At 69.6% G+C, this 112,314-nt stretch carries 109 protein-coding genes and 1 pseudogene (2 of these 110 only partly in view); 58 read left to right on the top strand and 52 right to left on the bottom strand.

What is annotated here, in order from left to right:
• The 3 genes in view from E7742_RS22320 to E7742_RS22310 are tightly spaced (at most 14 nt apart) and all read left to right on the top strand, a layout consistent with a single transcriptional unit that may run on beyond the window.
• A protein-coding gene (locus tag E7742_RS22320; protein ID WP_137800940.1) for a thiolase domain-containing protein crosses the window boundary here: on the top strand, positions 1 to 1,061 show its 3' portion. It extends 115 nt beyond the left edge of the window; the window shows 1,061 of its 1,176 coding nt (coding positions 116-1,176); its start codon lies off the left edge, out of view; it ends in the stop codon at positions 1,059 to 1,061.
• A 14-nt stretch (positions 1,062 to 1,075) separates the two neighbouring features.
• Positions 1,076 to 1,939, top strand: a complete 864-nt coding sequence (locus E7742_RS22315) for a TIGR03619 family F420-dependent LLM class oxidoreductase (protein WP_137800939.1) — start codon at positions 1,076 to 1,078, stop codon at positions 1,937 to 1,939.
• A 9-nt stretch (positions 1,940 to 1,948) separates the two neighbouring features.
• The gene (locus E7742_RS22310; RefSeq protein ID WP_137800938.1) at positions 1,949 to 2,368 is read left to right on the top strand and encodes a nuclear transport factor 2 family protein; all 420 of its coding nucleotides are present in this window, start codon (positions 1,949 to 1,951) and stop codon (positions 2,366 to 2,368) included.
• Positions 2,369 to 2,539: 171 nt separating this feature from the next.
• Here E7742_RS22310 and E7742_RS22305 read toward each other — a convergent pair whose 3' ends face one another.
• Positions 2,540 to 3,793, bottom strand: coding sequence for a cytochrome P450 (locus E7742_RS22305; protein WP_137800937.1), 1,254 nt, complete (start codon positions 3,791 to 3,793; stop codon positions 2,540 to 2,542).
• A gap of 173 nt (positions 3,794 to 3,966) precedes the next feature.
• On the opposite strand from E7742_RS22305, the gene E7742_RS22300 reads away from it, so the two are divergent.
• The 3 genes from E7742_RS22300 to E7742_RS22290 all read left to right on the top strand — a co-directional run bounded on the left by E7742_RS22300 (position 3,967) and on the right by E7742_RS22290 (position 6,389).
• Positions 3,967 to 5,130 (top strand): steroid 3-ketoacyl-CoA thiolase, encoded by a 1,164-nt coding sequence (locus E7742_RS22300; protein WP_137800936.1) that lies wholly within the window; start codon positions 3,967 to 3,969, stop codon positions 5,128 to 5,130.
• Between the two features lie 16 nt (positions 5,131 to 5,146).
• Entirely contained in the window at positions 5,147 to 5,617 is a 471-nt protein-coding gene (locus E7742_RS22295; RefSeq protein ID WP_137800935.1) for a nitroreductase family deazaflavin-dependent oxidoreductase, read from the top strand.
• 100 nt (positions 5,618 to 5,717) lie between these two features.
• Positions 5,718 to 6,389: a GNAT family N-acetyltransferase gene (locus E7742_RS22290; protein ID WP_137800934.1), complete on the top strand. Its 672-nt coding sequence runs from the start codon at positions 5,718 to 5,720 to the stop codon at positions 6,387 to 6,389.
• A gap of 68 nt (positions 6,390 to 6,457) precedes the next feature.
• On the opposite strand, the gene E7742_RS22285 is transcribed toward E7742_RS22290, so the two are convergent.
• The 5 genes from E7742_RS22285 to E7742_RS22265 form a co-directional block, all read right to left on the bottom strand.
• Complete coding sequence (locus E7742_RS22285; protein ID WP_137800933.1) at positions 6,458 to 7,684, bottom strand: vWA domain-containing protein; 1,227 nt, start codon at positions 7,682 to 7,684, stop codon at positions 6,458 to 6,460.
• The gene (locus E7742_RS22280) at positions 7,681 to 8,922 is read right to left on the bottom strand and encodes an AAA family ATPase (RefSeq protein WP_137800932.1); all 1,242 of its coding nucleotides are present in this window, start codon (positions 8,920 to 8,922) and stop codon (positions 7,681 to 7,683) included. The genes E7742_RS22285 and E7742_RS22280 overlap by 4 nt, the downstream gene beginning before the upstream one ends.
• Positions 8,923 to 8,999: 77 nt before the next feature.
• Positions 9,000 to 10,376 (bottom strand): hypothetical protein, encoded by a 1,377-nt coding sequence (locus tag E7742_RS22275; RefSeq protein ID WP_137800931.1) that lies wholly within the window; start codon positions 10,374 to 10,376, stop codon positions 9,000 to 9,002.
• Between the two features lie 156 nt (positions 10,377 to 10,532).
• Positions 10,533 to 11,447: an SDR family oxidoreductase gene (locus E7742_RS22270; protein ID WP_137800930.1), complete on the bottom strand. Its 915-nt coding sequence runs from the start codon at positions 11,445 to 11,447 to the stop codon at positions 10,533 to 10,535.
• A complete protein-coding gene (locus E7742_RS22265; RefSeq protein WP_137800929.1) occupies positions 11,444 to 12,229 on the bottom strand; it encodes an SDR family oxidoreductase in 786 nt (261 codons plus the stop codon). The genes E7742_RS22270 and E7742_RS22265 overlap by 4 nt, the downstream gene beginning before the upstream one ends.
• A gap of 97 nt (positions 12,230 to 12,326) precedes the next feature.
• On the opposite strand from E7742_RS22265, the gene echA20 reads away from it, so the two are divergent.
• The 4 genes from echA20 to E7742_RS22245 are packed head-to-tail and all read left to right on the top strand — an operon-like array spanning position 12,327 to position 15,816.
• On the top strand, positions 12,327 to 13,088 hold the full coding sequence (gene echA20, locus E7742_RS22260; protein ID WP_137800928.1) for a (7aS)-7a-methyl-1,5-dioxo-2,3,5,6,7,7a-hexahydro-1H-indene-carboxyl-CoA hydrolase: 762 nt from the start codon (positions 12,327 to 12,329) through the stop codon (positions 13,086 to 13,088).
• A gap of 3 nt (positions 13,089 to 13,091) precedes the next feature.
• Positions 13,092 to 13,985 carry a cholesterol ring-cleaving hydrolase subunit IpdA gene (ipdA, locus tag E7742_RS22255; RefSeq protein ID WP_368076933.1) on the top strand — a complete coding sequence of 298 codons (894 nt, stop codon included), beginning with the start codon at positions 13,092 to 13,094 and terminating at the stop codon, positions 13,983 to 13,985.
• Entirely contained in the window at positions 13,982 to 14,755 is a 774-nt protein-coding gene (gene ipdB, locus E7742_RS22250) for a cholesterol ring-cleaving hydrolase subunit IpdB (protein ID WP_137800926.1), read from the top strand. Before ipdA ends, ipdB begins: the two co-directional genes overlap by 4 nt.
• Positions 14,752 to 15,816: an NAD(P)H-dependent flavin oxidoreductase gene (locus tag E7742_RS22245; RefSeq protein ID WP_137800925.1), complete on the top strand. Its 1,065-nt coding sequence runs from the start codon at positions 14,752 to 14,754 to the stop codon at positions 15,814 to 15,816. Before ipdB ends, E7742_RS22245 begins: the two co-directional genes overlap by 4 nt.
• A 103-nt stretch (positions 15,817 to 15,919) precedes the next feature.
• Here the strand turns inward: E7742_RS22245 and E7742_RS22240 are convergent, their stop codons facing one another.
• The 5 genes from E7742_RS22240 to E7742_RS22220 all read right to left on the bottom strand — a co-directional run bounded on the left by E7742_RS22240 (position 15,920) and on the right by E7742_RS22220 (position 21,659).
• Entirely contained in the window at positions 15,920 to 18,235 is a 2,316-nt protein-coding gene (locus tag E7742_RS22240; RefSeq protein ID WP_137800924.1) for an ATP-binding protein, read from the bottom strand.
• 87 nt (positions 18,236 to 18,322) lie between these two features.
• Positions 18,323 to 19,096 (bottom strand): hypothetical protein, encoded by a 774-nt coding sequence (locus tag E7742_RS22235; RefSeq protein WP_137800923.1) that lies wholly within the window; start codon positions 19,094 to 19,096, stop codon positions 18,323 to 18,325.
• Positions 19,093 to 19,908 carry a hypothetical protein gene (locus E7742_RS22230; RefSeq protein ID WP_137800922.1) on the bottom strand — a complete coding sequence of 272 codons (816 nt, stop codon included), beginning with the start codon at positions 19,906 to 19,908 and terminating at the stop codon, positions 19,093 to 19,095. The genes E7742_RS22235 and E7742_RS22230 overlap by 4 nt, the downstream gene beginning before the upstream one ends.
• A 46-nt stretch (positions 19,909 to 19,954) precedes the next feature.
• On the bottom strand, positions 19,955 to 21,103 hold the full coding sequence (locus E7742_RS22225) for a hypothetical protein (protein ID WP_137800921.1): 1,149 nt from the start codon (positions 21,101 to 21,103) through the stop codon (positions 19,955 to 19,957).
• Positions 21,104 to 21,374: 271 nt separating this feature from the next.
• The gene (locus E7742_RS22220) at positions 21,375 to 21,659 is read right to left on the bottom strand and encodes a DUF2277 domain-containing protein (protein ID WP_137800920.1); all 285 of its coding nucleotides are present in this window, start codon (positions 21,657 to 21,659) and stop codon (positions 21,375 to 21,377) included.
• 103 nt (positions 21,660 to 21,762) lie between these two features.
• On the opposite strand from E7742_RS22220, the gene E7742_RS22215 reads away from it, so the two are divergent.
• The 3 genes from E7742_RS22215 (at position 21,763) to E7742_RS22205 (ending at position 25,246) form a co-directional block, all read left to right on the top strand.
• Entirely contained in the window at positions 21,763 to 23,166 is a 1,404-nt protein-coding gene (locus E7742_RS22215) for a cytochrome P450 (RefSeq protein WP_137800919.1), read from the top strand.
• Between the two features lie 79 nt (positions 23,167 to 23,245).
• Positions 23,246 to 24,325 carry an alpha/beta fold hydrolase gene (locus E7742_RS22210; protein WP_137800918.1) on the top strand — a complete coding sequence of 360 codons (1,080 nt, stop codon included), beginning with the start codon at positions 23,246 to 23,248 and terminating at the stop codon, positions 24,323 to 24,325.
• A gap of 153 nt (positions 24,326 to 24,478) precedes the next feature.
• The gene (locus E7742_RS22205; protein ID WP_137800917.1) at positions 24,479 to 25,246 is read left to right on the top strand and encodes a class I SAM-dependent methyltransferase; all 768 of its coding nucleotides are present in this window, start codon (positions 24,479 to 24,481) and stop codon (positions 25,244 to 25,246) included.
• Positions 25,247 to 25,265: 19 nt separating this feature from the next.
• Here the strand turns inward: E7742_RS22205 and E7742_RS22200 are convergent, their stop codons facing one another.
• From E7742_RS22200 to E7742_RS22185, 4 genes are all read right to left on the bottom strand, one after another.
• Positions 25,266 to 26,420: an acetyl-CoA C-acetyltransferase gene (locus tag E7742_RS22200; protein ID WP_137800916.1), complete on the bottom strand. Its 1,155-nt coding sequence runs from the start codon at positions 26,418 to 26,420 to the stop codon at positions 25,266 to 25,268.
• A gap of 19 nt (positions 26,421 to 26,439) precedes the next feature.
• On the bottom strand, positions 26,440 to 27,063 hold the full coding sequence (locus E7742_RS22195) for a TetR/AcrR family transcriptional regulator (protein WP_137800915.1): 624 nt from the start codon (positions 27,061 to 27,063) through the stop codon (positions 26,440 to 26,442).
• 143 nt (positions 27,064 to 27,206) lie between these two features.
• A complete protein-coding gene (locus E7742_RS22190) occupies positions 27,207 to 28,016 on the bottom strand; it encodes an SDR family oxidoreductase (protein ID WP_137800914.1) in 810 nt (269 codons plus the stop codon).
• Positions 28,013 to 29,224: an acyl-CoA dehydrogenase family protein gene (locus E7742_RS22185; protein ID WP_137800913.1), complete on the bottom strand. Its 1,212-nt coding sequence runs from the start codon at positions 29,222 to 29,224 to the stop codon at positions 28,013 to 28,015. Before E7742_RS22185 ends, E7742_RS22190 begins: the two co-directional genes overlap by 4 nt.
• Before the next feature lie 77 nt (positions 29,225 to 29,301).
• Here E7742_RS22185 and E7742_RS22180 point away from each other — a divergent pair, with 77 nt between their 5' ends.
• Genes E7742_RS22180 through E7742_RS22160 form a run of 5 tightly spaced genes read left to right on the top strand, consistent with a single transcriptional unit; the run spans position 29,302 to position 35,012 of the window.
• Positions 29,302 to 30,879, top strand: a complete 1,578-nt coding sequence (locus tag E7742_RS22180; RefSeq protein ID WP_137801355.1) for a FadD3 family acyl-CoA ligase — start codon at positions 29,302 to 29,304, stop codon at positions 30,877 to 30,879.
• Positions 30,876 to 31,757, top strand: coding sequence for an enoyl-CoA hydratase (locus E7742_RS22175; RefSeq protein WP_137800912.1), 882 nt, complete (start codon positions 30,876 to 30,878; stop codon positions 31,755 to 31,757). The genes E7742_RS22180 and E7742_RS22175 overlap by 4 nt, the downstream gene beginning before the upstream one ends.
• Positions 31,757 to 32,896: an acyl-CoA dehydrogenase family protein gene (locus E7742_RS22170; protein WP_137800911.1), complete on the top strand. Its 1,140-nt coding sequence runs from the start codon at positions 31,757 to 31,759 to the stop codon at positions 32,894 to 32,896. The genes E7742_RS22175 and E7742_RS22170 overlap by 1 nt, the downstream gene beginning before the upstream one ends.
• On the top strand, positions 32,893 to 33,879 hold the full coding sequence (locus tag E7742_RS22165; protein ID WP_137800910.1) for an acyl-CoA dehydrogenase family protein: 987 nt from the start codon (positions 32,893 to 32,895) through the stop codon (positions 33,877 to 33,879). Before E7742_RS22170 ends, E7742_RS22165 begins: the two co-directional genes overlap by 4 nt.
• The gene (locus tag E7742_RS22160; RefSeq protein ID WP_254699110.1) at positions 33,876 to 35,012 is read left to right on the top strand and encodes an acyl-CoA dehydrogenase family protein; all 1,137 of its coding nucleotides are present in this window, start codon (positions 33,876 to 33,878) and stop codon (positions 35,010 to 35,012) included. Before E7742_RS22165 ends, E7742_RS22160 begins: the two co-directional genes overlap by 4 nt.
• 66 nt (positions 35,013 to 35,078) lie before the next feature.
• Here the strand turns inward: E7742_RS22160 and E7742_RS22155 are convergent, their stop codons facing one another.
• Positions 35,079 to 35,720, bottom strand: coding sequence for a ScbR family autoregulator-binding transcription factor (locus E7742_RS22155; protein WP_137800909.1), 642 nt, complete (start codon positions 35,718 to 35,720; stop codon positions 35,079 to 35,081).
• A 71-nt stretch (positions 35,721 to 35,791) separates the two neighbouring features.
• On the bottom strand, positions 35,792 to 36,616 hold the full coding sequence (locus E7742_RS22150; protein ID WP_137800908.1) for an HAD family hydrolase: 825 nt from the start codon (positions 36,614 to 36,616) through the stop codon (positions 35,792 to 35,794).
• Positions 36,617 to 36,693: 77 nt separating this feature from the next.
• Here E7742_RS22150 and E7742_RS22145 point away from each other — a divergent pair, with 77 nt between their 5' ends.
• The 8 genes from E7742_RS22145 (at position 36,694) to E7742_RS22110 (ending at position 43,353) form a co-directional block, all read left to right on the top strand.
• Positions 36,694 to 37,152 carry a DUF2867 domain-containing protein gene (locus E7742_RS22145; RefSeq protein WP_137800907.1) on the top strand — a complete coding sequence of 153 codons (459 nt, stop codon included), beginning with the start codon at positions 36,694 to 36,696 and terminating at the stop codon, positions 37,150 to 37,152.
• 67 nt (positions 37,153 to 37,219) lie between these two features.
• The gene (locus tag E7742_RS22140) at positions 37,220 to 37,600 is read left to right on the top strand and encodes a hypothetical protein (protein ID WP_137800906.1); all 381 of its coding nucleotides are present in this window, start codon (positions 37,220 to 37,222) and stop codon (positions 37,598 to 37,600) included.
• Positions 37,601 to 37,681: 81 nt separating this feature from the next.
• Positions 37,682 to 38,230, top strand: a complete 549-nt coding sequence (locus E7742_RS22135) for a 2Fe-2S iron-sulfur cluster-binding protein (protein WP_137800905.1) — start codon at positions 37,682 to 37,684, stop codon at positions 38,228 to 38,230.
• Entirely contained in the window at positions 38,227 to 39,252 is a 1,026-nt protein-coding gene (locus E7742_RS22130; protein WP_137800904.1) for an FAD binding domain-containing protein, read from the top strand. Before E7742_RS22135 ends, E7742_RS22130 begins: the two co-directional genes overlap by 4 nt.
• The gene (locus E7742_RS22125) at positions 39,249 to 41,345 is read left to right on the top strand and encodes a xanthine dehydrogenase family protein molybdopterin-binding subunit (RefSeq protein ID WP_137800903.1); all 2,097 of its coding nucleotides are present in this window, start codon (positions 39,249 to 39,251) and stop codon (positions 41,343 to 41,345) included. The genes E7742_RS22130 and E7742_RS22125 overlap by 4 nt, the downstream gene beginning before the upstream one ends.
• 66 nt (positions 41,346 to 41,411) lie before the next feature.
• Complete coding sequence (locus E7742_RS22120; protein ID WP_137800902.1) at positions 41,412 to 42,287, top strand: aldo/keto reductase; 876 nt, start codon at positions 41,412 to 41,414, stop codon at positions 42,285 to 42,287.
• 80 nt (positions 42,288 to 42,367) lie between these two features.
• Positions 42,368 to 42,796, top strand: coding sequence for a cupin domain-containing protein (locus E7742_RS22115; RefSeq protein ID WP_137800901.1), 429 nt, complete (start codon positions 42,368 to 42,370; stop codon positions 42,794 to 42,796).
• A gap of 14 nt (positions 42,797 to 42,810) precedes the next feature.
• Positions 42,811 to 43,353: a hypothetical protein gene (locus tag E7742_RS22110; protein ID WP_137800900.1), complete on the top strand. Its 543-nt coding sequence runs from the start codon at positions 42,811 to 42,813 to the stop codon at positions 43,351 to 43,353.
• A 184-nt stretch (positions 43,354 to 43,537) separates the two neighbouring features.
• Here E7742_RS22110 and E7742_RS22105 read toward each other — a convergent pair whose 3' ends face one another.
• Entirely contained in the window at positions 43,538 to 44,500 is a 963-nt protein-coding gene (locus E7742_RS22105; RefSeq protein ID WP_137800899.1) for an alpha/beta hydrolase, read from the bottom strand.
• A gap of 212 nt (positions 44,501 to 44,712) precedes the next feature.
• On the opposite strand from E7742_RS22105, the gene E7742_RS22100 reads away from it, so the two are divergent.
• Positions 44,713 to 45,273: a TetR/AcrR family transcriptional regulator gene (locus E7742_RS22100; RefSeq protein ID WP_137800898.1), complete on the top strand. Its 561-nt coding sequence runs from the start codon at positions 44,713 to 44,715 to the stop codon at positions 45,271 to 45,273.
• Positions 45,274 to 45,320: 47 nt separating this feature from the next.
• Here E7742_RS22100 and E7742_RS22095 read toward each other — a convergent pair whose 3' ends face one another.
• On the bottom strand, positions 45,321 to 46,526 hold the full coding sequence (locus E7742_RS22095; protein ID WP_137800897.1) for a cytochrome P450: 1,206 nt from the start codon (positions 46,524 to 46,526) through the stop codon (positions 45,321 to 45,323).
• Positions 46,527 to 46,648: 122 nt separating this feature from the next.
• Here E7742_RS22095 and E7742_RS22090 point away from each other — a divergent pair, with 122 nt between their 5' ends.
• The 3 genes from E7742_RS22090 (at position 46,649) to E7742_RS22080 (ending at position 50,400) form a co-directional block, all read left to right on the top strand.
• The gene (locus E7742_RS22090; protein WP_137800896.1) at positions 46,649 to 47,503 is read left to right on the top strand and encodes an SDR family oxidoreductase; all 855 of its coding nucleotides are present in this window, start codon (positions 46,649 to 46,651) and stop codon (positions 47,501 to 47,503) included.
• A complete protein-coding gene (locus E7742_RS22085) occupies positions 47,500 to 48,231 on the top strand; it encodes an acetoacetate decarboxylase family protein (RefSeq protein ID WP_137800895.1) in 732 nt (243 codons plus the stop codon). The genes E7742_RS22090 and E7742_RS22085 overlap by 4 nt, the downstream gene beginning before the upstream one ends.
• Positions 48,232 to 48,342: 111 nt before the next feature.
• Entirely contained in the window at positions 48,343 to 50,400 is a 2,058-nt protein-coding gene (locus E7742_RS22080) for a neutral/alkaline ceramidase (protein ID WP_137800894.1), read from the top strand.
• Positions 50,401 to 50,488: 88 nt separating this feature from the next.
• On the opposite strand, the gene hsaB is transcribed toward E7742_RS22080, so the two are convergent.
• Genes hsaB through hsaA form a run of 4 tightly spaced genes read right to left on the bottom strand, consistent with a single transcriptional unit; the run spans position 50,489 to position 54,052 of the window.
• Positions 50,489 to 51,076, bottom strand: a complete 588-nt coding sequence (hsaB, locus tag E7742_RS22075) for a 3-hydroxy-9,10-secoandrosta-1,3,5(10)-triene-9,17-dione monooxygenase reductase subunit (protein ID WP_137800893.1) — start codon at positions 51,074 to 51,076, stop codon at positions 50,489 to 50,491.
• Positions 51,076 to 51,975: an iron-dependent extradiol dioxygenase HsaC gene (gene hsaC / locus E7742_RS22070; protein WP_137800892.1), complete on the bottom strand. Its 900-nt coding sequence runs from the start codon at positions 51,973 to 51,975 to the stop codon at positions 51,076 to 51,078. Before hsaC ends, hsaB begins: the two co-directional genes overlap by 1 nt.
• The gene (gene hsaD / locus E7742_RS22065) at positions 51,975 to 52,868 is read right to left on the bottom strand and encodes a 4,5:9,10-diseco-3-hydroxy-5,9,17-trioxoandrosta-1(10),2-diene-4-oate hydrolase (protein ID WP_137800891.1); all 894 of its coding nucleotides are present in this window, start codon (positions 52,866 to 52,868) and stop codon (positions 51,975 to 51,977) included. Before hsaD ends, hsaC begins: the two co-directional genes overlap by 1 nt.
• Positions 52,869 to 52,876: 8 nt before the next feature.
• Positions 52,877 to 54,052, bottom strand: a complete 1,176-nt coding sequence (gene hsaA / locus E7742_RS22060; RefSeq protein WP_137800890.1) for a 3-hydroxy-9,10-secoandrosta-1,3,5(10)-triene-9,17-dione monooxygenase oxygenase subunit — start codon at positions 54,050 to 54,052, stop codon at positions 52,877 to 52,879.
• A gap of 190 nt (positions 54,053 to 54,242) precedes the next feature.
• Here hsaA and E7742_RS22055 point away from each other — a divergent pair, with 190 nt between their 5' ends.
• Positions 54,243 to 55,403, top strand: coding sequence for a Rieske 2Fe-2S domain-containing protein (locus E7742_RS22055; protein ID WP_137800889.1), 1,161 nt, complete (start codon positions 54,243 to 54,245; stop codon positions 55,401 to 55,403).
• 1 nt (position 55,404) lies between these two features.
• Entirely contained in the window at positions 55,405 to 55,737 is a 333-nt protein-coding gene (locus tag E7742_RS22050; protein WP_137800888.1) for a hypothetical protein, read from the top strand.
• 10 nt (positions 55,738 to 55,747) lie between these two features.
• Here E7742_RS22050 and dmpG read toward each other — a convergent pair whose 3' ends face one another.
• Together dmpG and E7742_RS22040 are read right to left on the bottom strand one after the other, a co-directional pair.
• The gene (gene dmpG, locus E7742_RS22045; RefSeq protein WP_137801353.1) at positions 55,748 to 56,818 is read right to left on the bottom strand and encodes a 4-hydroxy-2-oxovalerate aldolase; all 1,071 of its coding nucleotides are present in this window, start codon (positions 56,816 to 56,818) and stop codon (positions 55,748 to 55,750) included.
• A 5-nt stretch (positions 56,819 to 56,823) separates the two neighbouring features.
• Positions 56,824 to 57,725: pseudogene (locus E7742_RS22040) on the bottom strand (acetaldehyde dehydrogenase (acetylating)).
• A 172-nt stretch (positions 57,726 to 57,897) separates the two neighbouring features.
• On the opposite strand from E7742_RS22040, the gene kstD reads away from it, so the two are divergent.
• From kstD to E7742_RS22025, 3 genes are all read left to right on the top strand, one after another.
• A complete protein-coding gene (kstD, locus tag E7742_RS22035) occupies positions 57,898 to 59,601 on the top strand; it encodes a 3-oxosteroid 1-dehydrogenase (protein ID WP_175420556.1) in 1,704 nt (567 codons plus the stop codon).
• A 30-nt stretch (positions 59,602 to 59,631) separates the two neighbouring features.
• Positions 59,632 to 60,492, top strand: coding sequence for a MaoC/PaaZ C-terminal domain-containing protein (locus E7742_RS22030; protein WP_137800886.1), 861 nt, complete (start codon positions 59,632 to 59,634; stop codon positions 60,490 to 60,492).
• 116 nt (positions 60,493 to 60,608) lie between these two features.
• Entirely contained in the window at positions 60,609 to 62,444 is a 1,836-nt protein-coding gene (locus E7742_RS22025; RefSeq protein WP_137800885.1) for a cholesterol oxidase substrate-binding domain-containing protein, read from the top strand.
• Between the two features lie 80 nt (positions 62,445 to 62,524).
• Here the strand turns inward: E7742_RS22025 and E7742_RS22020 are convergent, their stop codons facing one another.
• The 6 genes from E7742_RS22020 to E7742_RS21995 all read right to left on the bottom strand — a co-directional run bounded on the left by E7742_RS22020 (position 62,525) and on the right by E7742_RS21995 (position 67,898).
• Entirely contained in the window at positions 62,525 to 63,982 is a 1,458-nt protein-coding gene (locus E7742_RS22020; RefSeq protein WP_137800884.1) for an MFS transporter, read from the bottom strand.
• Positions 63,979 to 64,815 carry a mycofactocin-coupled SDR family oxidoreductase gene (locus E7742_RS22015; protein ID WP_137800883.1) on the bottom strand — a complete coding sequence of 279 codons (837 nt, stop codon included), beginning with the start codon at positions 64,813 to 64,815 and terminating at the stop codon, positions 63,979 to 63,981. The genes E7742_RS22020 and E7742_RS22015 overlap by 4 nt, the downstream gene beginning before the upstream one ends.
• Before the next feature lie 165 nt (positions 64,816 to 64,980).
• Entirely contained in the window at positions 64,981 to 65,316 is a 336-nt protein-coding gene (locus tag E7742_RS22010) for a DUF202 domain-containing protein (protein ID WP_137800882.1), read from the bottom strand.
• A complete protein-coding gene (locus E7742_RS22005) occupies positions 65,313 to 65,717 on the bottom strand; it encodes a YidH family protein (protein WP_175420555.1) in 405 nt (134 codons plus the stop codon). The genes E7742_RS22010 and E7742_RS22005 overlap by 4 nt, the downstream gene beginning before the upstream one ends.
• Positions 65,707 to 66,963 (bottom strand): DUF1214 domain-containing protein, encoded by a 1,257-nt coding sequence (locus tag E7742_RS22000; RefSeq protein ID WP_137800880.1) that lies wholly within the window; start codon positions 66,961 to 66,963, stop codon positions 65,707 to 65,709. Before E7742_RS22000 ends, E7742_RS22005 begins: the two co-directional genes overlap by 11 nt.
• A 17-nt stretch (positions 66,964 to 66,980) precedes the next feature.
• The gene (locus E7742_RS21995) at positions 66,981 to 67,898 is read right to left on the bottom strand and encodes a TauD/TfdA dioxygenase family protein (protein ID WP_137800879.1); all 918 of its coding nucleotides are present in this window, start codon (positions 67,896 to 67,898) and stop codon (positions 66,981 to 66,983) included.
• Between the two features lie 448 nt (positions 67,899 to 68,346).
• Between E7742_RS21995 and E7742_RS21990 the strand changes: the two genes are divergently transcribed.
• Entirely contained in the window at positions 68,347 to 69,807 is a 1,461-nt protein-coding gene (locus E7742_RS21990) for an MFS transporter (RefSeq protein WP_254699109.1), read from the top strand.
• Here the strand turns inward: E7742_RS21990 and E7742_RS21985 are convergent.
• Complete coding sequence (locus E7742_RS21985; RefSeq protein ID WP_254699108.1) at positions 69,750 to 70,382, bottom strand: TetR/AcrR family transcriptional regulator; 633 nt, start codon at positions 70,380 to 70,382, stop codon at positions 69,750 to 69,752. The genes E7742_RS21990 and E7742_RS21985 overlap by 58 nt on opposite strands.
• A gap of 83 nt (positions 70,383 to 70,465) precedes the next feature.
• On the opposite strand from E7742_RS21985, the gene E7742_RS21980 reads away from it, so the two are divergent.
• Positions 70,466 to 72,805 carry an arylsulfatase gene (locus tag E7742_RS21980; RefSeq protein ID WP_137800877.1) on the top strand — a complete coding sequence of 780 codons (2,340 nt, stop codon included), beginning with the start codon at positions 70,466 to 70,468 and terminating at the stop codon, positions 72,803 to 72,805.
• A 234-nt stretch (positions 72,806 to 73,039) separates the two neighbouring features.
• Here E7742_RS21980 and E7742_RS21970 read toward each other — a convergent pair whose 3' ends face one another.
• From E7742_RS21970 to E7742_RS21945, 6 genes are all read right to left on the bottom strand, one after another.
• Positions 73,040 to 73,957: an alpha/beta hydrolase gene (locus tag E7742_RS21970; RefSeq protein WP_137801351.1), complete on the bottom strand. Its 918-nt coding sequence runs from the start codon at positions 73,955 to 73,957 to the stop codon at positions 73,040 to 73,042.
• 198 nt (positions 73,958 to 74,155) lie between these two features.
• Positions 74,156 to 75,325: a lipid-transfer protein gene (locus E7742_RS21965; RefSeq protein WP_137800876.1), complete on the bottom strand. Its 1,170-nt coding sequence runs from the start codon at positions 75,323 to 75,325 to the stop codon at positions 74,156 to 74,158.
• The gene (locus E7742_RS21960) at positions 75,322 to 75,744 is read right to left on the bottom strand and encodes a MaoC family dehydratase (RefSeq protein WP_137800875.1); all 423 of its coding nucleotides are present in this window, start codon (positions 75,742 to 75,744) and stop codon (positions 75,322 to 75,324) included. The genes E7742_RS21965 and E7742_RS21960 overlap by 4 nt, the downstream gene beginning before the upstream one ends.
• A complete protein-coding gene (locus E7742_RS21955; protein ID WP_137800874.1) occupies positions 75,745 to 76,794 on the bottom strand; it encodes a bifunctional MaoC family dehydratase N-terminal/OB-fold nucleic acid binding domain-containing protein in 1,050 nt (349 codons plus the stop codon). It lies immediately after the preceding gene.
• A complete protein-coding gene (locus E7742_RS21950; RefSeq protein ID WP_137800873.1) occupies positions 76,791 to 77,939 on the bottom strand; it encodes an acyl-CoA dehydrogenase family protein in 1,149 nt (382 codons plus the stop codon). Before E7742_RS21950 ends, E7742_RS21955 begins: the two co-directional genes overlap by 4 nt.
• The gene (locus E7742_RS21945; protein WP_137800872.1) at positions 77,924 to 79,024 is read right to left on the bottom strand and encodes an acyl-CoA dehydrogenase family protein; all 1,101 of its coding nucleotides are present in this window, start codon (positions 79,022 to 79,024) and stop codon (positions 77,924 to 77,926) included. The genes E7742_RS21950 and E7742_RS21945 overlap by 16 nt, the downstream gene beginning before the upstream one ends.
• A gap of 256 nt (positions 79,025 to 79,280) precedes the next feature.
• Between E7742_RS21945 and E7742_RS21940 the strand changes: the two genes are divergently transcribed.
• The gene (locus E7742_RS21940; protein ID WP_137800871.1) at positions 79,281 to 79,682 is read left to right on the top strand and encodes an ArsR/SmtB family transcription factor; all 402 of its coding nucleotides are present in this window, start codon (positions 79,281 to 79,283) and stop codon (positions 79,680 to 79,682) included.
• The gene (gene arsB / locus E7742_RS21935) at positions 79,679 to 80,776 is read left to right on the top strand and encodes an ACR3 family arsenite efflux transporter (protein WP_137800870.1); all 1,098 of its coding nucleotides are present in this window, start codon (positions 79,679 to 79,681) and stop codon (positions 80,774 to 80,776) included. Before E7742_RS21940 ends, arsB begins: the two co-directional genes overlap by 4 nt.
• Before the next feature lie 119 nt (positions 80,777 to 80,895).
• Here arsB and E7742_RS21925 read toward each other — a convergent pair whose 3' ends face one another.
• Positions 80,896 to 81,393, bottom strand: a complete 498-nt coding sequence (locus E7742_RS21925; RefSeq protein WP_137800869.1) for an ArsI/CadI family heavy metal resistance metalloenzyme — start codon at positions 81,391 to 81,393, stop codon at positions 80,896 to 80,898.
• A gap of 97 nt (positions 81,394 to 81,490) precedes the next feature.
• Here E7742_RS21925 and E7742_RS21920 point away from each other — a divergent pair, with 97 nt between their 5' ends.
• The 8 genes from E7742_RS21920 to E7742_RS21885 all read left to right on the top strand — a co-directional run bounded on the left by E7742_RS21920 (position 81,491) and on the right by E7742_RS21885 (position 84,895).
• Positions 81,491 to 81,850 (top strand): Rv2640c family ArsR-like transcriptional regulator, encoded by a 360-nt coding sequence (locus E7742_RS21920; protein ID WP_137800868.1) that lies wholly within the window; start codon positions 81,491 to 81,493, stop codon positions 81,848 to 81,850.
• 211 nt (positions 81,851 to 82,061) lie between these two features.
• Positions 82,062 to 82,523: an Asp23/Gls24 family envelope stress response protein gene (locus E7742_RS21915; protein WP_137800867.1), complete on the top strand. Its 462-nt coding sequence runs from the start codon at positions 82,062 to 82,064 to the stop codon at positions 82,521 to 82,523.
• Positions 82,524 to 82,541: 18 nt separating this feature from the next.
• Positions 82,542 to 82,826 (top strand): Asp23/Gls24 family envelope stress response protein, encoded by a 285-nt coding sequence (locus tag E7742_RS21910; RefSeq protein WP_137800866.1) that lies wholly within the window; start codon positions 82,542 to 82,544, stop codon positions 82,824 to 82,826.
• A 22-nt stretch (positions 82,827 to 82,848) separates the two neighbouring features.
• Positions 82,849 to 83,130, top strand: coding sequence for a hypothetical protein (locus E7742_RS21905; RefSeq protein WP_137800865.1), 282 nt, complete (start codon positions 82,849 to 82,851; stop codon positions 83,128 to 83,130).
• A 43-nt stretch (positions 83,131 to 83,173) separates the two neighbouring features.
• On the top strand, positions 83,174 to 83,359 hold the full coding sequence (locus tag E7742_RS21900) for a DUF2273 domain-containing protein (protein WP_137800864.1): 186 nt from the start codon (positions 83,174 to 83,176) through the stop codon (positions 83,357 to 83,359).
• Positions 83,346 to 83,735, top strand: coding sequence for an Asp23/Gls24 family envelope stress response protein (locus E7742_RS21895; RefSeq protein WP_137800863.1), 390 nt, complete (start codon positions 83,346 to 83,348; stop codon positions 83,733 to 83,735). The genes E7742_RS21900 and E7742_RS21895 overlap by 14 nt, the downstream gene beginning before the upstream one ends.
• Positions 83,732 to 84,328: a DUF6286 domain-containing protein gene (locus tag E7742_RS21890; protein WP_137800862.1), complete on the top strand. Its 597-nt coding sequence runs from the start codon at positions 83,732 to 83,734 to the stop codon at positions 84,326 to 84,328. The genes E7742_RS21895 and E7742_RS21890 overlap by 4 nt, the downstream gene beginning before the upstream one ends.
• A complete protein-coding gene (locus E7742_RS21885) occupies positions 84,329 to 84,895 on the top strand; it encodes an alkaline shock response membrane anchor protein AmaP (RefSeq protein WP_137800861.1) in 567 nt (188 codons plus the stop codon).
• Positions 84,896 to 84,940: 45 nt separating this feature from the next.
• On the opposite strand, the gene E7742_RS21880 is transcribed toward E7742_RS21885, so the two are convergent.
• Positions 84,941 to 85,819 (bottom strand): phosphatidylinositol mannoside acyltransferase, encoded by an 879-nt coding sequence (locus E7742_RS21880; RefSeq protein ID WP_137800860.1) that lies wholly within the window; start codon positions 85,817 to 85,819, stop codon positions 84,941 to 84,943.
• A gap of 283 nt (positions 85,820 to 86,102) precedes the next feature.
• Between E7742_RS21880 and E7742_RS21875 the strand changes: the two genes are divergently transcribed.
• On the top strand, positions 86,103 to 87,398 hold the full coding sequence (locus E7742_RS21875) for a fatty acid desaturase family protein (protein WP_137800859.1): 1,296 nt from the start codon (positions 86,103 to 86,105) through the stop codon (positions 87,396 to 87,398).
• A 256-nt stretch (positions 87,399 to 87,654) separates the two neighbouring features.
• Here the strand turns inward: E7742_RS21875 and E7742_RS21870 are convergent, their stop codons facing one another.
• Positions 87,655 to 89,838 (bottom strand): acyl-CoA dehydrogenase, encoded by a 2,184-nt coding sequence (locus E7742_RS21870; RefSeq protein WP_137800858.1) that lies wholly within the window; start codon positions 89,836 to 89,838, stop codon positions 87,655 to 87,657.
• 93 nt (positions 89,839 to 89,931) lie between these two features.
• On the opposite strand from E7742_RS21870, the gene kstR reads away from it, so the two are divergent.
• Positions 89,932 to 90,579, top strand: a complete 648-nt coding sequence (gene kstR / locus E7742_RS21865) for a cholesterol catabolism transcriptional regulator KstR (RefSeq protein WP_137800857.1) — start codon at positions 89,932 to 89,934, stop codon at positions 90,577 to 90,579.
• Between the two features lie 59 nt (positions 90,580 to 90,638).
• Positions 90,639 to 93,200: a trehalose-phosphatase gene (otsB, locus tag E7742_RS21860; RefSeq protein WP_137800856.1), complete on the top strand. Its 2,562-nt coding sequence runs from the start codon at positions 90,639 to 90,641 to the stop codon at positions 93,198 to 93,200.
• Positions 93,201 to 93,218: 18 nt separating this feature from the next.
• Here the strand turns inward: otsB and E7742_RS21855 are convergent, their stop codons facing one another.
• The gene (locus E7742_RS21855) at positions 93,219 to 94,310 is read right to left on the bottom strand and encodes a LacI family DNA-binding transcriptional regulator (protein WP_137800855.1); all 1,092 of its coding nucleotides are present in this window, start codon (positions 94,308 to 94,310) and stop codon (positions 93,219 to 93,221) included.
• A gap of 163 nt (positions 94,311 to 94,473) precedes the next feature.
• Between E7742_RS21855 and E7742_RS21850 the strand changes: the two genes are divergently transcribed.
• The 3 genes from E7742_RS21850 to E7742_RS21840 are packed head-to-tail and all read left to right on the top strand — an operon-like array spanning position 94,474 to position 97,177.
• Positions 94,474 to 95,433, top strand: coding sequence for a metal ABC transporter solute-binding protein, Zn/Mn family (locus tag E7742_RS21850; RefSeq protein ID WP_137800854.1), 960 nt, complete (start codon positions 94,474 to 94,476; stop codon positions 95,431 to 95,433).
• On the top strand, positions 95,430 to 96,281 hold the full coding sequence (locus E7742_RS21845) for a metal ABC transporter ATP-binding protein (RefSeq protein ID WP_137800853.1): 852 nt from the start codon (positions 95,430 to 95,432) through the stop codon (positions 96,279 to 96,281). The genes E7742_RS21850 and E7742_RS21845 overlap by 4 nt, the downstream gene beginning before the upstream one ends.
• A complete protein-coding gene (locus E7742_RS21840) occupies positions 96,278 to 97,177 on the top strand; it encodes a metal ABC transporter permease (RefSeq protein WP_137800852.1) in 900 nt (299 codons plus the stop codon). Before E7742_RS21845 ends, E7742_RS21840 begins: the two co-directional genes overlap by 4 nt.
• 58 nt (positions 97,178 to 97,235) lie before the next feature.
• Here E7742_RS21840 and E7742_RS21835 read toward each other — a convergent pair whose 3' ends face one another.
• From E7742_RS21835 to E7742_RS23675, 6 genes are all read right to left on the bottom strand, one after another.
• On the bottom strand, positions 97,236 to 98,198 hold the full coding sequence (locus E7742_RS21835; protein ID WP_137800851.1) for a TauD/TfdA dioxygenase family protein: 963 nt from the start codon (positions 98,196 to 98,198) through the stop codon (positions 97,236 to 97,238).
• Between the two features lie 44 nt (positions 98,199 to 98,242).
• A complete protein-coding gene (locus E7742_RS21830; protein ID WP_137800850.1) occupies positions 98,243 to 99,922 on the bottom strand; it encodes a dipeptide ABC transporter ATP-binding protein in 1,680 nt (559 codons plus the stop codon).
• Between the two features lie 13 nt (positions 99,923 to 99,935).
• Complete coding sequence (locus tag E7742_RS21825; protein WP_137800849.1) at positions 99,936 to 100,805, bottom strand: ABC transporter permease; 870 nt, start codon at positions 100,803 to 100,805, stop codon at positions 99,936 to 99,938.
• Positions 100,802 to 101,761, bottom strand: coding sequence for an ABC transporter permease (locus E7742_RS21820; protein ID WP_137800848.1), 960 nt, complete (start codon positions 101,759 to 101,761; stop codon positions 100,802 to 100,804). The genes E7742_RS21825 and E7742_RS21820 overlap by 4 nt, the downstream gene beginning before the upstream one ends.
• Before the next feature lie 39 nt (positions 101,762 to 101,800).
• The gene (locus E7742_RS21815) at positions 101,801 to 103,402 is read right to left on the bottom strand and encodes an ABC transporter substrate-binding protein (RefSeq protein ID WP_254699107.1); all 1,602 of its coding nucleotides are present in this window, start codon (positions 103,400 to 103,402) and stop codon (positions 101,801 to 101,803) included.
• A gap of 165 nt (positions 103,403 to 103,567) precedes the next feature.
• The gene (locus tag E7742_RS23675) at positions 103,568 to 103,699 is read right to left on the bottom strand and encodes a hypothetical protein (protein WP_302660215.1); all 132 of its coding nucleotides are present in this window, start codon (positions 103,697 to 103,699) and stop codon (positions 103,568 to 103,570) included.
• Positions 103,700 to 103,890: 191 nt separating this feature from the next.
• Between E7742_RS23675 and E7742_RS21810 the strand changes: the two genes are divergently transcribed.
• Genes E7742_RS21810 through E7742_RS21800 form a run of 3 tightly spaced genes read left to right on the top strand, consistent with a single transcriptional unit; the run spans position 103,891 to position 107,600 of the window.
• Positions 103,891 to 106,212 (top strand): arylsulfatase, encoded by a 2,322-nt coding sequence (locus tag E7742_RS21810; protein WP_137800846.1) that lies wholly within the window; start codon positions 103,891 to 103,893, stop codon positions 106,210 to 106,212.
• 24 nt (positions 106,213 to 106,236) lie between these two features.
• The gene (locus E7742_RS21805; protein ID WP_137800845.1) at positions 106,237 to 106,995 is read left to right on the top strand and encodes a LamB/YcsF family protein; all 759 of its coding nucleotides are present in this window, start codon (positions 106,237 to 106,239) and stop codon (positions 106,993 to 106,995) included.
• Positions 106,995 to 107,600 carry a 5-oxoprolinase subunit B family protein gene (locus E7742_RS21800; RefSeq protein WP_137800844.1) on the top strand — a complete coding sequence of 202 codons (606 nt, stop codon included), beginning with the start codon at positions 106,995 to 106,997 and terminating at the stop codon, positions 107,598 to 107,600. Before E7742_RS21805 ends, E7742_RS21800 begins: the two co-directional genes overlap by 1 nt.
• Before the next feature lie 33 nt (positions 107,601 to 107,633).
• Here the strand turns inward: E7742_RS21800 and E7742_RS21795 are convergent, their stop codons facing one another.
• Positions 107,634 to 108,560, bottom strand: coding sequence for a LysR family transcriptional regulator (locus tag E7742_RS21795; RefSeq protein WP_137800843.1), 927 nt, complete (start codon positions 108,558 to 108,560; stop codon positions 107,634 to 107,636).
• 102 nt (positions 108,561 to 108,662) lie between these two features.
• Here E7742_RS21795 and E7742_RS21790 point away from each other — a divergent pair, with 102 nt between their 5' ends.
• Positions 108,663 to 109,700 carry a YeiH family protein gene (locus tag E7742_RS21790; RefSeq protein WP_137800842.1) on the top strand — a complete coding sequence of 346 codons (1,038 nt, stop codon included), beginning with the start codon at positions 108,663 to 108,665 and terminating at the stop codon, positions 109,698 to 109,700.
• A gap of 14 nt (positions 109,701 to 109,714) precedes the next feature.
• Here E7742_RS21790 and E7742_RS21785 read toward each other — a convergent pair whose 3' ends face one another.
• The gene (locus E7742_RS21785; RefSeq protein ID WP_137800841.1) at positions 109,715 to 110,404 is read right to left on the bottom strand and encodes a ZIP family metal transporter; all 690 of its coding nucleotides are present in this window, start codon (positions 110,402 to 110,404) and stop codon (positions 109,715 to 109,717) included.
• Positions 110,405 to 110,463: 59 nt separating this feature from the next.
• On the opposite strand from E7742_RS21785, the gene E7742_RS21780 reads away from it, so the two are divergent.
• Positions 110,464 to 111,327 carry a biotin-dependent carboxyltransferase family protein gene (locus E7742_RS21780; protein WP_137800840.1) on the top strand — a complete coding sequence of 288 codons (864 nt, stop codon included), beginning with the start codon at positions 110,464 to 110,466 and terminating at the stop codon, positions 111,325 to 111,327.
• A 3-nt stretch (positions 111,328 to 111,330) separates the two neighbouring features.
• On the opposite strand, the gene rlmB is transcribed toward E7742_RS21780, so the two are convergent.
• Positions 111,331 to 112,296: a 23S rRNA (guanosine(2251)-2'-O)-methyltransferase RlmB gene (gene rlmB / locus E7742_RS21775; protein ID WP_137800839.1), complete on the bottom strand. Its 966-nt coding sequence runs from the start codon at positions 112,294 to 112,296 to the stop codon at positions 111,331 to 111,333.
• On the bottom strand, positions 112,296 to 112,314 hold the end of the coding sequence (gene cysS, locus E7742_RS21770; protein ID WP_137800838.1) for a cysteine--tRNA ligase. 1,394 nt of this gene lie beyond the right edge of the window; only the last 19 of its 1,413 coding nucleotides appear in the window; the start codon falls outside the window, past its right edge; it ends in the stop codon at positions 112,296 to 112,298. The genes rlmB and cysS overlap by 1 nt, the downstream gene beginning before the upstream one ends.

Here is a 112,314-nt window from a genome sequence, read left to right as displayed (position 1 = left end):
ACGCCCAGGTGGGCTGGGACGACATCGACGCCATCGTCATCGGCAAGGCCCCCGACCTGTTCGAGGGCTCGATGATGCCGGAGCTCGCGATGTCGGATGCGTTGGGCGCGCAGGGCAAGCCGCTGCTGCGTGTGCACACCGCCGGCTCGGTCGGCGCGTCGACCGGCAACGTCGCGACCAGCCTGGTGCAGGCCGGAATTCACAAGCGCGTTCTCGCCGTGTCGTGGGAGAAGCAGTCCGAGTCCAACGCGATGTGGGCGCTGTCCACCCCGGTGCCGTTCACGATGCCGGTCGGCGCCGGCGCCGGCGGGTTCTTCGCCCCGCACGTGCGCTCGTACATCCGCCGGTCCGGAGCCCCCGACCACATCGGCGCCATGGTGGCCGTCAAGGACCGTCGCAACGGCGCCCTGAACCCGTACGCACATCTCAAGCAGCCCGACATCACGGTCGAGTCGGTGCAGGCGTCCCAGATGCTCTGGGACCCCATCCGTTACGACGAGACCTGCCCGTCGTCGGACGGCGCGTGTGCAATCATCATCGGCAACGAAGCCGCCGCGGAGGAGGTCGTCTCGGGTGGCCGCAAGGTGGCGTGGATCCACGCCACGTCGATGCGCACGGAGCCGCTGTCGTACGCCGGTCGCAACGTCGCCAATCCGCAGGCCGGTCGGGACGCGTCGGCCGCGCTGTGGAAGGCTGCGGGCATCACCGACCCGCTCACCGAGATCGACGAGGCGGAGATCTACGTGCCGTTCTCGTGGTTCGAGCCGATGTGGCTCGAGAACCTCGGGTTCGTGCCCGAAGGCGAGGGCTGGAAGTTCACCGAGGCCGGCGAGACCGCGCTCGGCGGACGTCTGCCGGTCAACGCCTCCGGCGGTGTGCTCTCGTCCAACCCGATCGGCGCGTCCGGCATGATCCGCTACGCCGAGTCGGCGATGCAGGTCATGGAACGCGCGGGCGATCACCAGGTCGACAGTGTCCGTAAGGCGTTCGGGCATGCATACGGTGGCGGCTCGCAGTACTTCGCGATGTGGGTGGTCGGCGCCGACCGTCCGACCAACTAGGAGAGGGTCCCACCATGAAGTTCACCGTCGGCATCGCGATGAGCCCGCTGGACCAGCTGACCGCCCTGGCACAGACCGCAGAGGAGGTTGGCTTCGCGAACATCGCGCTGCCCGACTCCCTGTTCTTCATGGAGACGGCCGCCGCGGACTACCCGTACACCCCAGACGGCTCGCGCATGTGGAATGCCGAGACCCCGTGGGTGGACCCGCTGATCGCGGCGGCCGCGATGGGCGCTGTCACCAGCACCATCGGCTTCTACACCAACGTACTCAAGCTCGGTTCACGAAATCCCCTGCTGCTCGCTCGGCAGGTCGGTTCGGTCGCCAACCTGACCGGGAACCGGTTCGGCTTCGGGGTCGGAATCGGCTGGGCTCCGGAGGAATTCGAGTGGTGTGGCGCGCCGTACAAGAAGCGCGGGGCCCGCGTCGACGAGATGATCGAGATCATCAAGCTCGTGCTGGACGGCGGCATGGTCGAGTTCCACGGTGAGTTCTTCGACTTCGACCGCCTGCAGATGAGTCCGGCACCGAGCAAGCCGGTGCCGTTCTACGTCGGCGGCCATACCGAGGTCGCGCTCAAGCGCGCGGCCCGGATCGGCGACGGTTGGACGTCGGCGATGATGAAGTTCGACGACCTGGTCGCCACGATGGCCCGCCTCGACGAGCTCCGTGCCGAATACGGCCGCGCGGAACTGCCTTTCGAGATCCAGGCGGTGTGCATCGACCGGTTCGGCAAGGATGGCTACGCCGAGATGGCCGAGGCCGGAATCACGGACAGCATCGTCGTCCCGTGGATCTTCGACGGCCTCGGATTCGACGCGCCTCTCGAGGCCAAGCAGGATTCGCTGCGCAAGTTCGCCGATCAGTACATCCACTAGGAGTACGGTATGACGACAACCGACACCGAGCATCCTGCGCGCATCGCCGCGAAGGCGTCGCAGTCCGCCGCGAGTGGAAAGCGCAAGGAGGAGTGGCTCGATCTGTTCGCCGAAGACGGCTGGGTCGAGGACCCGGTCGGCCCCTCGGGCTTCGATCCCGAGGGCAAGGGCCACCACGGCCGCGAGGCCATCTCGAAGTTCTACGACATGACGATCGCGAACACCGACTCGCTCGAGTTCATCGTGAACGATTCGCTGGTGTGCGGCGACGAGAACGTCAACATCGGCACGATCCGAACGGTCGTCGCCGGCAACCAGATCGACGCCGAAGGCGTGTTCGTCTACCGCGTCGATGCGGCCGGCAAGCTGAAGTCGCTGCGCGCGTTCTGGGAGGTCGAGCGGGCGATGAAGACGTTGAAGAAGGTCTGAGTTTCTCGAACACGTCCGCGGGGCGGTCACCGAGTCGGTGACCGCCCCGCTGTCGTTGTGGGCGGGCATCTTCCGGCGCCGATGAAGCCTTGTGCGGAGACGACAAAGCGGTAGCGCCGGCGAGGGATGAGGGAACTCGCCGACGCTACCGCGTCTGTGTCGGATGGACGCCTAGTGTTCGACCGGGCAGCCGGAGGTCTTGTAATCGACCTGGTACTCCTTGATGCCGTTGAGCCAACCGGAGCGCAGACGGCGGGTGTCGCCGGCCTCGGTGATGTCCGGCAGGAAATCGGCGATCGCGTTGAAGATCAGGTCGATCTCCATGCGCGCCAGGTTGGCGCCGAGGCAGTAGTGGGCGCCGGTACCGCCGAACGACAGGTGCGGGTTGGGATTCCGCGTGATGTCGAACTTGTGCGGCTCCTCGAACACCTCTTCGTCGAAGTTCGCCGACACGTAGCTCATCACCACGCGCTGGCCCTTCTTGATCTGCACACCACCGATCTCGGTGTCCGCGAGCGCGGTCCGCTGGAACGATGCGACCGGGGTGGCCCAGCGGATGATCTCGTCCGCCGCCGTCTTCGGACGCTCCTTCTTGAACAGCTCCCACTGCTCGGGGTTGTCCATGAAGGCCTTCATGCCGTGCGTGGTCGCGTTGCGCGTGGTCTCGTTGCCGGCCACGGCGAGCACGATGACGAAGAAGCCGAACTCCTCCGGGCTGAGCACGTCACCGTCGACGTCGGCCTCGATGAGCGTCGTGACGATGTCGCTCGTCGGGTTCTTCTTGCGATCCTCGGCCATCTGGTACGCGTACCCGAGGATCTCCATGGATGCGGCAGCCGGATCGATGTCGGCGAACTCGGGATCGTCGTACGACGTCATCTGGTTGGACCACTCGAAGACCTTGCGCCGGTCCTCCTGCGGCACACCGATGAGCTCGGCGATGGCCTGCAACGGCAGCTCTGCGGCCACCTGGGTGACGAAGTCGCCGCTACCCTCCGCAGCGGCGGCCTTGGCGATGGCCTCGGCGCGGTCGCGCAGTTCGGCCTTGAGCCCGTTGATGGCGCGGGGCGTGAAGCCGCGCGCGACGAGCTTGCGAAGCTTGGTGTGCTCCGGCGCATCCTTGTTCAGCAGCACGAAACGCTGCAGTTCGATCTGCTGGCGCTCCATGTCGTCGGCGAAACGCGGGATGGCGGTGTTCTCCCACGTCGAGAACACGTCGCTGCGCATCGAGACGTCGCGGATGTCCTCGTGGCGGGTCACCAACCAGTAGCCACCGTCGTTGAAACCGCCGACTCCGTCGGGCTGATCGACCCAGTACACCGGCTGCGTCTTGCGAACCTCGGCAAGCTCTTCGACCGGGAGTCGGTGCGCGTAGATGTCGGGATCCGTAAAGTCGAACCCTGCGGGAATGTTGGGCTGCGCCACTGCTGTCTCCTGCCCTCGCGACCAGGCGCGAAGTGATGTGGAACACGTTCTATATGCATTGAAGCACAGAGCAACGATCAGGGAAAGGTTCGGCGAAGATCCCGCTCACCGAAGCTTGCCTGACCGAGAGAACCTGTTCTATTTTGCGAACAGGAGAAGGAAAGGAGCCCGCCGTGGGCACACCAGTTATCGTCGAGGCAGTTCGCACCCCGATCGGAAAGCGCGGTGGTTGGCTGTCCGGTCTGCACGCGGCCGAGATCCTCGGGGCCGCCCAGAAGGGCATCGTAGACCGCGCCGGGATCGATCCGGCGTTGGTCGAGCAGGTCATCGGCGGGTGTGTCACGCAGGCCGGTGCGCAGTCCAACAACGTCACCCGTACCGCGTGGCTCGCGGCGGGGTTGCCGTGGCAGGTGGGCGCCACCACCATCGACTGCCAGTGCGGCTCGGCGCAGCAGGCGAACCATCTGATCGCCGGGCTCATCGCGACCGGCGCGATCGACGTCGGCATCGCGTGCGGCGTCGAGGCCATGAGCCAGGTGCCGCTGGGCGCCAACGTCGGGACCGAGGCCGGTCCGCGTCGGCCGGCTTCGTGGGACATCGACATGCCCAACCAGTTCGAGGCCGCCGAGCGAATCGCCAAGCGCCGCGGTCTCACCCGCGAGGACCTCGAGGTGCTCGGCGTGCAGTCGCAGGCCCGCGCCAAGCAGGCGTGGGAGGAGGGCCGGTTCGACCGCGAGATCGTCCCGGTCACCGCGCCGGTCATCGGTGCGGACAAGCAGCCCACGGCGGAGACCGACGTCGTCAGCCGTGATCAGGGGTTGCGGGACACCACCGCCGAGTCCCTCGCCAAGCTCACGCCGGTCCTAGAGGGTGGCACCCACACGGCCGGCACGTCGTCGCAGATCTCGGACGGCGCCGCCGCCGTCATGCTGATGGACGAGGACCGCGCCCGCGCGCTCGGCCTGACGCCGCGCGCCCGAATCGTCAGCCAGGCGCTCGTGGGCGCCGAGCCCGAGTTCCACCTCGACGGCCCCGTCCAGGCCACCTCGCGGGTGCTCGAGAAGGCCGGTATGAAGATCGGCGATCTCGACCTGTTCGAGGTGAACGAGGCGTTCGCGTCCGTCGCGCTGTCGTGGGCACAGGTCCACGGCCCCGACATGGCGAAGGTGAACGTCAACGGCGGCGCCCTGGCGCTCGGACATCCTGTCGGCAGCACCGGCTCTCGTCTCATCACGACGGCCCTGCACGAGCTCGAGCGGCGCGACGGCTCCACCGCGCTGATCACGATGTGCGCGGGCGGCGCACTGGCCACCGGCACGATCATCGAGCGGATCTGACAGGAGCTGCACTGACATGACGACTCAGCGCCCGTCGGGGCTCGATTCGAAGTACACGGTCGACATCATCAAGTGGATGTCGCGGATCAACGTGAAGCTGTATCGGGCCACCGGCGGGCGACTGGGTGGCAAGTGGCGAGTGGGTAGCGCGTTCCCGTGGGGGATCCCCGTCTGCCTGCTCACCACGACGGGCCGCAAGACCGGACGGCCTCGGGTGAGTCCGCTGCTGTTCCTCGAGGACGGCGACCGCATCGTGCTCGTCGCGTCGCAGGGCGGCCTGCCGAAGAACCCGATGTGGTACCTCAACATTCGGGCGAACCCGGAGGTCACGGTCCAGGTGAAGTCGCGGGTCCGCAAGATGCGGGCGCGGGTGGCCACGGAGGCCGAGCGTGCCGAGCTGTGGCCCCGGCTGGTGGACCTTTACGCCGACTTCGACAACTACCAGTCGTGGACCGATCGGCAGATTCCGGTGGTCATCTGCGAATAGCGCGCGGCACTCCCCCAGCCGGGCTCGGGCGGGAATAATGGACGTCCAGGCCCGGCACATCGGCGCCGGGTACCCGGTTCTCGAGGAGGAATGTCGCGACATGACAGTGAAGAACCACGACCAGGTGATCGACCGGCGTGAGATCGCTTCGGCGCTGTTGAAGGCGCTCGACCGGCGCCACGAGGTGTTGGACGCCATCGTCGAGAGCAAGGATCGTGAGGCGGCTGTCGCCGCGGTACGCGAGCTTCTCGACACCACCGAGTTCTGCGCGGACGCCGTGCTCAATCTGCGTTTCGATCGGCTGACGGCCCGCGAGCGCGACCGCATTCGCACCGAACTGGAGGACCTCGACGCGACGCTGCAGTGGCTGCCCGACCAGCGACCGTACAGCACGGGCGCGGGAGTTCGCCTGCGCCCCTTCACCGATTCGGACGCCGACTCCGAGCTGTTCCGCGCGCGGTGCACCGAGCGGTTCGACGACAACGGTGAGCCGTGGGACCCGGACCGGGTCGAGAGCGAGCGTCAGGGCGGCCTGAAGCGCATGGACGACGAGTCGGCGGCGTGGTTCGTCGCGGAGTGCACCACCGGCGACGCCCCGGACAGTGTGGGCCTGGTCTTCGGCGAGCAGACCGGCAACGAGGTGGACGTCGCGATCTGGGTGGCCCCGGACGCCCGCAAGCAGGGTTACGGCACCGCGTCGCTGAAGCAGGCGCGCAGCGAGCTGGCCGCCTACTTCCCCGGCAGTGTGCTGATCGTCCGCACCCCGGCCTAGGCACTTCGCGCCCGTGCGCCCTTTCGGTAGCCGCCACTACCGGAACGACGCACGGGCGGCAGAGCCGCTCAGCCGATCTGCACCACACGAGCCCACTCCGGTGGCCGATCGGGGACGTACTCGTCGTCCCGCCGAGGGTGCGGACCCACCCGGGGGAACAGGCCCACCACCGTTCGACATCCGGGTCGATCGACCGGCCACGGGGTCTGCCCGTCGGTGAGGACGACCACCACGTCGGGGCGGGGTCGGCCGCGCACTGCCGCGGCGAACCCGGCACGCAGGTCGGTGCCCCCGCCTCCGAACAGCGGAATGTCCTCGGCCCGACACAGCGGGTGCACGACCCGGGCCGCCGCATCGCACGAGAGCACCGTCACCAGGTCACGCCGCCCGCCCACGGCGCGCGTTATGGCCGCCACCTCGAGCAGCGCGCTGCCCAGATCCGTGTCGCTGACCGATCCCGACGTGTCGACGACGACGCTGACCCGAGGTGGCGTGCGCCTCAGGCTCGGCAGGATCGCACCGGGCACGGCCGCCGAACGCCGCGCCGGGCGCTGGTAGGTGTAGTTCTCGCCGGTGCCGGAGGAGGAGGTGGCGGAGCGGATCGCCGCGCCCAGCAGCGCTCGCCACGGCTGCGCCGGGTGCAGCGTCTCCTGCGCCCAGCGCCGCCATCCGCGGGATGCCTGCCCGGGCCGTCCGGTGATGCTCTGCGCCACCCGGAACCGGACTGCGTCGCGTTGCTGGTCGGTGAGCGCGTTCGCGCCGGCGGGGCCGAGTTCCCACTCGCGACACAGACCGTCGGCGCCACTGCCGCAGTCGAGCCACGTCAGCCCGTCGGTGCGGGGGCCGAGACGGAACTGGCGCAGGTAGTCCTCCATGAGCTGGTCGCCGGGCAAGCCGAGGGTCGCGGGCAGCACGGCGTCGTCGGGTAACGGCAATCCGTCGCCGAACGCGTCGTCGTTGATCTCCGCGTCGGCAGCGAGGTTCATCCGTAGCCGCTCCGCGGGTCCGGTCAGCTTGTGGGCGCGGGCGTAGCGATCGCTGCGGCCGTGGTGGTCGCGCAGCAGGTGCGAGACCCCGTGGACCAGGTGCGAGGCCAGGACCTCCACCGGCCGCTGGGCGACGAACGCCGGCGAGGCGTAGCAACGCCAGTGCCGGTCCACACTCATCGTCGGTACCCGCGGCGACGCGACGATGTGCAGCGCGTACAGGGCAGTCGCCAGATAGGGCCGGGCGCGGACGGCGTGCAACCGCGCAGCATAGATCTTCTCCGGGTCGAGCGGGGTCGCCGCGGTCATCTTTTCACCTGCACGCCGGCGCGGTCGGCGGCCCGGTCCGCCGCCTGTGACACGGACACGACACCGGTCAGTCGATCGACGGCCGCCGGCACCTCCCAGTCGTCCCGGCGCAAGGTGGCCAGGGTGGTGGCCGGCACGACCACGAGATCCGGCGGTCCGGTCCGCACCGCGGCCACCAGCAGCGTCCACGCGGCATCCCAGCGACGCCTCTCCGGCTGCCGCCGGACGGCGGCCACGACGGCGTCGAGCACGGCCTGACGCAGGTCGCCGCGTTCGGGCAGGTCTGCCGCCGCCGGGTCGGCGAGCAGCGTCTCCGGGTCCGGGAGGTCCATCCGGTCGATGGCGGCCAGCAACTCGAAACCGGCGCCGTCGCCGACGCTGCCCCGCACCAGCAGGGACAGGACGTCGGTCGACGCCGAGGCGGCGGTGGCGAACGCGATCAGCCGGACAGTCATGTCCCAGCTGCGCGGCGACGGCCAGGCGCCGCCGCGGCGAGTCTGGCTGCCGGGAAGTCGGTGTACCAGCGCGGGGCGAACGGTCAGCAGCTCGCAGACCGCGCGGCGGGCGAATGTCACTGCGGAGGAGAACTTCTCCGGGTCGAGGCGAGGCAGTGTCGCGCGGGGCCAGGTGCCACCGAGACCCCGGACGACCACCTCGTGATCGTGCGTCCAGTGCAGGTGCACGAATCGGTTGGCCAGCGGTGCGCTCAGTTCCCAACCGTCCGCTGCCGACGACGGCGGGTTGGCGGCGGCGACGATGCGTACCCCGGGCGGAAGTTTCAGGGACCCGATTCTCCGCTCGAGGACGAGCCGCAGCAGCGCCGCCTGCACGGCGGGCGGCGCGGTCGACAGTTCGTCCAGGAACAGCAGTCCCCGACCGGCCTGCACGAGCCGGACGGCCCAGTCGGGCGGGGCCATCGGGACCCCGTGGGTTGCCGGGTCGTCCCCGAGGACGGGCAGACCCGAGAAGTCCGACGGCTCGTGCACGCTTGCGATGACGGTGGTCAGCGGCAGGTCCAGAGCCTCGGCGAGCTGGGTCAGGGCGGCGGTCTTGCCGATGCCCGGTTCACCCCACAGCAGTACCGGCAGGTCCGCGGCCACGGCGAGGGTGAGCGCGTCCAACTGGTCGTCGGGGCGGGGTTCGGAGTCGACCGTGTCCAGCAACGCCGAGAGCGCGGCGGCGCTGTCGAGCTCGACGGTCGCGGACGGGGGCGGAAGAAGTGCGGAAGACATGTGCATCACCTGTGGTGTCGAAGGAGTCACAGCGCGCGGGCGTTCGATCACGCTGCGCGACAGATTGTTCGGAGATAGCGAGATCAGCTGGACAGGGCGCCGCGCGACCGTCGGCCGCGTCGGGGACGCGATGCGGGCGGTGCCTCCGGTGGCGTGGAACGGAATCGGTCGTACGTGTCGTGACGATCGGCGCACGCCCGGAGTTCGTCCAGCAACGGTCCGTCACGGAGGACGGCGTCCGGGCCGAGAAGTTCTTCGACGACTGCGAGCGCGCCCGCGGTGTCTCCGTGGTCCAGGCGTTCGCGGACGCCGGGTAGACAGTCGGGACGGCGGTGGGCCCGGTCGATGGCCTGCAGGCACGGGAGCGGTGTTCCGCCCAGCGCGACGAGCAGTTCCTCGCGCCGGATCTCGGCGGGGTCGTGATCGAGAGCGGTCAGGGCACCGTCGGACAGTCCGATCCGGTGTCGCTCCCCGCGGCAGTCCACCAGATGAATGCGCTTCTCCGGGCGCGGTGTTCGGGTTCCGAGCGGCGGCTCCCACCCCGGCTCCAGGGCCGCGGCGACCAGCGGGTGCAACCGGTCGGCGGTGATCGCTCCCGATCTGAGCAACTCGAGATCGGGCGGCACGCGGATCGCTGCATCGGGAAGCACCGGGAGGGCAGCGAGTCGTCCCCGCGGGTAGTCGTCCACGAGCCGCAATCCGGCCATGTCGATGCCCGCGGCCGGTTCCACCACCAGGTCGGCGGAACTCCCGCACCGCACCCGCACCGGTCCGTCGCGAAGCCCGTCCGCGCGCAGCAGGATACCGATTTCGGCCGCCCACCGGTCGACGGCGCAGCCGTCCGGCACGACTTCCGTGAGAGCCGGGTCGAACCCGGCATCTCCTGCCGATTGCGATGCGCCGCAACGCCTTCGCAGATCACCGCATCGGCGCGCATCCCACAGGTGTCGATGGAGGTCCAACCGGTAACGCCGGTTGGGCCGGAAATGCGGGTGGGATTGCCGGGAGGCGCCGGAGCCGTCCCACAGAGTCAGCACGATCCGCTGCCCGGCGTCGGCCCAGGCCGGGGCGGTGCGGGCCACGAGGTACACCGAATCGTTCTCGGCACAACGTCTTCGGTGCCGAATCGGTCCGTACCGAGCCAGTGCGACGGTCAGCCCGGGGCGCAGGAGCCCGTCGGGTGCCACCCGCGGTAGGTGCCATCGCAGCAGGTCGGGCGCCAGATGTCGCAGGTCGGCCAGGACCCGCGTCGCGACGGCGCGGCCGTGTTCACGGGCGAGGGCGTGCAGATCGATTTCGGCATCGAAACCTGCTGCGGCACAAGCGCCGAACCAGTCGCCGACACGACGGCGGGCGGTGGCGGTCTCGATCATGGAGGGCGGCACAGCGAACTCTCGCGCGCGCAGCCAGAAGGACAGTCGGGGTTCTATCCCGCTCACGGTCGGAGGGTGCATCAGCACTCACCGTGTGTGAACTGGGCCCCCAATCTTTGATCAGAGTAGGTAGTCATCGTCGCAAGCGTAGCGTCCCGCGGCGATCTCGGCCAGAGCAGCAAGCTGCCCGTGCGCCTTTTCGGTAGCTCCAGCTACCGGAAAGGCGCACGGGCTGGGGGCCGCCTACGCGCCGTAGACCGGGGTCGGGGTCTCGGCCTTGGACAGCAGGTCGGCGACGACCGGGCCCAGTTCCTTGGGATCCCAGCGGTCGCCCTTGTCCTGGGTGGGGCCGTGGCGCCAGCCCTCGGCGACGGTGATCTTGCCGCCCTCGACCTCGAAGACGCGTCCGGTGACGTCCTTCGACTCCGCGGAGCCCAGCCACACGACCAGCGGGGAGATGTTCTCCGGCGCCATCGCGTCGAAGCCCTCCTCCGGGGCGGCCATCGCCTCGGCCATGGCGCCGCCGGCGCCGACGGTCATGCGCGTGCGGGCGGCGGGGGCGATCGCATTGACGGAGACGCCGTAGTTCTTCAGCTCCGCGGCGGCCTGGATGGTCATCTCGGCGATACCGGCCTTGGCCGCAGCGTAGTTGCCCTGGCCGATGGAGCCCTGCAGGCCCGCGCCCGAGCTGGTGTTGATGATGCGGGCATCCACCGGACGTCCGGCCTTGGACTCGGCACGCCAGTACGCGGCGGCGTGGCGCAGCGGGGCGAAATGGCCCTTGAGGTGCACGCGGATGACCGCGTCCCACTCTTCCTCGCTCATGCCGACGAGCATGCGGTCACGCAGGAAGCCGGCGTTGTTGACCAGGACGTCCAGGCGGCCGAAGTTGTCCAGCGCCGTCTGGATCAGGTTCTGGGCACCCTCCCACGACGCGACGTCGTCTCCGTTGGTGACGGCCTCGCCGCCGGCGGCCTTGATCTCGGACACAACCTGCTCGGCAGGGGTCTCGCCGGTGGTGGAGCCGTCGCCGCCGACACCGATGTCGTTGACGACGACCTTGGCGCCCTCGGCCGCGAAGGCCAGCGCGTGGGCGCGACCGATTCCACGGCCGGCGCCGGTGATGATGACGACTCGGCCGTCAAGCAAACCGCTCACTTCTTCTCCTCTGTAGTAGCCGCGGCCAGGAAGGCCGGGCGCTCGCCGCCGCCGTGGACGGTAAGGGTCGAACCGCTGACGTAGGCCGCCAACGGTGATGCCAGGAATGTCGCACAGTTGCCGATGTCCTCGGGACGCGCCATCCGACCCAGCGGGACGGTGGCGCCGACGGCCTCGATACCGGCTTCGTCGCCGTAGTGCAGGTGACTCAGCTCGGTCCGGACCAGGCCGACGACGATCGAGTTGACCCGCACCTTGGGGGCCCACTCGACGGACAGGCTCGCCGCGAGGGAGTCGATGCCGGCCTTGGCCGCGCCGTAGGCCGCGGTGCCCGGCGAGGGTCGGCTCCCGCTGACGGAGGAGATCATCACGATCGATCCGCCGTCCTCCTGCTTCTGCATGACCGCATTGGCGATCTGCGAGATCAGCAGCGGTGCGAGCAGGTTCAGCTCGACGATCTTGGAGTGGAACTTGGGGCCGGCGTCGGCCGCCATCGCGAACGGGGCACCGCCGGCGTTGTTGACGACGGAATCCAGGCGCCCGTACTTCTCGACGATCCGGTCGATCATCGACTGCACCTGTTCGGGGTCGCGGACATCGCACGCGATGAAGTCGACACCACGGCCGTCGACCTCGATGGGCTCGGCGGTGTCCTCCCTCGGACGCCGCGCGCACGTCACCACCGTCGCCCCCGCACGCAGGAACGACCGGCTGATTCCGGCGCCGATTCCGCGCACTCCACCGGTCACCAGCACGACCTTGCCTTCGAGACCGAGATCCACCTTATTCCTCCCTGCAGCGGCACGCGTCATTCGCGCCTGTCTGTGATAACTTACCAAGCAATCGCTTGGTTCGGTCAACAGACGTAAGGAACATGCCATGGGCATCACCTCGACTTCGGACGGTGCCGGAATCACCACGGTGACCGTCGACTACCCGCCCGTGAACGCCATCCCCTCCAAGGGCTGGTTCGAGTTGGCCGACGCCATCCTCGAAGCGGGCAAGGATCCCAGCACCCACGTGGTGATCCTGCGCGCCGAGGGACGCGGCTTCAACGCCGGCGTCGATATCAAGGAAATGCAGGCCACCGAGGGCCACGGTGCGCTGATCGACGCCAACCGCGGCTGCGCTGCGGCCTTCTCCGCGGTCTACGACTGCGAGGTTCCCGTCGTGGTCGCCGTCAACGGCTTCTGCGTCGGCGGCGGCATCGGCCTGGTCGGCAACGCGGACGTCATCGTCGCGTCCGACGACGCCGTGTTCGGTCTGCCCGAGGTCGACCGCGGCGCTCTCGGGGCGGCCACGCACCTCGCCCGCCTGGTCCCGCAGCACATGATGCGCACGCTGTACTACACGGCCAAGAACGTCGATGCCCAGACGCTGAAGCACTTCGGCTCCGTGTACGACGTGGTGCCGCGCGCCGAGCTCGACGAGTGCGCCCGCAAGGTCGCCGGCGAGATCGCCGCCAAGGACACCCGCGTCATCCGCCGCGCCAAGGAAGCCATCAACCGCATCGACGTGATGGACGTGCACACGAGCTACCGGATCGAGCAGGGCTTCACGTTCGAGCTCAACCTCGCCGGCGTCGCCGACGAGCACCGCGACGAGTTCGTCGCCACCGGCAAGCCGCGTGCGAACAAGTAGGGAGTGAACAACATGCGTGACAAGAGGATGTCGCTCGACGAGGTCGTCGGCGAACTGCGCAGTGGTATGACCATCGGCCTGGGCGGTTGGGGTTCGCGTCGTAAGCCGATGGCTTTCGTCCGCGCGATCCTGCGTTCGGACATCAAGGACTTGACCGTCGTCACCTACGGCGGACCGGATCTGGGCCTGCTTTGCTCGGCCGGCAAGGTCAGGAAGGCCTACTACGGCTTCGTGTCCCTGGACTCGGCCCCGTTCTACGATCCGTGGTTCGCCAAGGCGCGCACGGGCGGCGAGATCGAGGTTCGCGAGATGGACGAGGGCATGGTCAAGTGCGGCCTCGAGGCCGCCGCCGCGCGCCTGCCGTTCCTGCCGATCCGTGCGGGCCTGGGCTCGGACGTCCGCACCTTCTGGGGCGACGAACTGAAGACCGTCACCTCGCCGTACACCGACGCGTCCGGCAAGGCCGAGACGCTCATCGCGATGCCGGCTCTGAACCTGGACGCTTCGTTCGTGCACCTGAACATCGGTGACGCGCACGGCAATGCCGGCTACCAGGGTGTCGACCCGTACTTCGACGACCTGTACTGCATGGCCGCCGAGAAGCGCTACGTCTCCGTCGAGAAGGTCGTCGAGACCGAGCAGCTCGTCAAGGAGGTTCCGCTTCAGCAGCTGATCCTCAACCGCATGATGGTCGACGGTGTCGTCGAGGCACCGGGCGGCGCGCACTTCACCCTCGCCGGCGAGAGCTACGGCCGCGACGAGAAGTTCCAGCGCCACTACGCCGAGGCCGCCAAGACCCCCGAGTCGTGGCAGGCGTTCGTCGACCGGTTCCTGTCCGGATCCGAGGACGACTACCAGGCCGCCGTCAAGAAGTTCGCAGAGGAGCAGCAGGCATGACCTCCACGGAAAACCCCGACACTCGCACTGTGACTCGTGCGGAATACTGCGCGATCGCATGCGCCGAGATCTTCGCCGGCGCGGGCGAGATCATGGCCAGCCCGATGGCGACGCTGCCGCTCATCGGCGCCCGCCTGGCCCGCCTGACCTCCGAGCCCGATCTGCTCATCACCGACGGTGAGGCGCTGATCTTCGCGGACACCCCCGCGGTCGGCAAGAAGGGCGCCATCGAGGGCTGGATGCCGTTCCGCAAGGTGTTCGACGTCGTCGCCGGCGGCCGCCGCCACGTCGTCATGGGCGCCAACCAGATCGATCGCTACGGCAACCAGAACCTGTCGGCCTTCGGCCCGCTGCAGCAGCCGACCCGCCAGATGTTCGGTGTTCGCGGCGCCCCGGGCAACACGATCAACCACGCCACCAGCTACTGGGTGGGCAAGCACTCCGCGCGCGTCTTCGTCGACAAGGTCGACGTCGTCTCGGGTGTCGGCTACGACCGCTTCGACGAGGGCGACCCGGCGTTCCGCTTCCTGCACCTGCACCGCGTCGTCACCAACCTCGGTGTCTTCGACTTCGGTGGCGAGAACCACGCGTTCCGCGCGCTGTCGCTGCACCCCGGTGTCACGGCGGACGACGTCGCGTCCAACACCTCGTTCGAGGTCGAGGGCCTGGATTCGGTGGGCGTCACCCGTGAGCCCACCGCCGAGGAACTGCGCATCATCCGCGAGGTCCTGGATCCGAAGAGCCTGCGCGACCGCGAGGTTTCGCTGTGAGCCAGGTGCTGAAGACGCCGTTCACCGAACTGGTGGGCGTCGAGCACCCGATCGTGCAGACGGGCATGGGCTGGGTGTCCGGTCCGCGCCTGACCGCGGCCACCGCCAACGCGGGCGGCCTCGGCATCCTCGCCTCGGCGACGATGACGTACGAGGAGCTCGAGGCTGCGGTCCTCAAGACCAAGCAGCTGACGGACAAGCCGTTCGGCGTCAACATGCGCGCCGACGCGTCGGACGCCGCCAAGCGCTGCGACCTGCTCATCCGTGAGGGCGTCAAGGTTGCCTCGTTCGCGTTGGCGCCCAAGAAGGACCTGATCGCCAAGCTCAAGGACAACGGCATCGTCGTCATCCCGTCGATCGGTGCGGCCAAGCACGCCGTGAAGGTGGCCTCGTGGGGCGCCGACGCGGTGATCGTGCAGGGCGGTGAGGGCGGTGGTCACACCGGCGGTGTCGCAACCACGCTGCTGCTGCCGTCCGTGCTCGACGCGGTCGACATCCCGGTCGTCGCCGGTGGCGGCTTCTTCGACGGTCGCGGCCTGGCCGCGGCGCTGTCGTACGGCGCGGCCGGTGTCGCGATGGGCACCCGGTTCCTGCTCACGAGCGATTCGGCCGTGCCGGACTCGGTCAAGCAGGAGTACCTCAAGCGCAGCCTCACCGACACCACGGTGTCGGTGAAGGTCGACGGCATGCCGCACCGCGTGCTCAACACCGACCTCGTGAACGCGCTCGAGAAGTCCAGCTACGCAAAGGGCCTCGTGGCAGCGACCAAGAACGCCATGAAGTTCAAGGCGATGACGGGCATGAAGTGGTCCACCCTCGCCAAGGACGGCCTCGCCATGAAGAAGTCCGGCGACCGCACGTGGCAGCAGATCATCATGGCCGCCAACACCCCCATGCTGCTCAAGGCCGGTCTGGTCGAGGGCAACACGGAGGCCGGCGTGCTCGCGTCCGGTCAGGTGGTCGGCATGATCGACGACTTGCCCAGCTGCCAGGAACTGATCGACCGGATCATGGCCGACGCCGTGAAGCGGATCGATGCACTCGGAGACCTTCGGGCCTGACCGGCCGATCTCTCCGCTCGAGGAACCCTGCCCGCGCCACCCGCGCCGGCAGGGTTCCTTCGTTCTATCAGGGGGCGGTGGCTCGTCAGGGGGCGGTGGCTCGTCAGGGGGCTGAGGTTCCGTCCCCGCCCTCGGCCCGCCGGAGCAGCCAGGTGGCGATCTGGGTGCGCGAACCGAAGCCGAGCTTGTCCCGAATGTGCTCGACGTGGCCCTCGACCGTGCGCTGCGAGATCACCAACTTCTCGGCGATCGCCTTGTTCGTCAGGCCCCGCGCCACCAACTCGGCCACCTGTAGTTCGCGGGGCGTCAACGCGTCCTCCGCGGCGGCCGGTTCCGCCGACTCCGGTGGCTGCTCCGCGAGCGCACGCACGATCGCCTCCTCGACACCCAGCGCCCGCCCGCGATCGAACGCGGCTCGGAACCCTTTCTGGCCCAACTGTCGTCGCGACTGGTCGACACATTCGTCGTGGTACGCGACCATGTTCTCGAAGATGGCCATGGGGCTTCCCGTGGCGGTGAACTGTGCATCCGCGGCGCCCATCAACTCCGCCGCGAGTTCGGGACTGCGTCTCGCCGAGGCCCACGCGAGTTCTTCGAAACACCAGGCACACCCGAACTTGTTGCCGAGCTCCCGCAGCAGCGCCAAGGACTCCTCGAGCAACTCCTCCCCACGCGCGCGGCTGCCCTGCCGCCACAGCACGGAGCCGTAGTCCGACATCGCCATCGCGCGCCACATGATCTCGCCCCGCGGTTCGGTGAGGTCGAGCTGCTCCCGGTACACCGCGGCGGCACGGTCGAGATCGCCGACGGCGAACAACGCGCACCCGAGCCAGTACATCGCCGGCACGAGCCGGTGGAAGTCGTGTCTGCTGCGCAACGGTTCCGTCGTCCGCTCGAGATGCTCGATCCCGGCCCGGAGCTCACCCTCGGCGATCAGGACCATGCCGGTGGCGAAGTCCGCGAAGGCCCCGGCGGTGTCGTCGCACAGCTGCGCCGCCAGTCCGCGCGCCTCCGCGGCCAGCGCCGAGCCGGCGCCCGTGTCCTGCTGCAGGGCCGCGAGCAGGCTGTCGGCGACCGCCGCGTCGAGACGATCCGCGACCGACCCGTCGTGCCGCGCCAGCGCCCGATCGAGCCAGTACCGACCCTCGCTGAGACGGCCGCGGGCGATCCAGAAGTCGAGCAGCGCGCTGGTCATCTGCAGTGCGGGATCGGCCGTATCGGCGTCGCGCAACGCCGAGTCCATCGCCTCTCTCACGTCGGCTCGGTCGAGGTCGAACCGATTGGCCCAGTCCACCTGCCGGGAGCTGATCCAGTCCGCCCGACCCCGCAGCACGAGTTGCCGGTACCAGTCCCGGTGCCGACGCTGCAGCGCCGCGCACTCCTCGTCCAGCAGCAGGCCGCGTCCGTAGTCGCGAAGCGTCTCGAGCATCCGGAACCGGACGGAGGCGCCGGCCGCCTCGCGGATGAGGACGGACTTGTCCACGAGCGACGTCACGAGGTCCACCAGATCCTCGTCCGTCGCTTCACCGCCCAGGATCCCCTCGACCGCGTCCAAATCGAAGCTGCCCGCGAAGATCGCCAGGCGTGCCCACAGCCATTGTTCCGACGGCGTGCACAGGTCGTACCCCCAGTCGATGCTCCACTTGAGCGCCTGCTGCCGGTTGGGTGCGGTGCGGCTGCCACGGGTCAGGAACTCGAAGCGGTCGTTGAGCCGCCGCAGGATCTGATCGACCGGCATCGCCCGCAGGCGCGCGGCCGCCAGCTCGATCGGTAGCGGCAGCCCCTCGAGCCGGCGCACGATCTCCCCGACGACCGCACGGTTCGCGTCGGTGACCCGGAAGTCGGGCATCGCGGCCCGCGCCCGCTGCTCGAAGAGCGCCACCGCGTCACCGTCCGTGGTCTCGGGCTGCGCGGCAGACGAGGGTTCGGTCGACACCGCCAGCGGCGGGACCCGCATCACCCGCTCCCCGGGGACGCCCAACGGGGCGCGACTGGTCGCCAGCACGGTCAGACCGGCGCAGTTCCGAAGCAGTTCGGTCACCAGTACCGCGACCGGACCGAGGAGGTGCTCGCAGTTGTCCAGGATCAGCAGCGCGCGGTCGTCCCCCAGATGCTCGATCAGGACCGTACGAGGCGAGCGCACCGAACGGTCCTGGATGCCCAGGGCGGTGAGCACCGTCTGGTCGAGGAGTGCCGGTTCCTGCAGCTCACTGAGATCGACGAACCACGTGCCCCCGGGATATGCGCGTCGAGCCTCGTCGGCGACGTGCAGCGCCAGCCGGGTCTTGCCCACACCGCCGAGCCCGGTCAGCGTCAGCACCCGCGACTCCGACAGCAGGCGGCGCGCCTCGGCGGATTCGAACCGTCGACCGACGAAACTGGTCAGTTCACTGGGGAGGTTTCCCTGCTTGACCGCCATGTGGCACCGCGCCGAATCGTCCTGTGCAGGTGTGCCCGTACCCCGCAAAGTCTACGCGCGCACGGTGTCCCGCCGAGAGCGATGCGCTCAGGCCAGTTCGCTGCCGGCCTCACGGGAGGGTGCCGACCGGGCCGGCAGGCCACCGACGACGTCGAGAGCGTCCGTCCACGCGTCGAGGGTCGGCGTGGAGATGCGGCGGTGATCGAGGACTCCGGGCTGGGCCAGGGCGGAGTCGAACGGCACCTCGACGAAGCCCGCGACGCGGGGCCCGAGGGCGTCTCGGATCGGGCGCAGATCCACGGGCGCCTGGGGCATCTGGTGCGACACGACGACGATCGACTCCCCCAGCACCTGCGGGCCGTACGTCGACATCACCCAGGTGAGAGCCTCGCGCAGCCGACTGAGCGGCTCCGATCGAGCGGGGGCCACCATCACCAGTGCCGCGCCGGACCGGATCAGCGGAGACAGTCTCGGCGAGCGCAGCGCCGTCCCGACGTCGTGGATGCGGGCGCTGTGCCGCGCGGCGAGGAGTTCGTCGACGATCGCCGGGTCCGTGGTTCGGCCGTCACCGCCGCCGACCACCACGACACCGGCACTCGTCAACGCCATGCGGGTCTCGAACTGCCGGATCGTCCGCGCCGGATCGACTGCCCCGAAGCCCGTCCGAGCCAGCAGGTTTCCGCCGTCGCTGGTCGCGTCGATCGCCGAGACCTCGTGACCGGTGCCGAGCCGCAGCGCGGTGGCCAGGCCGTACGCCGTCGTCGTGGTCGCGGCCCCGCCCGAGCCGGCCACGACGACGGCCGACACCCGCGCGGGCTCCGCTACCCGCGGCGGCCGTCGCAGCGGGACGACGTTGCTCACTGCGAGTCCTCCACCTTGGCGACCTTGAACCCGGTCGGTGACGGCGTCACCGTGACTCGTTGACGGATGACCCCGTCCGGTCTCCCCGGCATCCGCAGACCCAGCTCCACCGCGTACACGTTCGGGTCGGGGGTCTCGGTGACCGTGACGCAGTGTCGGCTCCCCGCGGGGACGTCGTCGATCCATCGCTGGATCTCGGGCACCGGACCGGGGGCAACCATGAGGGACGCGACGCGGCCTCCGTCCCGGGCCGCGTAGTACGCGTGATCGAACGCGCGGATGACGCCGGGCCCGTCGGACGTACTGCCCGGCCCGCTGCCGACGCTGCGACCGGCGACGGTCGACTCCGCGCACCATGTGGGTTCCGCGGGCGCCGGCTGTGGGGCCGGCGGGGCGAGGACCGACGACGGGGACGACGACGGGGTCGCCACCGCGGCAGCCGCCCTCGGTGTGCCCTCCGTCGACTCGATCGTGCCGCCGCGGAGGACGACGGCCGTCGCGCACCCGGCGATCGCGACCAGCGCGGCGCCGACCGTGGCGAGCACGAGCGGCTTGCGTTCGCGGGGGCCGGACGGTGCCTGCTTGCCGGAGTCGGGCGCCGACTCGGGGGCGGCCAGCCAGGCCGGGGCATGGTCGAAATCGTCCGGCAACAGCGCGCCGGCACCGGCCGCGGCCGGTTCGGCGGCTGCGACCGGTCGGGGCGCCGCGGCCGGCGGATCGGCCTCGATGGCCTGCGCGGCAGCGTCTTCCGCAGACGGGTCCCGTTCGTAGCGTTCGGTGACGTCCGGGAAGAGAGAATTGTCCGTCGCCATGTGCCCTCCTGCAGGTGGGGTGGGCCCGGACGGGCCCACCCCGGTCTCACGCCTGGATGCCGGTCCCGACGGCGTCGCTGATCATGTTCGACGCGACACCGAGCGACGAATCGGCGAAGAAGGTCGACAGTCCGGCGTCGACCTGCTCGAGGACCCGGTCACCGCCGGGCTGCGCGGACACGAACTCCCGCGCCTGTCGATCGATTCCGGGCGCCGCGGTCACCGTGTCGCGGACCGTCGACGCCGCAGCCGCACCGGCCGGCGTCGACCCCCACTGCGTCAGCGTCTCCTGCGTCTGCGCCGTGATCGCCGGCTTGTCGACGTCCGGGATCGGCAGATCACGCGGTTCGCCGAGATCTCCGGCGCCGATGGCGGTGCCGGCGACCACACCGAGCCCAGCACCTACCGCCCCACCGAGCACGGCCGCGGGAACGCCCGCCGAAGCAGCCCCGACGGCAGTACCGACGGTCGTCACGAAGCCGATGCCTGGGACGAACAGCCCTTCCGCACCGACTCCCAAGGTGACACCCACGTACGTTCCCACAGCGCCGCCGGCCAACGCCGCGAGTCCACCGGCGACCGCAGCACCGGTGACCGCACCCGCGGCACCCATTCCGATCTGCGCCGCCGCCAGTCGATTCGCGCGAGTGGTCTCGATGCCGAGTGACCGCCAGAAGGTCGACACCTGGGCCTCCACGACCGCGGTGGTGTTGTTGGTCCGGGCCAGGTCGCCGTCGGTGATCCAGTTGGGTTGCGGCGCATGGAAAGTGCCCAGTCGTAGCGTCTCGCGCGGCGCGATGATGGGCGCGGTGGGCTCGACGTAGGTCGGCAGGTGGAGGTCGGAGACCTGGACCGGCGCGACGTAGTAGTCGTCGGGCGCGTCGTAGGTGTCGGTGTCGTAGTCGTAGTTCTCGAGCGGCTGGTACTCGATGTTCTGGTACTGCGCCGGCGGTTCGATCCAGTACACCGGCTCCGGCTGCGCGGGCGCCGAGGTGACCCCGCCCTGAGTCGTCGGCGCCGACGTCACACCGCCCTGCGTCGACGGACCGGACGTGACACCGCCCTGCGGCGGCAGCTGGTTCGGTGCGGCCGATGCCGCGCCCGACGCGGCGACGATCACCGCCGCCGCCGCGGACGGCACGATCGCCACCTTCGCCACGGCCCCTGCCGTCCGCTTCCTGTGGTGCCTACCCATCTCTCGAATCCCCCTCGGTGTCCTCGACGAAGTCACGCGAATCGGTCGACAGGGTCGGCGCGGCGGAAGATGCGACAGCCCTTGATGCGAGGCGCGATCGGCTGCGCTCGGCGCACCCACCCCGAGAGCACGTGTGCGCCCGGCGATCCCCCTCGGCACACGTGCTGCCCCCATCACGTGAAACATCCCCCGCCGGCCGATGTCCCCCCGGCCGGTTTCGTGCACAGCGAATATACAGACCGGACGCCCCGACGTCAGCGCGCCCCTGGAGTCACGAACCCGCGGCCGCACCCTTCGCTGCCATCCGCGCCCGCACCTCGGGCCGGCGCAGCGGCGGGACGGTCCGTGGTGGTTGCCGGCGCGGCGGCAACCCTGCGAGCAGCTCCGTCGTCGTGGCCGTCACCTCCGCGACCGCTTTCTCGAAGGCGTCCCGGTTGGCATCGGTGATCTTCTGGATTCCGCTGACCTTGCGGACGTACTGCCGCGCGGCGGCCTCGATCTCCTCGGCGGTGGCGGCCGGCTCGAGTCCACGCAACTCGGTGATGTTTCGGCACATGCTCGAACGGTAGCCCCGTGTCCGCCCGCGCGAAAGGCTGCCACCGGCGGCTGGTACCAGGTACTTTCGGTATCGGATACCGGACGACGACCGCGGGGGCACGATGTATGTCGTAGAGAACGCGACCGAGGCCACTGCCATCCCGCATCCGCCGCGGCGGCTACCCGTGCTCGGTGACGTTCTCGGCGTCTCGCTGCACACCCCGGTCCAGGACTCCATGCGGCTGGGCCGGCAACTGGGTCCGATCTTCGAGCGCCGGGCACTCGGCAACAGGTTCGTGTTCGTCTCGGGCGCCGACATGGTGGCCGAACTGTCCGACGAGACCCGCTTCGCGAAGAACGTCGCGCCCGGGATCGCCGAGTTGCGCGGCATCGGCGGCGACGGCCTGTTCACCGCGTACAACGAGGAACCGAACTGGGCCCGGGCCCACAACCTGCTGCGCCCGGCCTTCACCCAGTCGGCGATGCGCTCGTACCACGACATCATGGTCCGGGTGGTCGGCGAACTCACCGAGCAGTGGGACCGCTGCGCCGGACGCACGCCGGTGGACGTGTCGTCGGACATGACGAAGCTGACCCTCGAGACGATCGGGCGCGCGGGTTTCAGTTACTCGTTCGATTCGTTCCACCGCGCGCGGCCGCACCCGTTCGTCGAGGCGATGGTCCGTGCGTTGACGCACGCGCAACGCCGCACGTTCCGCAACGTGCCGGGAGTATCGAAGTTGTTGTACCGCAAGTCCGACCGCCAGAATCTCGCCGACACCACCTATCTGACGGACGTGGTCGACGAGGTGATTCGCCGGCGCCGTGACAACGCGGAGGACGGGCCCGAGGATCTTCTCGAGATCATGCTGCGCGCGGCCCGCGAGGACGATCCGAACCGTCTCGACGAGGTGAACATCCGCAACCAGGTGGTGACGTTCCTGGTCGCGGGACACGAAACCACTTCCGGCGCACTATCCTTCGCGTTGTACTATCTCGCCCGAAACCCGGAGATCCTGGCCGCCGCGCGTGCCGAGGTCGACGCGGTGTGGGACGGCGGGCCGCCGCCCTTCGAGAAGGTCGCGAAATTGCGGTACGTCCGGCGCGTCCTCGACGAGACGCTGCGGCTGTGGCCGACGGCGCCCGCCTACGCCCGCGAAGCCCGCGGGGACACGGTTCTGGCCGGCCGGTATCCCATGAAGGCCGGGGACTGGGTGCTCGTGCTGATTCCGTCGTTGCACCGCGACCCGGCGTGGGGGCCGGATCCCGAGCGCTTCGACCCGGACCGTTTCGCGCCCGAGCACGTCCGTGGTCGGGCACCGCACGTCTACAAGCCGTTCGGCACCGGTGAGCGAGCCTGCATCGGAAGGCAATTCGCCATCCACGAGGCGGTCCTCGTGTTGGGTACGATCCTGCGCCGCTACGACTTCGCCGCGGACCCCGACTACCAACTGCGCATCCAGGAACGGCTGACGCTCATGCCGGTCGGCTTCACCCTGACGCTGCGACCGCGCCCACGCGGCTGACCGGCCCCACGGCACGCCCGCGGCCACCACTTCGGGCATGATGGTGGGGACGGTAGACATCGCAATGTTGGAGGCCCACATGGGCCCACCCCGCTGCCGCGAGGCACCCGATCCACGCCGCCCGGTCCGCTTCTGCACGACGCCCGCCGGCGCCCGTGTCGCGTACGCCTGCATGGGACAGGGCCCGCCGCTGGTCGTGCCGGCAGCGTGGGTCAGCCACCTGGAACTGCAATGGCAGGACCCGGCCTATCGCGCGTTCTTCGCACCGCTCTCCGCCGTCCGGACGGTGGTGCAGTACGACCGGCTGGGCTGCGGGCTGTCCGATCCCTGGCCCCAGGCGCAGGGGCTGGACTCGGACCTGACGGTGCTGCAGGCCGTCACCGCGCATCTGGAGCTGGAGCGTTTCGACCTTTTGGGCATCTCGCTGGGCGCCCCGGTGTCGATCGCGGCCGCGGCGCGGTTTCCCGAGCGACTCGGCCGGCTCGTCCTGTACGGCGGTTACGCCGACGGGTCGCAGGTCGCCGCGCCGGAGGTGCGCACGGCCATGCTGGGCCTGGTCCGGGCCCACTGGGGCCTGGGGTCGGAACTGCTGGCCGACGTCTTCCTCCCGGACGGCGCCGCCGGAACGAGGGCGCTCTTCACGCGGCTGCAACGCGCGGCGGCATCACCCCGGCTCGCAGCCGACCTGCTCGCGCAGTGCTACGAGATCGACGTGCGTCCGCTGCTCGACCGGGTGGCGGCCCCGACGCTGGTGGTACACCGCCGCGGGGACCGGGCGATTCCCTACCGCGCGGGCCGGGACCTGGCCGCCCGAATTTCCGGAGCGCGGCTGGTGACGTTGCCCGGCGACAGCCATGTCCCGTTCGTGGGCGACGCCGCCGCGATCGTCCGAGCCGTGCTGGAGTTCTTGGAGGACGGGTCGCGCCCCTCCCGGGAGCGGCGACCCGACGGGCCGGCCGAGCTGACCCCGCGGCAACTGCAGGTCGCGGCGCTGGTGGCCGAGGGCATGACCAATCGTCAGATCGGCCGTCGACTGGGTATCGAAGAGCGCTCCGCGGAGGGACACGTCGAACGCATCCGGCTCCGACTCGGTGTCACCTCCCGCGCGCAGGTTGCCGCCTGGTGGGGACGCCGCGGCGACGCCCAGGCACCGGAGTGAGACCCGGGCACCGGATCGCTCCTCCCGATGGAGTGCAGCCAGGTACCGAATTGAGGTACCGGTTGGGGTGATTCCCGCCTGTTCGCCGGCGCGCGGCTCCGCGAGGCTTGTCGGCACGAGCACTCCACCACCCACTCGAAAGGAGCCTCGGCGATGGACAGCAGCCACGACGTGTTGTCGTTCCGACCGGAGGAGCACGCACCGACCACGCCGGAAGGCTTCCGGCCGCATCCGCTCCGCGGACCGTTCAACGCCCTGTTCTTCACCGCACTCGATCGGTACCTCGATCACCTGTTGCGGCCGCACAAGCAATCCCTTTTCGGCAACCTGCCCCCGACCGTCGTCGAGCTGGGGCCCGGTGTGGGCGCCAACCTGCGTTACCTCCGCGCCGGCACCCGGCTGATCGCCGTGGAACCGAACCCGGCCATGCACGAGCGTCTGCGGGCGCGCGCCGCCCGGGCCCACATCGACCTCGAACTGCACACCACCGGCGCCGAGAGCCTCGACCTACCCGACGCGTCCGTGGACGCGGTGCTCTCGAGTCTGGTGCTCTGCACCGTGGCCGACCCTGCCACCGTCGTCGCCGAGGTCCACCGCGTCCTGCGCCCCGGCGGGCGCTACGCGTTCCTCGAACACGTCGCCGCCCCGGACGGCACGGCGCTGCGCCGCCTGCAGCGCGCGTCCCGCCGGCCCTGGGGGTGGACGTTCGAGGGCTGCTCCTGCGAGCGGGACCTGCAGGCCGTCGTCGAGGCCGCCGGCTTCGCCGAGACCGACATCGACGCCTACCGGCTGCGCTCACCGTTCCTGCAGGTCAACACCCAGATCGCCGGCGTCGCCCGCAAGGGCGTCCGACGGCATCCCCGCCTCCACCGAAACGCGAACGCCCTGCCGGTTCACGGGGAACCGGCAGGGCGTTCGTGAGTGGTGAGGACCAGTCGGACTAGTTCTCGATGCGCTCGATGATCGTGACGTTGGCGGTGCCGCCACCCTCGCAGATGGTGAGCAGGCCGTAGCGGCCGCCCGTACGCTCGAGCTCGTTGAGCAGCGTCGCCATCAGCTTGGTACCGGTCGCACCCAGCGGGTGGCCGAGGGCGATCGCGCCGCCGTTGACGTTGACCTTGGCCGGGTCGGCGCCCAGCTCCTTGATCCACGCCAGCACGACCGGCGCGAAGGCCTCGTTGATCTCGACCAGGTCGATGTCGTCGAGGGTCAGACCGGTCTTCTCCAGCGCGTGCTGGGTCGCCGGGATCGGCGCGCTCAGCATGAAGATCGGGTCGTCGCCGCGGGCGCTCATGTGGTGGATGCGGGCGCGCGGCTTCAGGCCGTACTTCTGCACGGCCTCCTCCGAGGCGAGCAGCAGCGCGCTCGAACCGTCGGAGATCTGGCTGGCGACGGCAGCGGTCAGGCGACCACCCTCGACCAGCACCTTGAGGCTCGCCATCTTCTCGAGGCTGGTCTCGCGCGGGCCCTCGTCGGTGGTCACGTCACCGAAGGGGACGATCTCGTTCTCGAAGCGTCCCTCGGCGATCGCGGCCTTGGCCCGCTCGTGGCTCTGCAGAGCCCACTTCTCGAGCTCCTCGCGGCTGATGTCCCACTTGTCGGCGATCATCTCGGCGCCGCGGAACTGCGACACCTCCTCGTCGCCGTAGCGGTCGGTCCAACCCTTGGACTCGGCGGTGGGGGTGCTGAAGCCGTACTGCTCGCCGACGATCATGGCGGCCGAGATCGGGATCTGGCTCATGTTCTGGACGCCGCCGGCGATGATCAGGTCGGCGGTGCCGGCCAGGATGGCCTGCGCGCCGAACTGGATGGCCTGCTGGCTCGAACCGCACTGGCGGTCGACCGTCACGCCCGGCACATGCTGCGGCAGGCCCGCGGCCAGCCACGACAGGCGCGCGATGTTGCCGGCCTGGCCGCCGATCGCGTCGACACAGCCGAACACGACGTCGTCGACGTCCGACGGGTCGATGCCGGTGCGCTCGACGAGCGCCTTGATGATGTGCGCGCCCAGGTCGATCGGGTGAACGGGGGCCAGGCCACCGTTCTTCTTGCCGATCGGGGTGCGGATGGCGTCGACGATGTAAACCTCGGGCATGAACAGCTCCTGGGTCGGATTACTTGTGGGAGTCGGGGCTGGCGAGCCCGTCGAGAACGATGGAGAGGTACTGCTTGGCAACGGCTTCGGCGGTCATCGGGCCGCCCGGCCGGTACCAGCGCACGGCCACCCAGACCGTGTCGCGCATGAAACGGAAAACAATCTCGATGTCGAGATCCTTCCGGAAGCTGCCGTCGGCGACCCCGGCCTCGAGCACCCCGACCCACAGGTCGCGGAACTCCTGGTTACGCTCGGCCAGGTACGCGAACCGCTCGTTCGCGGCGAGATGCTTGACCTCGTCCTGGTAGATCGCGACCGCGCTGTGCGAGGCGTCGATGGCCTCGAACGACGCGACCACCAGCGCCTCGAAGGTCTCGCGCGAGCCCATGCCCGCCCCGACGATCTCGCGGTAGCGCCCGAACAGGTCGTCCTGGAACCCGCGGAGGATCTCGTCGACCATCGACTCCTTGGAGTCGAAGTGGTGATAGAGGCTGCCGGACAGGATGCCCGCCGCGTCGGCGATGTCGCGCACGGTGGTGGCTCGGAGGCCACGTGCGGCGAACAGGCCCGCAGCGAGTTCGAGGAGTTCGGCGCGACGCCCGGACTTGTTCGAAGACTCGTCGGCGTCTCGGGGGGGAGTCATGCCGGATATCCTACCAACCAAGCGATTGCTAGGTCACCGCCGTATTTCGCCCAGTGGGCACTTCCCCGCGGCGACCGAATGCCGCATCGGTTCAGTCCAGCTGCACCGATGTGACATTCGGTCACCGTGAACACGGGCGCAGCCTACGCGCGCTGGCTCGAGACCGAGACGATCTCGCCGGTCATGTAGGTGGTGTAGTCGCTCGCGAGCATCGCGATGACCGACGCGATCTCCCACACCTCGGCCGCGCGACCGTAGGCCTCACGCGATGCCAGGCTGTCGAGCAGCTCGTCGCTGGTGACCTTCGCCAGGAACGGATGCTTGGCGATGGACGGCGAGACCGCGTTGATGCGGACGCCGAACTCGGCGGCCTCGATCGCGGAGCAACGGGTGAGCGCCATGACGCCGGCCTTCGCGGCCGCGTAGTGCGACTGCGAGTGCTGTGCACGCCAGCCGAGGACGGAGGCGTTGTTGACGATGACGCCACCGTGCGGCGCGTCCTTGAAGTAGCGCAGCGCGGCGCGGGTCGCGCGGAACGTGCTCGTCAGCGTGATGTCGACGACCCGGTCCCACTGCTCGTCGGTCATGTCGACGATCGGCGTCTCGCCGCCCAGACCGGCGTTGTTGACGAGAACGTCGATGCGGCCGAGCTTCTCGGCGGCGCCGGCGATGAGCGCGTCGACCTGCTCGGTGCTCGAGACGTCACACACGAACGACTCGACCTGCTGGTTGCCGAACTCGGCCGAGAGCTTCTCGACGGTCTCGCCGAGCCGACGCTCGTGGAAGTCCGACACCAGGACGTCGGCGCCCTCGAGCAGCGCACGGCGTGCGGTCGAGAAGCCGATGCCGGTGCCGGCCGCAGCGGTCACGACGATCTTCTTGCCCTTGAGCAGATCGTGGCCCGCGACCTCTTCGGGCGCGACGGCGAGCGGGGACTTGATGGTGGCGGTCACGGGCGTGCCTCTCGGGGAAGGCCGAGCACACGCTCGGCGATGATGTTGCGCTGGATCTCGTTGGATCCGCCGTAGATGGTGTCGGCCCGGGTGAACAACCACAGGCGCTGCAGGTCGTTGAGCTCTTCACCGGGCTCGGTGTTCTCCACACCGACCAGCGAGGCCGCACCCTGGACCTCCATGGCGAGCTCGCCCAGGCCGCGGTGCCAGTTGGCCCACAACAGCTTCGCAACCGACGCCTCGCCGCCGTTGGCGCTGGCGTCGACGCTCGCGAGCGTGCGCAGCGCGTGGGCACGGATGACCTGCAGGCTCATCCAGGCGCGGGAGATCTTGTTGCGGATCGCGGGATCCTTGGCGGCGCCGTTGCGCTCGGCCAGGTCGACGATCGACTCGAGCTCACGGGCGAAACCGATCTGCTGGCCCAGGGTCGAGACACCACGCTCGAAGGTGAGCGTGCCCATCGCGGTGCCCCAGCCGTTGCCCTCGCCGCCGACGACCAGGTCCGCGTCGGTGCGGGCGTCGTCGAAGAACACCTCGTTGAACTCGGAGGTCCCGGTGAGCTGGATGATCGGGCGAACCTCGACACCCTCCTGGTTCATGGGAACCAGCAGGTACGACAGGCCCTTGTGGCGCGACGAGCCCGGCTCGGTGCGCGCGACGACGAAGCACCAGTCGGCCAGGTGCGCGAGCGACGTCCAGACCTTCTGGCCGTTGACGACCCACTGGTCGCCGTCGCGGCGCGCGGTGGTCGACACGTTCGCGAGGTCGGACCCGGCGCCCGGCTCGGAGTAGCCCTGGCACCACAGTTCGGTGACGGTCTTGATGCCCGGCAGGAAGCGCTGCTTCTGCTCCTCGGTGCCGAAGGCGATGAGCGTCGGTCCCAGCAGTTCCTCACCGATATGGCTCACGCGCGCCGGCGCATTCGCGCGCGCGTATTCCTGATGGAAGATGATCTGCTGGCTCAGCGTCGCTTCGCGGCCGCCGTACTCCTTGGGCCACCCGAGGCAGGTCCAGCCGGCGGCAGCCAGGTGACGGTCCCACTCGAGTCGTTCCTCGAACGCCTCGTGTTCACGTCCCGGGCCGCCCAGACCCTTCAGCTCGGCAAACTTCCCGGAGAGGTTCTCTTCGAGCCAATCACGAATTTCCTTCGCAAAGGCCGCGTCGGCGGCCGTGTTCTCGCTGGTCGCACTTCCCTGGCTAACGTCCACAGCGATACGGTACCCTACCAAGCACTTGCTTTGTATAGAGGTTCAGCCTCGCCCTAGGAGAGATTGTGAGCACGAATGTGACCACCGAGCCCCGGACGACCCCGGCCGCGCTGTGGCGCGCCGCTGAACAATTCGGATCGAACGAGGCTGTGGCGGACGGATCCGACCGGACCACTTACACCGAGCTGCTCGAGCGGGTGCGGCTCGCGGCCCGCGCGCTCATGGCCAAGGGCGTCGAGGCGGGAGACCGCGTTGCGGTCTGGGCACCCAACACCCACCACTGGATCGAGGCTTTCCTCGCGGCGCAGTACGCCGGCGCCACCCTGGTGCCGATCAGCACCCGCTACACCGGACACGAGGCGCTCGATCTCCTCGAGCGCACCCAGGCGAAGGTCCTGGTCGTCCCGGACCGTTTCCTCAAGGCCGACCGGCTGGCCGACGTCCTGAAGGCCGCGGGGCCGCAGGGCATCCCGACACTGCAACTGGTCCTCCGCACGCCGTCCGACGATCCCGACTCGGGCGCCCCCACGACGGAGTTCCCCGGCGGCGAGATCCTCGAGTGGGACCAGCTGGCAGCGGCCGCCGAGCCCGTGTCCACGGACGAGGCGGATGCCCGTGCACGCGCCGTCTCCCCCGACGACGTCGCCGACATCCTGTTCACGTCGGGCACCACGGGTAAGAGCAAGGGCGTCATGACCGCCCACCGTCAGACCGTGGGCATCGCCGACGCGTGGGCCGACTGCGCGGCAGTCGACGCGAACGACCGCTACCTGGTCATCAACCCGTTCTTCCACACCTTCGGCTACAAGGCCGGGATCATGGTGTGCCTCCTGCGCGGCGCCACGATCGTGCCCGCCGCGGTCTTCGACGTTCCCACGATCATGACGATGATCGCCGACGAGAAGATCAGCGTGCTGCCCGGCGCGCCCACGATCCACCAGACGATCCTCGACTTCCCCACCCGCGACGAGTACGACCTGTCGAGTCTGCGGGTCGCGATCACCGGTGCGGCCGCGGTCCCGGTGGTGCTGGTCGAGCGCATGCAGGCCGAACTCGGCTACGACGCCGTCATCACCGCCTACGGCCAGACCGAGGCCGTCGTGGTGACGATGTGCCGCACCGACGACGACCCGGTCACGGTCGCGACCTCGTCGGGCCGCGCGATCCCGGGCATGGAGGTCCGGATCGGCGAGAACGGCGAGATCCTGGTGCGCGGCGAGAATGTGATGCTCGGTTACCTCGACGACCCCGAGGCGACGAGGAAGACGATCGACGAGGACGGCTGGCTGCACACCGGTGACGTCGGCGTCCTCGACGAGCGCGGCTACCTCGACATCACCGACCGGCTCAAGGACATGTACATCTCCAACGGGTTCAACGTGTACCCGGCCGAGGTCGAGAACGCGCTCGCGCGAATGGATTCCCTCGCCGAGGCCGCCGTCATCGGCATCCCGGACGAGCGGGCCGGCGAGGTGGGGCGCGCGTACGTCGTGCCGAAGCCCGGAGTCACGGTGACCCCCGAGGAGGTCATCGCGTTCTGCAAGGAGCGGCTCGCCAACTTCAAGATTCCGCGCGAGGTGAAGATCGTCGGCGGACTGCCGCGCAATCCCTCGGGCAAGGTGCTCAAGAACGATCTGCGGGAGGGCAAGGCATGACCGTCCCCCACGATGTCACCGCTCGGGGCGATGTCCCCGACGAGGGGGAGGTCGTCACCTACGAGGTGCGTGACCACGTCGCGATCGTGACGATGAACCGTCCCGAGTACCGCAATGCCCAGAACTCGGTGATGACGTACGCCCTCGACGCCGCGTTCGAACGAGCCGTCGAGGACGACGACGTGAAGGTGATCGTGCTGGCCGGCAACGGCGAGCACTTCAGCGCCGGCCACGACATCGGCACCCCCGGCCGCGATCACCACGTGCACTACGAGAACAAGGCCGCGCTGTGGTGGGACCACCTCGGCAAGGACGGCGGCGACCAGCGCTTCGCCCGCGAGAGCGAGGTGTACCTGGGGATGTGCCGCCGGTGGCGGGAGATCCCGAAGCCGATGATCGCCCAGATCCACGGCGCGTGCATCGCCGGCGGACTCATGCTCTCGTGGTGCTGCGACCTGATCGTCGCGTCGCAGGACGCGTTCTTCGCGGACCCGGTCGTCCGCATGGGCGTGCCCGGCGTCGAGTACTTCGCCCACCCGTGGGCGCTGGGGACTCGGTTCGCGAAGGAGATCCTCTTCACGGGCGACCGCTTCTCCGCGCAGCGCGCGTACGAGGTGGGCATGGTCAACCGGGTGGTGCCGCGCGCCGAACTCGAGGCGGAGACCCTGGCGCTGGCAGCCCGCATCGCGGAGATGCCGCGGTTCGGTCTGGCGCTGACCAAGAAGGCTGTCAACCAGTGCGAGGACCTGATGGGTCAGCGTGCCGGTATGGATTCGGTGTTCGGCCTGCACCACTTCGCCCACGCGCACAACGCCGAGGTGGGCAGGGACTCGCTGGGTGGAATGGACGTCAACAGTATGAAAGCGAAGGCGAAATAGTGGATCTCGAACTGGATGAAAAGGCCCGCGCCTTCCAGCTGGAAGTGCGCGAATGGCTCGCTGCCAACGTCCCGGCGGAGCCGCTGCCGTCGATGGACACCGCGGAGGGCTTCGAGGCCCACCGCGAGTGGGAGCACAAGCTCGCCGACGCCCGCCTGTCGACCGTCTCGTGGCCCGAGGAGTTCGGCGGCCGCGACGCGTCGATGATCGAGTGGGTCCTCTTCGAGGAGGAGTACTACAAGGCCGGTGCCCCCGGCCGGGTCAGCCAGAACGGCATCTTCCTGTTCGCGCCCACGCTGTTCGAGCACGGCACCGAGGAGCAGCTCGCGCGCATCATGCCGAGCATGTCCCGCGCCGACGTCATCTGGGCGCAGGCCTGGTCCGAACCGGAGGCCGGCAGCGACCTCGCGGGCATCCGGTCGACGGCCCGTCGCACCGAGGGCGGCTGGATCCTCAACGGGCAGAAGACGTGGAGCTCGCGCGCGGTGTACGCGGACTGGGGCTTCGGCATGTTCCGCACCGATCCGGAAGCGCAGCGCCACAAGGGCCTGACGTACTTCATGTTCCCGCTGAACCAGGACGGCGTCACCGTCCGGGCGATCCCGCAGCTCGACGGCGAGCCCGGCTTCGCGGAGATCTTCTTCGAGGACGTCTTCGTCCCCGACGCCGACGTCGTCGGCGAGGTCAACAACGGCTGGCGGGTCGCGATGAGCACCGCCTCCAACGAGCGCGGCCTGTCGCTGCGCAGCCCGGGCCGCTTCATCTCCGCGGTCAACCGCCTGATCGAGGTGTGGAAGTCGAACGCGGACGTGACCGACACCGCGGCCCGTGACCGTGTCGTCGACGCGTGGATCGGCGCCGAGGCCTACCGCCTGCACACGTGGGGCACCGTCACCCGCATGCTCGAGGGTGTCCCCCTCGGCGTCGAGGGTTCGATCAACAAGATCTTCTGGTCCGAGCTCGACGTCCGCATCCACGAGACGGCCCTCGACCTGCTGGGCGCCGACGGCGAGCTCGCCGGCAAGTGGCAGGACGGGTACCTGTTCTCGCTGTCCGGCCCGATCTACGCCGGCACCAACGAAATTCAGCGCAACATCGTTGCCGAGCGGCTGCTCGGACTCCCGAAGGCGGATCGATGAAATTCTCCCTGTCCACCGAGCAGCGCGATTTCGCGGACAGCCTCCGCAGCCTGCTCGCCAACGCCAAGACCCCGGCCGTCGTCCGGTCCTGGGGTGAGAACGACACCGCCGCGGGTCTGGCCCTGCTGCAGCAGCTCGCCGAGACCGGTGTGACCGCGCTGGCGGTGCCCGAGGAGTTCGACGGCATCGGCGCGCATCCGACCGACCTGGCCGTCGCGTTCATCGAGCTGGGCCGCGCCGCGGTCCCGGGCCCGATCCTGGAGACGGCGGCAGCCGTCCCCGCGCTGCTGTCGGCGCTGGGAGATCAGGAACTGGGCAAGCGGTTCCTGCCCGGCATCGCCGAGGGCACCCTCGCGTCGCTGGTGCTCGAGCCGTCCACCCCGCGCGCTCTCGACGCCGATGTCGCCGAGCCGGTGCTGCGGGTTTCCGGAGACACCCTCGAGCTGGTCCGCCCCACCACGCAGCTCGAGTCGGTCGACCCGGCTCGTCGCCTGTTCGAGGTGGAGTCGGTCGAGACACTCGCGCAGGGCGCGGACGTCGCCGCGGCCGCCGAGAAGGCCTACGACCTGGCCGTGCTCGCGGCGTCGGCGCAGCTGATCGGTGCCGGCCACGCGATGATCGAGACCGCCACCGAGTACGCCAAGAACCGCTCGCAGTTCGGCCGCGTCATCGGTAGCTTCCAGGCTGTCAAGCATCACCTGTCCGACGCGCTCGTGGCTGTCGAGATGGCCACCCCGCTGGTGTACGGCGCGGCGATCTCCATCGCGGACGGAGCCGACACCATCGGCCGCGACGTGTCGGCCGCGAAGGTCGCCGCCGCGAACGCCGCCTACGTGGCGTCGCGCAAGGCCCTGCAGGTGCACGGCGCCATCGGTTACACCCTCGAGTGCGACCTGTCGCTGTGGCTGACCAAGGTGCGGGCACTGCAGTCCGCCTGGGGCACCGCCTCGGCCCACCGCGCACGGATTGCGAGCGCGCTGTGAGCGGGGTCGGAGTGTTCGAGGAGGAGCAGCTCGAGCTCCGCAAGACGGTGGCGCAGCTGCTGAGCAAGCGCGCCGACGCGGCCGCGTTGCGCAAGACGCTCGAGTCCGGCGACGCGTTCGACCGCGGCCTGTGGGACGTGTTGTGCCAGCAGGTCGGTGTCGCGGCCCTGGCGATCCCCGAGGAGTTCGGCGGCTTCGGCGCCACCCTCGTCGAGCAGCACCTGGTGCTCGAGGAGCTCGGCGCCGCGCTGACGCCGTCGCCGATGTTCGGTTCCGCGGTGCTGGCCGCCCAGGCGATCCTGGCGACGGGCAACACCGAGGCGTGCGAGCGTCTGCTGCCCGGCATCGCCGAGGGTTCGTCCATCGCCGCGCTGTGCTGGGTGGGCCCCGAGGGGCACTGGCGCAGCACCGAGGTCGCGTGCACCGCGTCCGGTGACGACGCGTCCGCGTACACCGTCTCGGGCACCGCGCACTACGTGCTCGACGGCGCGCACGCCGACGTGCTCATCGTGGCTGCGTCCGTGGAAGGCACGGACGGCGTCATCGGTTTGTTCGAGGTCGACCCGTCCGCCGACGGCGTTGCGCGCCGTCAGCTCCCGACGATGGATCTCACCCGCCCGATGTCGTTGGTGGAGTTCGCCTCCGCGCCCGCCGTCCGGCTCACCGCCGACGACGCCTCCGCCGCGCTCGAGCAGGTGCGCCGCATCGCGATCGTCGCGCTGTCGGCCGAGCAGGTCGGTGCCGCGGCCCGCTGCCTGCAGATGACCGTGGACTACAGCAAGGATCGCGTGCAGTTCGGGCGCGCAATCGGCAGCTTCCAGGCGCTCAAGCACCGCATGGCCGACCTGTACTTCCTGGTGGAGACGGCCCGGTCGGCGTCGTATGCGGCCGTCCACTCGCTGAGCGAGGGCCTGCCGTCGGCCGCGGCCGACGCCGCGGTCGCGAAGGCGTACTGCTCGGAGGCGCTGCTGGCGGTGACCGGCGACTCGATCCAGCTGCACGGCGGCATCGCGATCACCTGGGAGCACGACGCGCACCTGTTCTTCAAGCGCGCGCACGGCAGCGCCCAGCTGTTCGGGCAGCCCGAGCAGTTCCTCGAGGAGATGGAGACGCTCGCGGGCCTGTCCGCCTGACCCCGTCCCGACGCCGAGAGCCGGCCCGGAGAGATTCCGGGCCGGCCCTCGGCGTGTTCGCTGGTGTCAGGCGTCGGTCGGCGTCCAGCGCGCGGCGCGGATGCGATCGATCTTGTGCCGTCGCCGGGGGGCGACGATCCCGGGTAACAACAGCTTGAGCATCTGGTCGATGCGCTCGTACAGATCCTGCCGTCCGGTCAACACGTGCGAGACCAGTTGCACGCCCGTGAAGGAGCCGACGATGAAGCGCCCCAGCTCGGCGGGGACGACGGTGTCGACCACGTCGCCCTCGGCGATCGCGGCGCGCGCGACGTGCTCGCACGCGTCGATCCAGTCGGCGTACGGCTTGCGGGGACCGTCGTCGGCGCTCATCTCGAGGGTCAGGCGGATCCCGGCGCGCACGATCGGGTCCTCGATCATCTGGCGGCCCATCTCGTAGCAGAGCATCGCCAACTGCTCGAGCGCCGGCTCACTCGACGACAGGATGGCCTCGACGGCCTTCATCGTGATGGCGTGCTGCTCCTCTATGACCACCTTCGCCAGATCGTCCTTCGACTTGAAGTGGAAGTACAGCGCGCCCTTCGTGATTCCCGAGAGCTCCACGATCTCGGCCAGACTCGCGCGTTCGTACCCCGCGCGGTCGAACATTTCGGAAGCACCCTTGACGATCTGCTGGCGCGTGATCCACGCCCGCTCCTGCTTGAGCATTCGGTCGTACCCTTCGTCTCACTCGCCCCCGCGGATTGCATCATTGCGGACGGCGAGGGATCGGACCAGAGTCAGACGCGAATTCGGGCCACGAGTTCCTCGAGGTACTGCGCGACACCGTCTTCGTCGTTGCTCGGCAGTACCCGAGTGGCGAGCGCCCGCACCTCCGGCAAGGCATTCTCCGGACAGAGCGCGACGCCACCCCACATCAGCATCGGAATATCGTTCACGGCGTCGCCGATCACCGCAACCTCCTCGGCGGCGATGCCCCGGGACGCGCACAGCTGCGCGAGTGCGGTGGCCTTCGAGACGCCCGTCGCGGCCATCTCGACGTACGGTGCGCCGGAGTGCGTCAGTTCCACCCCGGCGACGCCGGCCGCGGCCGCCAGTCGGTACAACTCCAAGCTGGGTACCTCGGGATGACGTGCGACGATCTTGACCATCGGCTCGCCCATCCGCGGTAGCTGTTCCTCGAGGATCATCTCGTCGAGGGTCCGGTGATGGTCGGCGTACTCGCACAGCGCCGCGTACTCCGGCTCCGCCACGAACGTCGTCGGCCCCACGTTCGCGAACACGACGCCCGGGACCAGTGTGCGGACCCGTTCCATCGCCGCGAGCGCCTCGGCCACCTCGATCGAGACGGTGCCGGTGATCTCGGGAGTGCCGTCGGCGAGGTCGAGCGTGACGGCCCCGTTGGCGCAGATCGCCTCCCCCCGGAACCCGCACGACTGCGCGAGCGCCGACACCGAGTGCCTGGCGCGGGCGGTCGCCCACACCACCTCCACGCCGGCGTCGCGCGCGGCCGCCATCGCCTGCGCGCTCCGCGGCGAGACGGTCCGGTCGGACCGCAGGAGAGTCCCGTCGAGGTCCGAGGCCACCAGCCTGATTCGTCTCACCCGACGATGATCCCAGCCGCCGGGCGTGCGTCGCTCGCCGGGACGGGCAGCCGCCCGGTGCGTGGCAGGATGACGCCATGCCGCGCCCCGCCTTCTGGTCGATGGCCCTCGAGGACATCCCCCGCCCGGACTACGTCGACGTCGTCGCGGTGCCGCTGCCCGCAGGCGCCACCGACGATCCACGGGTCTGGGCGGAGACGGTGTTCGCGGTCGACGCCAGCCCCCGGTGGGTCCGGCTGGCCTTCGCCGTCCGGCAGATGCTGGTGCCGCTGATCGGGGTGCCTCGCGGCGGGCGCGACGTCTTCGCCGTCGCCCGCGTGCAGGACGGCGAGGCGCTCGTCAGCGCCGACGATCGGCATCTGGACTTCCGGGCCGCCGTCGCGGTCGACGCCGAGACCCGCCTGGTCCGGATGACGACGGTCGTGCGGTTGAAGGGCTGGCGTGGACGCGTCTACTTCGCCCCGGTCGGCGTGGTGCACCCGGTGGTCGTGCAGTCCATGCTCCGCCGTGCCTGCGTCAGGCTCACCCCGCGCTGATGGGTCGGCGGCTGCACACGGTGCCGCCGTCGCGGTGGTTGTCGGGCCGCTGCGACATGATGGCCGCATGAGGACGCGCGTGATCCACTTCGTCAGCCCCACCCCGATTCCGGAGTTCCTGTACTACGCACCGCCTGCGGGCATCGCTCGGCTCGCGGAGCTCATCGCCGTGGCGAATCAGTTCGACAGGAAGGACCGGGAGATCCACCAGGTCGAGAACCTGCTGCGGCTCTACGCGGAGTACACGAGCGTGGAAGTGGTCGAAGACGGCCTCGACCAGACGTCCTGGGGGATCTCGTTCATCGTGGACAATCCGATCTCGACGGCACTACAGGAAGCCAAAGCCCTCGGCGTGGACCTTCCGATCTTCCTCCAACCGGACAGGCTCGAGGTCCAGGTGCCGTGGACCCAGATCAAGGCGATCACCCTGGCCCCCACGGCCGGCTGAGCCGCCGGGTCGCTCGGGCACTCGGACGACGCAGAGCCCCGTTCGGGTTTGCGCTTCTGCGTGACGGGTATTCGGTCTCTCATGGAAGCGCAAGTCAGCCTGACGGTGGACGGCGAGCAGCGGACGGTGTCGATCGACACGCGGACGACACTGCTCGACGCGTTACGGGACCGCCTCGGGATCCACTCGCCGAAGAAGGGCTGCGACCACGGGCAGTGCGGATCGTGCACGGTGCTGGTCGACGGCCGTCGCGTGACCTCGTGCCTGTCGCTGGCGGTGGCGCAGGACGGGGTGACGGTCGTGACCGCGGCCGGGCTGGCGAGCACGGACGACGCCGGCGGCGACGGCGCCACGCCCGACGAACTGCATCCGATGCAACGAGCGTTCATCGACCAGGACGGGTTCCAGTGCGGGTACTGCACACCCGGACAGGTGTGTTCGGCGGTGGGCATGCTCGACGAGTTCGCGGCCGGAGCACCGAGTCACGTCACCGAGGATCTGACCGGGGAGACCGAACTGACCGACGCGGAGATCCGAGAACGGATGAGCGGCAACCTGTGCCGATGCGGGGCCTACCCCAACATCCTGGCGGCGATCCGTCAGGCCGCGAACGAGGAGGCCGGCAGGTGATCCCGTTTCGGTACGAGCGCGCGGCGGACGTCGCCGCCGCGGTGACGTTGCTGCAGCGCAATCCCGGCGCGAAACTGCTCGCGGGCGGGACCAATCTGGTGGACCTGCTCAAGCTCGGTGTCGCCTCGCCCCACCTGCTGGTCGACATCTCGCGGCTGCCGCTGGACACCGTCGAGGAGACCGAGGCCGGCGGGTTGCGGATCGGGACGAACGTTCGCAACAGCGATCTGGCCGCGCATCCGGTGGTTCGGCAGCGGTACCCGATGCTGGCGCGTGCCCTGCTCTCGGCGGCGTCGCCGCAACTGCGCAACCTGGCGACGACGGGCGGAAACCTCTTGCAGCGCACCCGGTGCGTCTACTTCCAGGACGTCACGACCGCCTGCAACAAGCGCGATCCGGGTACCGGATGCTCCGCGATCGGCGGTTTCACCCGGCACCACGCCATCTTCGGAGCATCCGACGCGTGCGCGGCCACGCACCCGTCGGACATGGCGGTGGCACTCGCGGCGCTCGACGCGCAGGTGCTGGTCACCGGGCCGGGCGGCACTCGGCGCATCCCGATGCCCGGCTTCCACCGACTGCCCGGCCGCGAACCGGATCGCGACACCGTCCTCGCGCCCGACGAACTGATTGTCGCGGTGGAGCTTCCACCGGCCAGAGCGGGTGCGGCATCGACGTACCGGAAGGTGCGTGAGCGGGCGTCGTACGCATTCGCGCTGGTGTCGGTGGCGGCCGAGTTGGTGGTGCACGACGGCACCGTCACGCAGGCGCGGATCGCACTCGGTGGCGTCGCGCACGCACCGTGGCGCGCGGCCGCGGCGGAGGCCGTGCTTCGCGGTCGCCGCCCCGAGATGGCGGTGTTCGGGGAGGCCGCCGACGCCGAGTTGGCGTCGGCCCGGCCGTTCGCCGACAACGCTTTCAAGGTGCCGTTGGTGCGGCGCACGGTCGTGGCGGTGTTGCGCGATCTCGCCGCAGGTCCGGCCGACTCCCGGCCGTCCGACCGGGAGGTGACTCGGGCGTGAGCGCGATCGGAACATCACTGGGACGCATCGACGGGCCCGAGAAGGTCACCGGGACAGCGCCGTACGCGTACGAGCACGACGTCGCGGAACCGGTGTACCTGCATGCGATCACCGCGACGATCCCGTCCGGCACGATCACGCGCATGGACACCACGGCCGCCGAGGCGGTGGACGGGGTGCTCGCGGTCCTCACGCCGTGGAACGCACCGCGGCTGGCCGACACCTCGGACGGCGAGTACAGCATCCTGCAGGGCCCGACGGTGGCATTTCGCGGCCAGATCATCGGAGGCGTCGTCGCCGAGACCGCCGAGGTCGCGCGTCATGCACAGTCTGTGGTGCGGGTCGAGTACGACGTCCGGCCGCACGACGCCACCTTCCGGATCGACGGGCCCGACGTCTACGTTCCCGAGGTCGCGAACGGGGGATCCGACGCGGTGAGCACGGACGGCAACCCCGAGGCCGTGCTCGCGCAGGCCCGGGCGCGCGGCGGCCCGGTGGTCGACAGCTGGTACTCCTCCCCCGAGGAGCACAACAATCCGATGGAGCCGCACACGACCATCGCGTGCTGGGACCCCGCCGAGAACGCGTTGACGCTGCACGACTCCACGCAGGGCCCGCACGGCGTCGCCTCGACCCTGGCGCCGGTACTGGGCCTCGAGCCGGACCGGATCCGGGTGATCGCGCCGCACGTCGGCGGTGGGTTCGGTTCCAAGGGCGCCCCGCACGCGCACAACGTGCTGGCGGCGCTGGCGGCCCGGGCACTGCCCGGCCGGTCGGTGAAGTTCGCGGTCACCCGCCAGCAGATGTTCGTGTTCACCGGCTACCGCCCGGCCATCGCGTCGCACGTCCGTCTGGCCGCCGACGCCGAGGGGCGTATCACCGCGCTGATACACGACGCCTACTCCCAGTCCTCCCGCGTCAAGGAGTACGTCGAACAGACCGCGGTGGGGTCGCGGTCGATGTACGCGGCCGAGCACCGGAGCACGTCGCACCGCGCGGTGCCGCTGGACGTGCCGGTGCCGTACTGGATGCGGGCGCCGGGTGAGTGCCCCGGCATGTTCGCCGGCGAGGTCGCAATGGACGAGCTCGCCGAGGCGTGCGGCCTCGACCCGATCGAGCTGCGCGTCCGCAACGATCCGCCGACCGACCCGGAATCGGGGAAGCCCTGGGCGTCGCGGCGCCTGGTCGACTGCCTCCGCGAGGGCGCACGACGGTTCGGCTGGGACGCGCGGGCGCGCACGCCGGGCACCTGCCGCGTCGGCAACGCGCTCGTCGGCCTGGGAGTGGCCAGCGCCGCCTACCCGCACATGATCAACCCCGGCTCGCAGGCGACGGTCACGCTGCGGGAAGACGGGCGCTACGGCGTGCAGATCGACGCCGTGGACATCGGGACCGGCACGTGGACCACGCTCACCCTCATCGCCGCCGACGCCCTCGGCTGCCCGCCCGAGCGGGTCGTGCTCGAGATCGGCGACAACGCGCTGCCGTCCGCGTCCGTGGCGGGCGGCTCGTCCGGGACGTCGTCGTGGGGAGCGGCGATTCTGGCGGCCGTCGACGCGTTCCGACAGCGGTACGGCCACGAACCGGCGGTGGGCGCGTCGGTGACGGCCGGTTCCGACGCCGAGCCCGACGAGGACTACCAGCCCTATTCGTTCGGCGCGCACTTCGTCGAGGCGCGGGTGGACGTCGACACCGGGGAGATCACGGTGCCGCGCATGCTGGGAGTGTTCTCGATCGGCCGGGTGATCAATCCCCGCACCGTGCGGTCACAGTTCATCGGGGGCATGACCTTCGGCATCTCGATGGCGTTGCAGGAGGAGAGCGTTCGCGATCCGCGGTTCGGGCACGTCGTGACGCAGGACTTCGCGACGTACCACATTCCGGTCCACGCGGACGTGCAGGACGTCGACGCGGTCTGGCTCGACGACGTCGACACCCGGGCCACGCCGATGGGCTCGCGCGGTGCCGGGGAGATCGGCAACGTCGGTAGCGCGGCGGCGGTGGTGAACGCGATCTACAACGCCACCGGCGTCCGGGTCCGCGATCTGCCCGTGCGCGCCGACGCGCTGCTGTCCGGTCTGCCGGAAGCCTGACAGCGCGCCGGCGAGAGACGCACCACTCGCCCGGCGGCCCCCGCCGAACGCTCCTAGCCTGGATTCATGACCACTCCCGAGATCGACCTGAATTCCGGAACAGTCATTCCCCAGCTCGGCCTGGGTGTCTGGCAGGCCACCAACGACGAGACCGAGCACGCCGTCCGCTTCGCGCTCGACGACGCCGGCTACCGGCACATCGACACCGCCGCGGCCTACGGCAACGAGGAGGGTGTCGGCCGCGGCATCGCGGCCTCGTCCGTGCCGCGCGAGGACATCTTCGTCACCACCAAGTTGTGGAACTCCGACCATGGCTACGAGTCGGCACTGCGGGCGTTCGACGCGAGCCTGTCGCGGCTGGGGCTCGACTACGTGGACCTGTACCTGATCCACTGGCCGCTTCAGGACCAGGAGACCCGGCTGCGCACGTGGGACGCGTTCGAGAAGATCGCCGAATCCAGCCGCGCCAAGGCGATCGGCGTGTGCAACTACGAACCTCACCACCTGCAGGAACTGGTCGACCGCGGCGGGATGCTGCCCGCCGTCGACCAGGTGGAGTTGCACCCCCATCTGCCGCAGCACGCGATCCGGGACTTCGCTGCGCTGCACGGCATCGCGGTGGAGTCGTGGAGTCCGCTCGGTGGTACCAGCAACGCCGGGTGGGGTGACGCGTCCAAGCCCAACACCCTGCTCGACGACCCCGTCCTCACCCGCATCGGTGAGGCGTACGGGAAGTCCCCCGCGCAGGTCCTCATCCGGTGGCATCTGCAGAACGGGTTGATCGTCATCCCGAAGTCGGTGCACGACAGCCGGATCGCGCAGAACATCGAGGTGTTCGACTTCCACCTCACCGACGGCGACCTCGCGGACATCGCGACGCTCGACGACGGCACCCGCGTCGGCTTCCATCCGGACGAGATGAACATGGGCGCCCCCGAGTAGAAGATTCCCGAAAGGGGTCCCGCGCGCGGTCCTTTCCCGCAGGATGTGTGTCGCACCATCCGTGCCGTGAAAGGACCGCCATGCGCCGCTCGCTCCGCTCCGCCCTGGTCGGGGGCGCCGCCGTCGCGGCCCTCGGCCTGGTTCCCGCGACCGTCTCCGCCACCCCCAGCGAAGGGGTCAGCGGCGAGATCCTGGCCCGGACGACGGTCGCCGGCCACGACTACATCCTCCGCAAGGTCACGATCGCCCCCGGTGGCACCACGGGCTGGCACTTCCACGACGGCATGCTCTACGGCGTGGTCGCCGAGGGGCGGCTGACGCACTTTCGGTCGGACTGCACGATCGACGGCGTCTACGACGTGGCCGGCACCATCGTCGAACCCAGCGGCGACGGGTACGTGCACATGGGCCGCAACCTCGACGCCGTCCCGATGGTGCTGTACGTGCTCTACGTCGATCCGGCGGGCAGCCCACTGTCCGAGGACGCTCCGGCGCCGGGGTGCGCGTGACCCGGGCGGGCCGGGTGACCGCGCGTTGTCGTGCGGCCGTCGCCGCGCTCCTGACCGCGTGCGCGTTGCTGGTACCGGGCACCGCTCTCGCGGACACCACGGCGACGGCACCGACGCCCGGCATCGGGTCGTCCGCGATCGGGATCCCGGGAGTCCCGGTCTACCTGCCGGGCACTCTCGGCTCCCGGGACGCGAGAATCGTGTACCTCCACGCCGAGCGGGAGATCGCCCGTGCCAACGAGATCCAGAAGCAGCTCGGTGTACCCGTCGAGGCGAGAGCCCGCGTCGGATTCGAGATGCGCAACGCACTGCGCGCCTACACGCGGCGAATCATGGCCGACCGTGCCACCGCGCTCGGACTCGACCGCACCGACCCGAACATGACGTGGGAACAGATCACCGGCCGCTACCGGGCCCGCGGACTCGACGGCCCAGCCCTGTTCGAGGCCATCGCCGAGTCGGCATCCAAGTCGCGCAGGGACATCGACCGTCAATTCGACCTCGATCCCGCGAACCTGCCGCCCCTTCCCGCGATGCGTCTGACGCCCGCCGCCTGACTGGTCCCGCTCGTTCCGCCGCCCCCCGCCTCGCTCCCCGGAGCGGGCACATCCTCGGCGACGACCGCACCTGCGCCGACGACGGATCCGGCACCGATCGTGACTCCGGGCGTGACGGTCACGACCCGCCGATGGGCGCTGCGGCGCTCGCCCCCTCGTCGCGCGAGCGTCGCAGCGCGATCCGTCACGCCTGGAGTGCGTCCCGCAGGAAGGAGACCGCCTGGGCAACTGCCGCTTTCGCGGCGAACGTGTCGTGCAGGGCGTTGACCATCACGAAGTCGTGGATGATGCCCTGGTAGCGCACTGCCGTGGTGGGGACGCCGGCCCGGCGGAGCTTGGCGGCGTAGGCCTCCCCCTCGTCCCGCAGCACGTCGGCCTCGGCCGTGATCACCAGCGCCTGGGGAAGGCCACCGAGCTGTTCGGTGGTGGCGCGCAGCGGCGAGGCGGTGATCTGGGCACGTTCGGCCTCGTCGGTCGTGTACTGGTCCCAGAACCACTTCATGCCGTCGCGGGTGAGGAAGTACCCCTCGGCGAACTCGTCGTAGCTTCCCGTCTCGAAGGCGGCGTCGGTGACCGGGTAGAAGAGAACCTGGGCGGCGATGTCGACGCCGCCGCGTTCCTTGGCGAGCAAGGTCAGGGCCGCGGTCATGTTGCCGCCGACCGAGTCGCCGGCGACACCGAGGCGGGCGCCGTCGAGGTCCTTGTCGGCGCCGGCGGTCACCACCCACTGCGCGGTCGCCCACACCTGCTCGATCGCGTGCGGGTAACGCGCCTCGGGCGAGCGGTCGTACTCGGGGAAGACCACGGCGGCGTGCGCGCCGACGGCGAGGTCGCGCACGAGCCGGTCGTGGGTGTGTGCGTCGCCGAAGACCCACCCGGCTCCGTGCGTGTAGAGGATGACCGGCAGCGCGCCCGTGGCGCCGGCCGGCCGCACGATCCGCACCCGGACGGCCCCCGTCGGACCGCCCGGGATCTCGATCCATTCCTCGTCGATTTTCGGCTTGAAGATGGGCTCGTCCTGCACGCCGTCGACGGCCTTCCGGCCCTCCTCGGGGGCGAGTTGGTAGAGGTACGGGGGGTTGGCCGTCGCCTCGACGAACGCCTGAGCGGCCGGCTCGAGGGAGATGTTCCTGGGATTGGCGGACATGCGTGCACTTCCTTCCGGACGGTGACGGCGAGTGAGAACGATCGTTCTCGGCCTGCGTCGAACTTTAGAGAACGCCGGTTCTCGGCGTCAAGTCGAAACGACACCACTCACCGTCAGGGCCGCGAGACCCATTGAGCCGGAGGCTGTCTCGCGGTATCGCGTCCCCACTCCCGAGAGAACCATCGTTCTCTGCTTGGCGTACACTGACGCCCGTGAACGAAGAGATCCGCACCCGTGTCGTCGCGGCCGCCGATGCGCTCTTCTACACGCGCGGCTTCGGCAAGGTCGGCATGGACGCCGTGCGCGACGCCGCCGGGGTGTCGCTTCGCGCCCTCTACAAGGAATTCCCCTCGAAGGACGAGTTGATCGCCGCCGTCCTCGCCGGCCGCCACGAGATGTGGACGAAGGGCGTCGAAGCCGCGGTCGAAGCGATCTCCGACCCGGTGGACCGACTGCTGGCCGTCTACGACTTCCTCGACGACTGGTTCCGCGATGCCGACTTCCGCGGCTGCGGATTCATCAACGCGTTCGGTGAACTCGGGGCGGCCGACCCTCGTGTGGCCGAAGTCGTGCGCGAACACAAAGCCGACTTCCAGCGCTACCTCGCGCGTCTCGCGGCCGAGGCCGGAATCCCGGAGTCCCTCGCCGCCCAGCTCGCCATCCTCGCCGAGGGCGCCCAGACCACGGCAGCCATCGCCGACACAGCGGAGGCGGCGACACAGGCGCGCGCAGCCGCGGAAGTCCTCATCGCCGCCGCACTGTCGGACCGATAGCGCGAGCGTCGCAGCACCCGGCCACCGCCGGGCTCGCGCGCACGCGGCTACTGCGTCCTCGTCCCGCGTTGCGCGGTGAACTTGACCGGCATCTGCTCGAGCCCGGACACGAAGTTGGCCGGCCGACGCGGCAACGGCTCGCTGGTCGCGAGCGCCATGTCGGGCAGCCGCGCGAGCAGTCGCTGGAACAGAATCGCCCCCTCCAGCCGGGCCAGTTGGTTGCCGAGACAGAAGTGGGTGCCGAAGCCGAAGGCCACGTGCGGGTTCGGGGAGCGACCGATGTCGAAGCTGTCGGGGTCGTCGAACACGGTCTCGTCGAAGTTGGCGGACTCGAACAGCAGCAACATCTTCTCGCCCTGCCTCAGTTCCGTGCCGTGGAAGTTCGTGTCTCGGGTGACGGTGCGCGCCATGTTCTTGATGGGAGAGACCCAGCGCAGCATCTCCTCGACCGCCGGGGCGATGCCGGACGGGTCGCGCACCAGACGGTCTCGCTGGTCCTCGTGGCGCATCAGCTGCTCCATGCCGCCGCTGAGTACGTGTCGAGTCGTCTCGTCACCGCCGATGAGGATCAGCAGCGATTCGTTCACGATCTCCTGATCGTCGAGGCGCTGACCGTCGATCTCGGCGTGTACCAACACGCTGATGAGGTCGTCCGTGGGGTTCGCACGGCGTTCGGCGATGGTGCGGAAGGTGTACTCGTTGAAGGCGACGTACGCGTCCATCATGGCCTGCAACTGCTGCTCGGACGCGTTGCTGCCCAGCGCTTTCACGAGATCGTCCGACCATCGCAGGAAGGTCGAGCGTTCCTCGGGCCGGACCCCGAGCATGTCGCCGATGACCGCCATGGGCAGCGGCGCCGCGAGGTCGGCGACGAAGTCGCATTCACCCTTCTCGCACACGGCGTCGATCAGTTGATCGCAGATCTCCCGGATCCGGCCGATCTTCGCCTCCACCTTCTTGCGCGTGAATCCCGTGTTGACGAGCCGTCGACGCTGCAGGTGTTCGGGATCGTCCATGTCGATCATCTGCGGCAGCGGGCCTGTCTCCGGCCGGATGCCGCCGGCGTTGGAGAACAGTCCCGGGTCACGCTCGGCGGCGATCAGCGCCGCGTACGTGGACGCGGCGGCGACACCGTTTCGGTCCCGGAACACCGGCTGGTTCCGCCGCATCCACGCGTAGGACTCGCGGGGATCCCCGAGGTCGCCCGCATAGAAGCGGCCGTCGAGCAGGTCGATGTCGTCCACGGTCGTCATTTCGCATGCTCCTCGGTCGCGTACCGGTACATCCGAAGCCTCGAGAATCGCCCAAACCCTCCCCGATACTAGAACTAGTTCCTACTATCGGCGGGGGTATCGCACACACGAGGGGAGACGTGATGGAGACACCGACAGCGGCATTCGCCGACCGATCCGTCCTGGTGACCGGCGGCGGCAGCGGCATCGGTCTCGGCATCGCGCGGGCACTGCTCGCCGACGGCGCCCACGTCACCATCTGCGGCCGCAGCGCCGACAGGCTTTCCACCGCGGCCGAGAAACTAACCGCAACCGACGTCTTCGCGGCCGGCGGATCGGTGTCCACCGTCGCGGCGGACGTCACCGACGAGAGCGATGTCGAGCGCGCGGTGGCCCGCGCCGTCGAAACGACGGGTCGCCTCGACGGCGTGGTCGCGTGCGCCGGCGGCAACGAGACGATGGCGCCGGTCACGCAGCTCGACACCGCCGCGTGGCGCCGCACCGTCGACCTCAACATCACCGGCACGATGCTCACGATCAAGCACGGCGCCCGGGCGCTCGTCGCTGCCGGGGGCGGTTCCATCGTCGCGATCTCGTCGATCGCCGCGAGCAACACCCATCGCTGGTTCGGTGCGTACGGTGTCTCGAAGTCCGGCGTCGACCACCTGGTCCGGCTGGCCGCGGACGAGTTGGGGGCCAGCAGAGTGCGCGTCAACGGAATTCGCCCCGGCCTCACCCGCACCGACCTCGTCGCGCTCATCACCGACGGCGGCCCCGTCCTCGACGACTACATGGCCAGCACTCCCCTCGGCCGCGTCGGTGAGGTCGAGGACATCGCCGGACTGGCCAAGTTCCTGTTGGGGCCGGAGTCCACGTGGATCACCGGACAGGTCGTCAACGTCGACGGCGGGCAGATGCTCCGCCGCGGGCCGGACTTCAGCTCGATGCTCGAACAGGTCTACGGCACCGACGGTTTGCGTGGGGTGATGCCGCGATGACGTCACATCTGGTGCTCGGCAAACAGGTCGACATGCCCGTGCAGATCCGCGCCGCCACCGCCTTCATGGCGATGTACTCGGTCCCCACCGCGGCCGCGCAGCGCCTCGTCGACCACACCGGCCTCGAGATTCTGCAGTACCGGCCGGGACGCGGGCTGTGCGGACTGGTGTTCGTCGACTACATCGACGGCGACCTCGGCCCCTACAACGAATTCGGCGTCACCTTCATGGTGCGCCACCACCGCCACGACGGGCGCCGGTCCGTACCGGGTGACCTCCGCTCGCTCGCGAAAGGCACCGCTGGAGCGCTGATCCACCAGCTGCCCGTCGACGGCGAATTCACCCTGGCGGCCGGCCGCGGCATCTGGGGCTTCCCGAAGATCCTGGCGGACTTCGAAGCGGACCACGTCAGCGCACTGCGCCGCGGCAGGGTCAGCCAGGACGGCCGCCTCATCGCGGAGCTCACCGTCAAACAGGGTGTCCCCACCCCGGGTGGCGGCGCCAACTCGTCACTCGAGGCCTACTCGCACATCGACGGCATCACTCGACACACCGCATGGGACATGAATCCTGCCGGAGTTCGGTCCCGGATCGGCGGCGCCGAGTTGCGGCTGGGCGATCACCCGATCGCCGACGAACTCCGGTCGCTCGGCCTGCCGCGCCGCGCGTTGCTGACCACGACGATCCCGGAACTCCGGATGACCTTCGGGGAGGCGTCGACCGTCTGACGGAACCCGACGCCGGCGCGTCGGGCCTTGCGAATCCAGACCGTGTGGTGTGTGCTGGGAACTCGGACAAGTGACCAAGTTCGATTTTCGAGCTCGCGCAAAGGATTAGCAGTGACGATCAGTCGACGCAGCGTGCTGGCCGGAGCCGCGGCCGCACCGGCGCTCGCCGCCGTGGCCCACTCGACCGCCTCCGCCCGTCCCCGCTCCGCCGCCTCTCCCGCGCACCGATCGGCGGCCGGACGCGGATTCCAGGTCGGCGTCGGACTGTCGGACATGACCGGACCCGTCGCCGAGAACGGCATGATGGGTTACTCGCAGTTCGACCAGCGCGCCGAGGGTCTGCACCAACGGACGCGGGTGCGCGCCTACGTCTTCGCCGACGCCGACGACAACCGCGTCGTCTACACCTGCGCGGACACCTGCATGGTCTTCCAGGCCGTGCACGACGCCGTGCTCGCCCGGTTGGCCGCGACCTTCGGCGCCCTCTACACCGAGAAGAACGTGATGCTCACGGCCGTCCACTCGCATGCGGCCTGCGGCGGCGCGTCGCAGGACTACGCGTACAGCCTGGCGACGCTGGGTTTCCAACCGCAGGTCTTCGACGCCGAGGTCGACGGCACGGTCGAGGCCATCGTCGCCGCGCACGAGAACCTCGCCGCGGGCTCGGTGGCATACGGCCGCAGCGAACTGACGGACGCCAGCGTGAACCGTTCGCGGGCCGCCTTCGACCGAAATCCGCAGCAGGACAGAGACTATTACCCGCTGGGCATCGACACCGCGATGCGTGTGCTCCGGATCAGCCAGGGCGCCGAGAACGTCGGCGGTATCGGCTGGTTCCCCACCCACGGCGCCTCCCTGACGAACGAGAACCACCTGATCTCCGGCGACAACAAGGGTGCGGCCGCGTACTTCTGGGAGCACGACGTCGCCGGTGTCCGCTACCTGGACGGCCGGCCCGGATTCGTCGCGTGTTTCCCGCAGACGAACACCGGCGACATGTCCCCCAACCTGGATCTCGCGCCCGGCAGCGGTCCCACCGACGACGAGTTCGAGAACACCCGAATCATCGGACAGCGCCAACTGGCCGCTGCCCGGACGGCATTCGAACGGGCCGTGCCGCTGTCGTCCACCACGGTCGACAGTCGAATCATGTACCTGGACATGGCGAACCAGGTGGTGGACGGCAAGTACACGCCCGACGGACAGACGCGGCGCACCGCTCCGGCGTGCGTGGGCGCGGCCATGGCCGCGGGTAGCACCGAGGACGGGCCCGCGATCGAGATCTTCACCGAGGGCACCCACAACCCGCTGATCGACGTCCTCGGTGGCATCGACGCCGAGACGCCGCAGTGGCTCGTCGACGCACAGGCGCCCAAACTGGTGCTCGTCCCCGTCGGTCTGCTGCCGCCGGACGGCTGGGTGCCGCACGTACTGAAGATTCAGATCATCCGGATCGGCGACGTCTACGTCGTCGGTGGGCCCGCCGAGTTCACCATCGTCTCCGGCCTGCGCATCCGGCGCACGGTCGCCGACGAGCTCGGCGTCCCCCTCGAGAACGTCGTCTTCCAGGGTTACGCGAACGCCTACTCGAGCTACTGCACCACCCCGGAGGAGTACGACGCACAGCAGTACGAGGGCGGCTCGACGCTCTTCGGCCGCAACACCCTTCCCGCCTACCAGCAGGGGTTCGCCGCGTTGGCCGCGGCGATGAGGACGGGCGCCGACGTCCCGCGCGGGCCGGCACCGCGCGACCTGTCCGGCTTCCAACCCGGGTTCGGCCGCGATGTCCCATTCGACGCACCCCTGCCGGGCCGCGACTTCGGCGACGTCCTCCAGCAGCCCGCGGCCGCCGTCGGCGTGGGCGACGAGGTGGCGGTCGAGTTCGTCTCCGGCCACCCCAAGAACGATTTGCACCGTTGCGGAACGTATTTCGAGGTTCAACGTCGCGACGGCGACCGCTGGATCCGGCACGCCGACGATGGCGACTGGGCGACGAAGTATCGGTGGCGCCGGCAGGGCATCAACGCGTCGATCGCGCGGATCACGTGGGACGTGCCCGCCGGCACACCGGCGGGCACCTACCGCATCCAGCACTTCGGGAACTGGAAGAACCCGGAAGGCACTGTCTCCGCACTCACCGGGACGTCCGCGGAGTTCGTCGTCCGTTAGCGCTCCTCGAACGGACGAGGGGCCCCTTCGTGCGCCATCGGTGCACGAAGGGGCCCGTCGGCCCGCGCCCTCCCCCGGGGCAAGCCTGCTACAGCCAGGTGTCCTCGCTGGCCGTGGTGAGGAACGCCTCGAGGTCGTCCCGCCACTTGGCCGGCACCGTCTTCTCCGGTTCGATCGCGGAGTACTGACCGCGGTAGAACAGCAGTGGCCGTTCGGACTTCAGCTCGCTCATCGAATGGACACGGCCGAACACCACGAAGTGATCGCCGCCGTCGTGCACGGTCTCGACGGTGCAGTCTATGTGCGCGAGCGAACCGTCCAGGATCGGAGAGCCCAACGGCGATGCGGTCCAGTCGATTCCCGCGAACTTGTCGGGCTCGCGTGAGCCGAAGCGCGCGCACGTCTGTTGCTGTTCCTCGGCCAGGACGTTGACGCAGAACCGGCCCGACCGTTCGATCGCCGCCCACGAGCGGGACGCCTTGGTGGGGCAGAACAACACCAGTGGTGGCTCGAGCGACAGCGCTGCGAAGGACTGACACGCGAAGCCGACCGGGGCGCCGTCGTCGATCGTGGTGATGATCGTGACACCGGTGCAGAATTGTCCGAGGACGTTACGGAACTGGCGGGGATCGACGCCCGTGCCGGTGCCCGCCTCCGACGTCTCGTGCGCGGACATTACTTGAACCCCACCGAGAAGTCGTGCCCCCACAGGCTCACTGCGGTGCTCTCCTTCGCGATCCATGTGTCGTCCTCGACCTCGAGTCCCTCGCAACCGAATTCGACGTCGAATCCGCCCGGGGTCTTCATGTAGAACGAGAGCATCTGGTCGTTGACGTGGCGGCCGAGGGTCGCCGACATCCGCACGTTCTTGCGGAGCGCGCGGTCGAGGCACAGGCCGACGTCGTCGGAGTTCTCGACCTCGACCATCAGGTGCACGATGCCCGTGGGGTTGGGCAGCGGCGCGAAGGCGAGGCTGTGGTGGCGCGGGTTGCAGCCGAGGAAACGCAGCCAGGCCGGCTCGCCGTCGGCGTCGCGCCCGACGACCTGCGGTGGCAGCCGCATCGAGTCTCGCAGCTTGAACCCCAGCACGTCGCGGTAGAACTCCAGGTCGGCCGCGTCGTCCTTGGTCGCCAGCACGACGTGCCCCAGGCCCTGTTCGCCGGTGACGAACCGGTGCCCGTACGGGCTCGCGATGCGCCGGTGCTGCAGCGCGACGGTGTGGAAGATCTCCAGCCGCGCACCCGAGGCGTCCCGGCACTTGACGAATTCGACGACGTTGCGTTCGGCCGCCTCCTCCTTGGTCCCCTCCTCGAAGTCCCAGTCGGCCTTGGCCAGGCGCTCGCGGACCTCCTGCAGGCCCTCGGCGTTGGCGCACTCCCAACCGGCCGAGTAGAGCCCGTCACGCTCGCCCGGCACGATGACGAGTCGCGCCGGGTAGTCGTCCATCCGCAGGTACAGGTTGTCGGGGTTCGCGCCCTTGCCCTCGATCATGCCGAGCACCTTGAGCCCGTACTCGCGCCACGCGTTCATGTCGGTGGCCTCGATACGCAGGTACGCCAGGGAACGAATGCTCATCACTTGCCTCCATCTCGGCCGGCACCACCGTCGAGCAGGAAGTCGGCCGCGAGTCGGTTGAACTCGTCGAATTTTTCGAGCTGTGCCCAGTGCCCGCAGCCGCCGAAGACGTGCAGCTGGACCCGGGGGATCATCTTGAGCGCCACGAGCGCGCCGTCGATCGGATTGACGCGGTCCTCGCGCCCCCAGATCAACAGCACCCGCTGGCGCAGCTTGTAGGCATCCCGCCACAGCATTCCGAGCTCGAACTCCGGGCCCGAGAACGACTTGCCCATCGCCTTGGCCGCGGCGAGCGACTCCGGCGTGCTGGCGGCCGCGAATCGCTCGTCGACGAGCGCGTCGGTGACGAGCGTCTGATCGAACACCATGATCCGCAGGAACGCCTCGAGGTTCTCGCGCGTGGGCTGGTACGCGAACTTGCCGAGGTTCCGCACCCCCTCGGTGGGGTCCGGCGCGAACAGGTTGACACTGAGCCCACCCGGGCCCATCAGCACCAGCCGCCCCGCTCGGTCCGGGTGGTCCAGTGCGAACCGCACCGCGGCACCGCCACCGAGCGAGTTACCCAGCAGGTGGACGCGACCGGTGATGTCGAGCGTGTCCAGCAGATCCTTCAGCGCCGAGGCACTGTGCCGAAAGTACTGTGGGTGCTCGGTGGGCTTGTCCGACCTGCCGTATCCGGGCTGATCCACCGCGATGACGTGGAACTGCTGCGCCAGGACCGGGATGTTCTTCGCGAAGTTCGACCACGACGACGCGCCCGGGCCGCCGCCGTGCAACAGCACGATGGTGGGCCCGTTGCCGACGCCCGCCTCGTGGTAGTGCAGCTTCAGGTCCGGGCGGACCTGAGCGACGCGGGACGTCGACTCGTACGTGAGCTCTTCCGTTGCCGTCATGCGCTCCCCTAGACCATCGTGTCCGTGAGCGGCAGCCCGAACTCGGCGCCGCCGAACATCACGTACGCGCGCTCGGCGTCGTTCGCGGCGTGCACGCGGCCGGCGTGGGCGTCGCGCCAGAAGCGCTGGATGGGAGTGCCGTTCGCCAGCGCCGTGGCGCCCGAGTTCTCGAACAGCAGGTCGATCGACGCGATGGCGCGGCCGGTCGCGCGGACCTGGTCGCGCCGGGCCCGCAGCCGCAGCTCCATCGGAATGGGTTCTCCGGCAACGAGGTGCGCGTACTCCTCGGCGACGTTGCCGGACAACTGGCGCCACGCGGCGTCGATGTCACTGGATGCCTCGGCTATGCGAATCTTCGCGAACGGATCGTCCTTGGCCTTCTCACCCGCGTACGCCGCGCGCACCCGCTTGCCCTGGTGTTCGACGTGCGCATCGTAGGCGCCGTAGGCCATGCCCACGATCGGAGTCGAGATCGTCGTGGGATGGATGGTGCCCCAGGGCATCTTGTAGACGGCCGCGGTGTTCTGCTGCAGACCGGGCGCCGTCAGGTCGCTCATCGCCTTGAAGCTGAGGAAGCGATGGCGCGGCACGATCACGTCCTTGACGACGATCGTGTTGCTGCCGGTGCCGCGCAGGCCCACCACGTTCCACACGTCGTCGATCTCGTAGTCCGCGCGGGGAATCAGGAAGCTGCCGAAGTCCACCGGGCGACCGTCCTTGATGACCGGACCGCCGACGACCACCCACGAGGCGTGGTCGCAGCCCGAGGACCAGGCCCACGCGCCGTTGACCTTGTACCCGCCGTCGACGACCTCCCCGGCGCCCATCGGGGCGTACGACGACGAGATCCGGACGTCGGTGTCCTCCCCCCAGACATCCTGCTGCGCTTGCTGATCGAACAGCGCGAGATGCCAGTTGTGGACACCGAGGATGCCGGCCACCCACCCGGTGGAGCCGCACGCACCGGCGATGTTGCGAACGGCTGTGTAGAAGGTGACGGGATCGGCCTCGATGCCACCCCACTGCTTCGGCTGCAACAGTCGGAAGAATCCCGCCGCCTGGAGCGCCTTGACGGAGTCGTCGGGGATACGACGCAGGTCCTCGGTCTCCTGCGCGCGTTCACGCAGCACCGGTAGCAGCGCGTCGATCCGCTCCATCACCTCGCGGCTGTCATGGTCACCCACTGGACGCTCCCGTCTGTAATCGCTGTTCACTTGCCCCGAGACTAGAACACGTTCCTCCCGATGTCGAGGAGTCGGATATTCCACTGGATATGCGTCGTCTTTGCCGATGTCACGCGTGCGAAATCTAGCGGATCGCGGCGAACTTCTATAACGTGTTCTAGCAACAGCTAGGAAGGGATGTGAGGTACTGATGGCGCAGATTCGTGAGATCGATGTGGGAGCCCCGCAGACGCGTTTCGCGCGTGGGTGGCACTGCCTCGGCCTCGAGAGCGAGTTCCTCGACGGCAAGCCGCACGCGATCGAGGCGTTCGGCACCAAGCTGGTGGTCTTCGCGGACAGCCAGAACAAGCTCCACGTACTCGACGCGTACTGCCGGCACATGGGTGGGGACCTCAGCCAGGGCGAGATCAAGGGCGACTCGGTCGCCTGCCCGTTCCACGATTGGCGTTGGGGTGGCAACGGCAAGTGCACCGACATCCCGTACGCCCGTCGCGTCCCCCCGATCGCACGGACCCGGTCGTGGACGACGCTGCAAGAGAACAAGCAGCTGTTCGTCTGGAACGACCCCGAGGGCAACCCGCCGCCGGACGACGTCACGATTCCACACCTGCCGGAGGTGTTCACCGGCGAGTGGACCGACTGGAAGTGGAACCGCATCCTCGTCGAGGGGTCCAACTGCCGGGAGATCGTCGACAACGTCGTCGACATGGCGCACTTCTTCTACGTCCACTTCGGGTTCCCGAAGTACTTCAAGAACGTCTTCGAGGGCCACGTCGCCTCGCAGTACCTCCAGAACCACGGCCGCCCCGACGTCGGGAACATGGGCACCCAGTACGGCGATTCCGTCCTCGACTCGGAGGCGTCGTACTTCGGGCCGTCGTACATGGTCAACTGGCTGCACAACAACTACAGCGGCTACAAGGTCGAGAGCATCCTGATCAACTGCCATTACCCGGTCTCGCACGATTCGTTCGTACTCATGTACGGCGTGAGCGTGGAGAAGCCGAAGGGCCTCGACGACGCCACCAGCGAGAAGCTCGCCTCGAAGTTCACCGAGGGCGTCGCGTTGGGTTTCGAGCAGGACGTCGCGATCTGGAAGAACAAGACCAAGATCGAGAATCCGCTGCTCTGCGAGGAGGACGGCCCGGTCTACCAGCTGCGCCGCTGGTACGACCAGTTCTACGTGGACGTCGCGGACGTCGACGAGAAGGCGACCCAGCGCTTCGAGTTCGAGATCGACACCACCAAGGCCGTCGAGGCGTGGCAGCGCGAGGTCGACGAGAACCTCGCCCGTCAGGCCCGGGAGGCCGCGGACGCCGAGAAGACCGCCGAGCACAAGACGGGAGTGTGAGATGACCTCGACCTGGGCCAAGGCCCCGAGCTATGCGGACAGCCCGGCCCGGGTCGAGGCCGTCCGCGCGCAGACTGCCGCGGATCACGAGACGTACCTGGAGCAGGGGCTGCAGGAGGTCGAGTGCCGGGCCTGCGGTACGTGCGTGCTCGTGCGGAAGAACAGCTACAAGCACACCAGCATCCAGTGGCAGGGCGATCCCACCCAGGTGTGCCCGGAGTTCACCGGCTCCGGCGGCCGGGCAGGTTCGCGTCAGACCTGTCCGCGGCTGCTGAGCAGTATCGAGCACGCCGTGATGGAGGGCATCCTCGAGGTCCGCGACACCGAGGCGTAGCGGCGGCGGCTCATTGCGCCGCCGCCTCCCGCTGCAGTTCGAGCGCGATGTCGATGAGCTGGTCCTCCTGACCGCCGACCAGTTTGCGCCGTCCCGCACGCACCAGCAGCTCCGCGGCGGAGACGCCGTAGCGCTCGGCCTGCCGCTCGGCGTGCTTGAGGAAGCTCGAGTACACGCCCGCGTACCCCATCATCAGCGCCTGCCGGTCGAGTAGGCACTCGGCCGGCATCGCCGGTCGCACCACGTCTTCGGCCGCGTCCGCGATCGCGAAGAAGTCGATCCCCGTCTTGACGCCGATCTTGTCGCACACCCCGACGAGGGCTTCGACGGGTGTGTTGCCGGCGCCGGCGCCGAACCGGCGGGTGCTGCCGTCGATCTGTCGGGCCCCGGCGCGGATCGCCGCGATCGAGTTCGCGACCCCCAGCCCCAGGTTCTCGTGCCCGTGGAAGCCCACCTGCGCATCGGAGCCCAGTTCCTGCACCAGGGCCTCGACGCGCTCGCTCACCTGCTCGAGGACGAGCGCGCCGGCCGAGTCGACGACGTAGACGCACTGGCATCCGGCATCGGCCATGATCCGGCCCTGCTCGGCCAGCTTCTCGGGCGGGACGGTGTGCGCCATCATGAGGAATCCCACGGTCTCGAGCCCCCGGTCGCGGGCCAGACCGAAGTGTTGGATCGAGACGTCGGCCTCGGTGCAGTGCGTCGCGATCCGGCAGATCGCGGCGCCGTTGTCCTGCGCCAGCGCGATGTCCTCCTTGACGCCGACCCCCGGCAGTACGAGAAACGCGATCTTCGCTCGCCGCGCGGTCTCCGCCGCTGTCTTGACGAGCTCCTGCTCCGGGGTCTTCGAGAAGCCGTAGTTGAACGAGGACCCGCCGAGGCCGTCACCGTGGGCGACCTCGATGACCGGAACCCCGGCACCGTCAAGGGCGGCGACGATGTCGCGCACTTCCGCGCCGGTGAACTGGTGCCGCTTGTGGTGGGACCCGTCGCGCAGCGACGTGTCGGTGACCCGGATGTCCCAGGCGCCGTCGTAGCGGACGCCACCCGCCCGATCGACACCGTCACGCTCGTCGTCCATGTCGCTCACACCCTCTCGCTCAGGAGTTGCCGGGCGATCTCCTCGCCCACCTTCGTGGCCGCCGCCGTCATGATGTCGAGGTTGCCCGCGTACGGCGGCAGGAAATCCCCGGCCCCCTCGACCTCGACGAACGTGGTGACGGTGGCGTGCCCGCCGGAGACCACACTCGGCTCCCCGAACTGTGGTTCGTTGAGCAGCCGGTACCCGGGGACGTACTGCTGGATGTCGGCCACCGTCCGCCGGATCGACGCGGTGACGGCGTCACGGTCCGCGTCCTCGGGACGGCGCAGAAGATGGTGTCACGCATGATCATCGGCGGGTCCGCCGGATTCAGGACGATGATCGCCTTGCCCCGGCGAGCGCCGCCGATCACCTCGACACCGCGACTGGTGGTCTCGGTGAACTCGTCGATGTTGGCCCGGGTGCCCGGGCCCGCCGACACCGACGCGACCGAGGCGACGATCTCCGCGTACGGGACGTCGACCACACGCGACACCGCATGGACGATCGGGATGGTCGCCTGCCCGCCGCAGGTGATCATGTTGACGTTCGGCGCGTTCAGGTGCTCACCGAGATTCGCCGGCGGTACGACGGCCGGCCCGACCGCCGCCGGGGTCAGGTCGACGGCACGAATACCGTGCTCGGCATATCGCGGCGCGGCGGCGCGGTGCACGGACGCGGACGTCGCCTCGAACAGCAGATCCGGCTTCTCGGCCTGCCCCAGGAGCCGGTCCACGCCCTCGGCCGACGTTTCGAGACCCGCTTTCCGGGCGCGGGCGAGCCCCTCGCTCGCCGGGTCGATACCGATCATCCACCGCGGCTCGAGCCACGGGGATCGCTGCAATTTGTAGAGCAGGTCCGTGCCGATGTTGCCGGACCCCACGATCGCCACAGTTGCCTTCGTCATGCGAACTCCTACTCGATCCGCAGGCTTACCGCGACGGGACGGGCGAGCACGGACACGACGAAGAGGACTGCAACGTGTGTTCGTTTGCCAACGTCACGGTCGGGCGCCCCCTTCCATCCTTACTGGCAGAAAGCATGGACTGGCGGCCACCCCATTCTATAACGTGTTCTACATGAGCAAGCAGGAATACGACATCGTCGTCGTCGGCAGCGGTGCGGCCGGCATGACGGCCGCCCTCACCGCCGCGCACCAGGGCCTGAGCGTGGTGGTCGTCGAGAAGGCGGCGCACTACGGTGGCTCGTCCGCGCGTTCGGGCGGCGGCGTGTGGATCCCCAACAACGAGGTGCTCGAGCGGGACGGCGTCACCGACACCGTCGACGCGGCCCGCACCTACCTCCACAGCATCATCGGCGACGCGGTCCCCTCGGAGAAGATCGACACGTACATCGACCGCGGCCCCGAGATGCTGTCGTTCGTGCTGAAGCACAGCGCCCTGGAACTGCAGTGGGTACCGGACTATTCGGACTACTACCCCGAGGCGCCCGGTGGCCGTCTCGGCGGGCGCTCGGTCGAACCGGTCCCCTTCGACGGCACGCGCCTCGGCGACGAGCGCGACAAGCTCGAGCCCGACTTCGTCAAGGCGCCCAAGAACTTCGTCATCACGCAGGCCGACTACCGCTGGCTCAACCTGTTGATGCGCAACCGCCGCGGACCGGTGCAGGCGATGAAGGTCGGTCTGCGGTTCCTCACCGCCAAGGCCCGCGGCAAGGACCTGCTCGTGCGTGGCCAGGCACTCGTGGCGGGCCTGCGACTCGGTCTGCGCGACGCCGGGGTCCCGATCCTGCTGAACACTCCACTCACCGAGCTGTACACCGAGGGTGACGCGGTGCGCGGCGTGAAGGTGCTCGTCGACGGCCCCGACGGGTCCTCCGAGCAGATCATCCGCGCCCGGTACGGCGTCGTGCTGGGGTCCGGCGGCTTCGAGCACAACGACGAGATGCGCAAGCAGTACCAGCGTGCGCCCATCGGAACCGAGTGGACGGTCGGCGCCGAGGCCAACACCGGCGACGGCATCGTCGCCGGCCAGAAGTTGGGTGCAGCAGTCGATTTCATGGACGACGCGTGGTGGGGTCCGTCCATTCCGCTCACCGGCGGCCCGTGGTTCGCGCTGTCCGAACGCACCCTGCCGGGTTGCATCATGGTCAACACCCGCGGCAAGCGGTTCGGCAACGAGGCCGCCCCGTACGTCGAGGCCGTCCACACGATGTACGGCGGCGAGTACGGCCTCGGCGACGGCCCCGGCGAGAACATTCCGACGTGGATGATCCTCGACCAGCGCTACCGCAACCGCTACACCTTCGCGGGCATCACGCCCCGGTCGCCGTTCCCGGGGCGCTGGCTGAAGGCGGGCGTGGTCGTCAAGGCGAACACGATCGCCGAACTCGCGGAGAAGGCGGGGCTGCCCGCGGACGCGCTCACCGAGACGATCGAGCGGTTCAACGGGTTCGCTCGGCGCGGCAAGGACGAGGACTTCGGTCGCGGCGACAGCGGATACGACCACTACTACGGCGATCCGCGGCTGAAGAACCCGAGCCTGGGCGAGATCGTCAAGCCGCCCTACTACGCGATCAAGATGGTGCCGGGCGATCTCGGCACCAAGGGCGGCATCGTCACCGACGTCGACGGACGCGCCCTCCGCGAGGACGGCTCGGTGATCGACGGGCTCTACGCGGCCGGGAACTGCAGCGCACCGGTCATGGGTCACACGTACGCCGGCCCGGGCGCGACCATCGGCCCCGCGATGACCTTCGCGTACCTGGCGGTGCTCGACATCGCCGCCCGCGCCCGCGCGGCCACCGAGTCCGTGGCCAACTGACGGCCGCGCCGAACTGACAGGAGAAGGCCAGTGCCCATCGATCCGTCGATCGCCGTCGGGGCGGAGCTCCCCGCCCAGCAGTTCTCGTGGTCGCCGTCGGACGTGCAGCTCTACCACCTCGGCATCGGCGCGGGCGCCCGCCCGCTCGATCAGCGCGAGTTGCGCTACCTCGACGACGCCAAGCCGCAGGTGCTACCCACGTTCGCGACCGTGGTCGCCAACATCCACGCGACCGAGGCTCCGCGCGTGTCCTTCCCCGGCATCGAGATCGACCTCGCCAAGGTCGTTCACGGCAGCCAGGAAGTGACCGTGCACCAGCCGATTCCGGCCAGCGGCTCGGCGCAGACCACCACTCGGATCGCCGAGGTGTGGGACAAGGGCAAGGCCGCGGTGGTGGTGCAGGAGTCCACGACCGTGGCGCTCGACGGTACGCCCCTGTGGACGGCGCGATCGTCGATCTTCGCCCGTGGAGAAGGCGGTTTCGGCGGCGAACGAGGACCGTCCGAATCCGTCGAGCTCCCCGACCGCGAACCCGACGCCGACGTGACCTCGCAGGTGCTGTCACAGCAGGCCCTGCTCTACCGGATGTGCGGAGACCGCAATCCTCTCCATTCGGATCCCGCATTCGCCTCCGCCGCCGGGTTCCCTGCGCCTATCCTGCATGGACTGTGCACGTACGGCATCGTGTGCAAGGCGGCGACCGACACCGTGCTGGGCGGTGATGCCGACCGCGTCAAGGGATTTCGTGCTCGCTTCGCCGGGGTGGTCTACCCGGGCGAGACGCTTCGGACACGGATCTGGCGCGACGGCGACCGTCTGCTGATCTCGGCCACCGTGCCCGATCGCGACGGCGCGCCCGCACTCGCGGACGTCGTGCTCACCGTCGCGTAGGCGCCGAGCGGCCCCGACAACCCCTCCGACACCCTGCCGGCCGGGTCGACACCCCAGTCGACCCGGCCGGTACACCCACACCCTCCCCCGTCCCCTCGACATCCTGGAGTACACGAATGACGTCAATCGACGAGCAACCCCGGCTCTCGCGGCGCGGTTTCCTGGCCGCGGGCGCCGGCGCCCTGGCGGCCGGCGCCGTCGCCGGAGGCTGGACCCCCGCCTTCGCGGTGCCCGCGGGTTCCACGGCTTCCCTCGGGTCGCTCGGATCGTCCGGTCCGGTGGCGCCGCTGCCGACGCCGCCGAACTTCCCGGACGGCATCGCGCTGTTCCAGCAGGCGTACCAGAACTGGTCCAAGGAGATCATGCTGGACGCCACCTGGGTCTGTTCGCCCAAGACACCCGAGGACGTGGTCCGGCTCGCCGACTGGGCGCACACGAACGGGTACAAGATTCGACCGCGCGGCGCGATGCACGGCTGGACCCCGCTCACCGTGGAGAAGGGCGGCAACGTCGAGAAGGTGATCCTCGCCGACACGATGACCCACCTCAACAGCATCACGGTGAACCCGGGCACCCCGGCCACCGTCACCGCCGGTGCGGGCGCCAGCATCGAGGCCATCGTCACCGAACTGCAGAAGCACAACCTCGGGTGGGCCAACCTCCCTGCCCCGGGTGTGCTCTCGATCGGCGGCGCGCTGGCGGTCAACGCCCACGGCGCGGCGCTGCCGGCCGAGGGACAGACCCCTCTCCCGGGCCACACCTACGGGTCGCTGAGCAACCTGGTCACCGAGCTCACCGCGGTGGTGTGGGACGGGAACGGCTACGCGCTGAAGACTTACCGGCGCAACGATCCTGCCATCACCCCGATGCTCACGAACCTGGGCCGCTGCTTCCTCACGTCGGTGACGATGCAGGCCGGCCCCAACCTGCGCCAGCGGTGCCAGAGCTACACCGACATCCCGTGGCAGGAACTCTTCGCGCCCAAGGGGGCGTCGGGACGGACGTTCGAGAAGTTCGTCGCCGAGTGCGGTGGCGCCGAGGCGATCTGGTATCCGTTCACCGACAAGCCGTGGATGAAGACGTGGACCAACTCGCCCACCAAACCCGACTCGTCGAACGACGTGACCGGTAGCCTCGGCTCGCTCGGCTCCCTCGTGGGCAAGCCACCGCAGGCACGCGAGGTGACGGGACCGTACAACTACATCTTCTCCGACAACCTCCCGGAGCCGATCACCGACATGATCGGCGCCATCAACGCCGGAAACCCCGGCATCGCACCGCTGTTCGGTCCGGCGATGTACGGGATCACGGCCGCCGGCCTCGCCGCGACCAACGCCTACGACATCTGGGGCTGGTCGAAGGACGTCCAGTTCTACATCAAGGCGACCACCCTGCGCCTCACCGAGGGCGGCGGCGCGGTCGTCACGAGCCGCGCGAACATCGCGACCGTCATCCACGACTTCACGCAATGGTTCCACGGCCGCATCGAGTACTACCGCTCCAAGGGTCAGTTCCCCCTCAACGGACCGGTCGAGATCCGCTGCTGTGGACTCGATCAGCCGGCCGACGTCAAGGTTCCGTCGGCGGGCCCGCCCACCATCTCCGCGACCCGTCCGCGACCCGATCATCCGGACTGGGACGTCGCGATCTGGCTGAACGTCCTGGGCGTCCCGGGCACTCCCGGGATGTTCGAGTTCTATCAGGAGATGGAGCAGTGGATGCGGTCGCACTACAACAACGCCGCGGCCACCTTCCGCCCCGAGTGGTCCAAGGGCTGGGCGTTCGGCCCGGATCCCTACACCGACACCGCCATCGTGACCGAGAAGATGCGGGCCACCTACATCGAAGGTGTCCCCACGACCGAGAACTGGGACACCGCCCGGACCCGGTACAACGAGATCGATCCGCACCGCGTCTTCACCAACGGCTTCATGGACCGACTCCTTCCGTAGGCCTCGACGAACCGTTCCCCCGGCGCCGGTGGCGCCTGCGCACTCCCGCAGCCACCGCCGGCGCCCGGTACCGGCAGCCGTCAGCGCACCCGCACCGAATCGGGTCCGGCCGGGACCGGCGCTACGACCGGCGGGCGGGCGGTGCGGACCGGCACGCACGCCACGACCACCAACGCGACCGCCGACACGGCGGCGCCCAGCCAGAACAACCGGTCGAGTCCGACCGGCGACGGCACCGCGGCCGCGCCGACCGTGACCGCCGACGCCGCGACGATCGCCGCGCCGACGGCACTCGCGGCCGATGTCCCGACCGCACGCACCAGGCTGTTGACGCTGTTGGCCGTCGCGGTCTGGTCCAGCGGCACCGCCGTGGTGATCAGCACCGGCATCGCGGCGAGCGCGAACGCGACCCCGACCGACACCACGAAGGCGCTGATCCCGACGGTGAGGACGCTGCTACCGAGCACTCCGCGCTCGACGAAGCCGAGGCTGATCGCGCCGGCGCCGACGGCCAGCGTCACGCCGGCACCCCAGACCCGGATCATCGTCGCCGACACGGGCGCCAGAAAGATCATCACGACGCCGCCGGGGAGCATCACCAGTCCGGCCGCGGCGGCGCTGAGTCCGAGACCGTGGCCCGTCGACGTCGGCACCTGGAGTTCCTGGGTGGACGCGTACGAGCTGAGGAACATCGCGAACCCGAGCAGCAGTGCGCAGCCGTTGGCCACCAGCACCGGCCGACGGATCGAGGTTCGCAGGTCGACCAGCGGATGGGACACCCTCAGCTGCAGCGGTATCCAGGCCAGCAGCCCCAGGACGCCGCCGACGGCGAGTCCGATCGTGGGCACGCTCCCCCACCCCCACACGCCCCCCTTCGAGATTGCCAGCAGCACCGCCGTCAGCGCCGACGTCAACAGCACCGCGCCCCCGTAGTCGAAGCGGCCCACGGCACGGGTGGTCGACTCCGGCACCACGAACGGCAGCAACACCGCCATGACGACCGCGAAGGCGGCGGGCACCCAGAACAGCGACTGCCAGCCGAGGTGTTCGTGCAGGACGCCGGCGAGCGGCATACCGAACACGCTGCCGATGCCGATCGTCGCGCTCATCAACGCGACACCGGCGCCGAGGCGTTCGGGCGGCAACACATCGCGCATCATGCTGATACCCACCGGCATGAGCGCCATCGCGAAGCCCTGCAGGCCGCGTCCGACCACGGCGGCGGCGAAGCTCGACCCCACGGCCGCGATCACCGAACCGGCAATCATGAGCCCGAGGCACGTCAGCATCATCGCGCGCTTGCCGAACATGTCGGCCAGCTTGCCGATCAGCGGTGTGCCCACAGCGCCGGTCAGCAGCGTGATCGTCACGAGCCACGACGCGCTGGTCGGCGGCACGTCCAGATCCACCGCGAACGCAGGGAGCACCGGCACCACCAGGGTCTGCAGGAGCGCGACGAGGATTCCACTCAGGCTCAGGACCGCGATGACGAGCCCGCTCCGCGCTTTGCGCGAAGCGGGCGCCGGATCGGAGGTCACCCGGTCACACGAGCTGCATTGCCGGCGTCGATCGGGAGCACGGTGCCACTGATGTGCGCGCTGGCCTCGGCGGCGAAGAAGAGCACGGCGCGGGTGATCTCGAACGGATCGAGCCACGGCACGGGCTGTGCGTGCAGGCTCTGGAAGACCGGCGCGACGTCGTCCATCGTCGGCTCGTCGAGGTCCGGGCGCATCATCGAGTAGAGCGCCTTGTTGTGGATCATCCCGGTCGAGATGTTGCCCGGCGCAATCGCGTTGACGGTGATGCCGTTCTGGGCCAGATCGAGTGCCGCGCTCTTGGTCATGCCGATGACACCCCACTTGGACGCGGCGTACGCGACCATGTTGGTGTTGCCGGCCCGGCCGAGCATCGACGAGATCGTGACGATGCGGCCGTACCCGCGCTCGATCATGCCCGGAGAGACGGCGCCGATCGTGTTGAAGACGCCGGTGAGGTTGGAGTTGATCGCCTCGTTCCACTGCTCCTGCGTCATCGACTGGACCGGAGCGGCGACCGAGACGCCGGCATTCGCGACCGCGATGTCCACCCGCCCGAGTTCGGACTCGGCACGCGCCACGAGGTCGTTCATTGCCGCGCGATCGCCGGTGTCGGCCTTCACGGCGATGCACTTGCGGCCGGTCGCCTCGACGAGGCGCACGGTCTCGGCCATGTCCTCCTCGGTTCCGAGCGGGTAGAACACCGACCCGCTGTCCTCACACCGATCACAGATGACGATGTCGGCGCCACGCTCGGCGAATGCCACCGCGTGGGACCGGCCCTGCCCCCGGGCTGCGCCGGTGATCAGTGCGACCTTGCCTTCGAACTCCTGCATGCTGCTGTTCTCCTCGAGATCGGGGTCCGTGATGACACACGGGGTCCGCAATTATCACTACTCGCCCGGGGTGTGACTGCGGCCACAAGTCCCGGCCAGCGGGAAGTCCCTGCCGTCTCCACGGAAGCACACACGGCCGTCCCGTCGGGAGATGCGACGCAATCGTCACCCGCCGGCGACCAGGACGGCCACGGCCGACACCCCGGCGAGACCCACGACGGTGACCGCCAGGCCGAACATGAGCAGGAACGGATACACCACTCGGCCCGCCTCGAAGTGCTCGCTCACGCGCTCGTAGCGGCGCCGCGCCGTCACCACCACCACGGAGGCCGCCGCGACCGCCCACGTCCCGAGGATCTGGATCAGGATCGACGAGCCGGGGACGTACCGCAGGCACAGGAAGGCCACTGCCGCCAGACTCGCAGCCGTGCGCACCCAGGCCAGCGTCGTCCGCTCGGGCTGCAGACCCGGATCCCGGTGTCCCGCGCCCGCCGAGTTCATCGCACCAGGACGATGAGCAGCGTGATGCCTGCGCCGGCGATGAGCCCCGCCAGCAGGGCCGCAATCGCCGGCACCGGCAGACTGCGCCCGGTCCGCATCGCCGCTTCCACTCCCATCCAGCGCAGGAAGGCGAAGACCACCAGCAAGACCGCACCCACCAGCAGGCCGACGACGAGCACGGTGTGCAGGACCGGGCCCACCACACCGGTTCCGAACGCCTCGAGTCCGACAGCGGCGGCGATCAGACCGAGACCGGTTCGCACCCAGGCGAGGTAGGTCCGCTCGTTCGCGAGAGTGAATCGAGGGTCCGGGTCGGCCCCTTCCCGAAAGGCCTTCGGCCGCCACCCGCGCGGTGTCACCGGGGCGATCCCTCCTCGTACGTCGACTCGATCAACGGCCATAGCGCTTCAGCACCGCCGCACGCCGCCGCAGCAGCACGGCACGGCGCTCGGTCGAGTCGATCCGCGCCGAGGCCGGCAGCTCGCCCGGCACGTCAGCGAACTTCACCTTACGCACCGTCGGCGTGGGGAGATCGGCACCGGCCGCGAGCCACCACCGGTAGACGCACCGGGTGACGGCGTTGCCGGCCGTGTCCAGCCAGTTCACGACGCCCGGGTCGTGGTGAGCGACCACCGCACGGAACACCCCGTCCCCGTCCAGGACGGCCTGGTGACCGTTGAGGGACGTCTGCCGGTAGGTGTAGTCCAGCGATTGGCCCCAGTAGTCGCCCAGGTGGATGTTCCAGAAGTGGCAGTCCGGGGGCGTCACCTCGAGAATGAGCGCCTCGTCCGGTGCGATGTCGAAAGTGCCGCCGCCGTATGCGATGTGGCCGCCGTCGCCGGCGTAGGACGAGCTCACGGCGGGTTGCGTGCGCAGAACGTTGCGTTCACCGTCGCGCAGACCGTACATCGCGGCCCAGTACCCGGCGAATCCGTCGACGAACCGACCCACGGACTCGACCTGTCCGGTCACGGTGACCGGTTCGGTGACCGGCCCCGTCCCCTCGACGTCGATTCGTTCGATGGAGAGGTGGTAGGGCTCCTCGGCGTCCCAGTCGTAGAAGTACTGGCGGGTGATGATGTCCTTCGTGTTCTCGGGCATCGGCAGCCAGTTGCCGGTGTGCGGGCGAGCGCTGATGACGACCTCGAAATCGCCGTTGTCCTGCAACACGATTCCACCCGGATTGGAGATCGCCCCGAGGGTCGATCCGGTGGCCGCCGCGAACGCCGCGCGGAAGTCCCGCGGTCGGTCGCCGTCCGACTGCGCCTTCTCGTACAGGCTGACCGTGTCGTACAGGGTCAGCCCGATGTAGCGGGCCCGGCCCCCGGTGCCGGTGAGCCGGTACGTTCCGGCCGGGTCGAGCACCGCGTGCCCGAACAGACAGTCCGGCGACTCCGTCGCGTACCGCTTGGTGTTGTCCTGTAGACGGCCCACCTCCGGGTAGTCCGGGTCGGCACTGAAGACCACCTGTTCGAGACCGGCGTTCAACAGGTTGAGCAGGTACCGGTAACCGGCCGCCCGCATCACCGGGTCCTCCGACCTCGGGTCCCCGGTGATCACCGCGGCAGCGCGGGAGAGGTTGTCACACAGGCCCTGCCAGGCGGCGTCGAGCTCTGCGTTCCGGCGTCGCCGGTCGTCCCGGGTCACGTCCACGTCCTGCCCTCTCAGGCCGGGACGTCGCCGAGGATGGCCACCCGCTCCATCACGCGCCGATGCGGGAAGTAGTCGCTGGCCGCGTAGTGCTGCGTGGCGCGGTTGTCCCAGAACGCGATCGAATCGGGCTGCCACCGGAAGCGGCACTGGAAGTCCGGCACCTTCGCCTGGTCGAACAGGTGACGCAGCAGCGGTTCGCTCTCTGCGGGATCCATGTCCGGGATGTGCGTGGTGAACAGACTGTTGACGAACAGCGTGCGGCGACCGGTCTCGGGGTGGATCCGCACGATCGGATGTTCCACCGGCGGGAACTGCTCCTTCATCGCGGCCAGCTTCTCCGGCCCCATGGAGCGACCGAACGACGGGACGAAGTCGTGGATCGCGACGCGACCCTCGATCTTCTCCTTGACCTCGTCGGACAGGCAGTCGTACGCGTTGCCCATGTCGGCCCACAGCGTGTCCCCACCCGCCGGCGGCACCTCCAACGCGCGCAGCACGGACCCCAGCGGCGGGCGCTTCTGCCACGTCACGTCGACGTGCCAGATGTTCTCGGTACCCGGGTTGTCCTCGCCGCGCTCGAAGTGGACCACCTCGGGCACCTCCCCCTGGGGGAGCAGCGGGTGCACCTCGAGCTCACCCCAGTGGCGGGCGAAGTCACGGTGCTGCGCACCCGTGATCTTCTGGTCGCGGAAGAACACGACCTTCCACTCGAGCAGCGCCCGGCGCAGTTCCTCGATCATCTCCGCACTCGGATCGCGCAGGTCCACGCCGTGGATCTCCGCGCCGATGTACGGCGTCACCGGACGGACCTCGAACTGTGTGTACGGAGCGGACTCGAATCCGTCTGCACACCGGCGCATTCCGCGGGGGCCGAACTCGATCGAGTGCCCGCCGATCGCGACGGTACGACTACTGGTCAGGGTTGCCATGCAAGCCTCCTGCTCTCGTGGGATCCCGCTCCGAAACACGCCACCGCCGACGTCCGCAGCCGAGACCGAGGACGACATCGGCAAGCTATCAGTCAGTGACTTAAATCGTCAAGACACTGCCTTAAATCCCTCGAACACGCTGCACTTCAACAGCATTGACGACGGTGTTCAGGCGCGGAGCGCAGCGGCCGCTTCCACTGAGTGGGACCTGCGTCACAGAGCGGCGGATGACGAGGACTAAGGTCCTGTTCCTGGGCACCGCCCGCCCCTTTCCGTCGAAACGCCACCGCCAGGCACACCCCTTTCGACGACGAACGAGTCTGCGTCCCCGTCTCGTGACGCCGCAGCCCTCGTCGCTCTCCGCACGACACAAAGGACAACGATGGCGCTCGCCCTCACCCCGATTCGAGGCACGGTTCCGCGTGCCCGGAGCTTTGCCGTACTCGCCGTGATCATTTTCTTCTCCGAGATCGCGACCTTCGAGATCCTCATGGTCTACCCGGCCATGCCGCACATGGCCCCGGCGTTCCAGACCCTGAACATCGCGTGGGTGGTCTCGATCGTCACCCTCACGGGCGCGACGCTGATGCCGTTGATCGGCAAAGCGTCGGACAGGCTCGGAAAGAAACGTGTCATCCTCGGACTGGCCGTGGTGTTCGTCATCGGCAGCATCGTCTGCGCAACGGCGACATCGTTCGCCGTCCTGCTCGTCGGGCGGGCACTGCAGGGCGTCCTGGTGGGTATCGTCGCACTGTCGTACAGCCTCGTCCGCGACATCATGCCGCGGGACTTCGTGCCCGTCGCGCTCGGTATGGTCGCGACCGGGATCGGAATGTCCGCGGTCGCAGGGCCGTTCGTCGCAGGCTGGCTCATCGACGGCTTCGGATTCCACGGAATCTTCTGGTTCATGGCGATCTACCTGGCGGTGCTGATCCCGCTGTACTGGGCGGTGGTACCGGAGAGTCCTGTCCGGACCGATCGTCCGGTGGACTACCTGGGTACCGCACTGCTCGGCCCCGGCGTGGCGGTCCTGTTGCTGGGCATCACGAAGGGCAGCTCGTGGGGATGGTCCGCGGGTAGCACCCGCGGGCTGTTGCTGCTCGGCCTCGTGATGCTGGCCGCGTTCGTCGCCTGGCAACGCGTCGCAACGCACCCGTTGATCGACCTGAAGATCCTCTTCGGCCGCAAGTTCGGGCCCACGGTCCTGGCCGTCGCCGGCCTCGGCTACATGATGAACGCGCACTCGCTTCTCATGCCGACGCTGTTGCAGACTCCGTCGGGCATCCCGGGAATCTCTTACGGCGCCGGTCTTTCCGCAACGCAGTACGCGCTGTGGACCTGTCCGTTGGGTATCGCGGCGATGGTCGCCGGACCACTCGGTGGCTACCTCGCCAAGCGGATCGGTGCGCGGCAGGTCCTGCTCGGATCCGGCGGGTTCTTCCTGGTCGCGATGGTCCTGGGCAGCAAGCTCTTGACGTTGACGTGGCAGGTGGCACTGCTGAGCGCGATCGCCGGCTTCGCCGTCGGCTTCCTGCACTCGTCCAACGCCAATCTGGTGCAGGATGCCCTGCCCCCGGAGACGAGCGGCGTCGGGACCGCCATCGCCGGCGTGACGATGCAGCTGTGCTCGGCGGTCGCCGTGACGGTGACGGGCGTGGTGATGTCACACCACGTGCTGTCCGTCTCGCCGAAGACGCATGCCGTCCTGTACGCGGACGAGGCGATCTCGCGCGGGTTCCTCTACGCGGGCGCTGTCGGACTCGTCGGGATCGCGGTCGCGCTCGTGATGAGGCACGGGCGGACGCCCGCGTCCGGCGGCATGGGCGCACCCACAGCCGGCGCCGACGCCGATCAGTCCGAGGCGGAGTCCGGCACCGTCAACGCCCCCACCGACATGTCGACCAGGTGATGAACGGTCTCGTCGAAGTCCGCTTCCACCAAAGGGATACCACTGTTGCGCCGTTGCTCGAACACCGCGAGCGCGGAGACCGCCATGTTCAGCATCAGGTCCACCCGAATGACCGCGACCCGGCGCGGCAGGTGCTCGAGCGCCCGCATGAGCCGCGTGGAGACCTCGCGGCTCACCTCGGTGACGTCGGAGAGATCGGAGTTGACGATGTCCACCGACGGCGAGACCCGGGCGATGAACTGCGCGTAGTACGAATCGGTTCCCGACGTCCGCAGGTAGTCCGCCAGCGGGACCACCACCGCTTCGACCAGGCCCCGCACGTCGTGGCCCCGGCCCTCCGCGTCCAGACGTGCGAGGAAAGCGGCGCGACTGCGATTGATCTCCCGCATGCGCCGGCGGAAGACCTCCAGCACCAGGCCGTCGCGTCCCCCGAAGTGGTACTGCACCGCGGAGTTGTTCCGCTGACCGGCCGCGGCGGCGACGTCCCGCATCGACACCCCGTCGATGCCGCGCTCGGCGAACATGCGCTCGGCGACCTCGATCATGGCGGTTTTCGCGTTTCCAGGGTTCGACACGCCGAGAGAGTAGTAAGTCAACGCTTTAAGGGTCAAGGCGCCGCCTGTACCCTCCGCTGTTCCACCCCTCAGAGAGGTGCACCATGAATCGTCACTCGATCCCCGTCGTCCGCACCGACCCACAGGTGTCCGCTGCGGTCGACTACCGCAACCAGCAGGAGGCCTTCACCCGGCCGCAGCCCGTACGGCCACCAGAGGGCGCACCGAACGTTCTGCTGGTGATGCTCGACGACGTCGGATTCGGCGCACCGTCGGCGTTCGGTGGGCCGTGCCGCACCCCCACGGCCGAGCGGCTGGCCGCGGACGGTGTCAAGTACACCCGCTTCCACACCACGGCGCTGTGCTCCCCGACCCGGGCGGCGACGCTGACCGGCCGCAACCACCACAGTGTCGGGTTCGGAGTGATCGCGGAACAGGCTACGGCCGCACCGGGTTACAACGGGACTCGGCCGGATTCTGCGGCGACGGTGGCGCGCGTGCTGCAGGGCAACGGGTACGCGACCGGCGCGTTCGGCAAGATGCACCAGACCCCGACGTGGGAGATCAGCGAGGCCGGCCCGTTCGACCGCTGGCCCACCCGGGAGGGGTTCGACCGTTTCTACGGGTTCCTCGGCGCGGAGTCCGACCAGTTCTCCCCGGTCCTCTACCGGGACTTCACGGTCGTCGATCCGCCGCGGTCGCCCGACGAGGGCTACCACATGTCGGAGGACCTGGTGGATCGCGCGATCGAGTGGATCGAATCGGTCGGCACGATGGACCCGGACAAGCCGTGGTTCTGCTACCTGCCGTTCGGCGCGTGCCACGCGCCGCTGCAGGTGCCCGACAGCTACCTCGACAAGTACCGCGGCGAGTTCGACCACGGTTGGGATCGGCAGCGGGAGATCACCCTCGAGCGGCAGAAGCAACTGGGCGTGGTGCCCCCGGAGACCGAACTGGCGCCGTGGGCGCCGGACCTGCCGCACTGGGACGAGTTGGACGACGACCGCAAGAAGGTCTCCGCCCGCCTGATGGAGTTGTACGCGGCGTTCCTCGAGCACACCGACGACCAGGTCGGGCGACTGATCGATCGCCTGCAGGAACTGGGCGCCCTCGACAACACGCTGGTGTTGTACATGCTGGGCGACAACGGCGCCTCCGCCGAGGGCGGCATGGAGGGCTCGTTCAACTACCTGGCCGGACTCAACGGCTACAAGCAGACCACCGCGGAGGTGCTGGAGCGCTTCGACGAACTCGGCACCCCGGCGAGCTACCCGCACTACCCGGCGTCGTGGGCGATGGCGCTCGACACCCCGTACCAGTGGACCAAACAGGCGGCGTCGCACTACGGCGGCACGCGTAACGGACTGGTCGCGCACTGGCCGAAGGGCATCACCGAGACGGGGCTGCGGCGCCAGTGGCACCACTGCGTCGACATCACCCCCACGATCCTCGCAGCGGTCGGGGTGCCGGCCCCGGACACTGTCGACGGCGTCCCGCAGAAGCCGATGGAGGGGGTCGCGATGAACTACACCTTCACCGACCCGGCGGCCCCGGACCGACACACCACCCAGTACTTCGAGATCTACGGCAACCGCGGCATCTACGACCACGGTTGGACGGCCGTCACGCTGCACCGGGCGCCGTGGCTGATGGCGACGTACGGCCTGAAACTGCCGGCGTTCGACGAGGATCGGTGGGAGCTGTACGACACCACCGTCGACTGGTCGCAGGCCCGTGACCTCGCCGACGAGTTCCCGGAGAAGCTGGAGGAGCTCAAGCAGAAGTTCCTCGTCGAGGCCGCGCGGTACCAGGTGCTGCCGCTCGACGACCGCACGGTGACGCGGAACGCGGCACCCAAGGACCGTCCGCCGCACCCGCTGCGGGGTCGCACGAGCATCACGCTGTACCCGCACATGAACGGGCTACCGGAGAAGGCGGCGCCGCCGTTCTTCAACCGGTCGTACGTCATCACCGCTTCGCTCGAGACCGGTGGGAAGCCGTGCGAGGGCGTCCTGGCCAGTGTCGGCGGCAGCTTCGGCGGGCTGGCGTTGTACGTCTCGGATTCGAAGCCGGTGTTCTGCTACAACTTCAGCGGTGGCGGGCTCACCTTCGTCCGCCCCGACGTCGCGCTCACCGCGGACACCCGCGAGGTCCGCCTCGAATTCGACTACGACGGCGGCGGAATCGGGCTCGGCGGCACGGCGCGGCTGTCGGTCGACGGCGCCCTGGTGGGCAGTGCCCGCGTCGAGCAGACCACGCGGGCGATCTTCAGCATGAACGAGCAGCTCGACATCGGCATCAACCGTGGCAGCCCGGTGTGCGACGACATCGTGGGCCGTTTCGCGTTCACCGGACGCCTGCACCACGTCCGCGTCGACCTGCCGGGCGAGGCCCGTCCCGAGACAGCAGGCGAGCGGCAGCGGGTGGCTCTGGCGACGCACTAGGCGCTTCGCACCCCGTGCGCCTTGTCAAGGTGGGAACCACCGGAAAGGCGCGCGGCCCCCTGGGCCTTCAGTGAGATCGCGCAAGTCTGGACTGCTCGAGTGCACGGAAGATCGCGCCGGCAGCCTGACGCACCGGCGCGCCGTGCGCCTGGCTGAACTGAACGCGAGACGGTCGGCCGCAGGTACGGCCCCCGCACCGGACGGTGCGGGGGCCGTCGCAGCGACTGCGGCGCCTCATCGGGCGGACGAATCGCCCACCTTCAGGACGTCCCGGATCATCTGCCACAGCTCGAGACGTGCCGGACCGGTGAGCGACAGCTTGGGGAAGGTGAGAAAGCCGTGGAAGAGGCCGTCGAATCGGTGCGCGACAACCGGTACCCCGTCCGCTGCCAGCCGTTGCGCGTAGTACTCGCCGGACGAACACGGGGGATCGAGTTCGGCCGTCACGACCAGCGCGGGAGGCAGCCCCGCGAGCGTCGCCGCCCGGGTGGGAACCACGTACTCGCTCGACCGGTCCTCGGGCGCGTACTGATCCCAGTACCAACGCATCGCATCGGTCGTGTTGTAGTAGCCCACTCCGTATTTCGTGTACGACTCGGTCGTGAATTCGTCGTCGATGACCGGATAGACGAGGATCTGAGCCGCGAGCCGGGGCGCGCCCCGGTCCCGGGCGGCCAGCGCGACCGTGGCGGCAAGATTTCCGCCCGCGCTGTCGCCCGCGAGAGCGATCCGGTCGGGGTCGCCTCCGTACTCGCCGGCGTTGTCCGCAGTCCACAGCAGGGCGGCGTAGACGTCCTCCATCGCGGCAGGCGCCCGATGCTCCGGCGCCAACCGGTAGTCGACCGAGACGATCACGGCGTCCACGGCGTCCGCCATCGAACGGCAGAACTCGTCGTGGGAATCGAGGTCGCAGAACACGAATCCGCCACCGTGCGCGAAGACGATGACCGGCAGCGGATCGTTCGACTCCGAATGCGGTACGTAGACACGCAGCTTCAGGTCCCCACCGGGTCCGTCGATGGTGACGTCGCGAACGGTCGCCATGTCGGGCTGGTACGCCAACGGTGCCCGGCGAGACGCGATCACTTCACGAAGCTCCGCCGCCGGGAACTTGGTGACGTCCGGAAATCCTGCCTCGAGCACAGCGAGCATGGACTCCACGTCCGGGTGCAAATCAGGTCGGCGATCCACTGCCACGTCACAGTTCCTCTCTCGTCACGCAGTCGGCTCGACTCGACGGCCGTCACACGGCCGCCTGCCCGGGCTGATCCGACTCCTCGTGACGCCACCTTCCAGGAGCGCGTGGACGCCCGCAATACCGGCGTCCCAGCGTGCGGGAACTCTCGTGTCCTACGCCGTCAGCACCAGTCCCGAAGTGGGAACGCCGGTTCCGGCGGTGACGAGGACGTTCTCGACATCCGGCACCTGATTGACGGAGGTACCCCGGATCTGACGGACGCCCTCGGCGATGCCGTTCATGCCGTGGATGTACGCCTCGCCGAGCTGACCGCCGTGCGTGTTGATCGGCAGCCGGCCGCCCAGTTCGATCGCACCGTCGGCGATGAAGTCGCGCGCGTCCCCGCGGCCGCAGAAACCGAGTTCCTCGAGCTGCATCAACACGTACGGCGTGAAGTGGTCGTACAGCACCGCGGTCTGCATGTCCGCCGGCTGCAGTCCCGACTGCTCCCACAGCTGATCGCCCACCAGGCCCATCTCCGGCAGCCCGGTCAGGCCGTCCCGGTAGTAGCTGGTCATGATGTACTGGTCCGGCCCGCTGCCCTGTGCGGCCGCCGCGATGATCGCCGGCTTGTTCGGCAGGTCCGCGGCCCGTTCCGGCGACGTCACCACGATCGCGATGCCACCGTCGGATTCCTGGCAACAGTCCAGCAGATGCAGCGGCTCGGCGATGAACCGCGAACTCTGGTGGTCCTCGAGCGTGATCGGCTTGCCGTGGAAGAACGCCTTGGGGTTGGTGGCGGCGTGCTTGCGGTCCGCGACCGCGACGCGACCGAAATCTTCACTGGTGGCGCCGTACACGTGCATGTACCGCCGCGCGACCATCGCCACGAACGACGCCGGCGTCCCCAGCCCGTGGGGGTAGGAGAAGGCGTTGTCGGTGCCCGACGAGTTCACCTGCTGTACCAGCCCGGCGTTGACCTGGCCGAAGCGCGCACCCGAGCGTTCGTTGAACGCGCGATAGGCCACGACGACGTCCGCGACTCCCGTCGCCACCGCCATGGCGGCCTGTTGGACGGTGGCGCACGCCGCGCCGCCGCCGTAGTGGATGCGGCTGAAGAACTTCAGGTTCGGGATGCCCACCGAACGAGCCACCGCCGCTTCGGTGTTGGTGTCCATCGTGAACGACGTCAGGCCGTCGACGTCCGACGGTTGCAGCCCGGCGTCGTCGAGCGCGGCCTGCACCGCCTCGGCGGCCAGCCGCAGTTCGCTGCGGCCGGAGTCCTTCGAGAAGTCGGTGGCACCGATGCCGACGATCGCAGCCTTGCCGGACAGCCCGCTCATGCCCGTCCCCCGTCCGCGTCGTCGTTCATCACCAGCGTGACCGTCGACGTGATGTGGTCACCGAGACTGTCCTGGCCGACCACCTCGACCGTGACCACGCCGTCCACGGCCGAGATCACCTCACCCGACAGATGGAGCGTGTCGTACGCGTACCACGGCACTCCCAGGCGCAGTTTGACGGACGTGAGCCGGGCCCGCGGCCCCGCCCAGTCGGTGACGAACCGCTGCACCAGGCCGGTGTCGGTGAGGATGTTGACGAAGATGTCCTTCGACCCGCGCTGCTGCGCCTTGTCCCGGTCGTGGTGCACGTCCTGGAAGTCCCTGGTGGCCAACGCCGTCGAGACGATGAACGTGGGGTCGCCGTGGATCGACAGCCCCGGGAGCCGGTCGCCGACGGCGATGTCGAGTGCGCTGGTCATCTACGACTCCTTCACCGGACGCCACGCGTACAGCGTCCACGGTTCGTCCCCGGTCTCGTCATCGCCGGGAAAGTCGAGGAACTCCGCCTCCACGGGCAGGCCGACCGTCACGTCGGACGGTGCGACGTCGCGGAGCTCACCGAGCATCCGCACGCCCTCCTCGAGTTCGACGAGCGCCACCACGAACGGCAGCGACCGCCCCGGCACCTTGGGCGCGTGATGGACGACGAAGCTGAACACCGTGCCTCGGCCCGACGCCACGACGTAGTCGGTGGTCTCGGACTTGTCCTTCCAGAGCGCCGGCACCGGCGGATGCTGCAGCGAACCGTCCGGACGCTGCTGGATACGCAGTTCGTGCGCGGCCACGCCGTCCCAGAAGAACTGGGTGTCTCGCGAGGGCGTCGGCCGCAGCATCCGCGTGGGATCGAGATCCTGCGGCACGTTCGTCTCGGCCGAGTGTGACGCCGGTCCGGTCGAACTGTCCGATCGTGAGTCGGTGGGCGGGCGGAACTTGAGGATGCGGAACATCATCTCGGCGACGAGTTCCGTACTGCCGTCGTCCTTCGCGACTCTCCAGAAGTTGCGGGTCGTGAAGAACCAGCCCTCACCGAGCCCGGTCTTCTTGGGGCCGACGACATCGTCGAGCGTCGTCTCGATCGTCACCTCCTCGCCCGGGCGCAGGTAGCGGTGGTAGATCTGGTCGCAATTGGTGGCGACCACCGACGTGTAGCCGGCGTCGTCGAGGATCTGCGTCATCCGACCCAGGGGGTCGTCCTCCTCACGGACCGCGCCGAGACCGCGCATGGTCCACACCTGCGCCATCGCGGGCGGTGCGACGATCCCGCCGTGACCGGCGGCGACCGCCGCCGTCTCGTCCACGTAGACGGGGTTCTCGTCACCGATCGCCTCGAGCCAGTTGCGGATCATCGGCATGTTGACCGGGTCCCGCCCGGCGCGCGGCTTGCTCGGTCCGCCGGCCTTGATCTGCTCGGCTGCGGCGAGAATCTCTGCGGTACCGGGGTTTCCGTCGGGCACAGTGTTCTCGGTCATCGTGGCACCTTCGGCAGTCCCAGTCCGGCCACCGCGATCAGTTCGCGCATGACCTCGTTGACCCCGCCACCGAAGGTGATGACGACGTTCCGCTTCACCTGGACGTCGAGCCAGCGCATCAGCGCCGCCGTCTCGGGGTCGCCGGGGTCACCGTGGGCGCCCACGATCTCGTCGGCGATCCGGCCCACCCGCTGAATGCGTTCGGTTGCAAAGACCTTGGTCGCGGAGGCGTCCGCGACATCGACGTCGCCGGTGGCCGCCGCGACCTGCCAGTTGAGCAGTTCGTTGAGACGGTAGGTGGCGTGGATCTCACCGAGCCCGCGGCGGACGTCGGGCAGGTCCAGCAGGTTCCGCGTCGCGGCCCAGCCGAACACCTTCTCGTACAGTCCGGCGACCCGACCGGCCGGGCCCAGCATGACGCGCTCGTGGTTGAGCTGGGTCGTGATGAGCTTCCAACCCCGATTCTCCTCACCGACCAGCATGCTCGCCGGCACCCGGACGTCGGAGTAGTACGTGGCGTTCACGTGGTGCGCGCCGTCCGCGGTGATGATCGGCGTCCACGAGAAGCCGGGATCCTTCGTGTCGACGATCAGGATGGAGATGCCGCGGTGCCGGGAGTCGGCGGCCCCGGTGCGCACGGCGAGCCAGATGTAGTCGGCGTCGTGGCCGCCGGTGGTGAAGATCTTCTGGCCGTTGACCACGTACTCGTCGCCGTCGCGCACGGCGGTCGTGCGCAGCGCCGCCAGGTCGGTGCCGGCGTCGGGCTCGGAGTAGCCGATCGCGAAGTGCACCTCCCCGGCGAGGATCGCGGGCAGGAACTTGCGCTTCTGTTCCTCGGTGCCGTACACCTGCAGCGTCGGTCCGACGGTCTGCAGGGTCACCGACGGTAGCGGAACATCCGCTCGCACAGCCTCGTTCACGAAGATCTGCTGTTCGATCTCACCGAAGCCGCGGCCGCCGAACTCGACGGGCCAGCCGACGCCGAGCCAGCCGTCCTTCCCCATCCGGCGAATGACCTCACGGTAGGTGGGGCCGTGGCGCTCGGTGAGCATGATGTCCGCCTCTGCCGGCGAGATCAGCCCGGCGAAGTAGCGGCGCAGTTCCGCCTGCAGCTCACGCTGCTCGGGTGTCAGATCGATGAACACCGGGCCCCCACGAGGTCGAGTCGGTACGAGGCGCCGCCGACGAGGCGGGCCAGGTCTTTGGCGATGGAGAAGTAGCGATGCATCGGATACGTGACGTCGACGCCGATGCCGCCGTGCAGATGGTGCAGTGTTCGCATCGCGGCCGGCACCTCGGTCGCGAGCCAGTACGCCGTGACGTCGAGATCGTTGTCGGCCGAGGCCATGTCGACGGCGCTGTCGGCATCCAGTCCTTCGGCCACCCGCCACGCGGACGCCAGCGCCGCGACGTGCAGCGTCCGCGACGTGACGTAGACGTCGGCGATCTGCTGGGCGACCGCCTGGAACGCCGCGAGCGGCTTGCCGAACTGCTCGCGTGTGGTGAGGTGGTCGGCGGCCAGGGCGGTGGCACCGGCGAGGAGACCGTCGGCGTACGCCCCGATGCTCGCGAGCGCGATCCGGTACAGCGTGGCGACACCGTCGAGACCGCCGGAGAGGACGTCGCCGGCGGGGACCCGGACGCCGTCCATCCGAACCGTGAACTCGGGTGCGCCCGAGGAAGTCGCGCTCCGGGTGAGGGTGACGCCGGGCGCGTCGGGCGCCACCGGCACCACGCCGGCATCGGTCGGCACGAGGATGCGGTGCGCGAGATCGGCGAACGGCACGGCGACGGCCAGGCCGGTCACGACGACGTCACCGCCGTCCGCGACCGCGGACGTCGACGGCACCGCCGGGAACGCGGCGCCCGGTTCGGCGAGTGCGGCGGTGAGGACCCGTCCGGCCTGGACGCCGTCGAGCAGGGAGTCCTGCTGCTCGGTCGATCCGAGCGCGAGGACCGGCAGGACGCCGAAGCCGAGAGTCGCCAGCGCCGGGACGGGTGCGGCCCCGCGCCCGATCTCGGTGAGCATCGTCGCGACCTCGAGAAGTCCCAGTCCGTCACCACCGAGCCGCTCGGGTAACACCAGCGACAGCAGGTCCGCCTTGGCGAGGGCCTGCCACAGCTCGGGGCTGAAACCGCCCGGATCGGCGGGATCGCCGGGTTCGCGGGCGAGCAGGCCCACGACGATCTCCGCCACCGTTTCCTGTGTCTGATCCAGAGAGAAATCCACGTTGTCGATCCCGCCTACGATTTAGAACGTGTTCCAGTTGTATCACCTGCAAGGTAGCGGAGAAAGTCCCGCAAGATCGAGAACGTGTTCACCGCGCGGCATCCACGGTCCCGACACCAGCCGTTCGGAGCAGCCCCCCGCCGAGACGGGTCGGCGTGATCGACACCACAACTCGACGACTCGGTGCGCGCAGCCTTCACCCCGACGACGCCGGCCCGGATCGGAACGTTGATTGGATACATGTCAATATCGACAGATGTCGATACAGCTGGAAGCCGGCACCGGCCTGAGCAGTCCGCCCTTGGCGAGGGCACCCCTGAGTGAGGACCGAGCCACGGACCTGGCTCGGATGTTCAAGGCGATCAGCGACCCGACCCGGTTGCGGATGCTGAGCCTCATCGCCAGCCACGAGAACCGGGAGAGCTGCGTCTGCGACATCTCGCCCGCGTTCGAGCTGTCCCAGCCGACGATCTCCCACCATCTGAAGGTGCTGCGGGAGGCCGGTTTGCTCGACTGCGAGCGGCGCGGCACGTGGGTGTACTACCGGGTGATCCCGTCCGCGCTCGCGCAACTGTCGGCGGTGCTGTCCTCCGAAGCGGGTGTCGTCGAGAGCTCTGTCTGCGTGCCCGACGCCGCGATCGCGGAGGCGGCTCGGTGACCGAAACGAGTACACACCCGGCTGTCGCGGGCAAGCTCTCCACCCTCGACCGGTTCCTGCCGGTGTGGATCGGGGTGGCGATGGACGCCGGCCTGCTGGTGGGGCGGACGATCCCGGGTCTCGGGGACACCCTGAGCGCGGTCGAGATCGACGGCATCTCGTTGCCGATCGCGCTGGGCCTGCTGATCATGATGTACCCGGTGCTGGCGAAGGTCCGCTACGACCGCCTCGACACCGTCACCGGCGACCGCAGGATGCTGCTCGGATCACTGTTGCTGAACTGGATCCTGGGGCCCGCCCTGATGTTCGCCCTGGCCTGGGTCTTCCTGCCCGATCTGCCGGAGTACCGGACGGGGCTGATCATCGTCGGCCTGGCCCGCTGCATCGCGATGGTGATCATCTGGAACGACCTCGCGTGCGGTGACCGCGAAGCCGCCGCGGTGCTGGTGGCGATCAACTCCGTCTTCCAAGTGCTCATGTTCGCCATGCTCGGCTGGTTCTACCTCTCGGTACTGCCGGGCTGGCTCGGCCTCGAACAGACAACCATCGACACCTCGCCGTGGCAGATCGCCAAGTCGGTCCTGATCTTCCTCGGCATCCCCCTGCTGGCCGGGTTCCTGACCCGCCACTACGGCGAGAAGGCCAAGGGGCGCACCTGGTACGAGCAGAAGTTCCTGCCTCGGATCGGGCCGTGGGCGCTCTACGGGCTGTTGTTCACGATCGTCATCCTCTTCGCACTGCAGGGCGATCGGATCACCTCGCAGCCGATGGATGTGCTGCGGATCGCGATCCCGCTGCTGGCGTACTTCGCGATCATGTGGGGCGGCGGATACCTGCTCGGAGCCGGCATCGGGCTCGGCTACGAGCGCACCACCACCCTCGCTTTCACCGCCGCCGGCAACAACTTCGAGCTCGCAATCGCCGTGGCGATCGCCACCTACGGCGCGACGTCCGGGCAGGCGCTGGCCGGGGTCGTAGGCCCACTGATCGAGGTGCCGGTACTCGTCGGCCTGGTCTACGTCTCCCTCGCGCTACGCGCACGCTTCACTCCACCCCCAACCACCGCCCGTCCGGCGGCAGTGAAGGAGCCGTGAGACCCACGGCCCAGGTCGGGATCGACACGGTCCGCCCGATCCGCGACGAGATACGGGCCGATGTCGAGGCCCTGGTCGCCGAGCTGACGGCACGGCCCGTCCAGCGCTGACCGCCCGGCTCAGCAGCAGGAATTGCGGCCCGCAGCCGGTCCCTCGCCGCCCTCCGGCTCCGCGTCCGCGGCCGTGCCGCAGCAGACACCTGCGCGAGAGCCCTGCGGGCCATCGAGATGCTGCGGGCTCGAGCCGAAGGTGTCGGAGTCGGCGAGGACGGTGTAGACCTCCCATTTCTCCCCGGCCGGCCCGGTCACCCACACCTTGTCCTGGGTGGCGAAGCAACAGGTGGTGCCGAGCTCCTCGTCGGTGAACAGTCCCTCGTCGGTCAGGCGCGCGATCTCCGCGTGGACCTTCTCCGAAGATTCGACCTCGACGCCGAGGTGGTTGATCGTGCCGCCCTTGCCAGGGTTCTCGAGCAGCACCAGCTTGAGCGGCGGTTCGGCGATCGCGAAGTTCGCGTACCCGGGCTCGAGCTTCGCCGGCCCGGTACCGAACAGCTTCGAATAGAACGTGACCGCCTCGTCCAGGTCGTCGACGTTGAGTGCGAGTTGTGCACGGGACATGACAGCCTCCAGCTGTGCGACATATATCGAATTACTGTGCACCTGCAGAGTGCCACGATTTCGACATAAGTCAAGATGGATCGGTAGGATCGTCGCCATGCCGAAAGCCCTGCCGGTCGTCGACGTCAGCGCGCCGATCTGTTGCGCGCCGATCTCGGCCGCGCCGATGGGCGACGAGGCTGCACTCGAGGTCGCGCTACGACTCAAGGCGCTCGCCGATCCCGTCCGGATAAAGGTGATGTCGATCCTGCTCACCGCCACCGACGGCGCCGTGTGCACGTGCGATCTCGCCGCCGGCGTCGACCTGGCGGAGTCGACTGTCAGCCACCACCTCGGCCAACTACGCAAGGCCGGGATGGTCGTCTCGCAGCGCCGTGGGATGAACGTCTACCACCGCGCCCGCAGCGAGGCTCTCGATGCCCTCCGCCTAGTGCTCGACCCCAACTGCTGCGCGTAGCTCCACGGGTCCGACCGGTGTGCCTCCGACGGGCACCCGTCACCGAGTCGAATCACCGGCCGCCGCATGCATGAACCCCGTGAGAACGGGTAGCCCGCGATGCGGGGAACGGATGGCGCAGGGTGCAGTCACCGAGTCCGGCGGGTCCGACGGCGCGAAACGGGTCCGAGGACAGGGCGACGTGCCTTCGCGACGGGAAGGAGTTGAGACGATGACGGAACCCCAGGGCTCCTCGAGCAGCAAGAGCATCACCTCTCACGGCGATTCCGCCTTGGTCAGTTCGCACGGCACGACGACCATCGCCGACACCGTGGTCGCCAAGATCGCGGGCATCGCGACTCGCGAGGTCAACGGCGTGCACGACCTCGGAGGCGGTACGACACGCATGGTCGGTGCATTGCGCGAACGTATCCCCGGCGCCAGCGTCAACCGTGCACAGGGCGTGTCGGTGGAGGTGGGTGAGAAGCAAACTGCCATCGATATCGACATCGTGGCCGACTACGGAGTGTCCATCGTCGACCTCGCCGCCGGGATCCGACGGAACGTCATCGCCGCGATCGAGCGCATGACCGGATTGGAGGTCACCGAAGTGAACATCACGGTGCACGACGTCTACCTCGACGAGGAACCGAGCGACGGTTCCAGCTCGCCGCCGCCTCCGCGCGTGGAGTAGACAGCGCAGCGCACCGAGATGGACGCGGCGTCGCAAGAGCTCACGGCGGCACGAATAGCCGAGATCGTCTCCCGGGTCCCCGGCGTGGCGGCACTCGACGGCGGCATGTTCGGTGAAGTGGCCACCTATCTCCCCCACGAACGGATCCTGGGGGTGCGTCTGCGTGACGACGGTTCCGTCGACGTTCACGTGACGGCGTATCGGGGCGTGCCGCTGCCGCAGCTCGCGGCCCGCATTCGGCGGGCGCTGGCGGAGAACGTGCGTATCGACGTGACGATCGCCGACATCGTCGAGCCCGGGTAGCGCGGAACGGAACGGAACGGACATGAGTTTTCGTGACGATTGGGACTCCTATCCCAGCCGGGCTGCCGCCCGCCGGGCCGCCGCCCGGCACCTGCATCCGGACCGGGGCGGAGATCCTGCCCGGTTCGTCCGGGCCCTCGAACAGATCGATCGTCGCTTCCCCGCCGCCCGTTCAGCCGACATCGCGTCGGAGACCGCGATCGTGGCCACCCGGCCACGGTTCGCGCGACACGCCGCTCGTCTCCTCGCGCGGGTGCGGCGGCCGGTGCGGCACGGCCGACGAGTCAGGTACATCACGCTCTGACGTCCGCCCCGCGGATGCCGGAGCTCCATTGCCGGAGGTGCTCATGCGCACATCTTCCATCGGCCTGATCGCGGGCCTTCTGCTCGCCGTCGCCGCCGCTGCCGGCGGCTTCACCGGGTTTCTCATCGCACTCGTGCTCGGGGCGATCGGTTATCTGCTGGGTGCCCACTACGACGGGGACATCGATCTCTCGCCACTGTTGAGGGGACGCGGCCATGGCCGAGGATGAGGACATCCACAGTGCCGACGCGGGGTCTCGCGGCGCGCTGAATGTCGACGACCGTGTCGCCCGGAAGCTGGCCGAGCATGCCGCGGCGACCACGCCGGGGGTGCTGGCCTACTCCGCGGGCATGGATCGGCTGACCGGACGTGCCCTCCCCCGCGCGCGAGTGCTCTCGGCGGGCCGTCGGATCCGCGTGCACATCGACCTGGCCGTCCGGTGGGGCCGGCCCTTGCCGCCGCTCGTCCGCGCGGTCCACGACAACGTCACCACGGCGCTGCGTGACTACGGCAGTTATCACGTCGACGGCATCGACCTGGCCGTCACCAAGCTTCGTGTCGCGATCGACGGCCCCACCGACGACGAGACCGACGATGCCCGATGAGCGCCGATCGACACGAAAGCGACGCCGACGGCACACCCGGTGACCGTGCGGCGCACCGCGTTCCCGCCCCGGCCCGGACCCCTTCCGCTCCGCCCGCGGCGAGTTGGGCCGGGGCGTTGCTCGCGGCGGCACTGCTCGCCGCTGGGGTAATCGCCCTTCGGGACACGACGATCGCCCTGGGATGGGTCGACGGTCGGAAGTGGGTGGATGCGGTCGTGGAGTGGGTCGACGGCCTGCGCTTCGAACCGTGGATGATTCCGGCGGGCATCGCTGCCGTTCTCCTCGGAGTGTGGATGGTCGTCTCGGCGGTCCGACCACGACGGCAGATCGCGCTCCCGCTCCGCGCTCGTTCCGCCGTCTGGATTCGTCCGGCCGACCTGGCCGAGTGCGCGACCGCGGCCGCCAGGACGGTTCCCGGAGTTCTGGAGGCACGCTCCACCGCGACCTCCCGCAAGCTCACCGTCCGAGCCACCGTCACCGACGCCGGCGACGCGGCCATCACCACGCATGTCCGCGATGCGATCGCCCCCGTGATCGACACCATGCAACGACGGCCGAAACTCGTCGTCCGCACGCGCACAGGAGGCAGGTAGATGACCCGGGTCACCTCAGCGGTGGACCGCGCCGCCGCAGCCGTCGTCGGACTGGTGCTCATCGCACTCGGGGCGGGGGCGCTGGTCTGGAGCACCGACGCGGTCGCCAGATTCCCCGACACGATCACCGCGCCGGCGGTGGTGGAGGCCACGACGAAACAGTGGTGGCCCTGGGCGGTCGGCGCGGCAGGCGTCGTTTTCATCATCGCCGCGGTCCGCTGGATCTACGCCCATACTCCCGCCCCTCACGCGCATCCGATCCAGCTTCCGGGCCTCGGCACCACCGGCTCGGCCACAGTCGACCTCGGCGACGTCGCCACGGCCGCCGCGACCTCGCTGACCCACCGACACGACATCACGGACGCCAAGGGCAAGGCAATCGACGAACGGGGGCGACGCACCGTGGTGATGGAAGTGACCACCAGCGCGGACGCCGATCTCGCCATCGTCGTCGACGCCGTCGATACGGCCTGCCGCGACGTCGTGCACACCCTCGGCACCGATGAATTCGCGATTCGCACGCTCATCCGGCACGGGTCGCGTCCGCGAGGTCGAGCCCTGCGTTGATGTGGCCACCGAGACCGGAGGAGCGAGACCGCGTTCGCCCGGAAGTCACGGCACGGCGTCGACGTCCGATGCCCACACGCCCTGCAGCATGTGCCAATCGGCGGGGTGTGCGGCGATACCGGCCGCGAACCGATCGGCCAACGCCTGCGTCATGCGCTGCACCCCGCCCACCGCATCGATCGGTGGATCGACGCGGCATCCCCACCCGCCGGGGGCGAACCAGCAGTGCACCGGAAGGAGCGCGGCACCGGTATCGAGCGCGAGACGGGCCGGACCCACCGGCATCCGGGCGCGTTCACCGAAGAACTCCACAGGGACACCCGCGCCGGTCACGTCCCGCTCGGCGAGCAACCCGACTCGCCCCTCGCGTAACCGCCTACTCAACTGCTCGAACGGCGGCTGTGCGCCACCGGTGAGGGGCACTATCTCGAAGCCCAACTCCTCACGAAAACGTACGAAACGACGGAACAGCGACTCCGGCCGCAGTCGCTCGGCGACGACGACCGGCGGCCCTATCCGCCGGGCCACCCACACTCCGGCCAGATCCCAGTTTCCGCTGTGCGGCAACGCCAGAACGACCCCGCTCCCGCGGGCGACGGCGTCGTGGATGTGCTCGAGTCCCGCCGCCGAGGCTTCGAGATCAGCGGCCACCTGCTCCGGATTCATCCTGGGCAGACGGAAGGCCTCACACCAGTAGCGGGCGTACGAACGAAGACTTGCGCGGACGAGGTCGTCGGAAACCTGAGCGGGGGTGATCGACAGGACCCGCGCGAGATTGCGGCGCAGCTGTTCCGGTCCACCGCCCCGTGCCGCGCAATCGGCCGCGACACCGAACAGGTGCATCGCCCATCGCTCAGGCAGCACACGCACCAGTTTCCAGCCGGCCGCATAGCTGAGATCCCAGGCACGATCCTTCGGGTTCACCGGTACCACCTTCGTGCGCCGGAGCACCCAGATCACCACCTAGCACCTCGACACAGTCAGCGTACGCGTCGACCGCGCGGCGCTGCGGTCCGAAGCGGCGTCGTTTCGCATGAGTGCGAAATGCCAGGTAGCGTGAGGTTCACCGGAGGATCGGTCCGCCGACCACGCGTAGAGACGTCGATCCCCGCCGGCACCGACGGTGTGCCGCTTTCTCGTTCACTCGTACTCGCCGGTCCGCGTCGACACCAGGCCCCGACACCCGATCCCGACGGAGGACCACTCGGTGGCCATCACCGACATCAACGAGTTCGCTCACCTCACCGACAACGACATCGAAGCCCTCGGCCGTGAACTGGACGAGATCCGCCGTGACGTCGAGGAGTCGCGGGGGCACCGCGACGCCCGCTACATCCGGCGGGTGATCCGGCTGCAACGCTCCCTCGAACTCGGCGGGCGCGCAGTGCTCTTCGGCAGCCGCCGCCGGCCCGCGTGGGTCGCGGGCACGGCGATGCTCTCGCTCGCCAAGATCATCGAGAACATGGAGCTCGGGCACAACGTGATGCACGGGCAGTGGGACTGGATGAACGATCCGGAGATCCACTCCACCACCTGGGAGTGGGATCAGACCGGGCCGTCGGAGCACTGGAAACGCGCCCACAACTACTCGCACCACACCTACACCGACATCGTCGGGATGGACGACGACGTGGGATTCGGGATCCTGCGGATGACGCGGGACGAGAAGTGGCGGCCGATCAACCTGCTCCAGCCCGTCGCGAACGTGATCCTCGCGGCCGGGTTCGAGTGGGGCATCGCGCTGCACGACCTCAAGGCGCAGAAGGTGCTCGAGGGCGTCGACCCGATGCAGTGGAATTCGGCTCCCAACAAGGAATTCGCGATCAAGATCGCGCGTCAGGTCGGCAAGGACTTCGTACTGTTCCCGGCGCTGACGGGCCGGGCGTGGAAGCACACGCTGACCGCGAACGCGACGGCCAACCTGGTGCGCAACCTGTGGGCGTACGCGGTGATCTTCTGCGGGCACTTCCCGGACGGCGCCGAGAAGTTCACCGCCGAGCAGTTCGAGACCGAGACCCGCGCGCAGTGGTACCTGCGGCAGATGCTCGGCAGCGCCAACATCGACGCCGGCCCGGTGATGGGTTTCCTGACCGGCAACCTGAGCTACCAGATCGAGCACCACCTGTTCCCCGATCTGCCGTCGAACCGGTACCCGGAGATGGCGGTGCGGGTGCGGGCGCTGTGCGACAAGTACGACCTGCCGTACACCACCGGACCGCTCAGCCGGCAGTACCTGCTCGCGCTGCGCACCATCCACAAGCTCGCCCTGCCGGACCGCCTGCTGAAACGGACCTCCCACGACGCTCCCGAGACCTCGTCCGAGCGCAAGTTCGACGCCACCGGTTCCCGGATCGGGGAGGCGCTGCGGGTCGACCCCGACACCGGACGCCGCAACGGGCTGCTGTCCGCGTTGCGGACGCACGCCCATATGCGGAGACCGATCCGCGGTAACACTCGAACACTGCAGGCGGCCAGCGGTTTTCGAGAGAAAGACACGGGCTGACGGCGGTGACGACCCACGGAATTCGAGGCCGTTCCGGCAGCACCGCCGCCGCGCCGCCCCTGCAGAGTTCTCGATACTCCACCCCCCCGCTCTCCCCCTCGCGGGGATGTGAGGCACCGCCGGGCCCCGCCTCCCTATGCAAGGGGCGGGGCCCGACGTGTCGGCGCAACCGGGAGAAGGCAAGCGGCGCAACCGGTCCCGTGGCCCGCGTCGCCTGTCGAATGGTCGGCGCGGGCGTTCGGCCGTTCGGAGCCGCTCAGCCGCGGGGCAGCCCCAACAGGTGCTCGGCGGCGACGGTCAGCAGGATCTGCGTCGTGCCGCCCGCGATGGACAGGCACCGGGTGTTGAGGAACTCGCGGGTGAGCGGACCTTCCACCCACCCGGCCTCCCCCGCCAGTTCGACGGCGAATTCGGCTACGGCCTGCCGGTTCCGGACGCCGACGAGCTTGCGGACACTCGACGCGGGCCCCGGATCCTGCCCGTCGAGCTGCCGCAGCGTCGTACGCAACTCGAGCAGCGATCCGACCAGGGCCTCGGCGATGAGCGCACCCAGGTGATCGGCCGTCACCGGGTCCGGGTCGCCCGCCAGCTCGAGCAGTTCCTCGACCGCCTTGCCGAGCGACGAGCCGCCGCTCATCGCGACCCGCTCGTTGGCCAGCGTGGTGCGGGCGAGCCGCCAGCCACCGTTCACCTGACCGACCACACAGTCGTCGGGGACGAACACGTCGTCGAGGAACACCTCGTTGAACAGGGCGTCGCCCGTGATCTCCCGCAGCGGCGAGATCCGGATGCCGGGGGCGCGCATGTCGAGCAGGAAGTACGTGATGCCCTTGTGCTTGGGCGCATCCTTGTCGGTGCGGGCCAGACAGATTCCCCAGTCCGCCTCGCGAGCCAGCGACGTCCACACTTTCTGCCCGTTGAGTTTCCAGCCACCGTCGACCTTCTCGGCGACGGTGCGCAGCGACGCCAGGTCGGAGCCCGCACCGGGCTCGGAGAACAGCTGGCACCACGTGATCTCGCCGCGCAGCGTCGGTAGCGCGAAACGCTCGATCTGTTCGGGACTGCCGTGTTCGAGCACGGTGGGCACCGCCCACCACCCGATGACGAGATCGGGACGCTCGACGCCGGCCGCCGCCATCTCCTCGGCGACGAGGATCTGCTCGGCAGCGCTCGCGCCGCGGCCGTAGGGTCGCGGCCAGTGCGGCGCGGCGTAGCCCGATTCGGCCAGTGCGACGCGGCGCTCGGCCTGCGGCACCGCTGCCAGCGCGGCCACCTCGTCCCGGATGGCGGACCGTTCCGATTCCAGCTCCGACAGGTCGATCGTCAGGTGGCGGCGGGCGCCGGACCGGGTCAGCTCGGTCACGCGGGCACGCCAACGGTTGCTCCCGCCGAGAAACTGCCGGTTCGAGACCGCCCGCCGCAGGTAGAAGTGCGCGTCGTGCTCCCATGTGAACCCGATGCCGCCGAGCACCTGAATGCAATCCTTGGCGTTGGCCACCGCGGCGTCGAGCGCGACGGCGGCCGCGACGGCCGCGGCGACCGGCAGTTCCGATTCGCCCGCGTCGCCCGCGTCGGGGTCGGGCAGCGCGTCCTCGGCCGCGACGGCGGCGTCCCAGGCCACCGCCCGCGCCTGTTCCGCACGACAGAGCATCTCGGCGCACAGGTGCTTGATCGCCTGGAACGAGCCGATGGGCTTGCCGAACTGTTCACGGATCTTCGCGTACTCGACCGCGGTGTTCAGCGTCCAACCCGCGACACCGGCGGCCTCGGCGGCGGCGAGGGTCGCTGCGAGGTCACGCACCAGCGTGGGCGCGACCCCCGAGACGATCCGGTCGGCCGCCACCACGACGCCGTCGCAGTGCACCCGCGCGACGCCGCGGCTCTTGTCGAGGATGTCGAGCCGTTCGACGGACAACCCCGGCGCGTCGGGGTCGACGAGACACCACACCGGGTCCCCGTCTCCGCCGGGCACCGGTAGCAACACCGCCACCCCCGGCTCCGCACCCAACGCACTGCCCCCGTCGCCGTGCAGCACCAGCCCGCCGTCGGCGTCGGCGGTCGCGGTGATCGGGCCCGCGTCGAGCACGACCGCGGTGGGGAGCTCGCCCTCGGCGATCCGGCCGGCCCACTGCTTGGCGGCGGCGCCCCGACTGCGCCCGAGCACCACCCCGGCGAGCGCGGTCGACAACACCGGGCCGCCCACGAGTTCGGCGGCGGCCTGTTCGACCATGGCGGCCAGGTCGACGAGCTGTCCGCCGACCCCGCCGACGGACTCCGGAACCCCCACCGCGAACAGGCCCAATCCGGCCACCGCCGGCCACGAGCGGCGCCAGAAGTCCGCAGGTCCCTCGCGTAAAATTGCGACCGGAGTGGCAGATCGGGCCCACGCCTGAATCGACTCCTGGACCGCCTTCTGTTCGTCGGTCGTGGCGATTGTCACAACGGCTACCCGCCTCTCCTGGATGGCATCTTCATCTAGAACGTGTTCTAATATGTTCGGCCGTCAAGAGTCAAGGCGTGAAGGAAACTGTCGATGACCACCTCATCTCGATCCCGTTCCACTGGGGCCACGGTCTCGACCCTCAGCGACGACGATCTGAGCTCGAACGCGCAGCGCGAGCGGCGCAAGCGGATCCTCGATGCGACCCTCGCGTTGGCATCCAAGGGCGGTTATGAGGCCGTGCAGATGCGCGCCGTCGCCGAACGGGCGGATGTCGCCGTCGGCACCCTCTACCGCTACTTCCCGTCGAAGGTGCACCTGCTGGTGTCCGCGCTCGCGCGCGAGTTCGAGCGGATCGAGTCCAAGGGCAAGATTCCGCCGGGGCGCAGTCCGCTCGAGCGGATGCAGCTGATCCTGGGTCAGATCACCAAGGCGATGCAGCGGGATCCGCTCCTCACCGAGGCGATGACGCGAGCGTTCATGTTCGCAGACGCGTCCGCGGCCGCGGAGGTCGACCACGTCGGCAAGCTCATGGACACACTGTTCGCGCGGGCCATGACGGACGGCGTGCCCACGGAGGACGAACTCGCGATCGCCCGCGTCATCAGTGACGTCTGGCTGTCCAATCTCGTGGCGTGGCTCACGCGTCGCTCGTCCGCCACGGACGTTGCGAAACGCCTGGAACTGACGGTTGAACTGCTGCTCGGCGACGGTTCCCGCGTCCCCGTCCAGGCCCGGTAGCACCCACCGGGCGGAAACGCGACGCGCCAGCGCGCCGTCAATCGCTTAGGTTTGAAGCTGTGAGCGCTCTGGATCTGCCGATCGAACTTCGCCGGGCCCTGTCCACCGTGGCCCGGACTCCGCGCCTGCTGGTGGCATCCGACTACGACGGCACGATGGCACCCATCGTCTCGGACCCGGAGAAGGCGTACCCGCATGCCGAGTCGGTGCGTGCACTGCGCGCGCTGGCCGGGCTGGCCGCGACCACCGCCGCCGTCATCTCGGGCCGCGCCCTCAAGGACCTCGCGACGCTGTCCCGGCTGCCCGCCGAGGTCCAGCTGGTCGGCAGCCACGGCTCGGAGTTCGACGTGGGCTTCGTGCACGCCATCGACGCGAACGCCCGCAAACTGCTGGGCGAGGTGACCGCGGAGCTCTCCCGCATCGCTGCCCTGCACCCCGGTGTGACGGTCGAGACCAAGCCCGCGAGCGCCGCGCTCCACGTGCGCAACGCGAGCCCCGAGGCGGGCGCCAAGGCCCTCGCCGCCGTCCACGCCGAGGCGGCGCTGTGGACCGGCGTACAGGTCACCGAGGGCAAGTCCGTCATCGAGCTGGCCGTCATCGCCACCGACAAGGGCAACGCACTCGACATCCTGCGCCACCAGGAGGCCGCCACCGCCGCGGTCTTCTTCGGCGACGACGTCACCGACGAGAAGGCCTTCGGCCGGCTGCAGGGCCCCGACCTCGGCATCAAGGTCGGCGAGGGCGAGACGCTGGCCGCGTTCCGCGTCGACTCCACCGAGGACGTGGCCGCCGCGCTGGCGTTCCTCCTCGAGGAACGGCGCACGTGGCTCTCCGGCGCGGACGCGCCGCCGATCGAACGCCTGACCATGTTGGCGAGCCCCCGCTCCGTCGCGCTCATCACGCCCGACGCGAACATGACGTGGCTCTGCCACCCCGAACCCGACTCCGCGGCCGTGTTCGCGCACCTGCTGGGCGGCACCGAGGCCGGCCACTTCAGTGTCGGCCCGCAGCGCGAGGCGCTGCCGCTGAGCCAGCAGTACATCGACGGCACCATGACGGTGCAGACCCGCTGGGCCAGCCTCACGGTCACCGACTATCTGCCGCACGACGTCCAGCCGAGTCGTACCGACCTCACCCGGGTGATCACCGGCCGCGCGAAGGCGGTCGTGAGTTTCGCTCCGCGCCCCGAGTTCGGTCAGGTACCGGTCCAGCTCGAGCCGGACACCGACGGGTTGCGGGTCTCCGGCACGAGCGAGCCGATGGTGCTGCGCTCCCCCGGCGTGCACTGGGACATCACCACCGACGGCACCCAGCAGACCGCGTTCGCGGTCGTCGACCCGTCGCAGGGGCCGGTGGTCCTCGAACTCCGTTGCGGCACAGAGGATCTGGGCCCTTCGCAGTTGTCGGAGACGGAACGCCGGGAGCTGGCCGAGTCGTACTGGCGGGACTGGGCGGACACGCTCGACCTGCCACCGCTCAAGCCGGATCTGATGAAGCGGTCGGCGCTCACGCTGCGCGGCCTGGTGCACGCGCCGAGCGGATCGATTCTCGCGGCCGCCACGACGTCGCTGCCCGAGGAGATCGGCGGCGTCCGCAACTGGGACTACCGCTACTGCTGGTTGCGCGACGCGGCCCTGACCGCCGCGGCCCTCGTGAGCCTGGGCTCCCTCGCCGAGGCGGAGAACTACCTCGAGTGGGTGCACGGGGTGCTCGAGACGCTGCACGGCCCGGAGCGGCTGCACCCGCTCTACACGCTGTACGGAGCGGGTCTGCCCCCGGAGGCGGTGATCGATTCGTTGCCCGGCTACGCGGGCTCGCGGCCGGTGCGCGTCGGCAACGCCGCGAACCAGCAGGTGCAGCTCGACGTGTTCGGGCCCATCGTGGACCTGATCGCGAACCTGGCCCTGGCCCGGCAGAAGAAGGGCATCACGGGGTCGGACGCGCTGACCGACCGCGACTGGGAACTGGTGTCCGCGATGGTCGAGGCGGTCGAGCGGCGCTGGTGCGAACCCGACCACGGCATCTGGGAGATCCGCGACAACCCCCGGCACCACGTGTACTCGAAGGTGATGGGCTGGCTCACCGTCGACCGCGCGCTCGGACTGGCCGAGACGTTCGGTCGTCCGGCACGGGAGACGTGGGCGGCGTTGCGAGACGAGATCGCCGAGGAAGTGATCGAGAAGGGCTGGAACGCGGACGTCGAGTCGTACACCGCGGCCTACGACGGCACCGATCTGGACGCGGCGACGCTGCACATCGGCCTGTCCGGGCTGATCGACCCCATGGACAAGCGGTTCGCGGCGACCGTCGTCGCGACGGAGCGGGAACTGCGCAGCGGGTCGACCGTGTACCGGTACCACCACGACGACGGACTGCCGGGCATCGAGGGCGGTTTCCACCTGTGCGCCGCCTGGCTGGTGGAGGCATACCTGCTGATCGGTCAGCGGTCCGACGCGGAGGCGCTGTTCAAGCAGTTGGTGAACGCGGCCGGACCCACGGGCCTGCTGGCCGAGGAGTACGACCCGGTCGCCGAGCGCTCGCTGGGCAACCATCCTCAGGCGTACAGCCACCTCGGTCTGCTGCGGTGCGCGCAGTTGCTGAGCGCCGACGCGCGGAGGTAGGGCGAGCGGGGCCCGACGCTAGGGCTCGGGCGGGGAGGCTGCGGTGTGCCCGTGCACCAGCTCCGTCTCGAGCATCAGGGCAGTGGTGATGCCGCTGTCGGACCCGGACATCAGCAGGGCTCCGGCCCGGCGGCCCTTGTCCTCCTGCGGCTGGCGCACCGTCGTGAGGCCCTCCCGCAGCGCCTCCTCGACGCCGTCGAACCCCGTGACGGACAACCGCCCCGGGACGTCGATGCCCTCGCGCCGCGCCCAGTCCAGGGCCCCGAGCGCCAGGACGTCGGTGGTGCACACGAGGGCGGTGATCCGCGGGTCGATCGCAAGCGCCTGTGCGGCGGCGGAGTGCCCGGCCCGCGCGGTGTGCTCGTAGCGCTCGACGACGACGAGCGACTCGGGATCGAGGCCGGCGTCGGTCATCGCGTCCCGGATGCCGGCCAGACGCTCGCGCTGGACGTGGAAGTTGGGGGCGTGCAGCCGCTCGCCCTCGACCACACCGTCCGACCGGTCCCGGCCGAGTCGCATGCACAGCACGCCGATCCTCTTGTGGCCGAGGGAGATCAGATAGTCGGCCACCTTCCGCATGGCACTCCGGTCGTCGATGCCGACGAGCGAGACGCCCGGGATTCCCCGCGGCTGGTCGCAGATGACGGTCGGCAGATGCCGCTCCCGGACCGCCGCGAGGTAGGGATCGTCGTCGGCCACGGAATACACCACGAACCCGTCGACGCCGGCCTGCTGGACCACCGCGGCGGCCTCGACGTCGTCGCGTCCGGGTCCGGCGGGAACGAGGAGCAACCCCTGCCCCGCCGCCTCGCACGACTCGGTGAGCCCGGCCAGGAAGCTCATCGCGGCCGGGTCGCGGAACGAGTAGCTCAGCGTCTCGGTGAGCAGCAGCCCCACCGCACCGGCGCGGCGGGTCCGCAGCGACCGGGCCACCGGGTCCGGTCCGGGGTACCCGCGTCGCTTGGCGGCCAGCAGCACACGCTCGCGCAGTTCGGCCGACAGCTGGTCGGGGCGGTTGTACGCGTTCGAGACGGTGGTCCGCGAGACCTTGAGCTCAGCGGCGAGCGAGGCCAGAGTGGCCGGACGACGCGGCTGACGAGACCTTGGCATAACGGGACGGTATCGGTTCGACGGCGGCAGGGCGAACCAGACGCCTACCTCGCGGGAGGCGTTCCGGCGACTTCCGCTAGTCTGTAAACGGAAACGGTTACCATTAACGTTCGAGGGCCGGCTTCGGCCCACTCAGCGCCAAGTCGTGTTCAGGGAGAATGTCGTGCGCAAACCCCGCCAGTCCACCGTGTTCCGCTCGGCCGCGGCCACCATCGGTGCAGCCCTGGCCGCGGTCACCCTGACCGCGTGCGGCAGTTCACCCGACGCCGACGGCCCGCTCCGTGTCGTCGCCTCCACCAACGTGTGGGGCAGTGTCGCGCAGGCCGTCGCCGGTGACCGGCTCGAGGTCACCTCGATCGTCACCGAGCCCTCGGCCGACCCGCACTCGTACGAGGCCAGCCCCTCCGACGCGGCGAGGATCAGCGACGCCGATCTCGTCGTCCTCAACGGCGGCGGCTACGACCAGTTCGTCGAGGACGTCCTGGACTCCACCGGCGCCAAGCCCACCGTCGACGCGTTCGACCTGTACGAGGAGCGCACCGGCACCCACGCGGCCGAGTCCGACGAGGAGCACGCCGGCCACTCGCACGGCGCCGCCAACGAGCACGTCTGGTACGACATGCCGACCGTGGACGCGACCGCCAACGCCATCGCCGAACAACTCGGCAAGCTCGACCCCGACGGCGCCGACGTCTACACCCGCAACGCCGAGACGTTCCGCGACCGGTTGCGCGGGGTGTCCGAGACGACGGCGGCGATCGCGGCGGCGCACCGGGACGCCCCCGTCGCCCAGACCGAGCCGATCGCCTACTACCTCCTCGAGGCCGCGAAATTGAAGGATCTCACGCCCCCGGCCTTCACCGGCGCCGTCGAGAACGGCACCGATCCGTCACCGGCGTCGATTGCCGAGACCCGACAGTTGTTCTCCGACAAGAAGGTCCGGGTCCTGGTCTACAACGCGCAGACCGAGGACAAGGTCACCGAAAGCATCCGGCAGAACGCCGAGGCGGCCGGCACGCCCGTCGTCGAGGTCACCGAGACCCTGCCCGAGGGCATGGACTTCGTGCAGTGGCAGACCCGGACCGCGCAGACGCTCGCCGACGCCCTGAACGGTGCGTCGTGAGCGGCACCGGGACACCCGCCGTCGAACTTCGCGACGCGTGCCTGTCGTTCGGTGACCGCACGCTGTGGTCCGACCTGAACCTGGCCGTCGAGCAGGGTGAGTTCGTCGCCGTGCTGGGGCCCAACGGTTCCGGCAAGACGTCGCTGCTCAAGGTGCTGCTCGGTCAGCTGGCCCCGACGTGCGGCACCGTCCGGATCGCCGGCACCCCGGCCCGGGCCGGCAACGCACACGTCGGCTACGTCCCGCAGCAGAAGTCGCTCGACGAGGGACTGCCGCTGCGCGGACGCGACCTCGTCGGGCTCGGCGTGGACGGACACCGCTGGGGCACCGGGCTGTTCGGGCGGGCCCGGCGGCGCGCGATCGTCGATTCCGCCATCGCACAGGTGGGCGCGCAGGCGTATGCCGACGCGCCGATCGGATCGATGTCGGGCGGTGAGCAGCAGCGGTTGCGGATCGCGCAGGCGCTCGTCGGCGACCCCAAGGTGCTGCTGTGCGACGAGCCGCTGCTGAGCCTCGACCTCGCCAACCAGCACCGCGTGTCCGAACTGATCGACCGTCGGCGCCGCGACCACGACACCGCGGTCCTGTTCGTCACGCACGAGATCAACCCGATCCTGCCGCTCGTCGACCGCGTCCTCTACCTGGTCGACGGCAAGTTCCGGATCGGCACGCCCTCGGAGGTCATGACCTCCGAGGTGCTGTCCGAGCTGTACCGCACCGACGTCGAGGTGCTGCACGTCCGCGGCCGTCTCGTGGTCGTCGGGACCGGCGACGCCATCGACGCGCTCGGCAGCGGCTGCGGCCCGCGCCCCGGCGAGGGCGTCCACCACACCGAGGACCACGCATGAGCAACAAGTTCACCGACGCCATGTCGCACCTGCTCGACTTCTCCACCACCGCGGACCTGCTGCGGTACGACTTCGTCCAGCAGGCGCTGATCGCCGGCGCGATTCTCGGGCTGCTGGCCGGCGTGATCGGCCCGCTGATCGTGAGTCGGCAGATGTCGTTCGCGGTGCACGGGACGTCGGAGCTGTCGCTGACCGGCGCATCGGCCGCGTTGCTGATCGGGGTCGGCGTCGGGATCGGCGCCGTCGTCGGTTCGGTCGTCGCCGCCGTCCTCTTCGGTCTGCTGGGCACCAAAGCGCGCGAACGCGACTCGGTGATCGGCGTGATCATGGCGTTCGGTCTGGGTCTGTCGGTGTTGTTCCTGTGGGCGTACGACGGCCGTACCGGCACGAGCTTCTCGCTGCTGGTGGGGCAGATCGTCGCGCCCGGCAACTCGGGCCTGCTGCTGCTGCTGGGGTGTGCCGTCGTGGTGCTGGGCACGCTGTCCGTGATCTACCGGCCGCTGTTGTTCGCGAGTACCGATCCCGAGGTGGCCGCCGCCCGCGGGGTCCCGGTGCGCGGACTGTCGATCGTGTTCGCGGTCCTCGTCGGGATCACCGCCGCGCTGGGCGTGCAGATCGTCGGCGCCCTGCTGGTGATGGCGCTGCTGATCACCCCGGCCGCCGCGGCCGGGCACGTCACCGCGGACCCGCTGCGCGCGACGGTGCTCGCGGTGCTGTTCGCCGAACTGGCCGCGGTCGGCGGCATCCTGCTCTCGCTCGCGCCCGGCGTCCCGGTCTCGACGTTCGTCACGACGATCTCGTTCGTGATCTACCTGGTGTGCCGGGCGATCGGCGCGTCGCGGAGACGGTCCGCGGGGCGGGCCGTCGTTCCCGCCGGAGAACACCTCCACGCATGACGCACGGAAGGGCCCGGCGACCGCGTGCGGTCGCCGGGCCCTTCCGTCTCCCTCCCCGTCAGGCGGACTCGAAACCGGGCAGCCGGCGCGGCTCGTCGACCACCGAGAAGTGCGAGGCGTCGCCCACCCGGATGCGGCTGGAATTGCCGTGCACGTCGACCGGCACGTCCCCGGCGAGCGTGACGCGGTGGATGTTGCGCACCTGGTTCCCGAAGTCGGCGATGCCGTAGTGCTGGGTGTTCCGGTTGTCCCAGATGGCCAGGTCGCCCGGCGCCCAGTTCCAGCGAACGGTGTTCTCGAGCTTGGTGATCCGGGCCTGCAGCAGCTGGAACAGCGCCGTGGTCTCGGACGGCTTGAGCCCGACGAACTCCTTCACGAAGTGCCCCAGCAGCAGCGACCGCTCCCCTGTCTCCGGGTGCACCCGCACCACCGGGTGCTCGGTCTCGAAGACCGTTCGGGTGAACTCCGCGAACCGTCCCCCGAGCGCGGCGCGGTCCCGGTTGCCGGCCGCCACCTCCGCGTAGTCGTACTCGTTGGAGTGCACCGCCCTCAGGTTCTCCACCAGCGCCTTCAGAGCCGGGGGCAACTGCTCGTACGCCGCAGTGGTCGAGGCCCACGTCGTCGCACCGCCGTAGGCGGGGATCTGGACCGGGCGCAGGATCGACGCCTTGGGGATGCGGTCGATGAACGTGACGTCGGTGTGCCAACTGTTGGCGGCCCCCTCGATCACGAGCGTCCGGTTGTCCTCGGACGTCAGCGTCGGGTGCGTCGTGGTCTGGCTTCCCAGCGTGCCGGCGAACGCGTACTGCTCGGCGTCGTCGAGGTGCTGCTGCCCGCGGAAGAAGATCACCTTGTTGGTGGCCAGCGCGTAGCGGATGGCGTCCGCCGTCTGGGCCGACAGGTCACCGGACAGGCGCACGCCCTCGATGACGGCACCGATGTGCTCACCGACCTTGGTGACGGTGATCCCGCCGGCGGCGTAGACCTCGGCGGCGGTGGTGGGGCGCAGTGCTGTGGTCATCTGTTTCGTCCTTTCGATAGGGGTTTCGGTTTCGGAAAATCCGGTCAGACCGCCGCGGAGAGCGGGGCGCCGGCAGACGGAGCAGCGGGGGCCTCGCCGCGCTGACGGACGGGGTCCGGGACCGGCACGGCGCCGACGAGTCGGCGGGTGTACCCGTCGGTGGGGGCACCGAAGACCGACGTGACGGGTCCGGTCTCGACCACCCGGCCCCCGCGCAGCACGGCCACCCGGTCGGCGACGGTGTGGACGACCGCCAGCTCGTGACTGATGAACAGGCACGCGAAGCGGTACTGCTCCCGCAGGTCCGCGAACAGGTCCAGGATCTCCGCCTGCACCGAGACGTCGAGAGCGCTGGTCGGCTCGTCCGCCACCAGCAGGCGCGGAGCCAGGGCCAGCGCGCGCGCCAGCGCCACACGTTGACGCTGGCCGCCGGACAGCTCGGCCGGCCGTCGGTCGGCGAAGCTCCTCGACAGCCGCACGGATTCGAGCAGGTCACCGACCGCCGTCCGCAGCAGCGCTCCGGACGCGGCCCGATGCACCTCCAGCGGCTCGGCGACGGACTGTCCCACGGACCGGCGGGGGTCCAGCGACGCACCCGGGTCCTGATGGACGAGTGCGACCCCCTTGCGGAGCAGTCGAAGATCACGGCGCGACGCGGCGGTGAGATCGATGCCGTCGAGTACCACCCGGCCCGTGGTGGGGCGCACGACTCCGAGGGCGGTGCGGCCCAGGGTGGTCTTGCCGGAGCCGGATTCGCCGACCAGGCCGAGTACCTCCCCGGGCGCGACCGAGAGGTCGACGTCCGACAGTGCGGCGAACTCCGGTGCTCCTCGGCGACCGGGATGGATCACCGACACGCCCTCGAGCACCAGGACCGGGTCCCGCGGCGGCACCGGATCCGGGGCGGGCACCGGGAACTCGGCGGGTGCGGGCAGCCGTGGCACCGCCGCCAGCAACTGACGGGTGTAGGGGTGGTCCGGCGCGGCGAAGAGCTCGAAGACGCCTTCCTGCTCCACGATCCGGCCCGCACGCATCACCGCGACGCGATCGGCGATGTCCGCGACGACACCCATGTTGTGCGTGATGAGCAGGACGCCCGCGCCGGTCTCGCGGCCCAGACCGCGCAGTAGGTCGAGGATCTCGGCCTGCACCGTCACGTCCAGCGCGGTGGTCGGCTCGTCGGCGATGAGGAGGGCCGGGCGTCCGGAGAGCGCCAACGCGATGACGACCCGCTGCTTCTGACCGCCCGACAACTGGTGCGGGTACCAGTCGAGCCGGCGTTCGGGCTCGGGGATCTCGACGCGGCGGAGCAGTTCGATGCTGCGTTCGCGGACCTCGGCCCGCGACAGCCTGCCGTGCGCCCGCAACGCGAGTGCGAGCTGGGTGCCGATCGTCTGGACCGGGTTGAGCGCGGTCTGCGGTTCCTGGAACACCATGGCGGCGGCAGTCCCGCGCAGCGCCCGCAGTGTCGCGGGATCGGCCCCGATCACCTGGGTTCCGGTGAGGACCACCGAGCCCCGAGCGTGCGCGCCGTCCGGCAGCAGGCCCAGGACCGTGCGCGCGGTGAGGGATTTGCCCGACCCGGATTCGCCCACCAGCGCGACGATCTCGCCGGAGTGGACGGTGAGGTCGACCTGGTCGACGACGGGGTCCGCGCCGCCGAATCCGACGACCAGGTCGTGGACGGCGAGTACCGGTGTCTCCGGTGGTGTCGATGCGGTCATCGTCCTTCTCCGATCAGCGGCGGGCACGGCCGAGGGCCTGTGCGATGAGCAGGAAGCCGAGCACGAGTCCGGACACCAGCAGCAGTGGTCCGAAGGCGTACATCGGGTTGGCGTCGAGGTTCTGGACCGAGCCCGAGATGATCGCGCCCAGCGACGGCTGTGGAGCACGAACGCCGATGCCGATGAAACTCATTGCGCCCTCGATGAACACGGCGATGGAGAGCGACAGCGCGACCTGGACCGCGAGCGTGTCGAGCGCGTTCGGGAGGATGTGGGTGCGCAGGATCCACCAGCGGCCCGCGCCGATCACCCGTGCCGCCTCGACGTAGGGCAGTTCCCGGATCTCGAGCACGGATGCCCGGACCAGCCGCCCGAAGATCGGGATCTCGGCGGCCACGACCACCACGCCGACGGTGAGCGCGCCGGGTCCGACCACGGCGGCCAACGCGATCGCCAGGATCAGGGCGGGGAAGGCCAGGATCACGTCGAACAGCCGCTGGGCGATCGCGTCGGCGACCGGGTGCACCGACGTCACCAGCCCGACGAGGGTGCCGACGACCGCGCCGACGAACACCGACGCGAAAACGATCACCAGGTTGACCCGGATGCCGTACAGCGCGCGGGTGAACACGTCCCGGTTGACTTCGTCGGTGCCGAACCAGTGCGTACTGCTGGGGCCGAGCAGGTTGGCCCCGCGGATCTGCTCGAGCGGGTCGAACGGTGCCAGCAGCGGGGCCGCCAGCCCGAGGACCGCGATCGTGGCGACCAGCAGCACCCCGACGAGCCCCTGTCCGCGGGTGAGCGCGTCGCGGACGGGCCGGTTGCGGGTGCCGGCGGCCACCGGACGGGCGGTGAGAATGGGGTCGGTCGTGACCGTGCTCATGCGTGGGCTCCGATTCGGATGCGGGGATCGAGGGTGGCGTGCACGAGATCGGTGACCAGCTGGACGATCACGAACACCGTCACCGACAGCAGGAGCAGCGCCTGCACCACCGGGTAGTCGCGCCGGCTGATGCCCTGCTCGATGAGCAGACCGACTCCCGGCCACGCGAAGATCGCCTCCACCAGCACCGCGCCCCCGAGAAGTGCACCGGCCTGGATGCCCAGCACCGTCACCACGGGAGGCAGGGCCGCGCGCAGGGCACCGCGGGTGACGATCGTCCACCGGGAGATGCCCAGGGCTTCCTGGGTGACGGCGTGCGGTCGTCGCAGCTCGGTGCGCAGGGACTCGGACAGGAAGCGTGTCAGCGCTGCCGCGGCCGGCAGCCCCAGGCACACCGCCGGGAGCAGGAGGTACTGCGCGGTGATGCCCGGCCGCGCCCAGAAGCCGTCCGGCGGCACCCCACCAGCGGGCAGAACGGGGACCAGCACCGCGAACACCAGGACCAGCAGGACGCCGGTCACGAACGTCGGCAGTGCGACGGCGATCGTGTTGGCGCCGTTCACGATCGCGGTCAACCACCGCCGCGGCCACAACACCGACGCGACACTGACGACCAGCGCGGTCACGACGGCGAAGCCCAGCGCGGACGCCGCGAGTACCACGGTGTTGAGCAGGGCGTCGCCGATGAGCCCCGAGATCGATCCGCCGAGCATGTACGACCGGCCGAGATCGAAGGTCACCACGCCCCCGATCCAGGACGCGTACTGGGCCCAGACGGACCGGTCGAGGCCCAGGTCGTGGCGGATCGCGGCGATCACGTCCGGGGTCGCGTCCGGACCGGCCAGCGTGGCAGCCGGGTCGCCCGGGACGAGCCGGAGCAGCAGGAAGATGGTGACCGACGCCAGGAAGAGCACCAGCAGCACCGATGGCAGGCGACTGAGGATGTAACGGGACATGTCGGGGTCCTTGAACTCTCGTCGATACTCGGAGTGGATTCACGCCAGGAAGGCGTCGGCCAGTTGCGGTTCCGTGCGCCGGGTCCAACCGAACCCGCGCAGCCTCGACGTCGTCACCAGGCGCGGGACGACGACCGCCAACTCGATCAGGAACAGGTGCTCGAGCAGTTGGTCGTTGACGGCGCGGTAGCGCGCCAGCGCCTCGGGTTCCTCCCCCGACACGGGCCACGCGGCCTCCGCGGCCGCGAGGTAGTCGGCGTCGGTGAAGTTCGACGCGTTCCTGCGGGCGTTGAAGGGATAGGCGCTGACCGTCAGCGTGGCCGGTGTGTACTGCGCGAAGCTGTGCGTGAGCAGCCACAGACCGGGGAACTGGCCCGCGATGAGCTGCTTGACCGCGACCGCGTTCTCGACCGGATCGAGTTCCACGGTCAGCCCCACGGCGGCGAGGTCCGCCTGCACGATCTGGGCGATGGTCTCGTTCGAGGGACTGCCTGCCGCGTAGGTCAGCGGGATCGGCGGGAGCTCCCCGACCTCCGCGAGCAGCGCACGCGCCCGGTCGGGATCGAGCGTGTAGGTGGTGTTGCGGTCCTCGTCGTACGCCGGCGAGTGCCGCGGCCACGGCAGGTTCGCGGGATAGGCGGCGCCGCGGAAGACCTCGTCGACGATCCGCTCCCGGTCGACCGCGTACGCGATGGCCCGGCGGACCCGAACGTCCTGCAGAGCCGGCGAGGCCACGTTGGTGCCCAGGTAGAACTGGCCCTCGGCACCCTCCTCCTCGACCACCGAGAAGCCACCGAGCCGGGTGAGATTGTTCGCGTCGCGATAGGTGAGCGCCCCGGTGTAGTCGATGCGCCCGGACCGGACGTTGGCGAGCAGCGCCGACGAGTCCGTGATGACAGCGGCCTCGACGCGGTCCAGGTACGGCCGGTCGGGACGCCAGTAGTTCGAATTCCTCTCGAAGACGATCTGCGAGTTGGGGGTCCGCGAGGCCAACACGAAGGGACCGGTTCCGATGTACGTCTCTCCCGCTGCCAGCTCGGCGACCGTGTCGCGGTCGATCATCGGGACGATGTCGAGCAGGTCGAAGATGTTGCCGATGGGCCGGGCGAACGTCAGCACCAGCCGGGCAGGATCGCTCGTGTCGTACCCCGTGATGGTGGCCGCGGTGCTCCGCAGCTGCGCCGTCCATTTGGGGTCGGCATACGTGCGCAGCGCGAACTCCGCATCGGCAGAGGTGAATCGGCGTCCCGAGTGGAAGTGGACGTCGTCGCGCAACCGCAGGTCGAGGCTGAGCCGGTCGGCGGCCAACTGCCACGACGTGGCGAGCGAGGGTTGAGGCTCGAGACTGTCGCCGGGGTAGCGGATCAGCGTCTCGTACACCAGACCCACGGTGGTGATGATCGCATCGTTGGAACTGGTGAGGATGCCGCCTGCGACCAGGTCGTTCGCCAGACCGACCCGGACCGTGCCACCGCGTCGCGCGGTGACGTCTCCGGAAACTGCGGCGCCGGAACGTAACTCGGCGACGGCCGAGGCGCAGCCGGTGGTGGCGACTGCACCGAGCACTGCGAAGGCGGCGAGCCCGCTCCCGCGGAGGAACGCGCGGCGGTCGAGCGCGGGTACGGATGTGGTCGAACGCACGGGTGATCCAGCCCTTCGGACGGTGAGGGTGATCCCGGGGGCGGCGGCGCCCGCGCCCGGTCGCATGGACCGGAGCGGCGCCCGCACGCCCGTCGGGCGAGAAACGGGGAAGGCGACAGACGACGGCAGACGGCAATCGCTCGTCGACGTCGGACGCGATGCAGCTCAGCCGTGGGTGCGCACGGGGGCGCGACCGGGACAGCTGCGACAACACAGCTCCCGCGCCAGCGGGAGCCGCGCACCCAGCGCGAACGTCACGTAGGTGACGTGCTGGGTGGTCGTCCGGCTCCTGGGCATGGCGAGGACGGTAGCCCGAGAGCGCCTCCGCCACAACCCGTTCGGACTCCGGATCGCCGCTTCACGCACCATTCTCGGCGGGCGCGTCCGCGTGACCTGGCGCGACTTTTGCTCGCCGGGATCGCAACCGTGGCCCCCCGCGCCGAGCACATGGTTCCCTGGGGCGATCCGCAGAAAGAAGGTTGTCCGACATGACCGTTCCGCCGTACGCGCGAGGTTACGAGGGTTTCGAGGGCAGAATCGGTCGCACCGCGGCTGATTCGACGCCCAGCTGGCCCGCCACGACGACTGCACGGCCGGGTGCGCCCAACGTCGTCGTCGTCCTGGTCGACGACATGGGCTACTCCGACATCGGTCCGTACGGGTCCGAGATCGACACCCCCAACCTGGACCGCATCGCGGCGGAGGGCGTGCGGTTCACGAACTACCACACCACCCCGCTGTGCTCGCCCTCCCGCGCCGCCCTGCTGACCGGTCTCAACCCGCACCGCGCCGGATACGGCTTCGTCGCCAACGCCGACCCGGGCTTCCCGGGCGTGCGCCTCGAACTCGCCGACGACGTCCTCACCCTTCCCGAGATCCTGCGCGCCGGTGGTTACGCCACGTATGCCGTCGGCAAGTGGCACCTGGTCCGGGACGCGAACATGAGCCCCGGCCGGGACCGGGACTCGTGGCCGACGCAGCGCGGCTTCGACCGGTACTACGGCTCGCTCGAGGGGTTGAACTCGTTCTTCCATCCGAACCAGCTGATCTCCGACAACTCGGTGGTGGACGTCGACGACTACCCCGAGGACTACTACCTGACCGACGACCTCACCGACCGGGCCGTGTCGTACATCAAGGACCTGCGCGCACACGACGCGGACAAGCCGTTCTTCCTCTACTTCGCCCACGTCGCGATGCACGGTCCACTGCAGGCCAAGGACACCGACATCGCCGGGTACCGGGGCCGGTACGCACAGGGATGGGATCGGATCCGCCGGTCCCGCTTCGCATCCCAGCTCGCGATGGGCCTGTTCCCGCCGGGCACCGAGGACGCGCGCAACACCCTGGACGGTTTCGACGTCCCGCCGTGGGACGCGCTCACCGCCGAGCAGCAGCAGCGGTACGCGCGCTACATGGAGGTGTACGCCGCCATGGTGGACTCCGTGGACCAGTCGGTGGGTCGCATCCTCGACACGCTCGACGAGCTCGGCGAGCGGGACAACACGATCGTCGTGTTCACCTCCGACAACGGCGGCACCGCGGAGGGCGGGCCGGAGGGGACCCGGAGTTACTTCGCCGAGTTCGCCCACGTACACGATCCGGAGTGGGTGGGCGACGTCCCGCACGACCCCGCGCTGATCGGCACCGCCCGCCTGGGCGTCCACTACCCGCGGGGGTGGGCGCAGGCGTCCAACACGCCCTTCCGCTTCTTCAAGGGCCAGTCGTACGCCGGCGGGGTGCGGGTGCCGCTGCTGGTGTCGTGGCCGGCCGGACTGCGGCGCGACGACGCCGACGCCGGTGTGCGCACCGAGTTCGCGTACGTCACCGACCTCGCCCCCACGCTCCTCGAGCTGACGGGCGTCGAACCTCCGGCGTCGCGGAAGGGGCTGCCGGCCAAGTCGTTCGACGGCACGTCGGTGGCCGGCGTGCTGCGCGACCCGGCCGCTCGTTCCGCGCACACCGAGCAGTACACCGAGATGACCGGCAACCGCGGCTACTACCGCGACGGCTGGAAGCTGCTGGCGTTGAACCCGACGCTCCTCGACCGCGGCGCGGACCTCGACGACCCCCGCTGGCAGCTGTTCGACGTCCGGTCCGACCCCACCGAACTGCACGACCTGGCCGGCCGGTTCCCGGAGAAGGTCGCCGAGCTGGCGCAGGCGTGGGACGACGCCGCCTGGGCCAACACCGTGTTCCCGCTGCTGGGCAACGCGGTGGGCGCGGTCCGCCGGCCCGACGAGGACCGCTACACCCGGCCGGTGCGCATCCTCGCGGGCACCCCGACGCTCGAGCGCTACCGGTCGTCGCGGCTGATCGGCTTTCGCGACTTCGAGGTCGACGTCGATCTGGCCGGATTCCGCGCGGGCGACGAGGGCGTGCTGGTGGCGCACGGGGATCTGCAGGGCGGGTACCTGCTGTACGTCGAGCACGACCGGCTCGTGTTCGGTTACAACGCTTTCGGTGCCTACACCGAGGTGGACGGCGGTCCCGTCCCGGCCGGTACCCGGAAGGTGGGTCTGCGGGCCACCGTCGTCCCCGCACTGCGCTGGGACTTCGCCGTCACCGTCGACGGCCGGGCCACCGGCGCGCTGACCGGGCAGGTCCAGCTGATCGGGATGGCGCCGTGGACTGGTATCTCCGTGGGTCTGGACGCCCGCGGTCCGGTGTCGTGGGATCTGCGGCGGAGGCGGGGTGTGTTCCGGTACCGCGGTGATCTGCGCGCCGTCACGTACCACCCCGGCGCGGTTCGCAGCCCGGCCGCCGTGGTCACCGCCGCCGAACGCGAGTACGAGCAGGTCGCCGACTGACGGGGACGGCCTAGGATCGACACCGTGGCGGTGATCGATCTCAACAGCGACCTCGGCGAGAGTTTCGGCGCGTGGACCCTCGGTGACGACGCGGCGATGCTCGACCTCGTCACGAGCGCCAACGTCGCGGCCGGGTTCCATGCCGGCGATCCCGCGACGCTGCTGCGCACGTGCCGGGACGCGGCCGAGCGCGAGGTGCGGATCGGGGCGCAGGTCGGCTACCGCGACCTCGCCGGGTTCGGGCGCCGGTTCATCGACGTCGCCGCGGCCGATCTGACCGCCGACGTCATCTACCAGATCGGCGCCCTCGACGCGCTCGCCCGCACCGCCGGCTCGGCGGTCACGTACGTGAAACCGCACGGCGCGCTGTACAACGCGATCGTTCGGCACCGCGACCAGGCGCGCGCCGTCGTCGATGCCGTACGGGCCGTGAACCCGTCGCTGCCGGTGCTCGGACTCCCCGGTTCCGCGTTCCTCGAGGAGGCGGAGCGCGCCGGTCTGCGCGTCGTCACGGAGGCGTTCGCCGACCGCGCCTACACGCCGGAGGGCACGCTGGTCCCGCGGACCGAGGCCGGCGCCGTCGTGCACGATCCGGATCTCGTCGCGCGGCGGGTGCTGCAGCTGGTGACGACCGGGACGATCGACGCGATCGACGGCACCCGCATCGTCGTGCCGGCGCAGACGATCTGCGTCCACGGCGACACACCCGCCGCCGTCGAGATGGCCGCGGCGATCCGCAAGCTGCTCGACGACGAGAAGATCCACGTGAAACCGTTCGTCTGATGCGCATCCTCGACGTGGGCGACCGCGCCCTGCTGGCGGAGTACGACGGGCTCGATTCGACACTCGCGCACTACCGCGCGATGGCCGCGCACCCGCACCCCGCCGTGACCGATCTGGTGCCCGCCGCCCGCACGATCCTGGTCCGGTTCGACGGGGTCCGCCCCGACGTGGTCGCGGGCTGGATACGGACGACCACACCCTCGGCCGCGGACGAGACGGTGACGGCGGATCCGGTCGAGATCACCGTGCACTACGACGGCCCGGACCTCGCCGAGGTGGCCGCGCTGACCGGGCTCGGCGTCGACGGCGTGATCGCCGCGCACACCGGGCAGGTGTGGACGGTCGCGTTCGCCGGGTTCAGTCCCGGCTTCGGTTACCTCGTGGCCGGGGACACCCGCCTGCACGTGCCCCGGCGGTCCTCCCCGCGCACCGTCGTCCCGGCCGGCGCGGTGGGGCTGGCGGGCGAGTTCTCGGGGGTCTACCCCCGCAGCTCCCCCGGCGGATGGCAGCTGATCGGAACCACCACCGAGCGCATGTGGGACGTCGACCGCGACCCGCCGGCTCTGCTGCGGCCCGGCGCGGCGGTCACCTTCGTCGCCGCCTGAGCCGGCTTCGCACCGGGCCCTCCCGGCACGGGTTCAGCGGGCCTGCGCCCGGGGGGCCCGGTCGCCGCCCGTGCGGCGCATCATGCGCACCAGATCACCGGCGGGGCCCGTCAGCTGCCGCGGCCCGCGCCACACCGCGCGGAGACTGCGGTCGAGGACCAACCCCTCGACGTCCACCACCTTCAGTTCGCCCGACGCGACCTGTTCCTCGACCGCGAGCGTGCTCATCACCGCGGGACCGACCCCCGCGACGACGCTGGTCCGGATCGCCGCGGCGCTGCCGAGTTCGAGCAGCGGTGGCGTGCGCTCGAAATCTCGCAGCGCGACGTCGAGGGTGGTGCGGGTCCCCGAGCCGGGCTCCCGGACGACGAGGGGCGTCTGCGCCAGTTCCTGCACCGCGATCGGCTTCCGGCGACGGGCCCACGGATGCGTGGCGGGCACGACCACGACCAGCCGGTCACGGGCGACGGTCACGCTGTGCAGTGTGCGCGGCACCGTCGGGGACTCGACGAACCCGATGTCGCACGCACCGGACTCGAGCCGCTCGAACACCTGACTCGAGTTGAGTACCTGGAGGTGGATGGTGACGCCGGTGTCGAGGGCCCGGAAGCGGCCGAGCCAGCCCGGCAGCAGATGCTCGGCGACCGTCATGCTCGCGCTGATCGTGAGCTCCGCGGCCCGTTCGGCGCGCAGCCCGTCGGCGACGTCGAGCAGCCGATGCGCCTCCGCGAGCACCCGCCGGGCCCAGTGCACGATCACCGTGCCCTGGGGAGTGAGGGTCGATCCGGTGGTGCGGCGCTCCACCAGCGGCATCCCGAAATGACGCTCGAGTTGCTTGATCGCACGGCTCGCGTTCGGCTGCGCCATTCCCGCGTTCCTGCTTGCCGCGCTGAGACTTCCGTGATCGTCGACCCCCACGAGGAGTTCGAGGACGTCGAGTTCGGGCCAGCGGCGAGGCATCCCGAGATTCTATGCGCCCAACTATTGACATATCCGATCGATATGTCCTCATGCGGAATATCCGGCTACCGAACAGCCGTTCGGTGCCCGACGCTGGACACCATGGGCAGTCCTGTCGACCAGCACACCACCGTCCCCGCGCTTCCGGCACGCGTGCGGGAGGCCACCGCACCCCTGGTGCCGGGCGTGGCCGTCGCCGCGGTCGCGACCGCCCTCGCCATGGGTGTGGGTCGTCTGCTTCCGACCGTCAGCCCCCTGCTGATCGCGATCGTGCTGGGCGCGGTCGCCGCCAACACCGTGCACCTGCCCACGACGCTCCGGCCGGGCTTGACGTTCTCGTCGAAGAAGCTCCTGCGGGTGGGCATCGCGCTACTGGGACTCCAGCTGATGCTCAGCGACATCGTGGGACTCGGCTGGGGCATGATCGGCGTCGTCGTCGCGATCGTCGTCCTGGGCATCACCGGGACCATGACGGTGGGCCGATGGCTCGGACTGAGCTGGACCCAGCGCCTGCTGATCGCCTGTGGCTTCTCGATCTGCGGCGCCGCCGCGACGGCCGCGGTGGACGGGGTGGTCGACGCCGAGGAGGAAGAGGTCCTCACCGCGGTCGCGCTCGTGGTGATCTTCGGAACCCTGATGATCCCGGTCGTCCCGCTGCTCGCGCGGGCGCTGGGTCTGGACGAACACGAGGCCGGGATGTGGGCCGGCGGCTCGATCCACGAAGTGGCCCAGGTCATCGCGGCGGGCGGCGCCATCGGCGGCGGCGCGCTCGCGGTCGCTGCCGTCGTCAAGCTCGCGCGCGTGGTGATGCTGGCACCGGTGATGGCCGTGATCGGTCTGCAGCAGCGGCGTCGGACCGACGGGGCGGCGGAGGGCACCCGGCCGCCGCTGGTGCCGCTGTTCGTCGTCGCGTTCCTGGCCTGTGCCGCAGCGCGATCGACGGGACTGGTGCCCGACGCCGTCCTCACCGCCGCCAAGACGGCGCAGACGGCGCTGCTGACCGCGGCGATGTTCGCGCTCGGGACGGGCGTCCACGTCGCGACGATCCGCAAGGTCGGTCCCCGCCCCCTGGCCCTGGCCGCACTGTCGACCGTCTGGGTCGCGGCGATCGCGCTGACCGGTGTGCTGCTCGTGAACTGAGACGCCCGTCCCGGTCAGGCACCGAGCGCGAAGGCTACGAGGAATCCGAGCGCGGTGGACAACCCCACCCACCAGCCGCCCTCGCGGTACGCCTCGGGCATCAGCGAGTCGGCGAGCACCGCGATGGTCGCGCCACCCGCGAACGCCTGGACGACGGCGATGCTGCCGTCGGAGATGTTGTCGGAGATCGCATTCGCGGCGACGACGACGAGCACCAGCACCGCCGCGGTGATCGCCCACACCCGCAGCGCGCGCCGCGCGTCGAAGCCGCGCTGGTTCCGCATCGACGCCGCACCCGCGACGGATTCGGGAACGTTGCCCACCGCGACGGCGACCAGCAGCACCACTCCCCCGCCCTCCATGAGGGAGACACCCAGGGCGGTGTTCTCCGGGATGCCGTCGAGCAGGGCACCGAGCATCAACGCCCATCCCAGCGCGGCGGGCCCGAGCTTGTTCTCGATGAGGTGGTCGGCCAGCACGTACACCAGCGCGCCGGCGAGCAGCGCTGCGCCCGCGACCCACACGCCCTCCATCGCGAACGCGGGAGCGAAAAGTTCGGACGACACCGCGGCCACCATGGTGCCGGCACCGAAAGCCATGAGAGCGGCCAACAGTGGCCGGGGAAGGTCGTAGCGCAGACCGATCCACGCGCCGATCAACAGCGGCAGCGCGGTGCCGAGTCCGTAGAGTACAGCTGTGAGCATCGGCCGATCGTAATCAGGGATCGTCGTCCGCACCGGGCACCGTCGGCGACAATCGATCCATGCCATCGCTCGACATCCTGCGCGCCGGTCCCCGCACCACAGTGCAGGACCGCGGACGGCCCGGCCACGCGGCACTCGGCGTGGGGGTCTCCGGGGCCGCCGACGTCGCCGCCCACGACGGCGCCAACCGGCTCGTCGGCAACGATCCGGCCGCCGCCACCTTGGAGGTCACGCTCGGCGGATTCCGGGCCCGCGCAAACGGGCCCGTGACGATCGCGGTCACCGGTGCCGCCGTCCCGCTCACCGTGGACGGCCGGCCGCGCCCGCTCTACTCGACCCTGCACCTACGCAGCGGTGCGGAGGTGCAGATCGGGATCGCGACCGCGGCCCTGCGCACGTACCTGGCGGTGCGCGGGGGTGTCGACGTCCCGGCCGTCCTCGGCAGCCGCTCCACCGACACGCTGTCGGGGATCGGCCCCGCACCGATCCGCGACGGCGCTCGCATCGCGATCGGCGACCTCCACGGCGAGTTGCCGGCCGAGGACCTCATCCCGCCCCCCGCCGCGCCCACCGACCCGGCCGAACTGCGGCTCCGGATGGGCCCGCGCGACGACTGGTTCACGCCCGCATCCCGCGCCGCGCTGGTGCGGCAGACGTGGACCGTCACCACCGACACCGACCGGGTGGGCGCCCGTCTGATCGGAGCGGGCCCGCTGCACCGCGCCCGCCGCGGCGAGCTGCCGAGTGAGGGTATGACCGTCGGCGCCCTGCAGGTTCCGCCGAGCGGCATGCCGGTGCTGTTCCTCGCCGATCACCCGGTGACGGGCGGCTATCCCGTGATCGCGGTGGTCGTGAAAGACGACCTCCCGGCCGCAGCCCAGCTGCGACCGGGAGACCGGATCAGATTTCGGCGTATCCCGTGAGACTCAGCCGCGGCGCTGGCGAGCGATCTCGGCGAGCACCACGCCCGCGGCGACGGACGCGTTGAGCGACTCCACCTCGCCCGCCATGGGGATGCTCAGGATCGAGTCGCACGTCTCGCGAACCAACCGCGACAGTCCCTTGCCCTCGGAACCGACGACGATCACGACCGGGTCGGTGCCCTGGTAGTCGTCGAGGCTCGTGTCGCCGCCCGCGTCGAGACCCACGACCTGGACGCCCTTGGCCTGCCAGTCCTTGAGCGTGCGCGTGAGATTGGTGGCCCGCGCAACGGGCAGCCGGGCGGCCGCACCGGCACTGGTACGCCACGCGACCGCCGAGACGCTCGCACTGCGACGCTGCGGAATCACCACCCCGTGCCCGCCGAACGCCGCGACTGAACGCACCACGGCGCCGAGGTTGCGCGGATCGGTGATGTTGTCGAGCGCCACCAGCAGCGCCGGTTCCTGACGGCTGCGGGCCGCGGTGAGCAGATCGTCGGGGTGCGCGTACCGGTACGGCGGCACCTGCAACCCGATGCCCTGGTGCATCCCGTTGGAGCTCATGCGGTCCAGATCGGTGCGCGGAACCTCGAGGATCGAGATGCCCGCGTCGGCGGCACGCTGCACCGCTTCCTTGAGCCGGTCGTCCGTCTCGGCGCCGACGGCGACGTACAGCGCCGTCGCCGGCACCCCCGCGCGCAGGCACTCGACGACGGGGTTGCGGCCGAGCACCATCTCCGGGGAATCGTCGGACCGGCGGATCGCGGCCGAGCGCTGCTGCTGGCGCTGTTCCGTCGCTCGGGCGGCGGCGCGGGCCCGCTTGGCGGCGGGGTGCTTGGTCCGTGCTTCGGCCGGCGGCGTCGCGCCGCGGCCCTCGAGGCCCTTGCTCCGCTTGCCACCCGATCCGACGACCTGGCCCTTCTTCGTTCCGCCCTTGCGGATCGCGCCACGCCTACTCGAATTACCCGCCATCACTTACCCGATTCGTTG

It is taken from the genome of Rhodococcus sp. SGAir0479 (assembly GCF_005484805.1).
Classification (GTDB): Bacteria; Actinomycetota; Actinomycetes; order Mycobacteriales; family Mycobacteriaceae; genus Prescottella.
The sequence above is the reverse complement of the archived record's forward strand: the minus strand, read 5'-3'. Positions and strand labels throughout refer to the sequence as shown.

What these genes read in the sequence shown, in the direction of transcription:
- E7742_RS21920 (WP_137800868.1), top strand. Translation starts at nt 81,491, where the DNA reads ATGCCGAAAGCCCTGCCGGTCGTCGACGTCAGCGCGCCGATCTGTTGC.
- E7742_RS21925 (WP_137800869.1), bottom strand. Translation starts at nt 81,393, where the DNA reads ATGTCCCGTGCACAACTCGCACTCAACGTCGACGACCTGGACGAGGCG.
- E7742_RS22280 (WP_137800932.1), bottom strand. Translation starts at nt 8,922, where the DNA reads ATGCACATGTCTTCCGCACTTCTTCCGCCCCCGTCCGCGACCGTCGAG.
- E7742_RS22240 (WP_137800924.1), bottom strand. Translation starts at nt 18,235, where the DNA reads ATGGCGGTCAAGCAGGGAAACCTCCCCAGTGAACTGACCAGTTTCGTC.
- hsaC (WP_137800892.1), bottom strand. Translation starts at nt 51,975, where the DNA reads ATGAGCATTCGTTCCCTGGCGTACCTGCGTATCGAGGCCACCGACATG.
- E7742_RS22115 (WP_137800901.1), top strand. Translation starts at nt 42,368, where the DNA reads ATGCGCCGCTCGCTCCGCTCCGCCCTGGTCGGGGGCGCCGCCGTCGCG.
- E7742_RS21800 (WP_137800844.1), top strand. Translation starts at nt 106,995, where the DNA reads ATGCGCATCCTCGACGTGGGCGACCGCGCCCTGCTGGCGGAGTACGAC.
- E7742_RS21840 (WP_137800852.1), top strand. Translation starts at nt 96,278, where the DNA reads ATGAGCAACAAGTTCACCGACGCCATGTCGCACCTGCTCGACTTCTCC.
- E7742_RS22050 (WP_137800888.1), top strand. Translation starts at nt 55,405, where the DNA reads ATGACCTCGACCTGGGCCAAGGCCCCGAGCTATGCGGACAGCCCGGCC.
- E7742_RS22290 (WP_137800934.1), top strand. Translation starts at nt 5,718, where the DNA reads ATGACAGTGAAGAACCACGACCAGGTGATCGACCGGCGTGAGATCGCT.
- E7742_RS21910 (WP_137800866.1), top strand. Translation starts at nt 82,542, where the DNA reads ATGGACGCGGCGTCGCAAGAGCTCACGGCGGCACGAATAGCCGAGATC.
- hsaD (WP_137800891.1), bottom strand. Translation starts at nt 52,868, where the DNA reads ATGACGGCAACGGAAGAGCTCACGTACGAGTCGACGTCCCGCGTCGCT.
- E7742_RS21905 (WP_137800865.1), top strand. Translation starts at nt 82,849, where the DNA reads ATGAGTTTTCGTGACGATTGGGACTCCTATCCCAGCCGGGCTGCCGCC.
- dmpG (WP_137801353.1), bottom strand. Translation starts at nt 56,818, where the DNA reads ATGGACGACGAGCGTGACGGTGTCGATCGGGCGGGTGGCGTCCGCTAC.
- E7742_RS21780 (WP_137800840.1), top strand. Translation starts at nt 110,464, where the DNA reads ATGCCATCGCTCGACATCCTGCGCGCCGGTCCCCGCACCACAGTGCAG.
- E7742_RS22175 (WP_137800912.1), top strand. Translation starts at nt 30,876, where the DNA reads ATGACCGTCCCCCACGATGTCACCGCTCGGGGCGATGTCCCCGACGAG.
- E7742_RS21790 (WP_137800842.1), top strand. Translation starts at nt 108,663, where the DNA reads ATGGGCAGTCCTGTCGACCAGCACACCACCGTCCCCGCGCTTCCGGCA.
- E7742_RS21810 (WP_137800846.1), top strand. Translation starts at nt 103,891, where the DNA reads ATGACCGTTCCGCCGTACGCGCGAGGTTACGAGGGTTTCGAGGGCAGA.
- E7742_RS21820 (WP_137800848.1), bottom strand. Translation starts at nt 101,761, where the DNA reads ATGTCCCGTTACATCCTCAGTCGCCTGCCATCGGTGCTGCTGGTGCTC.
- E7742_RS21795 (WP_137800843.1), bottom strand. Translation starts at nt 108,560, where the DNA reads ATGCCTCGCCGCTGGCCCGAACTCGACGTCCTCGAACTCCTCGTGGGG.
- E7742_RS21970 (WP_137801351.1), bottom strand. Translation starts at nt 73,957, where the DNA reads ATGCTCGCTGTGCTCGAGGCAGGATTTCCGGACGTCACCAAGTTCCCG.
- E7742_RS22005 (WP_175420555.1), bottom strand. Translation starts at nt 65,717, where the DNA reads ATGGCCGTTGATCGAGTCGACGTACGAGGAGGGATCGCCCCGGTGACA.
- E7742_RS22010 (WP_137800882.1), bottom strand. Translation starts at nt 65,316, where the DNA reads ATGAACTCGGCGGGCGCGGGACACCGGGATCCGGGTCTGCAGCCCGAG.
- E7742_RS21980 (WP_137800877.1), top strand. Translation starts at nt 70,466, where the DNA reads ATGAATCGTCACTCGATCCCCGTCGTCCGCACCGACCCACAGGTGTCC.
- E7742_RS21915 (WP_137800867.1), top strand. Translation starts at nt 82,062, where the DNA reads ATGACGGAACCCCAGGGCTCCTCGAGCAGCAAGAGCATCACCTCTCAC.
- E7742_RS22120 (WP_137800902.1), top strand. Translation starts at nt 41,412, where the DNA reads ATGACCACTCCCGAGATCGACCTGAATTCCGGAACAGTCATTCCCCAG.
- E7742_RS22155 (WP_137800909.1), bottom strand. Translation starts at nt 35,720, where the DNA reads ATGCTCAAGCAGGAGCGGGCGTGGATCACGCGCCAGCAGATCGTCAAG.
- E7742_RS22025 (WP_137800885.1), top strand. Translation starts at nt 60,609, where the DNA reads ATGACGTCAATCGACGAGCAACCCCGGCTCTCGCGGCGCGGTTTCCTG.
- E7742_RS21785 (WP_137800841.1), bottom strand. Translation starts at nt 110,404, where the DNA reads ATGCTCACAGCTGTACTCTACGGACTCGGCACCGCGCTGCCGCTGTTG.
- E7742_RS22285 (WP_137800933.1), bottom strand. Translation starts at nt 7,684, where the DNA reads ATGACCGCGGCGACCCCGCTCGACCCGGAGAAGATCTATGCTGCGCGG.
- E7742_RS21890 (WP_137800862.1), top strand. Translation starts at nt 83,732, where the DNA reads ATGAGCGCCGATCGACACGAAAGCGACGCCGACGGCACACCCGGTGAC.
- E7742_RS22225 (WP_137800921.1), bottom strand. Translation starts at nt 21,103, where the DNA reads ATGGGTAGGCACCACAGGAAGCGGACGGCAGGGGCCGTGGCGAAGGTG.
- E7742_RS21955 (WP_137800874.1), bottom strand. Translation starts at nt 76,794, where the DNA reads ATGACCGAGAACACTGTGCCCGACGGAAACCCCGGTACCGCAGAGATT.
- E7742_RS22095 (WP_137800897.1), bottom strand. Translation starts at nt 46,526, where the DNA reads ATGACGACCGTGGACGACATCGACCTGCTCGACGGCCGCTTCTATGCG.
- rlmB (WP_137800839.1), bottom strand. Translation starts at nt 112,296, where the DNA reads ATGGCGGGTAATTCGAGTAGGCGTGGCGCGATCCGCAAGGGCGGAACG.
- E7742_RS22210 (WP_137800918.1), top strand. Translation starts at nt 23,246, where the DNA reads ATGGGCCCACCCCGCTGCCGCGAGGCACCCGATCCACGCCGCCCGGTC.
- E7742_RS22220 (WP_137800920.1), bottom strand. Translation starts at nt 21,659, where the DNA reads ATGTGCCGAAACATCACCGAGTTGCGTGGACTCGAGCCGGCCGCCACC.
- echA20 (WP_137800928.1), top strand. Translation starts at nt 12,327, where the DNA reads ATGGGCATCACCTCGACTTCGGACGGTGCCGGAATCACCACGGTGACC.
- E7742_RS22135 (WP_137800905.1), top strand. Translation starts at nt 37,682, where the DNA reads ATGGAAGCGCAAGTCAGCCTGACGGTGGACGGCGAGCAGCGGACGGTG.
- E7742_RS22205 (WP_137800917.1), top strand. Translation starts at nt 24,479, where the DNA reads ATGGACAGCAGCCACGACGTGTTGTCGTTCCGACCGGAGGAGCACGCA.
- E7742_RS23675 (WP_302660215.1), bottom strand. Translation starts at nt 103,699, where the DNA reads ATGCCCAGGAGCCGGACGACCACCCAGCACGTCACCTACGTGACGTTC.
- hsaB (WP_137800893.1), bottom strand. Translation starts at nt 51,076, where the DNA reads ATGTCCGCGCACGAGACGTCGGAGGCGGGCACCGGCACGGGCGTCGAT.
- E7742_RS22165 (WP_137800910.1), top strand. Translation starts at nt 32,893, where the DNA reads ATGAAATTCTCCCTGTCCACCGAGCAGCGCGATTTCGCGGACAGCCTC.
- E7742_RS22145 (WP_137800907.1), top strand. Translation starts at nt 36,694, where the DNA reads ATGCCGCGCCCCGCCTTCTGGTCGATGGCCCTCGAGGACATCCCCCGC.
- E7742_RS22200 (WP_137800916.1), bottom strand. Translation starts at nt 26,420, where the DNA reads ATGCCCGAGGTTTACATCGTCGACGCCATCCGCACCCCGATCGGCAAG.
- E7742_RS22315 (WP_137800939.1), top strand. Translation starts at nt 1,076, where the DNA reads ATGAAGTTCACCGTCGGCATCGCGATGAGCCCGCTGGACCAGCTGACC.
- kstR (WP_137800857.1), top strand. Translation starts at nt 89,932, where the DNA reads ATGACCACCTCATCTCGATCCCGTTCCACTGGGGCCACGGTCTCGACC.
- E7742_RS22085 (WP_137800895.1), top strand. Translation starts at nt 47,500, where the DNA reads ATGACGTCACATCTGGTGCTCGGCAAACAGGTCGACATGCCCGTGCAG.
- E7742_RS22090 (WP_137800896.1), top strand. Translation starts at nt 46,649, where the DNA reads ATGGAGACACCGACAGCGGCATTCGCCGACCGATCCGTCCTGGTGACC.
- E7742_RS21960 (WP_137800875.1), bottom strand. Translation starts at nt 75,744, where the DNA reads ATGACCAGCGCACTCGACATCGCCGTCGGCGACCGGCTCCCGGGGCTG.
- E7742_RS21825 (WP_137800849.1), bottom strand. Translation starts at nt 100,805, where the DNA reads ATGAGCACGGTCACGACCGACCCCATTCTCACCGCCCGTCCGGTGGCC.
- ipdB (WP_137800926.1), top strand. Translation starts at nt 13,982, where the DNA reads ATGACCTCCACGGAAAACCCCGACACTCGCACTGTGACTCGTGCGGAA.
- E7742_RS22105 (WP_137800899.1), bottom strand. Translation starts at nt 44,500, where the DNA reads ATGTCCGCCAATCCCAGGAACATCTCCCTCGAGCCGGCCGCTCAGGCG.
- E7742_RS21940 (WP_137800871.1), top strand. Translation starts at nt 79,281, where the DNA reads ATGTCGATACAGCTGGAAGCCGGCACCGGCCTGAGCAGTCCGCCCTTG.
- E7742_RS22310 (WP_137800938.1), top strand. Translation starts at nt 1,949, where the DNA reads ATGACGACAACCGACACCGAGCATCCTGCGCGCATCGCCGCGAAGGCG.
- E7742_RS21830 (WP_137800850.1), bottom strand. Translation starts at nt 99,922, where the DNA reads ATGACCGCATCGACACCACCGGAGACACCGGTACTCGCCGTCCACGAC.
- E7742_RS22140 (WP_137800906.1), top strand. Translation starts at nt 37,220, where the DNA reads ATGAGGACGCGCGTGATCCACTTCGTCAGCCCCACCCCGATTCCGGAG.
- E7742_RS21995 (WP_137800879.1), bottom strand. Translation starts at nt 67,898, where the DNA reads ATGGCAACCCTGACCAGTAGTCGTACCGTCGCGATCGGCGGGCACTCG.
- E7742_RS22055 (WP_137800889.1), top strand. Translation starts at nt 54,243, where the DNA reads ATGGCGCAGATTCGTGAGATCGATGTGGGAGCCCCGCAGACGCGTTTC.
- E7742_RS22215 (WP_137800919.1), top strand. Translation starts at nt 21,763, where the DNA reads ATGTATGTCGTAGAGAACGCGACCGAGGCCACTGCCATCCCGCATCCG.
- E7742_RS21895 (WP_137800863.1), top strand. Translation starts at nt 83,346, where the DNA reads ATGGCCGAGGATGAGGACATCCACAGTGCCGACGCGGGGTCTCGCGGC.
- E7742_RS22295 (WP_137800935.1), top strand. Translation starts at nt 5,147, where the DNA reads ATGACGACTCAGCGCCCGTCGGGGCTCGATTCGAAGTACACGGTCGAC.
- E7742_RS22015 (WP_137800883.1), bottom strand. Translation starts at nt 64,815, where the DNA reads ATGCAGGAGTTCGAAGGCAAGGTCGCACTGATCACCGGCGCAGCCCGG.
- E7742_RS21885 (WP_137800861.1), top strand. Translation starts at nt 84,329, where the DNA reads ATGACCCGGGTCACCTCAGCGGTGGACCGCGCCGCCGCAGCCGTCGTC.
- E7742_RS22195 (WP_137800915.1), bottom strand. Translation starts at nt 27,063, where the DNA reads ATGACTCCCCCCCGAGACGCCGACGAGTCTTCGAACAAGTCCGGGCGT.
- E7742_RS21855 (WP_137800855.1), bottom strand. Translation starts at nt 94,310, where the DNA reads ATGCCAAGGTCTCGTCAGCCGCGTCGTCCGGCCACTCTGGCCTCGCTC.
- E7742_RS21835 (WP_137800851.1), bottom strand. Translation starts at nt 98,198, where the DNA reads ATGACCACAGCACTGCGCCCCACCACCGCCGCCGAGGTCTACGCCGCC.
- E7742_RS21900 (WP_137800864.1), top strand. Translation starts at nt 83,174, where the DNA reads ATGCGCACATCTTCCATCGGCCTGATCGCGGGCCTTCTGCTCGCCGTC.
- kstD (WP_175420556.1), top strand. Translation starts at nt 57,898, where the DNA reads ATGAGCAAGCAGGAATACGACATCGTCGTCGTCGGCAGCGGTGCGGCC.
- E7742_RS22230 (WP_137800922.1), bottom strand. Translation starts at nt 19,908, where the DNA reads ATGGCGACGGACAATTCTCTCTTCCCGGACGTCACCGAACGCTACGAA.
- E7742_RS21965 (WP_137800876.1), bottom strand. Translation starts at nt 75,325, where the DNA reads ATGAGCGGGCTGTCCGGCAAGGCTGCGATCGTCGGCATCGGTGCCACC.